General features: G+C 70.8%; 104 protein-coding genes and 3 pseudogenes (1 of these 107 only partly in view). 68 read left to right on the top strand and 39 right to left on the bottom strand.

The window, feature by feature from the left end:
* On the top strand, window positions 1–618 hold the 3' portion of the coding sequence (locus ACZ6S5_RS12465) for a nucleotidyl transferase AbiEii/AbiGii toxin family protein (RefSeq protein WP_466000087.1). 954 nt of this gene lie to the left of the window's left edge; only the last 618 of its 1,572 coding nucleotides appear in the window; the start codon falls outside the window, past its left edge; the stop codon is at window positions 616–618.
* Window positions 619–941: 323 nt separating this feature from the next.
* Window positions 942–1,412: pseudogene (locus ACZ6S5_RS12460) on the top strand (ATP-binding protein); the annotation flags it as partial.
* On the opposite strand, the gene ACZ6S5_RS12455 reads toward ACZ6S5_RS12460, so the two are convergent.
* The gene (locus ACZ6S5_RS12455; RefSeq protein ID WP_466000086.1) at window positions 1,331–1,579 is read right to left on the bottom strand and encodes a LysR family transcriptional regulator; all 249 of its coding nucleotides are present in this window, start codon (window positions 1,577–1,579) and stop codon (window positions 1,331–1,333) included. The pseudogene ACZ6S5_RS12460 and the gene ACZ6S5_RS12455 overlap by 82 nt on opposite strands.
* 327 nt (window positions 1,580–1,906) lie before the next feature.
* Between ACZ6S5_RS12455 and ACZ6S5_RS12450 the strand changes: the two genes are divergently transcribed.
* The gene (locus ACZ6S5_RS12450) at window positions 1,907–2,179 is read left to right on the top strand and encodes an SHOCT domain-containing protein (RefSeq protein WP_466000085.1); all 273 of its coding nucleotides are present in this window, start codon (window positions 1,907–1,909) and stop codon (window positions 2,177–2,179) included.
* A gap of 496 nt (window positions 2,180–2,675) precedes the next feature.
* Here the strand turns inward: ACZ6S5_RS12450 and ACZ6S5_RS12445 are convergent, their stop codons facing one another.
* Window positions 2,676–3,335, bottom strand: a complete 660-nt coding sequence (locus tag ACZ6S5_RS12445; RefSeq protein ID WP_466000084.1) for a GntR family transcriptional regulator — start codon at window positions 3,333–3,335, stop codon at window positions 2,676–2,678.
* A 171-nt stretch (window positions 3,336–3,506) separates the two neighbouring features.
* Here ACZ6S5_RS12445 and ACZ6S5_RS12440 point away from each other — a divergent pair, with 171 nt between their 5' ends.
* The 9 genes from ACZ6S5_RS12440 to ACZ6S5_RS12400 are packed head-to-tail and all read left to right on the top strand — an operon-like array spanning window position 3,507 to window position 11,207.
* Window positions 3,507–4,484, top strand: coding sequence for a Bug family tripartite tricarboxylate transporter substrate binding protein (locus ACZ6S5_RS12440; RefSeq protein ID WP_466000083.1), 978 nt, complete (start codon window positions 3,507–3,509; stop codon window positions 4,482–4,484).
* The gene (locus ACZ6S5_RS12435) at window positions 4,481–4,969 is read left to right on the top strand and encodes a tripartite tricarboxylate transporter TctB family protein (RefSeq protein ID WP_466000082.1); all 489 of its coding nucleotides are present in this window, start codon (window positions 4,481–4,483) and stop codon (window positions 4,967–4,969) included. The genes ACZ6S5_RS12440 and ACZ6S5_RS12435 overlap by 4 nt, the downstream gene beginning before the upstream one ends.
* A complete protein-coding gene (locus tag ACZ6S5_RS12430) occupies window positions 4,969–6,516 on the top strand; it encodes a tripartite tricarboxylate transporter permease (protein WP_466000081.1) in 1,548 nt (515 codons plus the stop codon). Before ACZ6S5_RS12435 ends, ACZ6S5_RS12430 begins: the two co-directional genes overlap by 1 nt.
* A complete protein-coding gene (locus ACZ6S5_RS12425) occupies window positions 6,513–6,902 on the top strand; it encodes a universal stress protein (protein ID WP_466000080.1) in 390 nt (129 codons plus the stop codon). Before ACZ6S5_RS12430 ends, ACZ6S5_RS12425 begins: the two co-directional genes overlap by 4 nt.
* Complete coding sequence (locus tag ACZ6S5_RS12420) at window positions 6,899–7,984, top strand: Ldh family oxidoreductase (protein ID WP_466000079.1); 1,086 nt, start codon at window positions 6,899–6,901, stop codon at window positions 7,982–7,984. Before ACZ6S5_RS12425 ends, ACZ6S5_RS12420 begins: the two co-directional genes overlap by 4 nt.
* Window positions 7,981–8,283, top strand: coding sequence for a putative quinol monooxygenase (locus ACZ6S5_RS12415; RefSeq protein ID WP_466000078.1), 303 nt, complete (start codon window positions 7,981–7,983; stop codon window positions 8,281–8,283). Before ACZ6S5_RS12420 ends, ACZ6S5_RS12415 begins: the two co-directional genes overlap by 4 nt.
* A 9-nt stretch (window positions 8,284–8,292) precedes the next feature.
* Window positions 8,293–9,387: an isocitrate/isopropylmalate dehydrogenase family protein gene (locus ACZ6S5_RS12410; RefSeq protein ID WP_466000077.1), complete on the top strand. Its 1,095-nt coding sequence runs from the start codon at window positions 8,293–8,295 to the stop codon at window positions 9,385–9,387.
* A 9-nt stretch (window positions 9,388–9,396) separates the two neighbouring features.
* Window positions 9,397–9,831 (top strand): cupin domain-containing protein, encoded by a 435-nt coding sequence (locus ACZ6S5_RS12405; RefSeq protein ID WP_466000076.1) that lies wholly within the window; start codon window positions 9,397–9,399, stop codon window positions 9,829–9,831.
* Window positions 9,828–11,207, top strand: a complete 1,380-nt coding sequence (locus ACZ6S5_RS12400) for an aldehyde dehydrogenase family protein (RefSeq protein WP_466000075.1) — start codon at window positions 9,828–9,830, stop codon at window positions 11,205–11,207. The genes ACZ6S5_RS12405 and ACZ6S5_RS12400 overlap by 4 nt, the downstream gene beginning before the upstream one ends.
* Before the next feature lie 92 nt (window positions 11,208–11,299).
* Here the strand turns inward: ACZ6S5_RS12400 and ACZ6S5_RS12395 are convergent, their stop codons facing one another.
* Window positions 11,300–11,776 (bottom strand): PH domain-containing protein, encoded by a 477-nt coding sequence (locus ACZ6S5_RS12395; RefSeq protein WP_466000074.1) that lies wholly within the window; start codon window positions 11,774–11,776, stop codon window positions 11,300–11,302.
* A gap of 216 nt (window positions 11,777–11,992) precedes the next feature.
* Here ACZ6S5_RS12395 and ACZ6S5_RS12390 point away from each other — a divergent pair, with 216 nt between their 5' ends.
* The gene (locus tag ACZ6S5_RS12390; RefSeq protein WP_466000073.1) at window positions 11,993–12,682 is read left to right on the top strand and encodes a TMEM175 family protein; all 690 of its coding nucleotides are present in this window, start codon (window positions 11,993–11,995) and stop codon (window positions 12,680–12,682) included.
* Between the two features lie 101 nt (window positions 12,683–12,783).
* On the opposite strand, the gene ACZ6S5_RS12385 is transcribed toward ACZ6S5_RS12390, so the two are convergent.
* Window positions 12,784–13,263 (bottom strand): MarR family winged helix-turn-helix transcriptional regulator, encoded by a 480-nt coding sequence (locus ACZ6S5_RS12385; protein ID WP_466000072.1) that lies wholly within the window; start codon window positions 13,261–13,263, stop codon window positions 12,784–12,786.
* A 116-nt stretch (window positions 13,264–13,379) separates the two neighbouring features.
* Here ACZ6S5_RS12385 and ACZ6S5_RS12380 point away from each other — a divergent pair, with 116 nt between their 5' ends.
* Window positions 13,380–14,483, top strand: a complete 1,104-nt coding sequence (locus ACZ6S5_RS12380) for an epoxide hydrolase family protein (protein WP_466000138.1) — start codon at window positions 13,380–13,382, stop codon at window positions 14,481–14,483.
* A gap of 193 nt (window positions 14,484–14,676) precedes the next feature.
* Here the strand turns inward: ACZ6S5_RS12380 and ACZ6S5_RS12375 are convergent, their stop codons facing one another.
* Together ACZ6S5_RS12375 and ACZ6S5_RS12370 are read right to left on the bottom strand one after the other, a co-directional pair.
* Window positions 14,677–14,943 (bottom strand): FMN-binding negative transcriptional regulator, encoded by a 267-nt coding sequence (locus ACZ6S5_RS12375; RefSeq protein WP_466000071.1) that lies wholly within the window; start codon window positions 14,941–14,943, stop codon window positions 14,677–14,679.
* Window position 14,944: 1 nt separating this feature from the next.
* Window positions 14,945–15,187 (bottom strand): hypothetical protein, encoded by a 243-nt coding sequence (locus tag ACZ6S5_RS12370; RefSeq protein ID WP_466000070.1) that lies wholly within the window; start codon window positions 15,185–15,187, stop codon window positions 14,945–14,947.
* Window positions 15,188–15,353: 166 nt separating this feature from the next.
* Between ACZ6S5_RS12370 and ACZ6S5_RS12365 the strand changes: the two genes are divergently transcribed.
* The gene (locus tag ACZ6S5_RS12365) at window positions 15,354–16,133 is read left to right on the top strand and encodes a transposase family protein (protein WP_466000069.1); all 780 of its coding nucleotides are present in this window, start codon (window positions 15,354–15,356) and stop codon (window positions 16,131–16,133) included.
* A 166-nt stretch (window positions 16,134–16,299) separates the two neighbouring features.
* Here the strand turns inward: ACZ6S5_RS12365 and ACZ6S5_RS12360 are convergent, their stop codons facing one another.
* Complete coding sequence (locus ACZ6S5_RS12360) at window positions 16,300–16,671, bottom strand: ArsR/SmtB family transcription factor (RefSeq protein ID WP_466000068.1); 372 nt, start codon at window positions 16,669–16,671, stop codon at window positions 16,300–16,302.
* Between the two features lie 195 nt (window positions 16,672–16,866).
* Here ACZ6S5_RS12360 and ACZ6S5_RS12355 point away from each other — a divergent pair, with 195 nt between their 5' ends.
* On the top strand, window positions 16,867–17,490 hold the full coding sequence (locus tag ACZ6S5_RS12355; RefSeq protein WP_466000067.1) for a class I SAM-dependent methyltransferase: 624 nt from the start codon (window positions 16,867–16,869) through the stop codon (window positions 17,488–17,490).
* Between the two features lie 72 nt (window positions 17,491–17,562).
* Here ACZ6S5_RS12355 and ACZ6S5_RS12350 read toward each other — a convergent pair whose 3' ends face one another.
* Window positions 17,563–20,535, bottom strand: coding sequence for a glycosyl hydrolase family 65 domain-containing protein (locus ACZ6S5_RS12350; protein ID WP_466000066.1), 2,973 nt, complete (start codon window positions 20,533–20,535; stop codon window positions 17,563–17,565).
* Between the two features lie 246 nt (window positions 20,536–20,781).
* On the opposite strand from ACZ6S5_RS12350, the gene ACZ6S5_RS12345 reads away from it, so the two are divergent.
* The 11 genes from ACZ6S5_RS12345 (at window position 20,782) to ACZ6S5_RS12295 (ending at window position 33,771) form a co-directional block, all read left to right on the top strand.
* Complete coding sequence (locus ACZ6S5_RS12345) at window positions 20,782–22,842, top strand: heavy metal translocating P-type ATPase (RefSeq protein ID WP_466000065.1); 2,061 nt, start codon at window positions 20,782–20,784, stop codon at window positions 22,840–22,842.
* Window positions 22,843–22,958: 116 nt separating this feature from the next.
* Window positions 22,959–24,131, top strand: coding sequence for a glycoside hydrolase family 3 N-terminal domain-containing protein (locus ACZ6S5_RS12340; RefSeq protein WP_466000064.1), 1,173 nt, complete (start codon window positions 22,959–22,961; stop codon window positions 24,129–24,131).
* 207 nt (window positions 24,132–24,338) lie between these two features.
* A complete protein-coding gene (locus ACZ6S5_RS12335) occupies window positions 24,339–24,662 on the top strand; it encodes an NADH-quinone oxidoreductase subunit A (RefSeq protein WP_466000137.1) in 324 nt (107 codons plus the stop codon).
* A 122-nt stretch (window positions 24,663–24,784) separates the two neighbouring features.
* Window positions 24,785–26,038, top strand: coding sequence for a hypothetical protein (locus ACZ6S5_RS12330; protein ID WP_466000063.1), 1,254 nt, complete (start codon window positions 24,785–24,787; stop codon window positions 26,036–26,038).
* Window positions 26,031–26,969, top strand: coding sequence for a complex I subunit 1 family protein (locus ACZ6S5_RS12325; RefSeq protein WP_466000062.1), 939 nt, complete (start codon window positions 26,031–26,033; stop codon window positions 26,967–26,969). Before ACZ6S5_RS12330 ends, ACZ6S5_RS12325 begins: the two co-directional genes overlap by 8 nt.
* A gap of 1 nt (window position 26,970) precedes the next feature.
* Window positions 26,971–27,534: an NADH-quinone oxidoreductase subunit J gene (locus ACZ6S5_RS12320; protein WP_466000061.1), complete on the top strand. Its 564-nt coding sequence runs from the start codon at window positions 26,971–26,973 to the stop codon at window positions 27,532–27,534.
* On the top strand, window positions 27,531–27,833 hold the full coding sequence (locus tag ACZ6S5_RS12315) for an NADH-quinone oxidoreductase subunit NuoK (RefSeq protein WP_466000060.1): 303 nt from the start codon (window positions 27,531–27,533) through the stop codon (window positions 27,831–27,833). Before ACZ6S5_RS12320 ends, ACZ6S5_RS12315 begins: the two co-directional genes overlap by 4 nt.
* Complete coding sequence (locus ACZ6S5_RS12310; protein WP_466000059.1) at window positions 27,830–29,662, top strand: proton-conducting transporter transmembrane domain-containing protein; 1,833 nt, start codon at window positions 27,830–27,832, stop codon at window positions 29,660–29,662. Before ACZ6S5_RS12315 ends, ACZ6S5_RS12310 begins: the two co-directional genes overlap by 4 nt.
* Window positions 29,663–29,665: 3 nt before the next feature.
* The gene (locus ACZ6S5_RS12305; RefSeq protein ID WP_466000058.1) at window positions 29,666–31,156 is read left to right on the top strand and encodes a complex I subunit 4 family protein; all 1,491 of its coding nucleotides are present in this window, start codon (window positions 29,666–29,668) and stop codon (window positions 31,154–31,156) included.
* Between the two features lie 15 nt (window positions 31,157–31,171).
* Window positions 31,172–32,569 carry an NADH-quinone oxidoreductase subunit N gene (locus ACZ6S5_RS12300; protein WP_466000136.1) on the top strand — a complete coding sequence of 466 codons (1,398 nt, stop codon included), beginning with the start codon at window positions 31,172–31,174 and terminating at the stop codon, window positions 32,567–32,569.
* 200 nt (window positions 32,570–32,769) lie between these two features.
* Window positions 32,770–33,771: a C40 family peptidase gene (locus ACZ6S5_RS12295; RefSeq protein ID WP_466000135.1), complete on the top strand. Its 1,002-nt coding sequence runs from the start codon at window positions 32,770–32,772 to the stop codon at window positions 33,769–33,771.
* Between the two features lie 71 nt (window positions 33,772–33,842).
* On the opposite strand, the gene ACZ6S5_RS12290 is transcribed toward ACZ6S5_RS12295, so the two are convergent.
* The gene (locus tag ACZ6S5_RS12290; RefSeq protein ID WP_466000057.1) at window positions 33,843–35,366 is read right to left on the bottom strand and encodes a multicopper oxidase family protein; all 1,524 of its coding nucleotides are present in this window, start codon (window positions 35,364–35,366) and stop codon (window positions 33,843–33,845) included.
* Window positions 35,367–35,519: 153 nt separating this feature from the next.
* On the opposite strand from ACZ6S5_RS12290, the gene ACZ6S5_RS12285 reads away from it, so the two are divergent.
* Window positions 35,520–36,212 carry a response regulator gene (locus tag ACZ6S5_RS12285; protein ID WP_466000056.1) on the top strand — a complete coding sequence of 231 codons (693 nt, stop codon included), beginning with the start codon at window positions 35,520–35,522 and terminating at the stop codon, window positions 36,210–36,212.
* A complete protein-coding gene (locus tag ACZ6S5_RS12280) occupies window positions 36,209–37,324 on the top strand; it encodes a sensor histidine kinase (RefSeq protein ID WP_466000055.1) in 1,116 nt (371 codons plus the stop codon). Before ACZ6S5_RS12285 ends, ACZ6S5_RS12280 begins: the two co-directional genes overlap by 4 nt.
* A gap of 39 nt (window positions 37,325–37,363) precedes the next feature.
* Here ACZ6S5_RS12280 and ACZ6S5_RS12275 read toward each other — a convergent pair whose 3' ends face one another.
* Together ACZ6S5_RS12275 and ACZ6S5_RS12270 are read right to left on the bottom strand one after the other, a co-directional pair.
* Window positions 37,364–37,666, bottom strand: coding sequence for an SHOCT domain-containing protein (locus ACZ6S5_RS12275; protein WP_466000054.1), 303 nt, complete (start codon window positions 37,664–37,666; stop codon window positions 37,364–37,366).
* A 4-nt stretch (window positions 37,667–37,670) separates the two neighbouring features.
* Window positions 37,671–37,892 (bottom strand): DUF2933 domain-containing protein, encoded by a 222-nt coding sequence (locus ACZ6S5_RS12270; RefSeq protein WP_466000053.1) that lies wholly within the window; start codon window positions 37,890–37,892, stop codon window positions 37,671–37,673.
* Between the two features lie 195 nt (window positions 37,893–38,087).
* Here ACZ6S5_RS12270 and ACZ6S5_RS12265 point away from each other — a divergent pair, with 195 nt between their 5' ends.
* On the top strand, window positions 38,088–40,268 hold the full coding sequence (locus ACZ6S5_RS12265) for a heavy metal translocating P-type ATPase (RefSeq protein WP_466000052.1): 2,181 nt from the start codon (window positions 38,088–38,090) through the stop codon (window positions 40,266–40,268).
* A 113-nt stretch (window positions 40,269–40,381) separates the two neighbouring features.
* Here the strand turns inward: ACZ6S5_RS12265 and ACZ6S5_RS12260 are convergent, their stop codons facing one another.
* Both ACZ6S5_RS12260 and ACZ6S5_RS12255 read right to left on the bottom strand, forming a co-directional pair.
* Window positions 40,382–41,929 carry an ABC transporter permease gene (locus ACZ6S5_RS12260; RefSeq protein ID WP_466000051.1) on the bottom strand — a complete coding sequence of 516 codons (1,548 nt, stop codon included), beginning with the start codon at window positions 41,927–41,929 and terminating at the stop codon, window positions 40,382–40,384.
* The gene (locus ACZ6S5_RS12255) at window positions 41,926–42,600 is read right to left on the bottom strand and encodes an ATP-binding cassette domain-containing protein (RefSeq protein ID WP_466000050.1); all 675 of its coding nucleotides are present in this window, start codon (window positions 42,598–42,600) and stop codon (window positions 41,926–41,928) included. The genes ACZ6S5_RS12260 and ACZ6S5_RS12255 overlap by 4 nt, the downstream gene beginning before the upstream one ends.
* 553 nt (window positions 42,601–43,153) lie before the next feature.
* On the opposite strand from ACZ6S5_RS12255, the gene ACZ6S5_RS12250 reads away from it, so the two are divergent.
* The 3 genes from ACZ6S5_RS12250 to ACZ6S5_RS12240 all read left to right on the top strand — a co-directional run bounded on the left by ACZ6S5_RS12250 (window position 43,154) and on the right by ACZ6S5_RS12240 (window position 44,838).
* Window positions 43,154–43,597, top strand: coding sequence for a DUF2752 domain-containing protein (locus ACZ6S5_RS12250; RefSeq protein ID WP_466000049.1), 444 nt, complete (start codon window positions 43,154–43,156; stop codon window positions 43,595–43,597).
* 61 nt (window positions 43,598–43,658) lie between these two features.
* Window positions 43,659–44,078 (top strand): DUF6153 family protein, encoded by a 420-nt coding sequence (locus ACZ6S5_RS12245; protein ID WP_466000048.1) that lies wholly within the window; start codon window positions 43,659–43,661, stop codon window positions 44,076–44,078.
* A gap of 76 nt (window positions 44,079–44,154) precedes the next feature.
* Entirely contained in the window at window positions 44,155–44,838 is a 684-nt protein-coding gene (locus ACZ6S5_RS12240) for a DUF305 domain-containing protein (protein ID WP_466000047.1), read from the top strand.
* Window positions 44,839–45,076: 238 nt separating this feature from the next.
* On the opposite strand, the gene ACZ6S5_RS12235 is transcribed toward ACZ6S5_RS12240, so the two are convergent.
* On the bottom strand, window positions 45,077–45,832 hold the full coding sequence (locus tag ACZ6S5_RS12235; protein ID WP_466000046.1) for a zinc metalloprotease: 756 nt from the start codon (window positions 45,830–45,832) through the stop codon (window positions 45,077–45,079).
* 267 nt (window positions 45,833–46,099) lie between these two features.
* Here ACZ6S5_RS12235 and ACZ6S5_RS12230 point away from each other — a divergent pair, with 267 nt between their 5' ends.
* Together ACZ6S5_RS12230 and ACZ6S5_RS12225 are read left to right on the top strand one after the other, a co-directional pair.
* Window positions 46,100–46,462: a BlaI/MecI/CopY family transcriptional regulator gene (locus tag ACZ6S5_RS12230; protein ID WP_466000045.1), complete on the top strand. Its 363-nt coding sequence runs from the start codon at window positions 46,100–46,102 to the stop codon at window positions 46,460–46,462.
* Window positions 46,459–47,382: a M56 family metallopeptidase gene (locus tag ACZ6S5_RS12225; protein ID WP_466000044.1), complete on the top strand. Its 924-nt coding sequence runs from the start codon at window positions 46,459–46,461 to the stop codon at window positions 47,380–47,382. The genes ACZ6S5_RS12230 and ACZ6S5_RS12225 overlap by 4 nt, the downstream gene beginning before the upstream one ends.
* A 71-nt stretch (window positions 47,383–47,453) precedes the next feature.
* On the opposite strand, the gene ACZ6S5_RS12220 is transcribed toward ACZ6S5_RS12225, so the two are convergent.
* The 3 genes from ACZ6S5_RS12220 to ACZ6S5_RS12210 form a co-directional block, all read right to left on the bottom strand.
* Window positions 47,454–47,636, bottom strand: a complete 183-nt coding sequence (locus ACZ6S5_RS12220) for a hypothetical protein (RefSeq protein WP_466000043.1) — start codon at window positions 47,634–47,636, stop codon at window positions 47,454–47,456.
* Between the two features lie 62 nt (window positions 47,637–47,698).
* Window positions 47,699–47,983 (bottom strand): heavy-metal-associated domain-containing protein, encoded by a 285-nt coding sequence (locus ACZ6S5_RS12215; protein WP_466000042.1) that lies wholly within the window; start codon window positions 47,981–47,983, stop codon window positions 47,699–47,701.
* Window positions 47,984–48,253: 270 nt separating this feature from the next.
* Window positions 48,254–49,765 carry a copper resistance CopC/CopD family protein gene (locus ACZ6S5_RS12210; RefSeq protein ID WP_466000041.1) on the bottom strand — a complete coding sequence of 504 codons (1,512 nt, stop codon included), beginning with the start codon at window positions 49,763–49,765 and terminating at the stop codon, window positions 48,254–48,256.
* 365 nt (window positions 49,766–50,130) lie between these two features.
* On the opposite strand from ACZ6S5_RS12210, the gene ACZ6S5_RS12205 reads away from it, so the two are divergent.
* From ACZ6S5_RS12205 to ACZ6S5_RS12170, 8 genes are all read left to right on the top strand, one after another.
* Window positions 50,131–51,183, top strand: coding sequence for an FAD-dependent oxidoreductase (locus ACZ6S5_RS12205; protein ID WP_466000040.1), 1,053 nt, complete (start codon window positions 50,131–50,133; stop codon window positions 51,181–51,183).
* Between the two features lie 314 nt (window positions 51,184–51,497).
* A complete protein-coding gene (locus tag ACZ6S5_RS12200) occupies window positions 51,498–52,391 on the top strand; it encodes a fatty acid desaturase family protein (protein ID WP_466000039.1) in 894 nt (297 codons plus the stop codon).
* Window positions 52,388–53,548, top strand: a complete 1,161-nt coding sequence (locus ACZ6S5_RS12195) for a 3-oxoacyl-ACP synthase III family protein (protein ID WP_466000038.1) — start codon at window positions 52,388–52,390, stop codon at window positions 53,546–53,548. The genes ACZ6S5_RS12200 and ACZ6S5_RS12195 overlap by 4 nt, the downstream gene beginning before the upstream one ends.
* Entirely contained in the window at window positions 53,539–54,606 is a 1,068-nt protein-coding gene (locus ACZ6S5_RS12190) for a MupA/Atu3671 family FMN-dependent luciferase-like monooxygenase (RefSeq protein ID WP_466000037.1), read from the top strand. Before ACZ6S5_RS12195 ends, ACZ6S5_RS12190 begins: the two co-directional genes overlap by 10 nt.
* A complete protein-coding gene (locus ACZ6S5_RS12185) occupies window positions 54,606–56,411 on the top strand; it encodes an SDR family oxidoreductase (RefSeq protein WP_466000036.1) in 1,806 nt (601 codons plus the stop codon). The genes ACZ6S5_RS12190 and ACZ6S5_RS12185 overlap by 1 nt, the downstream gene beginning before the upstream one ends.
* On the top strand, window positions 56,408–57,604 hold the full coding sequence (locus ACZ6S5_RS12180) for a beta-ketoacyl-[acyl-carrier-protein] synthase family protein (protein ID WP_466000035.1): 1,197 nt from the start codon (window positions 56,408–56,410) through the stop codon (window positions 57,602–57,604). Before ACZ6S5_RS12185 ends, ACZ6S5_RS12180 begins: the two co-directional genes overlap by 4 nt.
* Before the next feature lie 129 nt (window positions 57,605–57,733).
* Entirely contained in the window at window positions 57,734–58,345 is a 612-nt protein-coding gene (locus ACZ6S5_RS12175; RefSeq protein WP_466000034.1) for a sterol desaturase family protein, read from the top strand.
* Window positions 58,346–58,394: 49 nt separating this feature from the next.
* Complete coding sequence (locus tag ACZ6S5_RS12170; protein ID WP_466000033.1) at window positions 58,395–59,345, top strand: phosphatase PAP2 family protein; 951 nt, start codon at window positions 58,395–58,397, stop codon at window positions 59,343–59,345.
* A 40-nt stretch (window positions 59,346–59,385) separates the two neighbouring features.
* On the opposite strand, the gene ACZ6S5_RS12165 is transcribed toward ACZ6S5_RS12170, so the two are convergent.
* From ACZ6S5_RS12165 to ACZ6S5_RS12145, 5 genes and pseudogenes are all read right to left on the bottom strand, one after another.
* Window positions 59,386–61,350: an MMPL family transporter gene (locus ACZ6S5_RS12165; RefSeq protein ID WP_466000134.1), complete on the bottom strand. Its 1,965-nt coding sequence runs from the start codon at window positions 61,348–61,350 to the stop codon at window positions 59,386–59,388.
* 410 nt (window positions 61,351–61,760) lie between these two features.
* Entirely contained in the window at window positions 61,761–62,828 is a 1,068-nt protein-coding gene (locus ACZ6S5_RS12160) for a nuclease/transposase family protein (protein WP_466000032.1), read from the bottom strand.
* Window positions 62,825–63,442: pseudogene (locus tag ACZ6S5_RS12155) on the bottom strand (IS607 family transposase). The gene ACZ6S5_RS12160 and the pseudogene ACZ6S5_RS12155 overlap by 4 nt, the downstream one beginning before the upstream one ends.
* An 89-nt stretch (window positions 63,443–63,531) precedes the next feature.
* Complete coding sequence (locus ACZ6S5_RS12150; protein ID WP_466000031.1) at window positions 63,532–64,293, bottom strand: SDR family NAD(P)-dependent oxidoreductase; 762 nt, start codon at window positions 64,291–64,293, stop codon at window positions 63,532–63,534.
* 38 nt (window positions 64,294–64,331) lie between these two features.
* The gene (locus tag ACZ6S5_RS12145; protein WP_466000030.1) at window positions 64,332–65,093 is read right to left on the bottom strand and encodes an SDR family NAD(P)-dependent oxidoreductase; all 762 of its coding nucleotides are present in this window, start codon (window positions 65,091–65,093) and stop codon (window positions 64,332–64,334) included.
* A 79-nt stretch (window positions 65,094–65,172) separates the two neighbouring features.
* On the opposite strand from ACZ6S5_RS12145, the gene ACZ6S5_RS12140 reads away from it, so the two are divergent.
* The 5 genes from ACZ6S5_RS12140 (at window position 65,173) to ACZ6S5_RS12120 (ending at window position 70,578) form a co-directional block, all read left to right on the top strand.
* Window positions 65,173–66,003 (top strand): PIG-L family deacetylase, encoded by an 831-nt coding sequence (locus ACZ6S5_RS12140; protein ID WP_466000029.1) that lies wholly within the window; start codon window positions 65,173–65,175, stop codon window positions 66,001–66,003.
* A gap of 97 nt (window positions 66,004–66,100) precedes the next feature.
* Entirely contained in the window at window positions 66,101–66,556 is a 456-nt protein-coding gene (locus tag ACZ6S5_RS12135; protein ID WP_466000028.1) for a Fur family transcriptional regulator, read from the top strand.
* Window positions 66,553–68,826 (top strand): catalase/peroxidase HPI, encoded by a 2,274-nt coding sequence (gene katG / locus ACZ6S5_RS12130; RefSeq protein ID WP_466000027.1) that lies wholly within the window; start codon window positions 66,553–66,555, stop codon window positions 68,824–68,826. The genes ACZ6S5_RS12135 and katG overlap by 4 nt, the downstream gene beginning before the upstream one ends.
* Window positions 68,827–68,957: 131 nt before the next feature.
* Window positions 68,958–69,491, top strand: a complete 534-nt coding sequence (locus ACZ6S5_RS12125) for a SigE family RNA polymerase sigma factor (protein ID WP_466000026.1) — start codon at window positions 68,958–68,960, stop codon at window positions 69,489–69,491.
* On the top strand, window positions 69,481–70,578 hold the full coding sequence (locus ACZ6S5_RS12120) for a hypothetical protein (protein WP_466000025.1): 1,098 nt from the start codon (window positions 69,481–69,483) through the stop codon (window positions 70,576–70,578). Before ACZ6S5_RS12125 ends, ACZ6S5_RS12120 begins: the two co-directional genes overlap by 11 nt.
* 109 nt (window positions 70,579–70,687) lie before the next feature.
* Here ACZ6S5_RS12120 and ACZ6S5_RS12115 read toward each other — a convergent pair whose 3' ends face one another.
* Window positions 70,688–71,644: a helix-turn-helix domain-containing protein gene (locus tag ACZ6S5_RS12115; protein ID WP_466000024.1), complete on the bottom strand. Its 957-nt coding sequence runs from the start codon at window positions 71,642–71,644 to the stop codon at window positions 70,688–70,690.
* A gap of 101 nt (window positions 71,645–71,745) precedes the next feature.
* Between ACZ6S5_RS12115 and ACZ6S5_RS12110 the strand changes: the two genes are divergently transcribed.
* Together ACZ6S5_RS12110 and ACZ6S5_RS12105 are read left to right on the top strand one after the other, a co-directional pair.
* Window positions 71,746–72,807: a saccharopine dehydrogenase family protein gene (locus tag ACZ6S5_RS12110; protein WP_466000023.1), complete on the top strand. Its 1,062-nt coding sequence runs from the start codon at window positions 71,746–71,748 to the stop codon at window positions 72,805–72,807.
* A gap of 145 nt (window positions 72,808–72,952) precedes the next feature.
* On the top strand, window positions 72,953–73,567 hold the full coding sequence (locus tag ACZ6S5_RS12105; protein WP_466000022.1) for a dihydrofolate reductase family protein: 615 nt from the start codon (window positions 72,953–72,955) through the stop codon (window positions 73,565–73,567).
* Between the two features lie 75 nt (window positions 73,568–73,642).
* On the opposite strand, the gene ACZ6S5_RS12100 is transcribed toward ACZ6S5_RS12105, so the two are convergent.
* The 4 genes from ACZ6S5_RS12100 to ACZ6S5_RS12085 form a co-directional block, all read right to left on the bottom strand.
* Window positions 73,643–74,515, bottom strand: coding sequence for an alpha/beta hydrolase (locus tag ACZ6S5_RS12100; protein ID WP_466000021.1), 873 nt, complete (start codon window positions 74,513–74,515; stop codon window positions 73,643–73,645).
* Window positions 74,512–76,146 (bottom strand): class I adenylate-forming enzyme family protein, encoded by a 1,635-nt coding sequence (locus ACZ6S5_RS12095; protein WP_466000020.1) that lies wholly within the window; start codon window positions 76,144–76,146, stop codon window positions 74,512–74,514. The genes ACZ6S5_RS12100 and ACZ6S5_RS12095 overlap by 4 nt, the downstream gene beginning before the upstream one ends.
* 83 nt (window positions 76,147–76,229) lie before the next feature.
* Window positions 76,230–78,092, bottom strand: a complete 1,863-nt coding sequence (locus ACZ6S5_RS12090; protein WP_466000019.1) for a helix-turn-helix domain-containing protein — start codon at window positions 78,090–78,092, stop codon at window positions 76,230–76,232.
* A gap of 91 nt (window positions 78,093–78,183) precedes the next feature.
* Window positions 78,184–78,759, bottom strand: a complete 576-nt coding sequence (locus ACZ6S5_RS12085; RefSeq protein ID WP_466000018.1) for a TetR/AcrR family transcriptional regulator — start codon at window positions 78,757–78,759, stop codon at window positions 78,184–78,186.
* Window positions 78,760–78,943: 184 nt separating this feature from the next.
* Here ACZ6S5_RS12085 and ACZ6S5_RS12080 point away from each other — a divergent pair, with 184 nt between their 5' ends.
* The 4 genes from ACZ6S5_RS12080 to ACZ6S5_RS12065 all read left to right on the top strand — a co-directional run bounded on the left by ACZ6S5_RS12080 (window position 78,944) and on the right by ACZ6S5_RS12065 (window position 82,314).
* Window positions 78,944–79,624 (top strand): NADPH-dependent F420 reductase, encoded by a 681-nt coding sequence (locus ACZ6S5_RS12080; protein ID WP_466000017.1) that lies wholly within the window; start codon window positions 78,944–78,946, stop codon window positions 79,622–79,624.
* Window positions 79,625–79,696: 72 nt separating this feature from the next.
* Window positions 79,697–80,599 (top strand): SDR family NAD(P)-dependent oxidoreductase, encoded by a 903-nt coding sequence (locus tag ACZ6S5_RS12075; protein ID WP_466000016.1) that lies wholly within the window; start codon window positions 79,697–79,699, stop codon window positions 80,597–80,599.
* Between the two features lie 72 nt (window positions 80,600–80,671).
* Window positions 80,672–81,559 (top strand): LLM class F420-dependent oxidoreductase, encoded by an 888-nt coding sequence (locus ACZ6S5_RS12070; protein ID WP_466000015.1) that lies wholly within the window; start codon window positions 80,672–80,674, stop codon window positions 81,557–81,559.
* Window positions 81,560–81,735: 176 nt separating this feature from the next.
* Complete coding sequence (locus ACZ6S5_RS12065) at window positions 81,736–82,314, top strand: hypothetical protein (protein WP_466000014.1); 579 nt, start codon at window positions 81,736–81,738, stop codon at window positions 82,312–82,314.
* Between the two features lie 141 nt (window positions 82,315–82,455).
* Here the strand turns inward: ACZ6S5_RS12065 and ACZ6S5_RS12060 are convergent.
* The 3 genes and pseudogenes from ACZ6S5_RS12060 to ACZ6S5_RS12050 all read right to left on the bottom strand — a co-directional run.
* Window positions 82,456–82,542: pseudogene (locus tag ACZ6S5_RS12060) on the bottom strand (NAD-dependent deacylase); the annotation flags it as partial.
* Window positions 82,543–82,626: 84 nt separating this feature from the next.
* A complete protein-coding gene (locus ACZ6S5_RS12055; RefSeq protein WP_466000013.1) occupies window positions 82,627–82,932 on the bottom strand; it encodes a hypothetical protein in 306 nt (101 codons plus the stop codon).
* Window positions 82,933–82,999: 67 nt separating this feature from the next.
* Window positions 83,000–84,346 carry an alpha-hydroxy-acid oxidizing protein gene (locus ACZ6S5_RS12050; RefSeq protein WP_466000012.1) on the bottom strand — a complete coding sequence of 449 codons (1,347 nt, stop codon included), beginning with the start codon at window positions 84,344–84,346 and terminating at the stop codon, window positions 83,000–83,002.
* A 121-nt stretch (window positions 84,347–84,467) separates the two neighbouring features.
* Here ACZ6S5_RS12050 and ACZ6S5_RS12045 point away from each other — a divergent pair, with 121 nt between their 5' ends.
* Entirely contained in the window at window positions 84,468–85,112 is a 645-nt protein-coding gene (locus ACZ6S5_RS12045; protein WP_466000011.1) for a TetR/AcrR family transcriptional regulator, read from the top strand.
* Between the two features lie 14 nt (window positions 85,113–85,126).
* Here the strand turns inward: ACZ6S5_RS12045 and ACZ6S5_RS12040 are convergent, their stop codons facing one another.
* The 3 genes from ACZ6S5_RS12040 to ACZ6S5_RS12030 form a co-directional block, all read right to left on the bottom strand.
* Window positions 85,127–85,741 carry a TMEM175 family protein gene (locus tag ACZ6S5_RS12040; RefSeq protein WP_466000010.1) on the bottom strand — a complete coding sequence of 205 codons (615 nt, stop codon included), beginning with the start codon at window positions 85,739–85,741 and terminating at the stop codon, window positions 85,127–85,129.
* Between the two features lie 155 nt (window positions 85,742–85,896).
* Entirely contained in the window at window positions 85,897–86,229 is a 333-nt protein-coding gene (locus ACZ6S5_RS12035; RefSeq protein ID WP_466000009.1) for a hypothetical protein, read from the bottom strand.
* Window positions 86,230–86,235: 6 nt separating this feature from the next.
* Window positions 86,236–86,604 carry a TMEM175 family protein gene (locus tag ACZ6S5_RS12030; protein ID WP_466000008.1) on the bottom strand — a complete coding sequence of 123 codons (369 nt, stop codon included), beginning with the start codon at window positions 86,602–86,604 and terminating at the stop codon, window positions 86,236–86,238.
* Between the two features lie 312 nt (window positions 86,605–86,916).
* Here ACZ6S5_RS12030 and ACZ6S5_RS12025 point away from each other — a divergent pair, with 312 nt between their 5' ends.
* On the top strand, window positions 86,917–88,575 hold the full coding sequence (locus tag ACZ6S5_RS12025; protein WP_466000007.1) for a lipase family protein: 1,659 nt from the start codon (window positions 86,917–86,919) through the stop codon (window positions 88,573–88,575).
* 40 nt (window positions 88,576–88,615) lie between these two features.
* On the opposite strand, the gene ACZ6S5_RS12020 is transcribed toward ACZ6S5_RS12025, so the two are convergent.
* A complete protein-coding gene (locus tag ACZ6S5_RS12020) occupies window positions 88,616–90,118 on the bottom strand; it encodes an MFS transporter (protein ID WP_466000006.1) in 1,503 nt (500 codons plus the stop codon).
* Between the two features lie 176 nt (window positions 90,119–90,294).
* On the bottom strand, window positions 90,295–91,332 hold the full coding sequence (locus ACZ6S5_RS12015) for a zinc-dependent alcohol dehydrogenase family protein (protein WP_466000005.1): 1,038 nt from the start codon (window positions 91,330–91,332) through the stop codon (window positions 90,295–90,297).
* 150 nt (window positions 91,333–91,482) lie between these two features.
* Between ACZ6S5_RS12015 and ACZ6S5_RS12010 the strand changes: the two genes are divergently transcribed.
* From ACZ6S5_RS12010 to ACZ6S5_RS11995, 4 genes are all read left to right on the top strand, one after another.
* Window positions 91,483–92,376, top strand: a complete 894-nt coding sequence (locus tag ACZ6S5_RS12010) for a helix-turn-helix transcriptional regulator (RefSeq protein WP_466000004.1) — start codon at window positions 91,483–91,485, stop codon at window positions 92,374–92,376.
* A gap of 56 nt (window positions 92,377–92,432) precedes the next feature.
* Window positions 92,433–92,831, top strand: coding sequence for a (R)-mandelonitrile lyase (locus tag ACZ6S5_RS12005; RefSeq protein ID WP_466000003.1), 399 nt, complete (start codon window positions 92,433–92,435; stop codon window positions 92,829–92,831).
* Between the two features lie 76 nt (window positions 92,832–92,907).
* Window positions 92,908–93,933 (top strand): aldo/keto reductase, encoded by a 1,026-nt coding sequence (locus tag ACZ6S5_RS12000; RefSeq protein ID WP_466000002.1) that lies wholly within the window; start codon window positions 92,908–92,910, stop codon window positions 93,931–93,933.
* 128 nt (window positions 93,934–94,061) lie between these two features.
* Window positions 94,062–94,922, top strand: coding sequence for an aldo/keto reductase (locus ACZ6S5_RS11995; protein ID WP_466000001.1), 861 nt, complete (start codon window positions 94,062–94,064; stop codon window positions 94,920–94,922).
* A gap of 121 nt (window positions 94,923–95,043) precedes the next feature.
* On the opposite strand, the gene tuf is transcribed toward ACZ6S5_RS11995, so the two are convergent.
* Window positions 95,044–96,231: an elongation factor Tu gene (gene tuf / locus ACZ6S5_RS11990; protein WP_466000000.1), complete on the bottom strand. Its 1,188-nt coding sequence runs from the start codon at window positions 96,229–96,231 to the stop codon at window positions 95,044–95,046.
* A gap of 418 nt (window positions 96,232–96,649) precedes the next feature.
* Window positions 96,650–97,420 carry a dimethylargininase gene (ddaH, locus tag ACZ6S5_RS11985; protein WP_465999999.1) on the bottom strand — a complete coding sequence of 257 codons (771 nt, stop codon included), beginning with the start codon at window positions 97,418–97,420 and terminating at the stop codon, window positions 96,650–96,652.
* A 241-nt stretch (window positions 97,421–97,661) separates the two neighbouring features.
* Between ddaH and ACZ6S5_RS11980 the strand changes: the two genes are divergently transcribed.
* Window positions 97,662–99,143, top strand: coding sequence for a tetratricopeptide repeat protein (locus ACZ6S5_RS11980; protein WP_465999998.1), 1,482 nt, complete (start codon window positions 97,662–97,664; stop codon window positions 99,141–99,143).
* An 82-nt stretch (window positions 99,144–99,225) separates the two neighbouring features.
* Here ACZ6S5_RS11980 and ACZ6S5_RS11975 read toward each other — a convergent pair whose 3' ends face one another.
* Window positions 99,226–100,173, bottom strand: coding sequence for a DMT family transporter (locus ACZ6S5_RS11975; RefSeq protein WP_465999997.1), 948 nt, complete (start codon window positions 100,171–100,173; stop codon window positions 99,226–99,228).
* A 103-nt stretch (window positions 100,174–100,276) separates the two neighbouring features.
* Between ACZ6S5_RS11975 and ACZ6S5_RS11970 the strand changes: the two genes are divergently transcribed.
* Entirely contained in the window at window positions 100,277–101,170 is an 894-nt protein-coding gene (locus tag ACZ6S5_RS11970) for a LysR family transcriptional regulator (RefSeq protein WP_465999996.1), read from the top strand.
* A gap of 105 nt (window positions 101,171–101,275) precedes the next feature.
* Window positions 101,276–102,019, top strand: coding sequence for a class I SAM-dependent methyltransferase (locus ACZ6S5_RS11965; protein ID WP_465999995.1), 744 nt, complete (start codon window positions 101,276–101,278; stop codon window positions 102,017–102,019).
* A gap of 33 nt (window positions 102,020–102,052) precedes the next feature.
* On the opposite strand, the gene ACZ6S5_RS11960 is transcribed toward ACZ6S5_RS11965, so the two are convergent.
* Entirely contained in the window at window positions 102,053–103,405 is a 1,353-nt protein-coding gene (locus ACZ6S5_RS11960) for a COG1361 family protein (protein WP_465999994.1), read from the bottom strand.
* 345 nt (window positions 103,406–103,750) lie between these two features.
* Here ACZ6S5_RS11960 and ACZ6S5_RS11955 point away from each other — a divergent pair, with 345 nt between their 5' ends.
* From ACZ6S5_RS11955 to ACZ6S5_RS11935, 5 genes are all read left to right on the top strand, one after another.
* On the top strand, window positions 103,751–104,986 hold the full coding sequence (locus ACZ6S5_RS11955) for a glycosyltransferase (protein WP_465999993.1): 1,236 nt from the start codon (window positions 103,751–103,753) through the stop codon (window positions 104,984–104,986).
* 197 nt (window positions 104,987–105,183) lie between these two features.
* Window positions 105,184–107,355, top strand: coding sequence for an RNA polymerase recycling motor ATPase HelR (gene helR / locus ACZ6S5_RS11950; RefSeq protein WP_466000133.1), 2,172 nt, complete (start codon window positions 105,184–105,186; stop codon window positions 107,353–107,355).
* Between the two features lie 178 nt (window positions 107,356–107,533).
* A complete protein-coding gene (locus tag ACZ6S5_RS11945) occupies window positions 107,534–108,475 on the top strand; it encodes an ABC transporter ATP-binding protein (RefSeq protein WP_465999992.1) in 942 nt (313 codons plus the stop codon).
* Complete coding sequence (locus ACZ6S5_RS11940) at window positions 108,472–109,827, top strand: ABC transporter permease (RefSeq protein ID WP_465999991.1); 1,356 nt, start codon at window positions 108,472–108,474, stop codon at window positions 109,825–109,827. Before ACZ6S5_RS11945 ends, ACZ6S5_RS11940 begins: the two co-directional genes overlap by 4 nt.
* A 4-nt stretch (window positions 109,828–109,831) precedes the next feature.
* A complete protein-coding gene (locus tag ACZ6S5_RS11935; RefSeq protein ID WP_465999990.1) occupies window positions 109,832–112,591 on the top strand; it encodes an alkaline phosphatase family protein in 2,760 nt (919 codons plus the stop codon).
* The last annotated feature ends 125 nt before the right edge of the window (window positions 112,592–112,716 follow it).

The following is a 112,716-nucleotide window of genomic DNA, read 5'->3' as shown; positions in this document are numbered from 1 at the left end:
GCCGCCCGCGAGCCGGGCGACCTCGACTTCGTCGTCACCCCGCACACCATCACCAGCGACAGCTCCGACGCCCGCACGCTGCTCGATGACATCAAGACCGCCGTCCGAACCGCACCCGGCGCCGGCCTGCAACCAGACTGGATCACCGAGTCCGCCATCTGGACGTATGAACGAGCTGACGGACGTCGCCTCGTCATCCCGTTCAGCGCAGCGGAGGCGCCGGACGGCCACATACAGATCGACATCGTCTTCGGCGAACGGCTTCCTCTCCCGCCAGAGGTGCTGATACTGCCCGACGTCGACCAGCCGTTACTGGCCGCGCCCGCCCGGCTGGCACTGGCGTGGAAGCTGCTGTGGCTGGCCACCGACACGTATCCGCAAGGCAAGGATCTCTACGACGCGGTCCTGCTCGCCGAACACACCACCGTCGACCAAGCCCTCGTCCGGCAGCTCATGCGACCAGAACTCGGCGCCGAAGCCGATACCTTCACGGCCGAGACCGTGCTGTCCTGGCAAGTCGACTGGACCAACTTCACCGACGAGTACGCCGAAGTTTCGGGCACCGCCGAGCAGTGGACCAGGCGGCTGGCGCTAGCCCTCGATCGCGCCTGGGCCTGACCCAGCCCAAGCCACCCTACCCACGTCATGGAAGCCCGCCCGGGCGACCTATGACCGAGGCGAGACCCACGCGCCCGAGTAGGCTCACCATCAGCTGAATCTGCCCGCACCGTTTGCGATTCTGGGTCACCGGGTGGAAGACGTCGCCGTTCCGAAGGACTCGGCGTGGGCGGGATGATGACCGTCCACGGCCGGTTTCCGGGGGCTTCCCCGCCCGTGATCTTCAGAATGCTCGCGACGCTACCGACACGGGATTGACCAGGTAGAGCCGGCCACCGGGTCGGGCCAAGGCTGGGCGGTGGTGAACGGTCCTCGTCGGTCGTGACGCCGAGTGCGCACAGATAGCTGAGCTCATGCATGCTTCGCGCCGTGGCCGCGGCGGCATGGTGGTGCTGTCCGGCGAGGCGGGCGTCGGCAAGAGTGCGATCTGCAACTGGGCGTTGGCTGACGCGGAGAGCGCGAGTATGCCGGTCCTCTCGATGAACGGGGTCGAGGCCGAGACAACCCTTCCCTTCGGAGGGCTCGCCGAGCTCTTCGCGAGCGAACTCGATCAGGTGGACGCACTCCCCGAACCGCAGTCGGTGGCGTTGCAGGGGGCACTTGCGCGGCGTGCGGTGGCGCATGGACATCGGCTGGCGGTCGGTGCGGCAGTCATGAGCCTGTTGGCGAAGGTGGCTGAGCGATCCCCGTTGCTCGTCGTCGTCGACGACGCTCAATGGGTCGACCAGGCCTCCACTGAGGCGCTGCTCTTTGCGGCACGGCGCCTTCGAAGGGAAGCGGTGGCCTTTCTCGTCGCCACGCAGCCCGGCTCGCGGTTCAACAGAGGGCCGCCGACCTCGCGCTCGAGCGCGGCGAGCTGTACCGACAGCGACGGCTGGGCGATGAAGAGGGCATCCGCCGCCTTACGAATCGAACCGTGATCGGCCACCGCCACGAAGTACGTCAACTGCCGGGGTCTCATATAAGAACACCCGCTCGTCCCTACCATCGTCGAAGCCTGGCGGCCCGACCCTGTCACCCCTCTGAGCTGCGACGACGGTATCGGGTGGCGGCGTGCTGATCGAGGCGGGGCGGGGAGCACACGACCCGCGCGGCCCTGCATGGGGCTCGCCGTGCCGGTGCGCCATCGGGCCGCCGCCAGCAGCCGTCGGGGCTGACGCCGGCCCCAGGCTACGGCGTGCGACGTACTGCGGGTGTCGTTGCAGGGCCGACGACGGCAGCCGTACCGGCGGGCCACGATCGGAGAAGAGGGCGAGCAGAAGCGAGCCCGATCTCGAGGGAGATTGTGATGTTGGCAGAGGTAGTGGGTTACGCCTACGCCCACCCTGGGTGGGGAGAGGGGTACGGCCCGTGGGTCGGTCGAGCGGGCTGGTGGCTGATCTTCCCGGCCCTGTTCTGGCTTCTTGTGCTGTCGTCGCTGGGTTACCTGATCTACCGCAGGTCGCCGACGCGCTCGGCGCGCAGCGCGGCTGAGCGGGTCCTCGCGGAGCGATTCGCGCGCGGCGAGATCGGCGAGGAGGAGCTGAAGCAGCGACGCGCCGTCCTGCGAGGCAAGTCCTGACCGTGTCCCGCCACCCGACAGGCTCCTCCAGCCCGCATTCGAAGAGGCTGCTGCGTAGGCGCCGGTGCGACCCGACGCCTACGCAGCCGTCTACGGTCCCCGGCGAACCGACCACGGCCTGTGCGGGTCGACGCCGGCCGCGGACGCGGGCACCGGATTGCCCGGGTGCGCATCGCCCGGGCCTTGGCGCGGAATCCGGTCCTGCTCGTCGCCGATGAGCCGACCAGCGCACCGGACGTCTCGGCGCAGGCCTCGGGTGCTGGAGTTGCTCGCTATGCCGCTGCCCGCCAGACCTCTCATGGTTGAGAAGTCGGGCGGCCCGCCGGGGAGCCGTAGCGCGTCGAGCAGCTTGTCTACTCGCTGTCGCCGCGCTGACGGATCGTGGCCCGCGGCGCCAGGCCCGCGAGCATACCGTCGTCCGGTTGTAGTTCGTCACGGTGAGACAGGCCCGGAGCTCGATAGGGGCCGCCGGGGGTGAGGGTTCTCAGCGGGGTGGTTAGCCGTTCAGACTGGCGCTGATCGCCTGCAGCGCCTGGTCCCGTGCGGCGAGCACGTGTGCGTAGGCGATCTGGCCCGCGCGCTCAGGGTCGTCGCCGGTGACCGCTTCGAGGATCGCGCGGTGTTCGGCCAGGGCCGCCTCCCGTCGCTGTTGCGTGCTGTTGGTCAGGTGGCGATACCGGACCATGTGGTCGGAGATCTGCTCGTGGAGCCGGCTGGCCCAGCCGTTGTTCGCGATTCTGGCGATGGTGTCGTGCAGGCTCTTGCCGGTCGTCATCGCCTCGTCGGCGAAGTTGACCAGGGCGGCGTTCCGCTCGACGATGCCGGCCATCTGCCGGATGTCGTCGTCGGTGGCCTTGCTGCACGCCTCTCGCGCCATCAGCGCCTCGAGCGCGGCCCGTACGTCGTACAGCTCGGCGATCTCCCGGGGGTCGAGGGCGGGCACGACGACTCCGCCGGTCGGCTGTTGCGTGAGGAGGTTCTCGGCGATCAGGCGGCGGATCGCCTCCCGCAGCGGGGTGCGGCTCACCTCGAGCATGGTGGCCAGGGCCGGCTCGTACAACCGCTGTCCTGGCTCGAATTCGAGGTGCAGGATGCGCCGTTTGAGCTCCAGGTAGGCGAAATGTCCCCCCGAGGCTCGGGGCTCTGAGCGAGTCAAGGTGTAACCTCTCTGCAACGAACACTTGTATACAAGTATGCAAGGCGGGTAGCGTCCCCGATCACTCCGCCGCCGTGGCGGACCGTCCGACGAGACGCAGGACGGTCGTGGAAAGAAGGGTCGGGATTCAAGGTGGCGTTATCGATGAGATCCGTAGGGTGGACCGCCAAGGTGGCCGCCGGGCTGGCTACCGCGCTGGTGCTCGGCGCGTGCGGGTCCGGCTCGGAGGGCGCGAATCGAGGGTCTGCGGGATCCGACGTCCTGCGACAGGGGGTGACGATCGACGCGCCGTCCGGGCCCGGCAGCGGGTACGACCAGACGGCGCGGGCTCTTGAGAAGTCGCTCAAGGAGGCAGGCCTCGCTCGTCGCGTCGAGGTCAGGAACACCCAGGGCGCAGGGGGTACGGTCGCCCTGTCGCAGTTCGTCCAGAAGTCCGGCACCAGCGAACTGATGGTCGGCGGGCTCTCGCTGGTCGGGGCAACGATCACGAATTCTTCTCCGAACAAACTCGGCGATCTGACGCCCGTCGCGCGGCTGATCGGCGAGTACGAGGTTATCGCGGTCCCCGCCGAGTCCCCGTACAAGACCCTCCCGGAGTTCCTCGCCGCGCTCAAGGCCCAGCCCGGCAGTAACCCGATCGCGATCGGCAACCAGGGCGGCATCGACCACATCTGGGCTGGCACGCTCGTGAAGGCGGCCGGTGTCCAGCCGACCACCGTCAACTTCGTGACGTTCTCCGGCGGTGGCGAGGCCCTCGTCGCGCTGCTCGGCAAGAAGGTCGCGGCCGGCATCGCCGGCTACGGCGAATTCGCCGACCAGGTCGAGGCCGGCAAGCTTCGGGTCCTGGCGGTCTCGTCCAAGGATCCCATCGAGGTCGCCCCCGACGCGCCGACCGTCGCCAGCGCCGGCTACCCGGATGCCGTCCTCGTCAACTGGCGCGGCGTGTTCGCACCTCCGGGTATCAGCGACGTCGACCGGAAGGCCCTGTCCGACGCCTTCCGCACGCTGACCAAGAGCGAGAGTTGGACCTCCCAGTTGAAGACCAAGGGCTGGTCCGACGAGTTCCTGGACAGTGACGCCTTCAAGGCCGAGCTCGCGACCCAGCAGGCCGACACAGAAAAGATCCTCGCTGAACTGGGTCTCGCATGATCAGCTCGGTCAAGAACAAGGGGGAGCTCGGCTTCGCTGGGCTCCTCCTGGCCCTGGGTGTCTTCGTCCTGGCTGACACCTCGACCATCAACATTCCGCGTGCCGCCAGCAACGTCGGGCCACGCTTCTTTCCGTACGCGGTGGGTGCGCTGCTGACCGCCGCGTCCGCCTTCGTCGTCATCGACCTCCTGCACGGCAACGCCGGAACGCCCGAAGAGGGTGAGTTCGTCGACCCGTCCCTGCCGATGAACCGGCGGCGAGTTGCCTTGCTGATCGCCTCGGTCGTGGCGTTCGCGGTGTTGTTGGAGCCCGCCGGGTACGTGATCGCGGCCAGCGTCACCTTCATCGGCATCGCGACCACGCTCGGCGCACACAACTACGGACGTGTCGCCATCGGCGCCGTCCTACTTTCGGCAGCCATCTACGTCGTGTTCACCGGACCGCTCGGCATCTACCTTCCCGGCCTTCTCGAAGGGATGCGCTGATGGACGGAATCGACGGACTGATCAGCGGGTTCGCCATCGCCCTCACCCTGCACAACCTGTTGTACGCCCTCGTCGGCGTGCTGGCCGGCACGTTGGTCGGCGTCCTGCCGGGCATCGGTCCGGCGCTGACCATCGCGCTGCTGCTGCCACTCACCTACTCCCTGCCCGCGGAGGCCGCGTTCATCCTCTTCGCCGGGATCTACTACGGGGCGATGTACGGCGGGTCCACCACCTCCATCCTGCTCAACACGCCAGGCGAGTCCGGGTCCATGATCACGGCCATCGAGGGCAGCAAGATGGCGCGCGCCGGCCGGGCAGCGGCGGCGTTGGCCACCGCGGCGATCGGGTCGTTCGTCGCCGGCACCATCGCGACCGTCGCGCTGGCCTTCGCGGCGCCGTACGTGGTCGACGTCGCCATCACCCTGGGCCCGGCCGACTATCTCGCCCTGACGGTGGTGGCGTTCATGACCGTCGCGGCGCTGCTCGGCTGCTCGGCAGCCCGGGGTTTCACGAGCGTCGCACTCGGCCTGGCCATCGGCCTTGTCGGGCTCGACGCCCAGAGCGGCGCAGCGCGCTTCACCTTCGGCGTACCTCGCCTGCTCGACGGTATCGACACGGTGATCATCATCGTCGCGCTCTTCGCGATGGGGGAGGCCGTCTACCTGGCCGCCAAGATGCGGCCCACCACGCCGAAGATCATGGAGCTGCGCGGACGTGCCGTGATGACCCGCGAGGACTGGCGGCGTTCGTGGCCGGCCTGGCTGCGGGGCACGGCCATCGGCTGGCCGCTCGGCGCGGTCCCGGTCGGCGGGGCGGAGATCCCCACCTTCCTCTCCTACGCGGTGGAGAAGAAGCTCAGCAAGCACCCTGAGGAGTTCGGCAAGGGTGCCATCGAAGGCGTCGCCGGCCCGGAGGCCACCAACAACGCCAATGCCGCGGGTGCCCTCATGCCGTTGCTGACCCTCGGCCTGCCGACGTCGGCCACGGCCGCGGTCATCCTGGTCGCCTTCCAGCAGTACGGACTACAGCCCGGACCGCTGCTCCTGCAGAAGGAGCCCGATCTCGTGTGGGGGCTCGTCGCGGCGCTGCTCGTCGGCAACGCCATGCTCCTGCTGCTGAACCTGCCGCTTGTCGGGCTGTGGGCGAAGGTGCTGCGGATTCCGACGCCGTACCTCTACGCGGGCATCGTCACCTTCGCGCTGCTCGGCGCGTACAGCATCAACGGCTCCGTCTTCGACGTGTACGTGCTGCTGCTGCTCGGCCTACTCGGCTACTTTCTCCGGCAGTACGGCTTCCCCATCGCGCCGCTCATCATCGGAGCCATCCTCGGGCCGGTCGCCGAGACGCAACTCCGCCGCGCGCTGGCCATCTCCGACGGTGACCCGGTGGCACTCGTGTCGTCGCCATTCTCGATCGCCGCCTACACCGTGGTGGTTCTGGTCGCACTGGTGCCCCGCCTCATGAAGCGCTGGCAGCGCCGCACGGCCGAGGAGATCGGCGTCGTGGATGAGCGCGCGGAGTCGACCATGGCGGGGGAGAGCCGATGACGATCGTGGTGGGATTCAACCCGACGCCGCCGGGCGAGGCTGCCGTAACCCGGGCGATCGAGGAGGCCAGACTCCGCGACGCCGACCTCGTCGTGCTCAACAGCTCACCGGGTGACCGGTTCAACGACCCGTCGTTCGCCTCGCCGGACCAGCTGACGCAGCTCGATCGAAGGCTCCGCGCATCTTCCGTCGCCTACCGCCTGCAGCAGGAGGTGCGGGGCAGGGACGCGGCCGAGGAGATTCTCGCACTGGCGGACGACGTCCAGGCCGAACTCATCGTCATCGGCATCCGGCACCGCTCCGTGGTGGGCAAGCTGATCCTCGGCAGCACCGCGCAGCGGGTGCTGCTGGACGCGGCCTGCCCCGTTCTGGCGGTGAAGGCATGACCGGCACCCGGCCGACTCACTGCTGTACCGCCGACCAGCTGCGCCGGTTCGGCACCGAGGTGCTCGCCAGCACCGGGGTGCCAGCTGATGACGCGCGGCTGCTGGCCGACACCCTGGTCACCGCGGAGCTGTGGGGCCACTCGTCTCACGGCATGCTGCGTCTGCCCTGGTACGTGGCCCGAATCCGCACCGGTGCCATGCGCGCCGTCACGACCCCGACGATCGTCACCGATACCGGACCTCTCATGGTCCTCGACGGCAACGACGGCATCGGACAGGTCCTCACCGACCACGCCGTACGGCTGGGAGTGGACCGCGCCCGCCGGCACGGGATCAGCGGCGTGGCCGTCCGCAACTCCAACCACTTCGGCGCCGCCGCCTACTTCACCCGGCGCGTGGCCGAGGAGGGCTGCGCGGCACTGCTGTTCACCAACGCCAGCCCGGCGATGGCGCCGTGGGGCGGTCGGCACAAGACCATCGGCACCAACCCGTGGTCGATCGCCGCACCGGCCGGCCGGTACGGCATCGCCGTCATGGACCTCGCCAACACCGCCGTGGCGAGAGGCAAGATCTACCTTGCCGCCGAACGTGGCACCCCGATCCCCGACAGTTGGGCGGCCGACGCCGACGGGGTGGCGACGGTGGATCCGCATCGCGCGATCGACGGCCTCATCCTGCCGATGGCCGGCGCGAAGGGGTACGTCATCGCGTTCATGATCGACGTCCTGGCGGGCGTACTCACCGGCAGCACCTTCGGCAGCCAGGTGGCCGGACCCTACGACCCCGACCGGCGCAGCGGGTGTGGTCACCTCCTGCTCACCATCGACATCGCCGCCCTCGGCGATCCGGTCAAGTTCCGCAGCCGCATGGAGCAGCTCGTCGACGAGACCAAGGGCGCGGCGAAAACCCCCGGCGTCGAGGAGATCTTCTTCCCCGGCGAGCTGGAAGACCGCGCCGAGGTCGGCCGGCTCACGACCGGCATCCCCGTCGCCGACAACACCTGGACCAGCCTCGTCCGCCTCGCCGAAGAGACGGGCGTGACGCTCCCCAGCCGTACCGAAATGAAAGTGAGCCCTTCGTGATTACCCTGACCGTCGATCTGAGGGTTCGTCCCGGACACCTGGCACCGTTCCTCGCCGCCATCGAGGAGAACGCCCGGCGATCCTTCACCGACGAGACCGGCTGCCTCTACTTCGACGTGTCCCAGGACCTGACCGACGACCACCACTTCACCTTCTTCGAGGTGTACGCGGACGAAGCGGCGGTTGAGGCGCACCGCACCGCGCCCCACTTCGCCGACTGGCGTAAAGCGGCCGACCAGCACGTCGTGCCGGGCAGCCAGGTCAATCTGCTCGCGACCCGTCTCTTCCACCACGCTTAGGGGCCGAGAATGAAGCTTCTGGTTCTTCCCGGTGACGGCATCGGACCCGAGATCACCCGGGCCACGCTCGACGTGTTGGACGCCACCGACCGGAGGTTCGGCCTCGGCGTGGTGATCGAGGAGCACGAGATTGGACTGTCGAGCCTACGGGCGGTGGGCACGACGCTCCCGGACGAGGTGATGCGCCGCATCCCCGAGGCGGACGGTGTCATCCTCGGCCCGGTATCCCACTACGACTACCCACCCCGGGCCGACGGAGGCATCAACCCGTCCGCCGAACTCCGCACGGTCTTCGAACTCCACTCCAACGTCCGGCCATGCCGCTCCCGGAAAGACCTGACGGTCCTGCGTGAGCCGATGGACCTCGTGATCGTGCGGGAGAACACCGAGGGCTTCTACTCCGATCGCAACATGTTCGCCGGCGCCGCCGAGTTCATGCCCGACCCGGACTCCGCCTTCTCCATACGGAAGATCACGGCACGGGCGTCGCGACGAGTCGCGCGTACCGCCTTCGCCCTCGCCCGCCAACGTCGTCGGAAAGTCACGGCGGTACACAAGGCGAACGTGGTCAAGCTTTCCGACGGTCTGTTCCTCCGCGAAGTACGCAAGGTGGCGTCCGAGTTCCCCGACGTCGAACTCGAGGAACTGATCGTGGACGCGGCCGCCGCCGCGCTCATCCGCCGGCCCTCGTCCTTCGACGTGCTGGTCACCACGAACATGTTCGGCGACATCCTGTCCGACGAGGCATCCGAGCTGTCCGGCAGCCTCGGCCTCGGCGGCGCGATCAACATCGGCGACGACATCTGCGTGGCCCAGGCGCAGCACGGCTCCGCCCCGGACATCGCCGGAACCAACACCGCCAACCCGGCGTCGCTCATCCTGTCGGCCGCCCTGCTGCTCGACTGGTTCGGCCGCCGGCACGACAACCCCGACGCGATCGCGGCAGGAACCACGATCCAGCGGGCCGTCAACGACGTCCTCGACGACCCGGCCACGCGCACCCGCGACGTCGGCGGCACCCGCAACACCGACGAATTCGCGGCCGCCGTCGTCGCCGCCATCTCCGCACCGACCGCCATCACCGAACTGTCCAGCGCTCACTGAAAGGCCGCCATGACCATCCTGCCTCCCAAGCCGAACCTGCTCATCAATCCGGAGAGCGTCGAGCCGTTCGACCGGGGCAACGGTGTCGTCACCGTCCCGTACGTCGGAAAGTGGAACTGTGCGACGAACCGGGTGACCACCGGACAGACCCAGTTCCGGGTCGGCACCGGGCTGCCGCTGCACAGCCACAACGTGGAGGAGTCGGTGCTGATCCTCGAAGGGCTGGCGACCGCACAGATCGGTGACGACTACTTCGACCTTGTCGCCGGCGAGGCGACGTGGGTGCCCGCAGGGGTGCCGCACCGGTTCCTGAACCGCGGCGACGGCGTCATGCGGATCTACTGGGTCTACGGCGGCCGCGACGTCACCCGCACGATCACCGCCACCGGGGAGACGTTCGAGCACCTGTCCGAGAACGACAAGGGCGGCCAGAGCAACTCATGAACATCACCACCACGAATCCGGCGACTGGTGAGCCCTTGGCCACCTATGACACCCACGACGACGCCCAACTCGAGCGACTGTTGGACCGGGCGCATGCCGCGACCACGGCTTGGGGTTCGACCCCGCTCGACAAGCGCATCGCCGTGGTGTCGGAACTCGCCGCCGCGCTGCGCACCGGAAAGGACCAGTTCGCGCGGCTGATCACCGACGAGATGGGAAAGGTGCTCGCCGAAGCCGCCGCCGAAATCGAGAAGTCCGCCGTGACCTGCGAGTACTACGCGTCACAGGCCGCGGCGCTCCTCGGGGACGAGCCGGCCGAGATCGACGGTGTCGACGCCTGGGTCGCGTACGAGCCGATGGGCCTGGTGCTCGCGGTGATGCCGTGGAACTTTCCGTTCTGGCAGGCGATGCGCTTCGCCATCCCGGCGATCACGGCCGGGAACGGAGTCTTCCTCAAGCACTCGCCGAACGTCACCGGCTGTGCCCTGGCCATCGAGCGGGTGTTCGTGGCGGCGGGGCTGCCCGAGGGCGTCTTCACGACGATCGTGGTGGAGGAGCCGCGGGTCCCCGAGGTCACCCAGCGGTTGATCGCCGACGACCGTATCGCCGCGGTGACGCTGACCGGCAGCGACCGTGCCGGCGCGGCCGTGGGAGCCGCAGCCGGCCGCGCGGTGAAGAAGTCGGTACTCGAACTGGGCGGCTCGGACGCCTTCGTGGTGCTCGCCGACGCCGATGTCCAGGCCGCGGCCGCCGCGGCGGCCAAGGCAAGGTTCACCAACGCCGGCCAGAGCTGCGTGTGCGCCAAGCGGTTCGTCGTCGAGGCACCCATCGCGGAGCAGTTCACCGCCGCCTTCGTCGCCGCCACCCGGGCCCTGACCGTCGGCGACCCCACCGATCCACGCACGAACATCGGCCCGATGGCCCGTGGCGACCTCCGCGACATCATTCAGCGGCAGGTCGAGCAGTCCCTCGCCGCCGGTGCCACCCTGCTCACCGGAGGACGACCGCTGTCAGGCAGCGGGTACTTCTTCGAGCCCACCATTCTCGGGAACACCGCGCCTGGCGTGGTCGCCTTCGACGAGGAAACCTTCGGCCCGGTTGCCGTCGTCGCGATCGCCGCCGACGCGGCCGACGCCGTCCGGCTGGCCAACGCCTCGCAGTACGGGCTCGGGCTCAGCGTGTGGACCGCCGACCCGGAACACGGCGTCGCCATCGCCCGGCAGGTCACCACCGGCGCCGCCTTCGTCAACGCCGTCGTCGCCTCCGACGCCCGCTTGCCCTTCGGCGGGACCAAGCGCAGCGGATACGGTCGGGAACTGGCTGGCCTCGGCCTACGTGAGTTCGTCAACACCCGCACCTATTGGGCAGCGCGTTGATGCGGCCACGCCACGACGACACCGCTGCCCGCGGGCCCAGCCTGCTCACCCGAGCCGTTCCCCGTCGGGCCGCGGGTCCGCCCGTGCGGCCATCAACCGGCGCGTCCGGTGCAACGGCCCACCTCGACCATCGAGGCGTCGCCGGACAGGTCCAACACCTCCTTGATCCTCCGCCGGCGGTCCTCGACCGCGGTCTCGGAGTAGGCGGCCAGCGGGTTCAGTTCCAGCTCCTTGCCGTCAACCAGGTGGAGGACGACGGTGAACGCGGTGAGCACCTGCCCACCGGTCAACGGGTCACAGGTCACGTCCCGGATGGCCTCCCTGGGGACCCGACGCGAGCGGAGCGCGCCGACCATCTGGAGACCGTCCGGCCGGATGATGACCCGGCTGAACAGGAACCTGACGGCGATGAGTGCGAAGACGGCACACATTGCGAGGAACCCTGCCTGGACGAGCCGGTCAGTGGTGGAATCGACGGTCGCCAGAGCGGCAATGCCCATCAGGCCGAGGGCAGCGAAGCCGATCATGTTCCACCACCACCACCGGAGGACGGTTCGGTTTTCGGCCATGGATCTCAACGCCTCTCCGCCATCGCTGCCAGTGTCCAGCCATCCCGGAGGCCGCCGCGGCACACGGGAAGGTTCGACGCCGTCGTTGAACCCACGGCGTCGCCCGCGGAACCTCGTAGCTTCTGAAGTTAGCGGTACGCGTGACGGTTCCCCTCGGACGAGTGGCCGCCCCGTGACCGTGCTCGCCCAGCGTCACCGCGCTGTTAGCCTGCGGCAATGTCCGCAGCTCCCAAGGAGGCTCAGCCGACCGGCCCCGGTCCCCGGCTGGCCGACATCGGGCGGCTGGCGGCATTCAGCGACGCCGTATTCGCAATCGTCATCACCCTGCTGGTGTTGGACCTGCGGGTGCCGGAATTTCACGAGGGCGAGCTGGCCGCGTCCCTCCGCGCGGAAGCTCCGTCCTTCCTGGCGTTCGTCGTGTCGTTCATCTACATCGGCGTCCTCTGGCTCAACCACCACGCGGTGCTACGGCTGGTCCGCGGCACAACTCTCGCGCTCAACTGGATCAATCTCGCCATGCTCTTCGGCGTGGTCATCATCCCGTTTCCCACCATGGTTCTGGCGTCGGCGCTCGCCGATGGCAACGCCGACGACCTGCGGGTGGCTGTGGTCCTGTACGCGCTCGCGGCGGCGCTGATGTCGGCACCCTGGTTGGTGTTCTTCGCCTATCTTCGCCGTCATCCGGCACTGCGCGCGAGCCACATCGGCCAGGACCAGGTCCGCGCGCAGGAGGTTCGCCCAATCACCGGTCTCGTTCTCTTCGGATTGGCCGGGCTGCTCGGCTGGATCGTGAATCCGCTGTTCGGGTTACTCGGCATCATCGCGATGATCATCTACCACGCTTTCACCAGCGAAGGCGTCCGCGGTGGAGGGCTCCAGTGGTTCCGGGCCGGACGCCGGGGCTGATGCGCTTCGGACGCCCATGGCACGTCCGCTCCGTCCGCACCGACCTCATCGCCCTCGACACCGGTCCCACCGGCGGGCCTTCGAGTTGGGCGCGTTGCCAGTCAGCGCCACGGCTCTTCGGGGGTGCCGGTTCGCCGGTTGTGGTGGTCCAACAGCCTGGACAGCAGCTCGGTCAACCGCTGTCGCTCCTCGGGTGACAGCGGAGCCAGCAGTTCGTCCTGGCGTTCGGCCAGCTGCTTCTCCAGTCGCCGCAGCTGTCGTTTGCCTGCGACTGTCAGCGTGATGATGTTGCGCCGCCGATCGGAGGGGTCCGGGGCGCGCTCGACCAGTTTACGATCGGCGAGCTCGTTGATCGTCGCGACCATGTCGCTGACGTGGATGCCGCTACGGCGGCCCAGCGCGGCCTGGCTGGCCGGGCCGAACTCCTCCAGCGTCGCCAGCAGGCGGTAGTGGTAGCCGCGAGCGCCGACGGACGAGAACCCCTCGCCCACCAGGCGGTGCGCGTGGTTGGCGGTCTGGGTGAGCAGCCAGCTGGGCAGGCTCTCCCACCTGGCGGGCGTCTTCTCGGATGGGTTCTCCATGTGGCAAGTCTAACGAATCATTGGAGCCACCAACGATCGTGGTATCGTTCGGACGGCAAACGTTAGTCCTCCAAACGTTTGGGCACCGAATGAATCCCTCTGGAGCTGATACCGTGATCAAGCCGTTCCGCATCGACATTCCCCAGGCCGACCTCGACGACCTGACCGACCGACTCTCCCGCACCCGCTGGCCCAACGAGGTCGCCGACGCGGGGTGGGACTACGGCTTCCCGCTGGCGCGACTCAAGGAACTGGCCGAATACTGGCGCACCGGCTACGACTGGCGCGAGCACGAGGCCAAGCTCAACCAGCTTCCGCACTTCACCACCGAGATCGACGGCCAGAACATCCACTTCGTCCACGTCCGGTCCGCGAAACCAGACGCGCTCGCACTGATCCTCACCCACGGTTGGCCCGGTTCGTTCCTGGAGTTCCTCGACGTGATCGAGCCGCTGTCGCGCGACTTCCACCTGGTGATTCCGTCCATCCCGGGCTACGGCTTCTCCGGGCCGACCCACGAGCGCGGCTGGGACATCGTCCGGGTCGCGCGGGCCTGGGCTGAGCTGATGCGCCGTCTCGGGTACGAGCGCTATGGCGCGCAAGGTGGCGACTTCGGCTCGGGCATCTCAATGGCGCTCGGCGCGGTGGCACCCGAGCAGGTCGTCGGAGTGCACGTCAACTACCTGCCGACCCGGCCGGTGCCGGATGCCGACATCGAGCTGTCCGAAACGGATGAAGCTCGGCTGGACAAGGTCAGGCAGCTGATGGCGAATCGTCCGCCGTACCAGGCCCTGCAGGCCGCCACCCCGCAGACCATCGGCTACGCGCTGACCGACTCGCCGGTAGGCCAGCTGGCCTGGATCGCCGAGCGCTTCGCACAGTGGACGGACCCTCGCTCGCAGATCAGTGATGAGCGGATGCTCACCGACATCTCGCTGTACTGGCTGACCGCCACCGCGGCCTCCTCGGCGCGGCTGCACCGCGAGACCCCGCGACGGATCGAGCCGTGCCCGGTACCGGTTGGCGTGGCGGTGTTCGCGCACGACATCACGCAGTCGGTGCGACCGCTGGCCGAGCGGCTGTACGACGTCCGGCACTGGTCGGAGTTCGAGCACGGCGGCCACTTCGCCGCGATGGAGGTGCCGGAACTGCTCGCCGGGGACGTCCGGGACTTCTTCCTTACCCACGTCAAGTACGACTACCGGGTCACCACCAGCTAGGAGACGATGCGGGCCGCGAGCCCCCGGGCACCCGGGCACCCGGAGCCTCGCGGCCCGCAGGCATCCCGCCTCGCCGTGGTCTGCCAGCTCGCACCGCCACCCGAATGGCCTACGGGGTGGACGTCCTCGGCGCAGCCCTTCAAGCTTGTAGCGCGACCTCACGGCGGCGGCCACGGCCCGAGCCGGTCTTTGGTCACGGCCGATCGCGGGGGGTCTGCCAGTCGCCGATCACGGCCAGCCGTGCCTCGCTGGCAGCCTCCAGGTGCGGCCACACCGGATTCGGCCGGGCCAGGTGGATGAGCAGTTCGTCGCCGGCGACGGTGAAGTGGGTGGGTAGCACCAGCGGGGCCTGGGCGGGATCGAGGTTGTTGACCGCGAACATCCCGAACCGGTCGGTGGATGCCAGCCAGTCCTGCCACTCGGCGGGGTCGAGTGCGGCGTCCCAGGGGTGGATGAGCATGTCAGGCTCCTGCGTCGGGTGTCGTGCTGGCGGCCATCAGGCGGCGGACGGCTCGGACGTCGGGCTCGAGCCGGGTCAGATGGGCGATCAGGTCGTCGGCCGCGGCGTGGAGTGCCTCGTCGTCCACCGGGTCGAGCGCGTCGAGGATGAACAGCGCCAAAGTGATGTCTTCGCGCAGCTGGGTCCGGCGTGCCTGGCGCCAGTTCCAGCGCCGACAGGTCACCCCGGCGTCGTCGCACCACAACACCGCCAGGATCTTCTTCGAGACCAGGTCGAGCGGTGGAATGCCCGCGAATGCCGCGGCCTGGAACCCCTGCCATGCCTTGTCAAAGATCAGGCCGACGACGGCCTAAGGGCCGTCTCGTAACCCGGGTGTCTGTCTGGTGAGGATGGTCGGGCAGGATGCCTGGGTGCAGGTGATCACCGCGGCCCGGTCTGAGTGGATCTTCCCGTTCACGGGGCTGCAGCCCGCCCAGTTCCGCAAGCTGGTCCGGCTGGTCGCCGAGCGGGGCGGTGACGGCATCGCCGACGGCCGGCCGGGCCGGCAGTGGGCTCTTGACCTCGCCGACCGGGTGCTGCTGGTCGCGGCGTACTGGCGCACGAACCTGACGATGAGGCAGATCGGCCCGCTGTTCGGGGTGTCGCACTCCGCGGCCCACCGGGTCATCGACACCCTCGCGCCGCTGCTGGCCCTGGCGCCGGTGCGTAAGCGGCCGGTCGAGCAGATCGCGATCGTCGACGGGACTCTGATCCCCACCCGCGATCACCGCCTGGCCGCCCGGAGCAAGAACTACCGGTACTCGACGAACCTTCAGGTCGCCATCGACGCCAGCACCCGCCTGGTCATTGCCGTCGGTGACCCGCAGCCCGGCAACCGCAACGACACGATCGTCTACCGCACCTCGGGCATCGACCAGGAGCTGGACGGGCGGCCGGTGATGGCCGACGGCGGCTACCGGGGCAACCCCGAGGTGATCATGCCGTACCGCAAACCCGCCGACGGTGGTTCGCTGCCGGACTGGAAGGAAGCCCTCAACGTCGAACACCGAACCGTCCGAGCAGGGGTCGAACACGCCCTGGCCAGGATGAAGTGCTTCAAGATCCTGCGCGACTACCGCCGCGCCGCCCACACATTGGCCGACGCCGCTTCCGGCATCGCCAACCTCCACAACATCATCCTCGCCGGCTGACCACCGGCCTCATGCCGGGCAACGCCTTCACCCAGTTACGAGACGTCCCTTAGGCGACGTGTCGCCGGTTGGCCTGTATGGCGCCGCTGTGGGCGTCGTCAGGCCGCCCCTGACCAGAGCGGACGCCATTGCCCGCAGGCCGGGGGCCGGCCTTCGAGGGTGCCGCTCAGCGGGCCTTCTTCGTCGCTCGCTTGCGGGGCGGGGTCAGCAGGTCGGCGATCGTCGCGATCGCGGATGGCACGAGGCGGTAGTAGGCCCAGACGCCCCGCTTCTCGCGTTCGAGCAGGCCGGCCTCGGTGAGGATCCGAAGGTGGTGACTCACGGTCGGCTGGGAGAGGCCGAGCGGCGCGGTGAGGTCACTGACGGACGCCTCGCCCTCGGGGGCGGACTGGATCAGGCTGAGCAGTCGCAGCCGGGCCGGGTCGGCGAATGCCTTCAGCACTCCGGCGAGCCGCTCGGCATCGGCACGCTTGATCGGCTCGCCGCTGAGCGGCGAGATGGCAGGCGTTGCAGTTTTGGCAGTTCCCACGCCTCCCATCGTGACACCAACACCATCGATAGGCCGGTCGAACCAGGGCCCGGTCACCATCAATTTGCGGGCAGGGAGCCGGGTCGACCTGTCCCGGCCGTGTCAGCGGCCGGCCGCGGTGCCGCCCGTGCCGGCGCAGATCGTGCAATGGCGGGTAGGTCGGTATGCCGGCGGTGCTGGTGCAGGTGACGTATCTTCGCCGCCGTGAGCAACGATGAGAAGCAGCGCCGCGTCTGGGACCGGCAGGCCCGCGGCTACGACCGGCAGATGGACTTCATCGAGCGCCGCTTCCTGCGCGACACGCGGGCATGGATCTGCCGGCAGGCCGCCGCCGACACCCTCGAGGTTGCCATCGGTACCGGGCGGAATTTGCCCTACTATCCGGACGGCGTACGGATCACCGGGGTGGAGTTGAGCCCCAGGATGCTGGAGATCGCGGGCCAGCGGGCCGCCGAACTGGGGCGGGAGGTCGACCTGCGGCTCGGTACTGCCCACCGCCTGGACTTTCCCGATGCCACCTTCGACACCGTCATCTGCACCCTCTCACTCTGCGCCATCCCGGACGACCACCGAGCGGTCGAGGAGATGGTCCGCGTCCTGCGCCCCGGCGGTCTGCTCCTGCTGGCCGACCATGTGGTCGGCGCCAATCGTCCGGTCCGAGCGATTCAACGCCTCATCGAACTGGTCAGCGTTCCCGCGGCCGGTGAACATTTCCGGCGGCGCCCCATCCGTGACGTGGCCGAGGCCGGTCTGCGCATCGAGCAGCATCAGCGCTTCGCCGCTGGTGTGATCGAACGCCTCGCGGCTCGGAAACCGGCCAGCACGTGAGAGGGATTCGGCCCTGCCCGGCCTGTCCATCGAGGCGTTTCTCCTGACCGGCTGAGGGCGCCGGTGGTGGCCTCAGCCGGTGAGGGAGATCGACACCCGCTGGCCGCCGCCGATGATCAGCGGCGGCTGGCCCGCCACGTGGACGGTGACCGGCGCCGCGTTGCAGGGTGAGGCGATGAGGGCGAGGGCGCTGCGGGTGGCCGTGACGTGCAACTGGTGGCCGCGGTAGGTGATCAGGGTGTGCAGCCGGCTGATCTCGTGCGGCAGGCGGGGGTTGAACCACAGGGCGTCCTGCCGGGTCTCGATTCCCAGGTAGCAGCGTTCGGCCAGGTCGAGGGTGCCGGCCATGGCGCCGAGGTGGATGCCCTCCCGTGTCGTGCCGCCCTGGGTGTCGCGGATGTCGGCCGCCAACGCGTCGGTGAAGTTGCCGAAAGAGGCGGTCCGGTTGGTGCGGGCCTGCACCCAGGCGTGCACCACCCGGCTCAACGTCGATCCGTGGCTCACCCGGCGCAGGTAGTAGCCGGCGGTGCGGGGCAGGGCCTCCGGTGGCCAGTCGTACCCCAGGCCGGCGAGCAGCTCGCGCAGTTCCTCGGCGGAGAGCAGGTAGAGCAGCATGAGCACGTCCGCCTGCTTGCCGATGCGGTAGCGGTTGGGGGAGTGCCCCTCGGCGGCGAGGATGAGGTCGAGCCGGCCGATGTTCCCGTACCGGTGGCGGTAGGCGTCGAGGTCGAGTTCGGCGAGGTCGGCGTAGCCGTCGAACTGACTGATGATCCGGTCGTCGTGCCACGGCACGTACATCTGGGTGGTGATCTCGGCCCACCGCGCCAGCTCGCCGTCGTCGATGCCGAGCCGGTCGGGCAGGCTCGTGCCGTCCCGGCAGGCCAGCAGGTCGACCACCGCGAGGGCCTGGCGTAGCAGCCACACCGTCAGCACGTTGGTGTAGGCGTTGTTGTCCAGGCCGGGGGCCTCGCGGTCCGGGTAGCCGTCGTGGAACTCGTCCGGGCCCATCACGCCGGTGATCTCGTACCGGCCGGTGCGCGGGTTGCGCCGCGCCAGGTCGGCGAAGAACCGGGCCGTCTCCAGGATCAGCTCCCCGCCATGCGTACGCAGGAAGTCCAGGTCTCCGGTGGCCTGGTGGTACTGCCACACCGAGTACGCGACCGCCAGGCCGACGTGCCGCTGCAGCGCCGACCGGTCCGGCATCCACCGGCCGGTTCGCGTGTTGAACAGCTCCCTCGGCGTCTCCTCCCGGCCGTCGCTGCCCGACTGCCACGGGAACATCGCCCCCCGGCAGCCGATCGCCGCCGCGGCCCGCCGCGCGGCGTCGAGGCGGCGCCACCGGTAGAGCAGCAGCGCGCGGCTGGCCTCGGGCAGGTGCAGCGTGAGCACCCGGTGGACGAACACCTCGTCCCAGAAGACGTGACCCCGGTACCCCTCGCCGTGCAGGCCGCGTGCGCCGACGCCGGCGTCGAGGTCGGTGACGTTCGGCGAGGTGGCGACCAGCAGGTGGAAGGTGTGCAGGTTGAGCTCCAGCGACGGCGAGGGATGGTCCGTGTGCAGCTCGATGTGGCTGCGTTCCCACAGCCGCCGCCACGCCCGTACCTGGTCACTCAGCAGCTCGCTGAAGGAGCCCGCCCGGGCCGCCGCTTCCCGGGACGCGGTGGCCGGCTCCGTGACCGCGCGGTCCCGGGAGGTGTGGTGGGCGGCGATCTTCTCCACGCGCAGCGGCTGGCCCGCGCGCACCGGGACCGCCCAGGTCTGCTGCGGGCGACCGGTCGACATGTCGACGCGAGGTCGTGCGGCGACGCGAGCACCCGCCTGGAACACGCGGGTACGCACGGCGGTCGCCACCTCAACCCGGGACTCGGTGGTGCCGACCCGCAGCCACAGTCCGTCGTCGCCGTCTCGTCCCTGCCCGTCCGGGCGCAGGTGCCGGCCCGCCAGCGGCCCGTACTCGACAACCTGCCGGTTGGCGACCCGACCGTCGATGCCCGAGCGCAGCTGCACCGTGCCCGACCAGTTCTCCGGCACCAGCGTGGTCTCCAGGGAGGCCAGATGTGGCGCCGCCATCGAGACGAACATGCGCGACACCACGGTGGTGGCCCGTCCCGATCCGTCGACATGCCGGTAGCGGCGGTGAAGCACGCCGGTTCGCAGGTCGAGCGTCTGCCGGTGTTCGCTGGCGGCGGGCCCGTCCGATCTCACCCACCGCTCTCCGGGTCGCCGCCAGCGCAGCGGCAGCCAGTTCGGCAGGTTGACCAGGCTCTCGTCCTCGTGGACGTGGCCATGCAGCCGGGTTCGCAGCCGGTTGAAGACCCCGGCGGCGTAGGTGCCCGGGTAGTGGCCGTGGCCGGCACCAGCCTCGGGGGCTGCGCCGCGGGTGGCCAGGTAGCCGTTGCCGATCGTGCACAACGTCTCGCGGATCCCCTCCGTCTCCGGGTCGACACCGGTGTAGTCGAGGAGCCAGCCGGCGTGCTCGGCGCCGACCGTCGGCCCCGCTTGCCACCATCGGCGTCGCATCGCCTGCTCGTCGACGGCGAGGCACGCCAGGCCGCCCAACACCGGCTCCGCGCCGTACGCACGCAGATCCGCCGCCCCGGCCCTGCCGTACGCGATGCCCACGACCAGCCCGAAGCCGCCACGGCAGGCGGCCTGCGCCCCAGCCGGCGTGGAATGCACCACCGCGGTCCGCGCCGGGTGAACCCCGAGCAGCCTTGCCGCGCGCAACAGGACCGCCGGGTCCGGCAGCCGGGCCCCGACTTCCTGGCCATCCAGCACGAGATCGGCCAGCTGGTCGATGCCGAACCGGTTCCCGGACCGGCCGATGATCCCGGACGCCACCCCCGATCGGCGCAGCGACCCGAGCAGGCGCTCCGCCTCCGCGACCATCACCTCAGCCGGCGGCGGCCCGGCAGCCGGCGGAGTCTGCTCCGACACAGTCGCCAGGTCGAACAGGACCGCGTCGAGACGTTCGAGGGGCAGGCGGAACCGGTCAGCACCGCAGCCGTTTCGCGCGTCGATGCGCCCGTCGCCGCAAGCAGTCACCACCCGCCTCCACCGGCTTTCGGGTGAGGAGGCCCGCCGGGCAGGAGCCGCAGAGCTTCCACCGGAACCTTATCCGCGGCCAGGCCAGCCAGCGGCGGAATCGTCGAGATCGCACCGGCGGGCAGGCGTAGCGGCGATGGTGGAGACCTGAGGCGGTGGCCGGAGGGCCCGGCCCAGCCGCCGATGCCCCGGGGCGGTGAGCGTGGCGCCCCGGCGGACGCCAGGCAGGTTCGGGAGGCGAGGCAGGTGCACCACGGCGGCGGGCAGCCCGGCCATGCCGGCGGTGGCACCGCCGGGACGCGCCCGCAGCACGACAAGCACGCCGGGCACACCCCCGAGATGTTCCGCCGACGGTTCTGGGTGTGCCTGGCGCTGACCATCCCGGTCGTGCTCACCAGCCATCTGGTCATGGCCTGGCTGGGTTACTCGCTGGACTTCCCCGGTGTCTCGTGGGTCGGCCCGGTGCTCGGGTCGGTGGTGTTCTTCTACGGCGGTTGGCCGTTCCTCGTCGGCGCGGTCCGGGAGGTCCGCGACCGGGCACCCGGCATGATGCTGCTGATCGGGATGGCCATCACCGTGGCGTACGTCGCGTCCGCAGCGACGAGTGTCGGCCTGTTCCGCTTGGACTTCTGGTGGGAGCTCGCCGCCCTGGTCACGATCATGCTGTTCGGTCACTGGCAGGAGATGAAGGCCATCGGTCAGGCCCGGGGAGCCTTGGCCGCGTTGGCCGCCCTGCTGCCCGACGAGGCCGAGCGGATCGGCCCGGGCGGCGCCGTGCAGCGGGTGGCGGTGGCCGATCTGCGGGTCGGCGACACGGCGCTGGTCCGCCCGGGCGGTCGAGTGCCCGCCGACGGGCACGTCGTCGAGGGCAGCGCCGAGCTGGACGAGGCGATGATCACCGGCGAGTCGCGACCGGTCCCACGCGGGGTGGGGGACCGGGTGGTCGCCGGCACCGTGGCCACCGACTCGGCGATCCGCGTCCAGGTCGACGCGGTGGGGGAGGACACCGCCCTGGCCGGTATCCAGCGGCTGGTCGCGCAGGCGCAGGCGGCCGGCGGGCGGGCGCAGGTGCTGGCCGACCGGTTCGCCGCGTGGCTGTTCTACATCGCCACCGCCACCGCGCTGGTCAGCCTGGTCGTCTGGTCCGCGCTCGGCCGGATCGACCAGGCCGTCGTCCGCACCATCACCGTGCTGGTGATCTCCTGCCCGCACGCCCTCGGCCTGGCCATCCCCCTGGTCATCGCCCTGTCCACCAGCGTGGCGGCCAGCTCCGGGATCCTGGTCAAGGACCGCCTCGCCCTGGAACGCATGCGCACCGTCAACGCGGTCCTGATCGACAAGACCGGCACCCTGACCAAGGGGCAGCACACCGTCACCGGGATCGCCGCCGCCGACGGCACCGACGAGGACGAGGTGCTGCGCCTGGCCGCCGGGGTGGAGGCCGACAGTGAGCACCCCCTCGCGCGGGCCATCGTCGCCGCCGCCCAGCGGGTCGGGCCAGCCGCTGGCACCGACTTCCGGTCCCTGCCCGGCCGTGGGGTGCAGGCAACCGTGGCGGGGGCGGCGTACGCGGTGGGCGGCCCGGCCCTGCTGCGGGAGCTGCACGCCGACGTCCCTGCCGAACTGCGCCGGGCGGAGGAGGCGTGGTCGGCGCGGGGCGCCGCGGTGCTCTATCTGGCCCGCCTCGACGGCCCGCCCCGGCTGGTCGGTGCGCTGGCGCTCGAGGACGAGGTACGTCCGGAGGCCCGCCAGGCCATCGCGGAGCTGCGCCAGCTCGGGATCCGGAAGATCGCGATGATCACCGGTGACGCCCGCCCGGTCGCGGACGCGGTCGCCGCCGATCTCGGTTTCCGTGCCGGGGAGGACGAGGTCTTCGCCGAGGTGCTCCCCGCCGACAAGGACGAGATCGTCGCCGGCCTGCAGCGGCGCGGCCACCGGGTGGCAATGGTCGGCGACGGCGTCAACGACGCCCCCGCCCTCGCCCGCGCGGACGTCGGACTGGCCATCGGCGCCGGCACCGACGTGGCCATCGAATCCGCCGGGGTCGTCCTCGCCTCCTCCGACCCGCGCGGCATCTCCGCCACCGCCCGGCTGTCCAAGGCGTCCTACCGCAAAATGGTCCAGAACCTCATCTGGGCGGCCGGCTACAACATCATCGCCATCCCCATCGCCGCTGGCGTCTTCGCCTGGGCCGGGGTGGCGCTCAGCCCGGCCGCCGCCGCCGTGCTCATGTCCGCCTCGACCATCGTCGTCGCCCTCAACGCCCAGACGCTGCGGTGGGTACACCTCACACCGGGAGACCACTGAGGACACCGGCTACGCCTTGTCGCCATCTGTTCGGGCCTCAGCTGGTCGTCCCTCCGGCGGATGACGTCTCGTCGGTAAGCAGGACACGGCGTGGGAATGGGCCGTAGCGTGCGGGAGTGGACAGCGTGCACCTGCCCCGCCGACTGCTGCTCGCCGGAATCGGCTCAGCCGCGGTGGCAACCGTGACCGGCTGCGAGTCGCACCGCGCCACATCCTCGACCCCACGACCATCGACCAGTCCGCGGCCATCGGGCACATCACGCGGGGGCGTGCCCGCGCTGCGGCGAAAGATCGCAGGCCTGCTCGTGGTCGGCTTTCGCGGCACCCAAGCCCCGAGTTGGATCACCAAGGCGGTGCGCGACGGTCTCGGCGGCGTCATCCTCTTCGACCAGGACCTGGAGACCACGTCGGCGCGTAACATCCGCTCGCCCGAGCAGGTCACGCACCTGGTGAAGAGTTTGAAAGATGCCTCACCGGGCCGGCTCATCGTGTCCATCGATCAGGAGGGCGGGCGTACCTCCCGCCTCAACCCGAGCAACGGCTTTCCGGCCATCAAATCGGAGGCCGACATCGGTGCGGAGAACTCCACGTCGGCGACCCGCGACTGGGCGCACGGACTGGTGGCGAGTCTGACGCGCATCGGAGTCAACCTGAACTACGCCCCGGTCGTCGACCTGAACATCAACCCCGACAGCAGAGCGATCGGCAAGCTCGGCCGCAGCTTCTCCGCCAACCCGGACGTGGTGGTCGGCAACGCCAGCGAGGAGATCAAGGCCCACCGGGCGTCCGGTGTGAGAACCGTCCTCAAGCACTTCCCGGGATCGGGCAGCGCCGCCGGAAACACCGACTTCGAGGTGGTCGACGTCAGTGACACCTGGCAGGAAAGGGAACTCGAACCGTTCCAGCGGCTCATCCAGGCCGGCCTCGCCGACTCGGTCATGGCCGCCCACGTACTCAACAAGCAACTTGACCCGGCGTATCCGGCGTCGCTGTCGAGCGCGACCGTGACCGGCCTGCTGCGCGGCCGGCTCGGCTGGCGCGGGCCGGTGGTCAGCGACGACATGCAGGCGGTCGCGATCACCGACCGGTACGGCGCCGCCGAGGCGGTCGCCCTGGCCTTGCAGGCTGGCCTCGACCTGCTCGTCTTCGCCAACCAGCAGGTGTACAACCCGCGAGTCGTCGAGGAGACGGTCGATACGATCGCCAATCTCGTCCGGACCGGGCGCCTTACCGAGGACCGGATCGACCAGTCCGTCGCGCGAGTGGATTCCCTCCGCCCGAAACGCTGATCCCACAGGCCCGGGCGTGCCAACTCGTGGCCGCCTCCGCACGACGTGCGCCCGCTACTAGCCCGTGATAGTAGATGTGGGTAGGGGTCGGTGCGGGTCGGCGGACGCCGAACCGCCGGGCGCGGCGACCGGCGGCCGAGCGCTCGGCTGGCGGCTTTTCCTACCGGCAGCGCGGACAGGAGCGGAATGTACGCAGGGGCAGCGAGCATGGCGGTGGTGGCCGTGCTCATCGTCGCCGGCCTGTACCTGGCCCACCGGGCGCTGGCGATCGCTTCCTCGCCGCTGGAGAGCCTGCCCTTCCAGTCGGGGTGGCGGCCCGAGGAGCACGCCCTGTCGCGCTACCACGTGCGGTGGTACCTCGCCACCCTGCTGTTCCTCGCCTTCGACGTGGAGATGCTGTTCATGTACCCGTGGTCGGTCGTCGTCACCCGGCTGGGGGCCACGGCGATCGTCGAGATGTTCGTCTTCCTCGGTGGAGTGTTCGTGGCCGTGCTCTGGGCGTGGCGGGAAGGCGCGCTGCGGTGGGTGTGAGCGAAGCGTTGGGTCGGACCGCCGTCCGGCACGCACATGTGCTGGTAGCGGAGGTGCCGGGGAACTGGGTGACTCGGGCCGCGGTCGAGCGGCAGGTCCTGGCCCGAGGTTGGCGGCTGGTTGTGTCCCCGGGTGATGCCGACATTCTGGCTGTCTGCGGCGCTGCACCCCGGGACCTGGCGGAGCCGCTGGGCCGGCTGTGGGAGCAGATGCCCGGGCCACGAGCTCGTATCGACGTCGACTCCCCACAGGCGGTCCTGCCCGCCCTCGTCGCGGCGGAGGAAGACCTGCTCGACCTCACGCGGCAGCGCGCAGACAGCCGGGACCGGCCACCCGGCCGCGCCGCACCCGGCGATGCCCGCGTGGGCGAGCATCACCGCCACGAACGGCACGCCCCACACGACCGGCCCGGCCACGACAGCGCCAACCCCGGCCCCGAGCACCGCGGAGGCGGCGGGCATCAGGACGCGACAGCCCATGAGCCGCAGTCCCCGCACGGACCGGCCAGCTCGACCGAGATTCAGGAAGGCGCGCGCCCGAGCGGACCGGCGGACGACACGCCCGGTCCCGCCGGCCGGCACGAGCCGCCACACAGCAGTGAGCACGCCGACGACGGCGGCCAGCCGCATGGCGATCACGGCCAGATGACGCACGAGGGCCACGGCGGCATGGCACACGGGGACATGGACATGGCCCCCGGCGGCATCCCGCTCGCCAGCGGCGGCGAAGATCGCGACGGCCTGGAAATGGATCTGCTGCACCTGCGGCTCGGCCCGGTCCTGGCGTACTGGCCGGCGGGCCTCGTCCTGCGGTGCACCCTCCAGGGGGACGTCATCGTCGACGCCGAGACCAGCCTGGTTGCTGCCGACGCCCCGACCGCAGCCGCGGAGCCGCCGCCCGCGCCCGAACGCCCGCGTCGGTTCGCCGCCCGACGCTGCGACACGGCCGCCAGCCTCCTGGAGCTCGCGGGCTGGGGTGATGCCGCCTGCCGCGCTCGGCGGATCCGGGACACCCTGCTCTTCACCGATGACCTTGCCGAGCCGGCGGAGGAACTCCACCGGCTCCGCCGCATGGTCGGCCGGTCGTGGTGGTTGCGGTGGTCGCTGCGCCGGGTCGGGCCGCTGGATGCGCACGATCTCGCCCGCTGCGGCCTATCGGCCGCCATGACAGGCGACGTTCGTGACCGGCTGCTCGCCGTGCTCGACCGCGCCGCACACAGTATCGCCGGCCAGCAGCCCACCGGCTCGTCGCCCGGCGTACCCGTCGACGCGATCCCTGACCTCGTACGGGGGTGGGACCTCGCCACCAGCCGCCTCATCGTCGCCAGTCTCGACCTCGACCCGCTCGCCGCGGACCGCGAGGTGAGCCATGTCTGAACCCGGGGTCACCGTGGTCCCCGCCGGGTGGGCGCTGCCCGCCGCCGCGCTGCTCGGACTGCTGGCGGTGGCCGCCGCCGTCTTCGACGGGTTCCTGACCGCACGGACAACCGGCACAACCTCGTCAGGGCTGCTTCAGCCGTTCGGTGAGATGGCACGGTTGATGCGGCAGCGGCGGCGGACCACGGTCGCGGCGGACAGCCTGCTGTGGCGCATCGGCGGGGCAGGACTGCTGCTGATGGCATTAATGATCATCACGGTGGTGCCGCTGGGACGGTGGACCCTGTTCGATCTCGACGTCGGGGTGATCTGGTTCAACGCCATGGACGTCCTGGCCTGGGCGTTCGTGTGGCTGACCGGCTGGGGCGCCAACTCGGCGCACTCCCTGGTCGGCGGGTACCGGTTCCTCGCCCACGGACTCGCCTACGAACTGCCGCTGATGTTCGCGCTCGTGGCGCCCGCGGTCGGCGCGTCGAGCCTGAACATCGGGAAGATCGCCGCCGCCCAACAGGGCCTCTGGTTCGTCGTCTGGATGCCGGTGGCCTTCCTCGTCTTCTGCCTGGGGGTCCTGGCGATCGCTGTCTGGGGGCCCTTCGCACCGGCCATCGGGGCCGACGTGGCCGGCGGCGTGACCGCCGAGCTGTCCGGCGTCGACCGGCTGCTGTTCCAGGGCGGCCGGTACGTGCTGCTCGCCGCCGGGGCCGCGTTCGCGGTGCCGATGTTCCTCGGCGGCGGATCCGGCCCGCTGCTGCCCGCCTGGGCGTGGGTGCTGGTCAAGACCCTCGCCCTGCTGGCCGCGTTCGTGTGGCTCCGCCGCCGACTGCCGGCGGCCCGGCCGGACGTGTTCATGGAGGCCGGATGGCTGGTGCTGCTTCCCGCAGTGCTGCTGCAGGACCTGATCGTCGCGGTCGTCGCCGCGGGGAGGGGCTGAGGTGGTCACTCACGTCGTGTTCTGGGCCCTGGCGATCGTCGCCGTGCTCGCCGGCGCCGCCGTGTTCATCGTCGACTCCATGGCCCGGGCCAGCTACGCCCTCGCGGTGTCGTTCATCGCCGTCGGCCTGCAGGTGCTGCTGCTGCAGCAGAACTACGTCGGGGTGGTGACGATCCTGATGATGGTCATGGAGATGGCCGTCATGGCCGTCTACATGATCATGTTCATGGGCATGAACCCGGCGCTGATGCCGATGAGCATGGTCCACGACAAGCGGCACGCCCTGGCGGTGTCGGTTGGTGTGTTCGTGCTCCTCGCCGCCGGGGTGCTGCTCGTGCCGTGGCCCACCCGACGCGGCGCCCCGCCCGTCGACGTCACCGAGGCGTTGGGGGAGGAGCTGATGGGTCCGAAGATGCTGGTCATGACCGGCGTCGGGGCGGTCATGTCGGTGACCATCGTCGCCGGTGTCGTGCTGGCGGCCCACCGGAGTCGCTACGACCGGTTCGGCGACGACCTGCGGCGGCGGCCGGCCGACGACCCGCAGCCGGGAGGTGTCGGCCGATGACCCTGCAGACCGTGCTGCTCGTGGCGGCGGCGCTGTTCAGCGTCGGCCTCTACGGCGCGCTGTCCCAGCAGGTGGTGGTCATGGTGATGATGGGGCTGGAGCTGATGCTCAACGGCCTCATCCTGGCCGCGGCAGGCTTCTGGTGGTTCCTCGCCCCGGATCCGTCCGGGCAGGTCCTGTTGCTGGTCATCATCGTGGCGATGACCGTGGAGATGGCGATGGGCTTCGCCGTGGCCACCCATCTGCATCGGGTACGTCGGACCGACATGACCGACATGGCCGCGGACCTGTCCCGATGAGCCAACTCGCGCAGGCGGCCCTGTGGTCACTGGTTGCCTTCCCCGCGGCGGCCGGCGCACTGCTGATCACGACCCGGCGGGTGGAGCGGGTCGCCGCGCCGGTCTCGCTCGCCGTCGCCGCGGCCTCGGTGGTCCTGTCCGTGGTGGTCGCGGTGACCCGGCCCGCCGTGGTGGTGCCGTTCATGGCCGGCGTCGACTTCGCGCTCACCGTCGACGGGCTCGCCGCGCTGCTCGCGCCCATGCTCACCGTGGTGACCCTGCTGGTGCTGACCGCCGCGGCAGGGGAGATCCGCCGCTCGCAGGCACGCTTCCACGGGCTCATGCTGCTGTTCGCCGCCTCCGCCGCGCTCACCGTCACCGCGGCGACCCTGCCCACGTTGCTGTTCGCGTGGGAGATCATGGGTGCCGCCTCGTACGCGCTGATCGGGTTCTGGTGGCGTGACGAGGACCGGGTGTCGGCCGGCCTGACCGCGTTCGTCACGACCCGCTCGGCCGACCTGGGCCTGTACGTCGCGGCAGGAGCCGCGCTGGCCGGCGGTGCGGGTCTGACCCTGGCCGACCTGCCCCACAGCAGCCCCGGTTGGCGGCACGTCATCGCCGCCGGGGTCCTCGCCGCCGCGCTCGGCAAGGCCGCGCAACTGCCGTTGTCGTTCTGGCTGTCCCGGGCGATGGCCGGCCCGAGCCCGGTCAGCGCCCTCCTGCACTCCGCGGCGATGGTGGCCATGGGCGGCTACCTGCTGCTACGCGTGCAGCCCCTGCTCGCCGCCACCGGCTGGGCCGCCACGGCGACCATGTGGGCCGGCGGTCTGACGGCGCTGCTGCTCGGCGCGGTGGCGGTCGCCCAGCGGGACATCAAGCAGCTCCTCGCGGCCTCCACCGCCGCCCAACTCGGCTTCGTGGTGATGGCCGCCGGCGCCGGCACGGTCATCGGCGGCGCCACCCAGCTGATCGCGCACGCCGCCACCAAGGCACTGCTGTTCCTGGCGGCCGGGGCGTGGCTGACCGCCCTGGGCACCACGAGGCTCGCCGACCTGCGTGGGGTCGTCGGGCGGTGGCGGCTCGTCGGCTGGTCCGCCACCGCCGGAGCGCTGGCGTTGGCCGGGATCGCGCCGCTGTCGCTGTGGGCGACCAAGGACGCCGTCCTCGCCCAGGTCCTCGAACAGTCGCCCTGGCTGTATGCGGTCGGCCTGGCTGCGTCGGCGCTGTCGGCCGCGTACGCGGGCAAGCTGCTCGTCGTCATCTGGCGACGCGGCGGCAGCGACCGTGACCAGGTGGAAGCCGGGCGGATCGGCGGCCTGCAGCAGGCGCCGCTGGTGATCCTCGCGGTGGGTGCCGTCTGTGCCGGTCTGCTGGCCCTACCACCGGTCGGCGCCGTGGTCGCCCGGGCCGTAGGGCAGTCGGGCGGGTTCCACGCCTCCCTGGTCGAACTCGCGGTCTCGGCCGTGCTTGCCCTGGCCGTCCTGCTGCTGGTCGCCCGCCGTGCGGCCCCCGAGCCACGCTGGGCGCTGCGGTGGCTGGGGCTGGAAGCCACCGTATGGATGCTGGTCGTCCGCCCAACCCTGCGCTGCGCCGAGGCGCTTGCCCGCTTCGACGACGAGGTCCTCGACCGCGGCGTCGAGTCCCTCTCGGCGGGGACGCTGCACCTGGCCGGCCGGGCCGGGCGGGTCGACGACCGGTGGCTCGACGGCGCCGTGGAACGGCTCGCGGCCGGAGTTCGCCGGCTGGGACAGCTTGCCCGCCGGCCGCAGACCGGCCAGTTGCATCAGTACTACCTGCAGGCCGTCGTCGTGCTCCTCGTCGCCGTCATCGTCCTCGTCGTGTGGGGATAGCCATTGCTCAGTCTGATCGTCTTCCTGCCGCTGATCGCCGCCGTCGCGCTGGCCACCGTGCCACGTCTCGGCGACGCGGTCGCGCGCTGGACGTGGGTCGCCGTGGCGGCCGTCGACCTCGGACTCGTCGCCGTCGTGTGTGCGCGCTACGACACCCCACCGCCCGGGGAGTTGGCCTTCGCCGAGCGGGCGGCGTGGATCCCCGGCGTGAACAGCAGCTACCACGTCGGCGTGGACGGGTTCTCGCTGCCGCTGGTGGCGATGACCGCCGTGATCTTCCTGGCCTGCGCGGTCTACGCGCTACGCGAACGGCATCGGCCCCGTGCTCACGCGGCACTGTTCCTGTTCCTGCAGAGCGTCAGCCTCGGCCTGTTCGTCGCCGCCGACCTGATCCTGTTCTTCGTCTTCTTCGACCTGTCCATCGTCGGCATGTACTTCGTCATCGCCGGCTGGGGCCACGGCAACCGCGCACACTCGGCCCTGAAGTTCTTCCTCTACACCTTCCTCGGCTCGCTGGCGCTGCTCGTCGGCTTCATCGGCCTGTACGTCGCCGCCACCCCGCACACCTTCGACATGCCGCAACTCGCCGCCGCGCCACCGCTGCACGGCCGGCCGGTCGCCGGTGCACTGGTGCTCGCGGCGATCCTGCTCGGCCTGGCGGTGAAGACGCCGACCGTGCCCTTCCACACCTGGCTGCCGCCCGCGCACACCGACGCACCGGCCGTCGGCTCGGCGGTCCTCGCCGGGGTGCTGCTGAAGATGGGCACCTACGGCTTCGTCCGCATCGCCATGCCGATGCTGCCGCAGGCCTGGCGGGCGTGGGCCTGGGTGGTCATCGTCGTCGGCGTCGTGTCGGTGATCTACGGGGCGCTCGTGGCGCTGGCCCAGTCCAACGTCAAACGCATGATCGCCTACACGTCGGTCAACCACATGGGCTACATCGTTCTTTCCGTCGGCGTCGCCGGCCTGGTCGCCGCCGATACCGCCCAGGCCCGCGGCGTGGCGGTCGCCGGCGCGGTCACCCAGATGGTCAGCCACGGCCTGATCACCGGCGCCCTGTTCCTGCTCGCCGGCGTCCTGCAGGATCGCGCCAGCAGCTACGACATGCGCGACTTCGGTGGGCTCGCCGCGCCCGCGCCGACCTTCGCGGCGCTGTTCGCCGCCGGCGCGTTCGCCTCCCTCGGCCTGCCCGCCTTCTCCGGCTTCATCGCCGAGTTCCAGATCTTCACCGGCAGCATCGCCGCCGCCCCCGTCACCGCCGTCGCCGTGCTCGGCATCCTGATCACGGCGGCGCTGTTCCTCCGCGCGCTGCAACGCGTCTTCACCGGCGACACCGCCGGCAGGTCGGTCCGGTTCACCGACCTGCGGGCCCGCGAACTGTGGTCCGCCGGGCCGCTGCTGCTGCTGTCCCTGGTGATCGGAGTGCTGCCGCGCCCGCTGCTGGACGTCATCGAACCCGCCGCAGACGCCGTCGTCGGCCTGCTCGGGCGGTGACCGGTGGAGACGGAGATGATGCGGCCGCTGCTGCTGGTCCCCGAGATGCTGCTCGCCGGCGGCGCGCTCGCCGCCCTGATCGGCGGGTCCTTCGTCCCCCGCCACCGGCAGTGGATCATCCGGGTCTTCACCGCCACCGTGCTCGTCGCGACGATCGTCGCGGCCGCGATCCAGATCCGCAGCCCGGCGACGAGCGCCTTCGACGACTCTTTCGCCGTCGACACGGCCACCGGCGTCGCCCGTATCCTCGCGGCGGCCGGCACCCTGCTCATCCTGGTGGTCGCCGCCGACGAGATCTCCGGCGCCGCGCGGGAGAGCGAGACGTATGCCCTGCTGCTGTTCTCCACCGCTGGCACCGTGCTGCTGGCCGGCGCCAACGACCTGCTGGCCCTCGCCGTCGGGTTCCTACTCGCCAGCATCCCGCTCTACGCGCTGATCGGCCTCGCACATAGCGGCGCAGCCGCCGAAGCGGCCATGAAGACCTACCTGATGGGGGCGCTGTTCGGAATCCTGCTCCTGCTCGGGGTGACGATCCTGTCCGGGCTCACCGGCACCACCGGCTACGCCGAACTCGCCGACCGGGTGACCGGCGCGCCGCACGGGGCGGTGACCGTCGCGGCGGTCGCCGTGATCGCCGGCCTGATGTTCAAAGCCGGCGGGGTGCCCGCGCACTTCTGGGTCCCGGACGCGGCCCAGGCAGCCACAGCCACGGCCGCGACGTTCCTCACCACCGTGCCCAAGATCGGCGCGCTGGTCGCGGTCTACCGGCTTGCCACCGTGCTTCCCCCGTCGTCGTGGCCGCTGCTGGTGGCCGCGCTCGCGGTGGCGAGCATGACGCTGGGCAACCTCGCCGCGTACTGGCAGTCCGACCCGCGGCGGCTGCTCGGCTGGTCGACCGTCAGCCAGGTCGGCTTCCTGCTCGTACCGATCGTCGCCGCCGGCCGCAGCGACCTCGCGCTGCCGTCGCTGCTGGTGTATCTCACCGGATACACCGTGACCAACATCGCCGCGTTCGCGGTCAGCGCCGCCCTGCCCGAGCACCGCGACCTCGCTGACTATCGCGGCCTGGCCGCACAGCGGCCCTGGCTCGCCGCGGCCCTGCTGGTCGCGTTGCTCGGCCTGGTCGGCACCCCACCGACCGCGGTGTTCGTCGGCAAGCTGACCACCGCCACCGCGGCGTGGGACGGGGGATACGGCTGGCTCGCGGTCGTCGTGTTCGGCAACAGCGTGCTCAGCCTCTTCTACTACCTGCGCTGGATCACACCCGCCTACCGCCAGGCGAACCACAAGCCGGTCGCGGAGTCGCGGTTGGGCCCAGGCCGATGGCCGGCGCGTCTGGCGCTGTCCGCCGCCGCGCTCAGTCTCGTCGTAGGCCTCGCCGCCGGGCCACTGTGGTACCTGGTCAGCCGGTAGTACAAACAGCCGCCCGCCGGAGTCCGGTCGAGAGACCTTGTGTCGTCGGATCCCGGTGCGTCGGTTCGCCTGACTCGGCAGCCCCTTCTACTATCCGGTGATAGTAGGGAAGGATGCGGAGGGTGCTCGCCAGGGCTGAGCGCCACGACTGTCCGCCCTGCTTCACCTCACCGTAGAAGGAGTTCGTGCTGGTGGCATCCATGCCCCTCCACCATCAGATTCCGTGTCGCTCGCCCGCATCGTCGGTCGGCGGCCGTCAGTTGATGCGCCGTCTGCTCGCCGTGGTGGCGGCTGTCGCGGTCGGCACCGGGTTGTTGGCGGCTCCGGCGCACGCGGCTCCGTCGCCGGATGAGATCGAGGCGCAGATCGACAAGCAGTGGGAGCAGCTCGAGCCCACCATCGAGGGCTACAACAAGATCCGGGCCCAGCTGAAGGTCAACCAGAAGAAGTCGGCGGATCTTGAGAAGAAGATGGCGCCGCTGGAGCTGGCGTCCACGCTGGCCATGAACCGGGTGGGCACCATCGCCGCCCGGCACTACATGCGCGGCCCGTCGCAGGAGATCGGCGCCCTGCTGGTCGGGACCAAGCCGGGGACCCTCGCCGAGCAGCTGGTGATCCTCGACCGGCTCGCGGCGCAGCAGCACCAGGAGATCGCCGGTGTGCTGGCTGTGCGCGACCGGTACAACGCGCAGAAGCAGAAACTGGACGAGCTGATCGCGACGGAGATCAAGCAACGGGACGAGTTGGCGGCGAAGAAGAAGCAGATCGACGCCGAGATCAAGCGCCTGACCGCGTCGCTGCCCAAGACGACGGTGAAGGTGACGGGCTGCCCCACCATCTCCGGCGTGGTGAGCAGCGCCGCACAGACGGCGATCAGGGTCGCCTGCCAGCAGGTGGGAGACCCGTATGTCTGGGGAGCCAACGGTCCGGACGCCTTCGACTGTTCCGGTCTCACCCAGTACGCCTACAAGGCCGCGGGCATCTCGCTCACCCACTTCACCGGCGCGCAGTGGAACGAGGGGCGGCCGGTCTCGCGGGCCGACGCCCGGCCGGGCGACCTGATCTTCTTCTACAGCGACCTGCACCACATGGGGCTCTACCTGGGTAACGAACTGATGGTGCACGCACCGCGAGCCGGCAAGCCGGTCAATGTGCTCAACATCAACTACATGCCCATCGCCGGCTTTCGGCGAGTCACCTGACCGCCAGCGTGTGACGGAGGCTCCCACCCCTTCCGGACGGGAGCCTCCGTCGCTCCTGGAGAGGGCGACGGTCACTCCTGGTAGGCCAAGTTGATCATCATGCCGTTCTCGGCGTGGTAGATGTTGTGGCAGTGGGTCATCCACTGACCCGGGTTGGTCGCGTCGAACTCCACCGCCACGGTCTGCTTCGGCACGACGATCACCGTGTCCTTTCGCGCGCCGGTGTCAGCGACCGCGAACGTGTGCCCGTGCACGTGCATGGGGTGGAACATCGTCGACTGGTTGACGAACTCCAACCGGACCCGCTCGCCCTGGCCGACCACCAGCGGATCGAGCTTGTCGAAGGTGGCGCCGTTGATGGTCCAGCGGTAGGGCATCATCGAGCCACCCAGCACCAGCCGGTGCACACGATCGGCGTCGCGGCGCGGCAGCCGGACGGCGTCGGCAGCCCTCAGCCCGCCGGTGAGCAGCACTCGACGGTCCAGTTCCGGGGGGTGGACCGCGGCGTCCGGCGTGCTTCCGGCGCCGGTGCGGACCAGCGCGAGGCCCTGACCGCCCTTGCCCTCGGCGACCGCGACCAGGGGAAAGACGCCGTCGTCCAGTGCCACGATGGCGTCCGCCCGTTCCCCCATGCCGAGCACCAGGGCATCACAGGTGGTCGGGGTGACCGGGAAGCCGTCGGTGTGGGTGACGGTCAGGCGGTGGCCGCCGAGGGCGATCCGGAACGCGGTGTCGGAAGCCGCGTTGACGAGGCGGATCCGTACCCGCTGGCGCGGCCGAGCCGTCAACGTCACGGGGGCGGCTGGGGCCCTGCCGTTGATCAGATAGTGCGGGTAGGTCACGTCCCCGGCACCGCCGAGCAGCGGAGAGATCATCGTCTCCATGCCGCCCATCGACATGCCGGTCATGCCACTCATGCCGCCGTGGTCCATGCCGGGCATGTCGCCGTGGCCGCCCATCGACTGCAACGATGCCAACACGTCGTCGGGGGTGCGGCCGGTGCCGTCGACCCAGTCGTCCAGCACCACGATCCACTCCTCGTCGTACCGGCCGGCCTCCTGCGGATCGTCGACGACGAGCACCCCGTAGAGCGCGCGGTCCAGCTGTACGCCGGAGTGTGGGTGGTAGAAGTAGGTACCCGGGTCGGGGACGGTGAACTCATAGGTGTGCCGGCCGCCGGCGGCGATCGGCTGCTGGGTCACCCCGGGCACGCCGTCCATGTCGTTGCGCAGCGCGACACCGTGCCAGTGCACGCTCGTCTCAGCGGGGAGGCCGTTGGCCACCTCGACCCGGAGCACATCCCCGGCCCGCGCGCGGATCAGCGGCCCGGGCGCGGAGTCGTCATACCCCCAGGTCTGCACCTGCCGGCCGCCGAGATCGAGGGTGACCGGACGAGGGTTCAACGCCGCCTGCACCGTGCGGGTGCCGGCCCGCCGCCGGGCCGCCTCCGTCCGTGCCACCAGGTCCGCGGTCGGCGCCACGAGCCGCGGGTCGAACAGGCCGCCCGTCCAGGCGGCCGCGCCGGCCGCCCCGGCGAGACCGACCGTCCCGGCGATGCCGGCCAACAGTCGCCGACGGGTGAGGGTGGGGGACATGGCTGCTCCTTCGCCTACGAGGAACCCTGCCTGCAGCGTGACCTGCGCAGCCGGCCGGCGGCCACGTCGCAGCGCGATCTTCAGTGAATCTTCATGAGCGGCGCCGCGTCACCCGGGCGCGACCACCCCCGCCGCCCGGGCAGGATGGATCCCATGGGCGTACGTGTGCTGGTGGTCGACGACGAGCGCAGCCTGGCAAAGGTCGTCGCCAGCTATCTGGAACGTGACGGGCACGAGGTCAGCTGCGTCTCCGACGGCCGGGCAGCGGTCGACGCCGTCCGGCGCGACCGGCCCGACGTGGTGGTGCTGGATCTCGCCCTCCCGGGCCTGGACGGCATCGAGGTCTGCCGCCAGATCCGCACGTTCACCGACTGCTACGTGGTGATGCTCACCGCCCGCAGCGACGAGGTCGACAAGCTCGTCGGCCTCGGCGTCGGGGCGGACGACTACCTGACCAAGCCGTTCAGCCCGCGCGAGCTGGTGGCCCGCATCCGCGCCATGCTCCGCCGCCCCCGCGCCGCGCTGGCCCCGTCGCCGGAACAGCACGAACGCACCATCGGGGCCCTGCGGATCGACCCCGCCGGTCGTGAGGCGTGGGTCGACGGGCACCCCGTACAGCTCACCCGCACCGAATTCGACCTGCTGGCCGCACTGGCCACCCAGCCGGACACGGCGCTGCGCCGCCGCCAGCTCATCGAGGCGGTGTGGGGCGCCGACTGGGTCGGTGACGAGCACCTCGTCGACGTGCACATCGGTCACCTGCGCCGCAAGCTCGGCGACGACCCCGCAGCCCCCCGATTCATCCGCACGGTGCGTGGCATCGGCTACCGGATGGGGCCGGGATGAGGCGGCAACTCGGACTACCGGGGCGGCTCCTCGCCGCCCAGGCCCTCGTGGTGCTCGTCGGCGCGGCGACCCTCGCCGTGATCGCCGCCGCAGTCGGCCCGGCCATCTTCCACAGCCACCTGCGGCGGGTCGCCGGTCCGGTCGAGGCGGGCATCGCCCATCACGTCGAGGAGGCGTACGCGTCGGCCAGCGCGCTCGCCCTCGGCGTCGCGATCGCCGCGTCGTTGCTGGCCGCCCTCGCCGTCAGCGCCTACCTGGCCCGCCGTCTCGCACAACCGGTCACCCAGTTGGCCGCCGCCGCAGCGGACGTCAGCCGCGGCGACTACGCCGCACGGGTGAACGCTCCCGGCCTCGGCCCCGAGTTCGACACGGTCGCCGCCGCCTTCAACACCATGGCCGCCCGCCTCGCCGACGCGGAGACGACCCGCCGCCGCCTCCTGGCCGACCTCGGCCACGAGTTGCGCACTCCGCTGGCCACCATCGAGGCGTACGTGGACGCCGCCGAGGACGGCATCGCGGTCGAGGGCGAGGACACCTGGACGGTGCTGCGGGCGCAGACGAACCGGCTGCGACGCCTGGCCGAGGACGTCGTCGCGGTGTCCCGCGCGGAGGAACACCAACTCGACCTGCACCGCCGGCCGGTCGCGGTCGGCGAACTGGTCAGCGCCGCGGTCGCCGCCGCCCGAACCCGATATGCCGCAAAGGGCGTGGCGTTGTACGCGCAGGTGGCAGCTGATGCCGGACTGGTTGACGCAGACGCGCAACGGATGGGCCAGGTGCTGGGCAACCTTCTCGACAACGCGCTACGGCACACCCCGCCGACCGGACACGTGACGGTGCACGCCATCCACAACAGCGAAGGTGTGCACATCTCGGTCGCCGACACGGGCGAGGGCATCGACGCACGGCACCTGCCGCACGTCTTCGAGCGCTTCTACCGTGCGGACGCCGCCAGGGACCGCGATCACGGTGGCTCGGGGATCGGCCTGGCTGTCGCCCGCGCGATCGTCACCCAGCATGGCGGTCGGGTCACCGCCGCCAGCGAGGGCCCCGGCAAGGGCGCGACGTTCACCGTCACCCTGCCCGCTGCGGGACCGCTCGCTGTCAGCTGACCAGGCGTCGCTGCCGTCCAGTTCTGCCGGATCGTCCGGTTAACGCAGTCCGTCCAACCTGCGGTGGTACTCCTCGACATCCAGCTCGCCGCGAGCGTAGCGGTCGGCCAGGATGCGCCGCGCCGAATCGTGGCGGTCTGTCGGCCGCCGGCTGCTGCCTGCGGCCAGCCAGACCGCTGCGACGATGATCACGGCCAGGATGAGCCAGCCGACCATCATCGCGCCCATCGGCCAGATCCAACCGTTGCCATGCATGGATCGCGTCCTTTCCCGCAGTCCGGCCTTGCCGGCCGCCGGCGACTTCAGCTCTGGCGGGTCCGCCGGCATACCCGCCACGGCCATCGGATCACCTCGCCGCCGAGGTCGGCCCACGCGAGGAGGATTGCTCGCCCCCACCCGAGTGGCTGTCGTGACCACCGTGGCCACCGTGCATGAGCAGCATCATCAGCGGGCAGGCGAGGGCGAGCAGTCCGAAGCCCACCGACCGTGCCGGCACGCCGAGGGCCAGCGCGCCCACGATGAGGATCGCCAACGCGATCGCGTAGAGGGGGAGATGGGCCCGTCTCATCACCGATCTCCTTCTCGTGCTTCCACCCGTACGCTGCTCCCGCTACGGCCCCGGCGCCAGCGCCCATCTACCCTGCTTCCCGGGACCAAGGTCCTACCCCTGCCCGGTAGCAGTAACGAAGGGTGGCAGCCACGCGGGATCCCGCGCTTGCGCCATACCCCCTAGGGGTATATGTTGTGGGCGGAGGTTGACCCGATGACACGACACCACACCGGCCACGCCGCGGTCGCGGCCACGCACGGCCATTCGCACGACACCCACGAGCCGCATGTCGCGCGGCCCCACCAGGCGCACGCGCCGTCGCAGCACTCCCCGCAACACGGCCAACACCCTGACCACCACGAGGGGCACGCCGGCCACGGCGGCGGGCACGACAAGCACGCCGGGCACGACCCCGAGCAGTTCCGGCGGAAGTTCTGGCTGAGCCTGGCGCTGACCGTGCCGATCGTGGCAACCAGCCACATGGTCATGGACTGGTTCGGCTACACCCTCGACTTCCCCGGCATGACCTGGGTCGGCCCCGTCCTCGGATCCGTGGTGTTCGCCTACGGCGGCTGGCCGTTCCTGGTCGGCGGCGTCCGCGAGGTCCGCGACCGCGCGCCCGGCATGATGCTGCTGATCTCGATGGCGATCACCGTCGCGTACGCCGCCTCACTGGCGACCAGCCTCGGCCTGTTCGACCTGGACTTCTGGTGGGAGCTGGCAGCGCTGGTGACCATCATGTTGCTGGGCCACTGGCAGGAGATGAAGGCGATCGGCCAGGCTCAGGGCGCGCTGGCAGCCCTCGCCGCGCTGCTGCCCGACGACGCCGAACGCCTCGACGAGGCGGGACAGCCGCACCGGGTGTCGGTCGGCGACCTGCGGGTCGGCGACGTCGTGCTGGTCCGCTCCGGCGGCCGGGTGCCCGCCGACGGCCGCATCGTCGACGGCGCCGCGGAACTGGACGAGTCGATGATCACGGGGGAGTCCCGGCCGGTGCCCCGCGCCGTTGGGGACCGCGTGGTCGCCGGCACCGTGGCCACGGACTCCGCCCTGCGGGTCCGCGTCGAGGCCGTCGGCGAGGACACCGCGCTTGCCGGCATCGGTCGGCTCGTCGCCCAGGCGCAGGCGTCCGCCGGCCGTGCGCAGGTGCTCGCCGACCGGTTCGCCGCCTGGCTGTTCTACCTCGCCACGGCCGCCGCGCTGATCACCTTCGGCGCGTGGTGGGCACTCGGCGACCTCGACGAAGCCGTGGTCCGTACCGTGACCGTCCTGGTGATCGCGTGCCCGCACGCCCTCGGGCTGGCCATCCCGCTGGTGATCGCGCTGTCGACGGCGGTCTCGGCCAGAGCCGGCATCCTGGTCAAGGACCGCCTCGCCCTCGAACGTATGCGGGGCGTGGACGCCGTGCTGTTCGACAAGACCGGCACCCTGACCAAGGGCGCCCACACCGTCACCGGCAGCGCCGCCACCGTCGGGCTGACCGAGGACGAGGTGCTGCGGATCGCCGGTGCGGTCGAGGCGGACAGCGAGCACCCACTGGCCCGGGCCCTGGTCAAGGCGGCCCACGGCCGCGGCCTGGTGGCCGAGGCCGAGGACTTCCGTTCCCTGACCGGACGGGGCGTTCAGGCCGTCGTCGACGGCACCCCGTACGCGGTCGGCGGTCCCGCCCTGCTGCGGGAACTCGACGCCACCGTGCCCGCCGACCTCGAGGCCGCCAGCGACCGGTGGTCGGCCCGGGGCGCCGCCGTCCTGCATCTCGTGCGGCTACCGGCCGACGGCCGACCCGAGCCGATCGGCGCGTTCGCGCTCGAGGACGAGGTGCGGCCGGAGGCCCGGCAGGCCATCACCGAGCTACGCGAACAGGGCGTGAAGAAGATCGTCATGATCACGGGCGACGCGCGGCCGGTCGCCGAGGCGGTCGCCGCCGACCTGGGGTTCCGGCCCGGTGTCGATGAGGTGTTCGCCGAGGTCCTGCCCGCGGACAAGGACCGGGCGGTGGCGGCGCTGCAGGCCCGGGGCCTGACGGTGGCCATGGTCGGCGACGGGGTCAACGACGCCCCCGCCCTGGCCCGCGCCGACGTCGGCATCGCGATCGGCGCCGGCACCGACGTGGCCATCGAGTCGGCCGGTGTGGTCCTGGCGTCTTCCGACCCGCGCGGGGTCACCGGCGTGATCCGGCTGTCCCGAGCGTCCTACCGCAAGATGGTGCAGAACCTCGCCTGGGCGGCCGGCTACAACGTCGTGGCCATCCCCGTCGCGGCCGGTGCCCTGGCCTGGGCGGGGATAGCCCTCAGCCCGGCCGTCGGCGCCGTGCTGATGTCCGCCTCCACCATCGTCGTGGCGCTCAACGCGCAACTGCTCCGCCGCGTACGCCTCACGCCTGGACGCAACTGAGCGGATGAGACCTGGCCCGGCCGGCACGAAGCCGGCCGGGCCGACGTCGCCCACCCCCGTCCGACGGCCGTTCCACGGCCGTCGGACGGGCGACGCCCATCCGGGCGCAGGGGCTACCGGGCGGCCCTCTCCGGCGTCTCCGCCGTACCCGCCGCCGTTACCCGAGCGCGGCCCGGGGGCGCCACCGACCAGCGGTAAGCCACAGTGACGGCCAGCGACAGCGCCACCAGCCACCCCAGGGCCACGATCAGCGAGCCGACCTCGTCGAACCCTCGCGTCAGCGCACCGTCGAGCAGCACCCTGACCCCGCCGTAGCCGGGCAGTGCCCTCGCCCACGTCGGCGGTTGCGCGCGCAGCATCGGGCTCTGGCTGATGCCGAGATCGAGGAATGGCAGCAGGAACGCCATGAATACCCCACCGACCCGCCCGAAGATCGGTGCGAGCAGGGCGCCGACCAGGGCGTACGTGACAGCGATGAGGACGTTTCCGCCGGCGTACACCGGCCAGCGGACCGCGTCGAAGACGGACGCCGTGGTGGCCAGTGACACCGTCGTGGCCAGCAACGCCGCGGCGGCGAGCACCCCGAACCGGCCGGCCAGCAACGCCGTCGGACGTAACCCGGCGAGCGCCGCGCGGCGGTCGCCGGCGCGGCTGTCCAGCACGGTGAACAGGCCGGCCAACGCCGCCAGCGAGGCGACCGCGATCGGCGCCATCGTCGCGCCGTGCACCTCCGGCATCGGATATGTCTCGGCCAGCCGCCGGCCGTGCTCGCGCACCGTCACGGTGATCGGCTGTTCCGGGGTGATCGCGTCGGCCAACAGGATGAAGATCACCGGGACTGCGACGTACAGCGCCCACAACGCGGGATTGCGGTACCCGTCCCGCCACGCCGCGCGGGTCGCGCCCGCCAACTGGGCCCACCACCCGCCCGGCCGGTGCCGTCGGCGGACCGGCCCGCCGCTTCGGGTGCGCCACACCGCAAGCATCCACGCGACCGCGATCGCCGCGACCGTCCACACCAGGGCCCAGCCGACGTCCCCGAGCCGCCCGGCATGCCCGGACGGCAGATTCACCATCCACGAGGTGACGAAGTGCATCGGCAGGATCCGCGTGCCCACCCGCTCCTGGGCGCCCATCGCCGGGCCGAGGAAGACGTCCAGGATCCAGATCAACAACACCACCACCGTGCCGTTGACCGGGTTGCGCACCAGCGTTCCCACGGCCGCGCCGATCCCAACGTAGATGACCGCCGCCATCAGCGTCCCGACGACCAGGTGGCCCGGACGGTCGACGCCGGACCGCACCGCCAGGGTGACCAGCGCGATCGCGCTGACCAGCACAGCCAGCGCCAGCCCCGTCAGCAGCCGGGCCGCGACCATACGCGCCGGCCGCAGTCCGGCGAGCACGACCCGCTGGTCGGTGTCGCGGGTCGCGGCGCTCTGGAAGTACATGCCGACGCCGGCGAGGAAGGCCGCCGACCACGCGGCCGTGGCGTTCTCCACCGCCGCGCCGCCGCGGCCCCCGAGAATCCTCGCGGCGTCCGCCAGCGTTCCCGCCACCACCGCCACGAACACCACGGGTACGACGACGAGCAGCAGCAGGTTGACCCGGTTGCGGGCGTAGTCAGCGAGGAACCGCCGCACGAACGCCAGGACGGTCACCGTGGTGCCGCCCGCCCGTCCGTGATGGCCACGATCCGGTCGAACCGCTCCTCGTCGACGACGAAGTGGCTGATGACCAGCGCGGCGTGGCCGGCACGCCGACGCTCGCCAACCAGGTCCCAGAACTTCTGATACGTGTCCCAGTCGAAGCTCGCGTACGGCTCGTCAAGCAGCATCAGCTCGGGATCCGGCAGCAGGGCCAGCGCCAGGTTGAGCTTGGCGAGCGTCCCGCCGGAGAGCCGTTCGGCGCGGGTGCGGGCGTACCGGCCGAAGCCCAGTTCGTCGTACAGCGACTGCCGCGACTGCTCTGTCTCCTCGTCCGGCATGCCGTAGGCGTGGCCGAAGAGGTCGAAGTGCTCGTCGCAGGTCAGCCGCGGATACAGCTGCGGGTTCTGTGGGCAGTAGCCGATCCGCCCGCGGTGCGTGACCGTCCCCGCGTCGGCACTCAGCGCCCCGACCAGGATCTGCATCAGGGTGCTCTTGCCCGAGCCGTTCTCACCGATCACCCCGACCACCTGGCCTGCCCGTAGATCGAGGTCCACGCCGCGCAGCACGGGCTGGCGCCGCCGGAACAGTCCTCGGCGGTAGGACTTGCGCAGGCCCCGGGCGGTCAGCACGGCCGCCGCCTCTGGTGGCTGCCGGTCGGGCGCGGGGTCTTCGCGACCGGTCACACGTCACCTCCATGAGCACGGGGGTGGTGTGAGCATTCGTGGCGCCCTCAGCTTAGGGGCGGTGGAGGAGGCGTGCCGCAGTTACGACCGGGAGGTCTCAAGCCCCTGCCAGCTGGTCCCTGAGTCGCTGCTGCGCCGCACGTCACCCGATCGGGTGGCGACGAAGAGTTGATCCCCGTGCACGGTTAACGCAACAGGGGCGTCGGGCGCGGTTCCCCCGGTGGGCGACCGGGTCTCACCGCCGTCGGGCGCGCCAACCCGTGCAGTTGGCTCACCGTCGTGGCGGCATGGTGGTCGGTCCCGGCACGATCGCGCCATCGGCTGCCGAGCAGGGCGGCTGCGGTCAGGACAAGAGCGGCGACCAGTCCGATCGCCCAGATCCTCCGGTTGGCAGACCTGCCAGGCATCCTGATCTCCTCGTGGCGATCCCCTCGCGAGGTGCTCATGGCACGCCATCTACTATGCGCGGTTAGTAGACGCGTGTCGGGACAGGTGACCCCTGCCCATCTCGGCAGTCGTGCTGCTGGACACACGAGGGAGCGGGATGCGACGGATGGCGGTGGACCCGCATCGCACGGCACAGCGTGCGGCGACCCTGGCGTTGGTGGGCGCCATCGGCGCGGCGGCGGCGTTTGTGCTTCGCTTCGACCCGACCGACCGGGTCGCCGATCCCACCGGCCCATGCCTGTGGCATGCGCTCACCGGGATCAACGGTCCGAGTTGCGGCGGAACGCGCATGTTCTACTACCTGCTGCACGGCGATCTCGTCGACGCCGCTCGCCACCACCTGGCCGCCCTGGTGGCCGTTCCCTTCCTTCTCGACGCGGGCGTCCGCTGGGCCGGCATCGCGTGGTTCGGGCGGGAGCTTCCCGCGCTGCGGTCGTCGCCACGTGTCTACTGGGCCTACGGCGTCACCTTCCTGCTCTACAGCACGGTCCTTCGCAACCTGCCGTGGCCGCCGTTCACGTGGTTCGACATCCCGGACCTGACCCCCTGACGAGACGCGTGTGATCCTGACCCCTCTCGGCGGCATTCGCACCAACTAAGCTAGGTATGGGATGAAAAGCCCGATGGGGAACGAACCGAGCCTGCGGAGGCAGACGCTGCTGCGGCTGGTGCTGCTCGTCGCCGTGACGTTCGGCGTGTTCGGCATGCACACCTGCGGCCACCCGCCCCGCCTCGGATCCTCTGGCGCCGCGCACATGACGACCGCCGCCCACGAGATCGGAACTGTGCCGGCTGCGGAGCAGGGCCATGACGACTCGCGCGGCCATGGCGACGCCCTTCACGCGTTCACCGTGTGCCTGGCGGTGCTGGGCAGCGTCCTGCTCCTCAGCTCCCGGTCGGTGCTGCGGCAGCGCCGGTGGGACCTCTGCGTGCCGGCCGGCCCACGGTCTCGGGCGACGGGCAGGCGTGGAGCTCCGCCTCGCCGTCCCATCGGACTGCAGCTCACCGCTGTGTCGGTCCTACGGACATAGGAAGCGCGGAAATCCGGACTGCCCGGATCCGACGATCCCCTTTTCCCGAAACCCAGCGACAAGGACCACGTACCTGATGAAGCGAACCATCGTGCGCCGCAGCGCCCTCGCGGGCGTCGCCCTGTCCGCTCTGCTCGTCACCGCGGCCTGCGGCGACGACACGGCCGGCATGGAGCACGGCAACAGCAGTCCGTCGACGAGCACCTCGTCCTCGGCCAACGCCACCTTCAACGACGCGGACGTGATGTTCGCCCAGATGATGATCCCGCACCATCAGCAGGCGGTCGAGATGGCCGACCTGGCCCGGACCCGGGCCCGCGACCCGGAGCTGAAGGACCTGGCTGCCAAGATCAAGGCGGCGCAGGATCCGGAGATCACCACCATGAAGGGGTGGCTGACGGCGTGGGGAAAGCCCATCCAGCTCCCCGGCAACCACAGCATGCCCGGCACGAGCTCGGCGCCGGGGCACAACATGCTGGGGATGTCGGCCTCGCCCGGTCATGACATGCCGGGCATGAACTCGGACATGCCAGGCATGATGTCCGAGCAGGAGATGGCGGACCTCGACGCGGCCAAGGGCAGCGCCTTCGACAAGAAGTTCGCCGAGATGATGATCGCCCACCACAACGGCGCCATCGAGATGGCCAGGACCGAGCAGGCCAACGGCAGCAACCCCGAGGCCAAGGCGCTCGCCGCCAAGATCGCCTCGGATCAGGCCGCGGAGGTCCAGACCCTGCAGAAGATCCTCGACCGCCTGTAAGCCGCGCCTTTTCGGCCGGGCTCGACGTCCTCGTCGAGCCCGGCCGGACCCCTCTCCGCACTGCATCCGTCGGCCAGGACCCGACCGACGAGATGCGGCCAGGTCACCGCCGGTTGTGTTCGAGACGTGCCGTCGGCCTGAGCACACCAGCACAGCGGCCCCTCGCCACAATGGCGAAGGGCCGCAGCGCGTCTCGGCGATCCTGCGACGGACCCCTCCACCGCGGTCGACCCGACGATCAGGCCCAGATCACGTGGGTGACGACCATGGTGCCGTCGGCGAAGTGCCGGACGTAGGTGGAGTGCCGGTCGGCGCGCGAGCCGCTGACCAGCGTGCCCCAGGACTCCGGCGAGTTGCCCACCGACGCGGCGGCCGGTGCGGAGCCGACCGTGCTGGTCGAGTCGACGTGCGAGTAGATGGTCACCAGCTCGTCGTAGTCGTGCTGGTTGGGGTGCTGGTTGGTGCTGGGGTCATTGGTGTAGTCCATGCAGGTGCCGAGGTTGGCGTTGTTGAAGTTCTCGTCCTGGTGGTCCAGGCCGAAGGTGTGGCCGACCTCCTGGCAGGTGACGAGGTTGCGCCACGCCGGCGTGTTGTACTGGGCGGTGTTGAAGTAGGTGTCGTTCAGCTTCACGGTGCCCTGGGTGATGTGGGTGCCACCGGTCACCGAGATCGAGGCGATGCCGAGCCAGCCGTTGTTGCCGTAGGTGGAGTTGCAGACCTCCACCCGGCCGGTGGTGGCCTTGCAGTTCTTGGGGTTGCTCAGCCCGGTCACGACGGTGGTGTCGAGGACGGTGGACTTGCTCCAGTCGGCGGATGCGCCGGACAGTGCGGAGTCCCACTGGGAGCTGACGTTGTCACCCAGCTTCAGGGTGAACGGGTTGGCGGTGCGCGCCCAGTGGTACCCGCCCCAGCTGTGGTTGGCCTGGGCGGGCGACGGGAACACCAGCAGGGCGAGGCTTGCGGCGCCGGCGGCGGCCAGCAGTTTCTTGTGCATTCCAGCTCCTCTGGGAGTGCCGTTGGGGGTGGGTACGGCATTGACCCGAACCACTTCATACGCCTCACCTGAGCGTCGCCGGACCTTGCGGAACGCAACTTTTTCGCCCTCTGTAAATATGGACCACCTTCGACGTCATCCTGAGCCGGTCGGGCGCTCCCGAGGTACCGGGACCCTGCGCCCACCAGCCACCCATCGTCGGCGCCAACACGTTCAACTGGCCCCGGGTCGGCTCGCGTACGCTTACGGGCACAAAGGGGGGAGCACGTGGCAGAGCTGGGCAAACTCGAAGCGGCCGTCATGGACGTCCTCTGGCGCGCCGATGAACCCCTGCTGGTCAGGGACGTCCTCGAGGCGCTGACCACCGACCGTGCCCTGGCTTACACGACCGTTCTCACGGTGCTGGACAACCTGCACCGCAAGGGCTGGGCCGTGCGGGAGAAGGACGGCAAGGCCTACCGCTACCGCCCGGCCGGCACCCGTGAGGAGATCACGGCGCGCACGCTACGCCAGGTGATCGAGACCAGCACCCACCCCGACCTGGTACTCCTGCACTTCGCGCGGTCGGCTTCCGACCGCGAACTGCACATCCTCAGGCAGGTGCTGCACGAGCGGGAGTCTGGCCGGTGAGCCTCGCGCTCGCCCTTTTCACCGGCGCCGCCGCCGTCGCCTGGTGGGGCCCCGCCGCGTTGCGGCTGTGCTTCCGCCACGTGGCTGATCCTGTCGCGGTGCTGCTCGGCTGGCTCGGGCTGCTCGTCGCGGTGATCGCCACCTTCGGCCTCGCCGTCGCCATGCTTCTCACCCCGGGGACCACCCACGAGTGGGCACTGCACGACCTCGCCCGCATCTGCTGGCACTGGGCCCGCCCCAGCCGGCCACCCGCCCTCGACGAGGTTGTCGGGGCGGCGGGGGCTCTGATCATGCTCGCCGTGCTCGCCAGGTTCGTTGCGACGTGCGCCCGCCGGGCACGCCGCGCCCACCGCGCTCGGCGGGCCCATGCGGATCTGCTCACGCTCGCCGGCGGGGTGCCCGACCCCGGCGAGGCGGCGGTGCTGTGGATTCCGCACCCGACCCCGTTGGCCTACAGCTTCGGCGGCTCCGGTGGAGTGACGGTGCTCGCCAACTGCGCCCGTGACCTGCCGGCAGAGCAGCTCGCCGCGGTGCTCAGTCATGAGCGGGCCCACCTGCGCGAGCACCATCATCTCCTCGTTTCCGCCGTGGAGGGGCTCGCGGCGGCCGTGCCCTGGCTGCCATTGACCCGGGAAGCGCCGTCGGCCGTCCGCCTGCTCGTCGAGCTGCGCGCGGACGCCGCTGCCGTGCGCGAATGCGGCCACGCGGCCGTGCGAAATGCGCTGCTGACCTTCGCTGGCGCGCAGCATCCGCCGTCCGCTCTGTCGATGGCAGGGGCGGAGGTGGCGATCCGCCTGCAACGACTTCAAGGGCGCCGTCCGGACAAGCGAAATCTTGCTGCGCGTGGGGCGCTCGGTTCGGTCGCCCTGATCGCACCCGTGAGCGTCGGCCTGCTCGCCGGCATCATCTCCTGCCTGTAGGAGCGTCGGGCCCGAATCCGAGGTGCGGCGTGCTGGTGCGTCATCCACGGAGGCCAACAGGCTTGTGGCCCTCATGTCGAGGTGCGCTTGCAACTGGTCATCGGTGGGATCGACCAGAAGCGGCCGTCGGGCCGGCGCCCCCGCTGCGGCTGCCGGACGAGTTCAGTTGCGGTCTCGTCCTCGTCGAGGTCGACGTAGGTGTCCGCGATGCCGGCCTGGTCGAGCAGGGCTCGGCTGTGTCGAACGTCGGGCACCAGCGGCAAGCCGCATCCCCTGGACACCGCCGGGTGGTCTGGGGATGCGGCGCGGCCGGAGGTCAGCCGACGAGGCGGTAGCCGGCCCGCTCCACCGCAGCGCGGACGTCCGCGGTCTCCAGCGGGTTGGCGCTGACAACGGTGATGGTGCCGCCGGCCACGTCGGCCTGTACGTCGGTCACGCCCTCGACCTCGGCGACGTGCCGGGTGACGGTCTTGGCGCAGCCGCCGCAGGTCATGCCGGAAACCGCGTACGTGTTCCGGACGCCGGGTTCGGCGTCGACGGCGGTAGGGGTGCTGTCAATGGTGACGGTGCCGCAGCCGCAGCTCGATTCATTGCCGCACATGTGGATCTCCTCGTGATTGCTGGTGTTTCCGCTTCCATGCGCGGTCGCGGACGGCCGCGCGGTGCCGGGCCGATACCCAGCCGGCCGGCACCCCGAAAATACCCCTCCCGGGTATTTCTCTCAAGGGCTCAGCGGGACCGGTAGGCAGGCGGTCGCTATGCGAGGGATCACTTAATGCCGCATACCGGTAGGGGTAAAAGGCTGCCGGAGCGTCGTCGCCCTGGCGCGTTCGCCACCATCCAGGCGGCCCGCCGCGAGCTCTCGTGCCGGCTACGTCTCGGCATTGACGAGGATCGCGGTGACCAGCAGGACGGCCAACATCAGCAACGCTTCGGCCAGGACGGTGCGGCGTAGCTGGTGAGTGCCGTCCGTCGCGCGGTGGTCAAGCCGAGGGACCACACGCCTGCTGTTGTAGAGCCCGACGAGGGCAACAATCGCCACCAGCGTGACCTTGACGAGCAGCACCCGTCCCCAGTTGGTCGTCACGAGATGGCCCGGCTGCTCCAGGATCAGAAGGGTCATCGCGACGCCGGCGATACCCGTGAGCGCTACCGCGGCGGTGGCCGGTATGGAGAAGCGCACCGCCATCTCCGCGGCACCCGTCGGCGCTCCCAGGCGGGCGCGACCGAGCAGCAGGACGGCCAGGAGGAGAACCCCGCCGACCCACACGGCGGCGGCGATGGTGTGAGCGAAATCGGCCGCCACGACGACCACCCGAGGTTCTGCGGTGACGGTGTGCCCGTCGAGCAGGAAGGAACCCAACAGCAGCGCCGTGGTGACACCCAGGAGCACAGGGCGGACAGCTCGCGCGCGCACCCGCGCAACGCCGCCGGTCGGTCCATCAGCGGCAGGCGTCACCAGGTTCCGAGAGTCGGTGGGTATCGCGGCGACGGTCGGCACGGAATGACGCCCGACGGCGTGCCGGCCCCGGATCAGCGCCGCTTCGAGTGAACCGGACACGAGCAGGCCTGCCGCGCCGGTGAACCGCAGGACCAGGCTGGCGGCCACGGGCGTCTGGCTGAGGGCGGCCAACGCCGGGACGCTGGCCGCTGAGGCTAAGGTGCCCTGTTCGCTGAAGACCGCCGCGAGCGCAGCCAGCTCAAGGGCCGCTCCGGCCGCTACCGTCAGCCCGGCCGTCCGCACCCAGACCTCCACTACCCGGATGTCACTGCGAGTACCGACCAATGTGGTCAGCGCGAAGACGAGACCACCGACACCGAGCAGGATCGCCCCGTACGACAGCCACCGCCCGACGCTGCCGACGAACTGCACGAGCCCCTGGCCGACATCGGCGGTATGGCCCACGGCGTGTCCGCCGGAATGGGCGGGCGGCGAAGCCGAGGGCATACCGGGCCCACCATGGCTGGCATGTCCGTGCCGGCTGGGCGTTGCCTGGGGCTTGGCGGTAGCTCCGGGCGCCGGGGGAGGCGAGGCCACCGTGAAGGTGAGGACACCTGTCAGGGGGTGGGCGTCCGGGGCTGCGACGTTCCATCGCAGCTTGAACGTGCCCGTGGTCAGGGGACTGGTCGGGTGGACCAGCCACGTACGGCCCCCGTCGGGGGTGTGGCTGGTCGCTGGTACAGCACTGTCCTGGCTGTCGGAGAGCTTGAGCCCCGCTCCAGTGGGCGTGCCGGCGGCACTGAACGTCAGCCGGATCTCTCGAACGGCGCCATCCACCCGAGCGCCGTCGGCCGGCACGGCCTTCAGCAGCTTGAAATGCGCGGCAGCGGGGGAGGCGAACCCGAGCGCCACGATGAGGGCGGGAAACAGCGCCAGCCACACCCGCAGTGCCCAGCGTGCGGCGCGACGTGCGGACGGCTGATGACAGGCGGGACCCGATGAGGCGGCAGGCAAGGTCAGGCCGCCCGGCGACGCCGCTGGAAAGGCACTGTGGATCCTTCCGCCGAGGAGGCGTGGACTCGACGCCCACACATCGCTCCCACCTGATGCGGCCATCCTAGGGCAACTACTATCCGCTGATAGTAGGGGAGTGTCAGCCTCGACGATCCTGGGAACTCCGGCCAGCGGAGAACGGAGCATGATGGCATCGCCGAAGCCGACGAATTTGAAGCGGGCCACGGCGATCAGCGGATGTGAGATCCATCGCCCGTGGGAAGGCCGGGTGAGCCGGAGATGTTGTCCAGCACATGCCCGAGACGGATGTGGTGATTATCGGGGCCGGACAGGCGGGGCTTTCCAGCGCGTACCACCTGCGCTCCTCCGGTCTTGACTTCGCCGTCCTCGACGCCAACCCGGCACCCGGCGGGGCCTGGCAGCACCGGTGGCCGACGCTGCGTATGGCGACCGTGCACGGGATCTTCGACCTGCCCGGCATGCACTTCACGCCTCCGCCGCCGGACGAACCTGCCGCCGACGCCGTGCCGGCCTATTTCGCCGCCTTTGAGCGACAATTCGACATCGACGTGCGGCGGCCGGTCGCGGTCACGGCCGTGCGGAACGCCCGCGACGGGCGACTCGTCGTCGAATCCGACAACGACACCTGGATCACCCGCGCAGTGATCAACGCTGCTGGAACATGGACCAGGCCCTTCGTGCCGTACTACCCAGGACAGGAAACGTTCCACGGGCGGCAGCTGCACACCGCCCACTACCGGGGGCCGGCGGAATTCGCCGGGAAGCGGGTGGTTGTCGTCGGGGGCGGAACGTCGGCCGTGCAGCTCCTGGTCGAGATCGCCGACGTCGCGGCGACGACGACCTGGGTCACCCGTCGGCCGCCGGTGTTCCGGGACGGGCCGTTCACGCCCGACGACGGCCGCGAGGTCGTCGCCAAGGTGGAGGCACGGGTACGGGCCGGCCTGCCCCCGGGAAGCATCGCCAGCGCGACCGAGCTGTCCTGGACACCGCAGCTGATCGAAGCCCGGAAACGGGGGCTCCTCCTTCGCCGGCCGATGTTCGACCGGATCGTCCCCGACGGCATCCAGTGGCGCGACGGCGCGGTACAGGACGTGGACGTCATCCTCTGGTGCACCGGCTTCCGGCCGGCGCTCGACCACCTGGCCCCGCTGCAGCTGCGGGGGCCCCGCGGCGGCATCGTCGTGGACGGCACCCGGGTGGTCGCCGACCCCCGGATCCACCTGGTCGGCTACGGGCCGTCCGCGAGCACGGTCGGCGCCAACCGCGCCGGGCGGGCAGCCGTCCGCGAGCTGCGCGCGCTCCTGGCGGCGTCCGTCCCGGCCTGAGCGCAGCGATGGTGGATCGGCGATCAGCCGCTACGACTCGACGGCGCCACCAACATCGCCGCCGCGCTATGCCATAACGCCCGAAAGAACCGCCGAGTTCGCAAACTCATCGGCCCGTCTTCAGCATCAAACGGACTTCTGCCGTGACCCTGATGCGACCATGGCTGCCGCTGCTTGACAAAAACATAGAGGAGCCTTCCACATCGGAGCGTCAGCAATGTAGATTGGTCAATCCGCGGGTCAATCGGGGGAGGGCGGGTCTCGGGGTGGTGTCTGTATCCAGGCGTCGGGGCGACTTGGCCCCGGAGCATTTCGTGCCTGTTGCTTGGCAAAAATGGAAACTTCCCGCCTATGTGGCAATGCTCATCTTCGGGATCGCCGTCGGGTCGACGTACTCCGGCCCGTTCGTCGTGCCCGTCAAGGTCATCTTCATCGTGTTCGGCGCTCTCCAGTTCATCGGCATCTTCGGGTTGATGCACGAGTCCGCGCACGGGCATCTGGCCCGCAGCGGAAGGGTCAATCGGCTGCTCGGGGAGTTGATGTCGGTCATCGTCGGGACGTCCTACCCGGGCTACCGCGCCGCGCACCTGACCCATCACGCCAGGTTCCGTACGGAAGCCGATCCCCAGGAGGTCATCTTCCCCAGGCGGTCTACACCGGTCACGATGGCCCTCCTGACGGTCGCGTCCGTCATCGGCGCACCGATCTTCCTGTTGGTACGTGCTCCGCTGATTGCTCTGAAGCACAACAACGTGGTTCGGGCGCTGTGGGGACCGGTCGCCGCGGTGGCGCTCTACGTGACACTCGGCATGGTGCTGCCGAGCGCGCAGTGGCACTTCCTGTTGCTGACGATCGTGGCAGGGTCGACCCTCGGCAGTTTGAACGACATGGTCTACCACCAGGGTTTGGTGGCTGACAACACCCTGCAGGCGTCGACCTCCTTCGACTGCGACCTCTTCGGCCAGATGTTCCTCAGCGGCGCCAATCGGCACGCCGAACACCACGCCTACCCGGGAGTGCCCGGACCCAGGCTGGTCAAGGTGGCCAAGATCCTGCGCGACGACTTTCACGACATTGGCGTTCCCTACGAGCGCAGCTTCACCGTGGCCTTCGTCCGGCGCTTCGTCGCCAACCCCCTGTTCCTACCCGTGGCTCGTCAGGATGAGCCCGTGGCTGGTCAGAATGAGCCGGCCAGGGTCGAGAGGTGACCGGGTTGCCGCCGGCATACCGGATGATCTCCGCTCGGCTGGGCGTCCTGGGAACCGGCGTCGCCATGCCCGGGCCGCCCGTGTCGAACGACGACATGGTGCAGTTCATGGCCCTGGGGGCCGGTAAGCATCGGTCCGAGTTCGTGGGCAAGATCGCGGACCAGCTCGGTGTGTACCAGCGATTTCTGTCCCGCGATCGCGCCGCCACCCGTGAGCTGCCCCGCCCGGGAGACACGAACCCGGAGTTGTGCGAGCGTGCGATTCGTGCCGCGCTCGACCAGGCCGGGCTCACGATCGGTGACGTGGACCTCCTCATCGGGCACACGACGTCGCCACACACGCTGCTGCCGCCGAACGTCTCGTGGGTCGCCGATCTCCTCGGCTACCCCGGGCAGTACATGGAACTGCGGCAGGCGTGCACAGGCTTCGCCAACGCGTTGATGATCGCGAGCTCCATGTTGACATCGATGGCGGCGGACTGCGTGTGCATCGTCGGCAGCGAGACCGGGTCCGTGTTGTTCGACGTCGACGAAGCCGTGTCGGACCGCGGCCAGTTGGTCAACGCGGCGCAGATGGGTGACGGGGCCGGCGCGGTGGTCCTCTCCCGATCCGCGGGCGACGGCGGCGCCTATCTTTCAAACGCCTACTTCGGAACCCTGGGCCTGGGAAAACCCTCCGGCTTCAGCCTCGTCACGGGTGGCTCTTCGAGGCCGGCACACGACACGGAACAGCCGGGATCGAAGGGCTTCATCAACGACTACACGTTGGCACGTGAGGAGGGCCTCGACCTGTTCTTCGCGGGCTTCGAGGCGCTGAAGTCGGTCGGCCTGGGCGAGCCGCAGGTCACCCGATACCTGACCCACCAGGCGAACGGCCGCATGGGCGAAGTGCTCGCTCCCTTGCTGGGCATCCCGGCGAAGAAGTTCCACAACTGCGCCGCCGACTACGGGAACACCGGCTCTGCCTCGACGTGGATCGGGCTGCACAGCGTTCGCGAGCAGCACCTACTGGGCCCCGGACAGGTGCTCGGCGTACTCGGAGCGGAGGCGACCAAGTTCATGTACGGCGGGTTCTCCTACGTGGAGGGCGGCCGCGAAGGCTCCGTCGACGAGGCGTCGTCCGGATCGGCCGGCGCAGAGGGGGGCCCATGCGACTGAGCCTCATGTTCTTCTCCGGCGCGCTTGAGTCCAGCGCCGCGGACCAGTACGGGACCATCCTTGAGCTGGCCGAGTTCGCGGACCGGAACGGGTTCTCCGGCATCTGGCTGCCTGAGCGCCACTTCTCGACCTTCGGCGCCCCGTTCCCGAATCCGGTGCTGCTGCTGGCGGCCGTCGCTGCCCGAACGGAACGCCTGACGCTTCGTTCGGGCAGCTTGGTGGCGGCGCTGCACGATCCGTTGCGGATGGCCGAGGACCTGGCCGTCCTCGACAACCTCTGCCGTGGCCGACTGGAGGTCGGGTTCGCCTCCGGCTGGCTGCCCAGTGACTTCGCCTTCTTCCCCGAGCGCTACGAGCGGCGACATGCCGTGCTCTTCGAGCTGATCGACCAGGTGCAGGCCCTGTGGCGCGGCGGCCTGCACGACGCCCGCTCGGGGACCGGCGAGGACATCCGGGTGCGAGCCCTGCCGCGCCCGGTGCAGCAGGACCTCACGGTGTGGATCGCCGCCGCGCAGAGCATCGAGACGTTCCGCAGCGCCGGACGGCGCGGCGAGGGGGTGCTGACCCACGTCCTCGACGGCAACCTGCAGAAGCTGGAGGAGAACATCGCAGCCTACCGCCAGGAGCTCGCGGCGGCCGGTCGCGACCCTGCCGACGGCCGCATCGCGCTCATGCTGCACACCTTCGTCGGCCGGGACCGGGACGAGGTGATCGATGTCGTCAGGGACCCGTACTGCGAATATCTCAAGACCATCGCGCCACTGGCCCGGGGCCTGGCCACCGCCCGGAACCGCGGCGTCGATCTCGACCGGCTGAATGCCCGCTACGTCGATGAGTTCGTGCGGGCGCACTTCCAGCGCGCCCTCGACGGCCGGTCGCTCATCGGCACGGTCGAGGACGCACGTACGACGATCGAGACCGCGCGCAAGCTGGGCGTCGACGAGGTCGCCTGCCTCGTGGACTTCGGGCTGCGAGGCGAGCAGATCCGTCGGCAGTTGCCTTACCTCGCCGAGCTGAACGAGTCCGTCGCCCAAGAGCCGAGACGAGGGAGCATGTGATGACGATGGGCTCACCACAGGTCCGGGTCGACGATGTCGAGGACGATCCGACGCGGATCCTCAGCCTGCAGTGGGAGAAGACGTCTGCGTTCGAGCCCCGGCCGGGCGCGGCGACGGATGCGGAGTGGATCCTCCTGTCGTGGGGGCCGAGCCAATGCGCCGACGCCCTGGCCGCGGCGCTGCGGGAGACGGACCCGGGGGTCGGCGTCAGGCGTGTGGACGTCGCGACGGAGCCCCTGGCGGCCCCCGACGACCTCGACGGCGCCGGAGTCGACCAGCGTCACGTGTTCTTCGTGGACGAGACCGTGCCGTTGACCGGACCCGACCTGACCGACGACGCGAGCTGGGCGTGGGCCCATGCGGTCGTGCACGCATGCCAGCAGGTGGCGTCTCGGCCGAGGGCGAGGCTGTGGATCGTGACGCGTACCGGGCTTCACGGCCCGGGGACCCGCGACGTCGTCCGACCCGAGCACGACTTCGCCTGGGCACTGGGCCGCTGCCACGCCGCAGAGAGCTCCGACAGCTGGGGTGGCCTCGTCGACGTGGATGTCGACGACCCGGCCGCAGCCGGCCGGATGCTGGCGAGCTACCTGCTCTCCGGCTCCGCGGAGGACGAGATCCTGCTGCAGGACGACGGCCCGCTCGTGGCGCGCCTGCGCGCCTCGATGCTGCCGCCCACCGCGAGCAACCAGGGCCTGTCGACGGAGCGCCTGCATGTCGTCAGCGGCGGAGCAGCGGGACTGAGCTTCGAGATCGAGCGCTGGCTCGCCCGCCGCGGGGCGAAGCGCCTGCTGATCCTCGGCCGCAGTCCGCTCGACGACGACCGTGAGCGCAACCTCCGGCTGCTCAAGAGCCTGGGCTGCAGCGTGGAGTACGAGGTCTTGGACGTCGGGGACCCGGCAGCGGTGCGCGCGCTCACGGCCCGCCTGCGGCAGCGCGGCGACGCCATCGGAGGCGTGTTCCATCTCGCTTCCAACTGGCGACTCGACGGGCGGTCGTGCGTGTCCTCGCTGGCGGCCGCCACCGATGAGCAGACCCGAGTGCTGCTCGCGGCGAAGGCCGGCGGTGCGCTGCATCTCGGTGAGCTCGCCGAGGACCTGGGTGCCGAAGCGATGGTTCTCTTCTCGTCCGCGGCCGCCACGCTCGGGTCCCCGGGACAGGCCAACTACGCGGCGGCGAACGCCGTGCTCGACGGCGTGGCGCGCCGCCTGCACAGGGGCCGGGTCCGCGCCGTCAGCATCGCGTGGGGGCCCGTCGGGGAGGTGGGCTTCGGTGCCACGCCGGAGGGATCGCAGCTCCACGATGTGTGGCAGCGGCTGGGCCTGCGGCGGCTGACCGTCGACCAGGTTCTCTCGACCGTCGACATGGCGTTGTCACAGGACGAGCCGAACCTCACGGTGGTCTCCTGGGACGAGTCGGCGGCGGACCTGTTGCCGTGGGCCAGCGCGCGGCCCGCGCTGGAGTCGCTCGCCGCTGCGCAGCCGCTTGGGCAGTCCCTGGGGCGGCTCGGCGAGCTGGAGGGCGAAGAGCGCATCGAATACATCGTCGACGTGATCCGCCAGAACCTCGCGCAGATCCTGTCGTGCCCGCCGGATGAGGTGGATCCGGAAAGGTCGTTTGCGATGATGGGAATCGATTCCCTCATCGCTCTCGAAGTGCTCTTCATCGTCGAACGTGAGTTCGCCGTCCGGCTCGGGCTGGACCAGGTCCTGCTCGGCATGGACTCCACCCTCGTGGCGATGGCCGGGCAACTCGACCAGCGCATCCGCGAGGCCGCGCCGCAGACGTCCGAGAGTGGCCGATGAAGGACGTCTACGTCAGCGGGCTCGGGGTGCTGACCCCGATAGGCACGAGCCTGGGAGAGTTCTGGGACGGCCTCGTCGAGCCATCCCTCAAGTTCGCGCCGCCGTCGGGCTGCCCCCAGGTGGGGGTGCCGGTGGCGGAGATCCGCTCCTCGGAGTTCATCACCGGATCAGCCGTCTCGCATCCGTCGTTGTGCGATCGGTCGGCACTGGTGGCCGTGGCGGCCGCGCGGAGCGCGCTGGACGATGCCGGTCTGACCGCGGACTCCTGCGACCCCGACCGGGTCGCGGTGATCGTCGGAAGTGGCGCCGCGGGCGTCGCGACGATAGACGAGCAGTACGACCGGCTGTACCGGCAGCGCCGCCTGCGGGTCAGCCCGCTCACGGTGCCGAAGATGATGAGCAGCTCCGCGGCGAGCTGGATCGCCATGGCGTTCGGCTTCCGCGGGCCTGCCTTCGCCGTCGCCAGCGCCTGCGCGTCGGCGACGCACTCGATCGGGATCGCCGCACAGCTCATCGAGTCGGGCGTCGTCGACGCCGCTGTCTGTGGCGGCACCGAGTCGTGTCTCGCCGAGGGACCCCTGCGCGCCTGGGAGGCCCTCGGTGTGTTGTCGACGGACACCTGTCGACCCTTCGCTGCGGGCCGCAGCGGGCTGGTCCTCGCCGAGGGCGCGGGCATCCTGGTGCTCGAGTCGACCGAGCACGCACGCGCAAGGGGGTTCGTACCGCGGGCCCGGGTGCTGGGCGTCGGCTCGAGCGCGGACGCCGGCCATCTCACCCGACCCAGTGCTCAAGGAATGGCCTCGGCCATGACGAAGGCTCTTCGGTCAGCCGGCGTCTCGCCGGCCGAGATCGACTACATCAACGCCCACGGCACGGGCACGCTCACCAATGATCCGACCGAGACAGCGGCGCTCAAGACCGTTTTCGGGGTTGGTTCGGTGCCCGTCATGTCCTCGACGAAGGGCACCACCGGTCACGGCCTCGGTGCCTCCGGAGGGATCGAGGCGGTGGCCGCCCTCCTGGCCCTCGAGCACGGCGTGGTACCTCCCACCGCCAACTTCGACGAGCCGGATCCGGAATGCGATCTCGACTGTGTGCCGAACGTCGCGCGGGAACACCCGGCCCGTACGGTGATGTCGAACTCGTTCGCATTCGGGGGCCTCAACGCGTCAGTGGTTTTCGGACGGTTGTGACCCATGACGTGTCGCGATTCCGCTGCCGGGCGTAAGGCGTTGCCTCACCTACGTCCGGGGCGTAGGAAAGATTCGTTGTAACCGCACCGTACGCCCGCGCACGAGCGGCGTGGAGAGTAGGGGGGCACCATGACCATTTCGGCTACCGCGGTAGCAGGAGTGCTGGCGTATTTCGCCGCGGGAGTCCTCACGTGGACTCTCCTCGAGTGGCTCCTGCACGGGCAGGTCTTCCACTCCCGCCAGCTCCGCAACCCGTTTGCGAAGGAGCACGCGCTCCACCACGCGGACCCGTTGCGTATGGTCGGCTGGCCCCGCAAGCTCCTCGCACTCGCCTTTGTGGTCGTCACCCTCGTCGCGCTCCTCCGGCTGGCCCTCGGACGCTACGACGCCGCAGCCTTCCCGTGCGGGCTCGCGGTCGCGTACATCGCCTACGAGTCACTCCACCGCATCATTCACCTGAGGCCACCGCGCACGGCCTACGGACGGTGGATCCGACTGAGCCACGTCCAGCATCACTTCCACACCCCGCGACGGAATTTCGGCGTCACCACGACCGTGTGGGACCACGTCTTCGGCACCTACGTGCCGTTCAACACGCCCCTCGCAGTGCCCGAGCGGCTCGCAATGCCCTGGTTGCTCGACCCGGAGACCGGGCAGCTCGCCGACGCCTACGCACAGGACTACGTTCTCGTGCGCCGGATACGCGACGTTCGTGACACCACGCCGGCCTCCCCACGGTGACCGCGGGCCCCGGGCGTTGAGCTTCACCCTTGTCACCCGCGTTGCGGGCGTGGCGTACATCGGCTACCTGCTGGTGTCGAACGGGCCCCTGGTCTTCCGGCTGGTCCTCGCCGCCGTAGCCACGGTGGTCGTCGTCACGTGTCACCGGTGGCGGGCCTTCACGCTCTTCGCGGCCCCGTTCCTCATCCAGCTCCTCGTTTACGACAGACAACGCCTGCTCTCACCCGCGGTGAGCGGGATGAGGATCGACGTCACCGGCCCCCGCGACTGGGAGTTGGCCTGGTTCGGCGTGCGGACGGCGCACGGTCTGGTGACACCGGCCGAGTGGTTCCAGAGTCACACGACACCGGTTCTCGATGTCGTCTGTGGCCTGGCCTACCTCGGATTCATGATGGGCTTCCTCGTGCTGGCGGGCTGGTGGCGCTTCGTGGAGCGACGCGGGGAGGCACAGGTCATCATGTGGGCGCTGCTCGCGCTGCACCTCATCGGCTACACCATCCACTTCGTTCATCCGACGGCGCCGCCCTGGTACGTCGCGCATTACGGCACCGGCCCGGCCGTAGTCACCGCGCCACCGGAGGCCGCCGGCGGTCTCCGGTTCGACCAGATCGTCGGCGTCTCGTGGTTCTCCTCGCAGTACGCGGACAGCTCGAGCATCTTCGGCGCGTTGCCGTCCCTCCACGTGGGGCAGACCTTTCTCGCCGCCCTGTTCGCGTGGCGGTACCGCTCCCTCCGCGTCGTCGTCACGGCGTTCCTGGGCCTCGTCCTCCTGGCCTCGGTCTACCTCAACCACCACTACATCGTCGACGGGATCGCCGGCATGGCCATCGCCGGCCTTGTCTTCGCCGCCGCGGTCTACGTCCTGCGGTTCACCGCGGTGGGCGCGGCTCCCGGTCCGGAGGCACCGGCCGCCGCCACGGCCACCGGCACGGAGCCCGAGCCCGAGCCCGAGCCCATGGACGGTGTCGGCTCGCTGAGCCAGGGCGAAGCTGAGCGTTGAGCGGCGCCGTCGCCGGCGTCGAGTGCGCCGCTCGAGCCCGTCAGGCCGGCTCGGCGGGGCGCAGGTCGCCCACCCGCCGGTAGCGCGGTGTCCACCAGGTGAGGTTGCCGAGCAGCGCCATCGTCGCCGGAACGAGCAGACCGCGGACGACGGTCGCGTCGACGGCGATCGCGACCGCCATTCCGACGCCGAACATCTTGATCGTCGGGTCGTCGTTGGGCACGAACGCGATGAAGACCCCCACCATGATCGTCGCCGCGGCGGTGATCACGCCGCCGGTGGCCGTCAGGCCCTCGCGTACCGATCGCAGGTTGTCCCCGGTCAGATTCCAGCGCCGTTGGACGACGGTCAGCAGGAACACCTCATAGTCCATCGACAGGCCGAACAGCAGGGCGAAGAGCATGAGCGGCACGTAGCTCGGAATGGGCACCGGACCGGAGAGCCCGAGCCACGTCACGCCCCATCCCCAGGTGAACACCGCCGTCAGGGCGCCGTAGGCAGCCCCGATGGAGATGAAATCCATCGCGGCCGCTTTCAGGGCGACCAGCGGCGCCCGGAAGGCCAGCAGCAACACTGCCACCGACAGCAGCAGCACGACTCCGATGACGAGCGGCAGCTTGGAGGTGACCCGCTCGGCGAGGTCCGCACGTGCGGCGGTGGTGCCGCCGACATGCACGGCCATGCCTGGCACGGACAAGCCACGCAAGCGGTGGACGAGGTCAGCCGTCGCCGGGTCACTGCCCGAAGTCGAGGGGATTGCCTGGACCGTGACGACTCGTCCGTCCCCGAACGGCGCCACCGGTCCGACGGAGGCCACCCCCGGCTGGGCCCGCACCGTCGCCACGAACTGGGCAACGCGGGGATCCCGGACATCGGTGACCGGCGTCGGCAGTTGGCCGAGCACGATGAGCGGCGACCCCTTGCCCGGGCCGAACGCCGCTGAGACGACGTCGTTCGCTTGGCGGACGGCGGTGGACGCCGGCGACGACCCGGCGTCCAGTTGGCCGAGCCGCAGGTCGGTCGCCGGTGCGGCGAGCAACACCAGCAGCACGAGCGCGGAGCCACCGACGAGCCAGGGCCGGCGAGTCACCCGGTCGGCCTGGCGCGCCCAAAAGGCGCCGGCGCCGGTGGACCCGGGTCGGCGACGGAGCGCCCGACTCAGCCCGTTGTACAGCATCCCTCCGCGGGCAAGTCGACGTCCGGCGAGCGACGTCAGCGCGGGGAGCAGGGTGAGCGCGGCGAGAACGGCGAACAGGACCGCGGTCCCGGACGTCCAGGCAAGCGTCTGCAGGAGCGGCACCCCGGTGAGGCCGAGCCCCGCGAGCGCTACCGCGACCGTCACACCGGCGAAGGCCACCGCCGTGCCTGAGTCGCCGACCGCGCGTCCGATGGCCTCCGGAACCGGAAGGCCCGACTGCGCCAGCTCCCGGAACCGGCTGAGCAGGAACAGTGAGTAGTCGATGCCGACGCCGAGGCCGACCATGGTCGCCACGGTCGTCGCCACGGTCGGGATCGAGGTCGCGTTCCCGGCGAGCCCTACGGTCTCCAACGTCGCGATCAGCGAGAGCGCCGATGTCAGCAGCGGTAGCGTTGCACCGAGGAGGCCGCCGAGCGCGAGGAAGAGTACGACGGCGGCCAGGATCAGACCGATGTACTCGTTGCCGTGGCCACCCGAGCCATCGATGACTTGGGCGAGTGCTCCACCGGGGAGCACCCGCAGGTCGGCCTCGACGGCGGGCCGGGCGGCATCCGTGACGGCGTGTGCCATGTCCGCGGTGAGATTCGCCCGGCGGACATCCAGGCCCACCGTGAACCAGCCGGTGCGTCCGTCCGCCGCCAGCGACCCGTCACTCATCGAGGGGGGCTTCACCGTGGTCACGTGCGCAACCCGTTGCAGGGACGCCGCCGTCGCCGCCAGCACGCCGGAGCGGGCGGCGTCGTCCAGCCGCCCGGTCGGGGCCACGAGGATCACGGTCCCGGAGGTGGGTGGCGTCGCCGGCGTCATGGTCAGGTCCCGCACGAGCTGGGAGTCCGTACCCGGCAGACTCACGTCGTTGTCCGTCGGCGTGCCGATCACTCTCGCGCCGGTCACCAGCGCCAGCACCAGCAGCAACCACGCCCCGATCACGACGAACCGGTGCCGGACGCACGCCCGGCCCACCGCTGCGACGGCCCGGGCAGCCCGGCCGTCGTGCACCGCTGCACTCATTGGTCCTGCTTCCTATTCGTTGCTCATAGTCGAGCGGTTTGGATAATTCGCTCTCCGCTCGGCGGTGGCTGGGCTGGAGTCCTGGACCGGCAGTCTGGTCCGGTGGCGATCGGTCCGGTCCTGCAGGATCTGCTTCACCTTGTGGTATGGGGTGTGCAGGGCGATGTCGGGGTCGCCGGCTCGGTGCAGGATGTTGATCGCAGCGTTCAGGCGGTGACTCCTTTGGTCCACGCGGCGAGACGTCGGATGAGGTTCTTCGGAAGCTTCTTGCGGCCGGCGAAGCGTTTGGTGAGATCTTCGGCGACCACGGTGGCGGCCTTGTCCACGACCTCGTGCACGGCGGTGAAGATTTCCGTGCGCACCCGCGCCCGATGCCGGGCGGCCTGCCGCTCCCGCTTCACGGTGCCGAGGTTGTTGACCGTGATCCGGTGCGCTTTCGCGTGGTCACCCCGCGCGGCGGCGCTGTTCGCAATCGAGCGGAGCTTCGCCCGCCGCCGGTTACGTTCCTTCAACCGATCCGACTCACTCGTCAGCAGCACGCCGAGCCGTGCACCGTGGGGCTGGCCGTCGGAGTCGGTCAGGGCTTCGGTGTAACCCTTGTCGACACCGACCGTCGTCTCGCCGCACGGCCGCTGCGACGACCGCATACCCGAGGCGTCGATCTGGTAGTGCACCTCGACCCGGCCGCCGCGCAGGATCAGCCGCAACGTCCCCGCCGGCGCGACGGTCGTGGGCAGCGGGATCCTGACCATCTTGCGGCGTTGCAGACCCGGGACCGCCAGCCACAACCGGCCACACCCATCGACGGCAGTGTTGTACTGGTCGGCGCGCACCACGATCTGATCATGCGTGCGGTTGCGGCCGCGCCTCCAATGCTTGCGCATCTGTCGAGCCAGGAACGGGTCACTGGCCCACTGATCGGTCTTCAGCGCGGTGAACATCCGCTTACGCTCGGCCGGATCGTTGGTGTGTCGGTTGATCGCCCGCCGCACCGGCATCTTGGCCGCCGCGAGGTTCGCGGCGATGTCGGCCATGGCGTCGCGGACGGTTTCCTTCCACGCGTTCGCCAGCACACCAAACAACGCGTGTGTGCCGTCGGTCAGCCACCGGTCCCGCACCTGCCGATCCCGCAGGCCGGCCCCGACACCGTTGATCGACCCGTAACGCTGCCACACCTCGCTGCGCACCCGACCCAACCGGCGGGCCTGCTCCACCAGAGCGGCGTACTTGCCCGAATTCAGCCGCGCCGAGTAGGCGATCCGGGTGACCTTCACCGGCCACCCTCCATGGTCAAGTCCGCCCCCTTCAACTCCTTCTCGTAGCGGCGCAAACCGTCCAGCCGGCCCGAGAAGGCATGCACGATGGCCAGGAGGTCCTCGACCAACTCCCGCTGCGGGGACAGGGACTCCTGGTTGGCGACGACGATCTCGCAGCCGCCACGCGCCACGAGATGCTCCAGCAACTCGAACCCGAACCGGGCCAACCGGTCCTTGTGCGCCACCACCAGCGTGGCAACCTCACCCCGGTCGACGGCGTCCATCAACGCCAAAAACTTGTCGCGGCGAAGGTTCATCCCGCCGCCGACCTCACTGACTCACTCGTCCACGGCCAGACCGCGAGCGAGGCAGAACTGTTCCATCGCGGTCGCCTGCGAGGCCAAGTCGGCCTTCTGACCCGGCGACGAAACCCGGCAGTACACCACAACCCTCCGCCGGCCGGCGTCGAAGCCCGGTTGCAGCACCCTGCGCACATCGGAATCGTCGAAATACCGCTGCCCCGACGGCAGACGACGGGCCCTGATCCGGCCCTCCGCCTCCCACCGGCGCACCGTGCTCACCGAACGGCCCACCCGCTTGGCAAACTCGCCGATCCGATAAACACCGCCCACGACGGTCAACTATGGACAGCTCTAAACAGGAATGCAACCACTAGTAGCTGCTCGCCTATAGGATCGCTTCTCGCATGACCCAGCCACGCTCACCGCAGGGGCGGACGATGCTTGGTGAGCATACCGCCGCTGCGGACGAGTCGGCGGGGCGCGACCCGGGCCAACCGCACCAGTCCTTTGTAGATCGGACTCGGCACCGAGATCACCGCACCCTTGTCGACGTCGGCGAGGCAGTCGCGGACGACGCGCTGCGGGTCGAGCCACATGGGACCGGGAAGCTTGTCGAGGCTGATCTGGGCTCGCTGGTGGAACTCCGTTCGTACGAATCCCGGGCACAGGACCGTCACGGTGACCCCGGCAGGGGCCATCTCGGAGGCAAGGCCCTCGCTGAACGCGATGACCCACGACTTGGCCGCCGAGTACGTCCCTCCCGCGACCCAGCCCGCGGCGCTGGCCACGTTGACTATCGTGCCGCGGCCCCGGTCCCGCATGGAACGCCCGGCGGCATGACTGACGACGAGCACCGCGCGACACAGGACGTCGAGGAGAGCCTCTTCGGCGGCCCGCTCGTTGTCGAGGAACCACTTCTGGAGTCCGAATCCGGCGTTGTTGACGAGGATGTCGATGGTGCGCGCGCGTTCGGCGACGCGCTCGACGTCGGCGCGTACGGACAGGTCGGCGAGGAGGGCCTCGGTCTCCACGCCGTACGTCTCGGCGAACTCGGCGCAGATCCGTTCGAGACGATCGGCCTCGGGGGCGACGAGGACGAGGTGGTGGCCGCGCGCGCCGAGCTGACGTGCGAACTCCAGCCCGATCCCTGACGTGGCACCGGTGACCAGCGCAGTTGTCATGCCGCAGACGGTACCGCGAGACACCCGCGGGTGTGGGGTCAGCGGGACAGGCGGGCCCGCGCGACAGAAGTGCCGCTCTGTCGCAGGAGGCGTCGGGGAGCCAGGCGCGCGGCGATGACGATTCCCTTGTAGAGCGGGCTCGGGACAGAGATCACCTTGCGCCTGCCGGCGTCCCGCAGGCAGGTGCGAACGACGCGCCGGACGTCGAGCCAGGCTCGACCCGGGATGGCCCCGGTCCCGATCCCGGCGCGCTGGTGGAACTCGGTACGGACGAAGCCGGGGCACAGGGCGGTGACGGTGACTCCGGAAGGGGCGAGCTCGCCCGCGAGGCTCTCGCTGAAAACGGTGACCCACGACTTGGCGGCCGAGTACGTACCGGTGGCAAGCCAGCCGGCGACGCTGGACACGTTGATGATCTGCCCTCTGCCGCGCTCCTTCATTGCCTGGCCGGCGGCATGACAGATGACGAGGACGGCCCGGCACAGGACGTCGAACATCTCCTCCTCGACGTCGAGGTCGTTGTCCAAGAAGCGCTGTCGCATACCGAATCCGGCATTGTTCACCACCGTGTCGACGGTCCGAGCCCGCTCGGCGACTCGGTCGACATCGGCCCGGTCGGCAAGGTCGGCGACGAGAATCTCGGTCGTGACGCCGTGGGTGGCCTCGAGCTCGGCAGCCACCCCCCGAAGTCGGGTTTCGGTCCGGGCGACGAGGACGACCGTGTCCCCGCGGGCTGCCAGCTGGCGCGCGAACTCCAGGCCGATACCGGACGTGGCACCCGTGACGAGGGCGGTAGGCATCCGCCAACTGTAGCGGGACTTCCGGTCCGGGCGCCGCCGGCAGTGCGGGTGCGTCCGGCCTCCCTCGTATGGTGGTGGGGTGGCTGAGCGATCCCTGACCTTGATGGCAGTGCATGCGCACCCCGACGACGAGGCGACGAGCACCGGCGGCATCCTCGCCCGGTACGCGGCGGAGGGAATCACGACCGTGCTCGTGACCTGCACGGACGGGCAGTGCGGCGACGGGCCTGATGGGGCCAAGCCGGGCGACCCCGGGCACGACCCGCAGGCGGTGGTGGCGATGCGCCAGGCCGAGTTGACGGCCAGTTGCGAGGCGTTGAAGGTCACGCACCTGGAAACACTCGGCTATGCCGACTCGGGCATGATGGGTTGGGCGACCAACGACGCGCCCGGCGCGTTCTGGAACACGCCGGTGGGGGAGGCGGCCGACCGGCTGGCCGAGTTGATCCGCCGCTACCGGCCCGACGTCGTCGTCACCTATGACGAGAACGGCTTCTACGGCCACCCGGACCACATCCAGGCCCATCGCATCACCATGGCCGCCCTTGAGCGGACGGACATCACCCCCAAGGTGTACTGGACCACCGTGCCGCGCAGCGCGTTCCAGGATTTCGGCCGAGTCATGAAGGAGATCGGCGTCGAGTTTCCCGAGCCGGACGGGCCGTCGGAGGGAATGCCGGAGCTCGGCCTGCCGGACGACGAGATCACCACCTGGGTGGACACGAGCGCCTACGGCGGGCAGAAGTTCGAATCCTTGGCCGCACACGCCAGCCAGGCCGAGAACATCTTCTTCCTGCAACTCGGCCAGGAGCGGTTCACCGACCTCATGGGCGTGGAGACCTTCGTCCGGGTCCGCGACACCACCGGTGCGCCGACACCCGAGGACGACCTGTTCGCCGGGCTGCGCTGACCGGGCCGCTGCCCTGAGGGTCGGGGCGTCGAAAGGTTTGCGGTCGAGGTCGAAGCAAAACTTGATTCATTCCAAAAGAGTGAACTAGGGTCGTCACATGACGTCCGACTTCGAGGCGCGGCTGCGGGCGGCCTCGTTGCGCGTGACCCGACCCCGGTTGGCGGTGCTCGCAGCGCTGCGCGACCATCCGCACGTCAACACCGACACGGTGATCGCCCTGGTACGGGCCGATCAGCCCACGGTCTCCCACCAGGCGGTGTACGACGTGCTGCGGGCGCTCACCCAGGCCGGCCTGGTGCGGCGCATCGAGCCGGCCCGGGCGACCGCCCGTTACGAGTTGCGGGTGGGGGACAACCACCACCATGTCGTGTGCCGCTCCTGCGGCGCGATCGCCGACGTCGGCTGCGCCGTCGGTCATGCTCCCTGTCTCACCGCCTCCGACGACCGCGGGTTCGTGGTCGACGAGGCGGAGGTCGTCTATTGGGGCACCTGCCCCGACTGCGCGACCGAACGCACCTCCCAGCGATCCGCCAGTTCGGAAGGAAGCAGATGAGCGACACCCAGGACAACGCCCCCACCAGCGCGCAGGGCGTGGACAACAAGGCGGCGGCCGGCTGCCCGGTCGCGCACGACTCCGTGACCGCCCAGGGCAGCGAGAGCGAGAACCCGGCGATCGACTCGCCGACCCCGAAGACCGGCGGTCGTCCGCGCACCAACCGGGACTGGTGGCCCAACCAGCTCGACCTCTCGGTGCTGCACGCCCATTCCGCCAAGGGCAACCCGCTGGGGGAGAGCTTCAGCTACGCCGAGGAGTTCGCCAAGCTCGACGTCGAGGCCCTCAAGCAGGACATCGTCAAGGTCCTCACCACCTCGCAGGACTGGTGGCCGGCCGACTTCGGCCACTACGGCGGCCTGATGATCCGGATGAGCTGGCATGCCGCGGGCACCTACCGCATCAACGACGGTCGCGGCGGCGCCGGCGACGGTGGCCAGCGGTTCGCCCCGCTGAACAGTTGGCCGGACAACGCCAACCTCGACAAGGCCCGCCGGCTGCTGTGGCCGGTCAAGCAGAAGTACGGCCAGAAGATCTCGTGGGCCGACCTGCTCGTGCTCGCCGGCAACGTCGCCCTGGAGTCGATGGGCTTCAAGACCTTCGGCTTCGGCTTCGGCCGGGAGGACGTCTGGGAGCCCGAGGAGATCTTCTGGGGCCCGGAGGACACCTGGCTCGGCGACGAGCGCTACGTCTCCGAGAAGGAGATGGCTACCGGCGTCGGGGCGACCGAGATGGGTCTCATCTACGTCAACCCGGAGGGTCCCCGCGGCAGCGCGGACCCGGCCGCCGCGGCGCACTTCATCCGCGAGACCTTCGCCCGGATGGCGATGAACGACGAGGAGACCGTCGCCCTCATCGCCGGCGGCCACACCTTCGGCAAGACCCATGGCGCCGGCGTCGCCGACGACCACGTGGGCCCCGAGCCCGAGGGCGCCCCGCTGGAGGCACAGGGCCTCGGCTGGCTGAGCACCCACGGCAGCGGCAGGGGTGGGGACACGATCACCAGCGGTCTCGAGGTGACGTGGACCGACCGGCCCACCCAGTGGAGCAACCGCTTCTTCGAGATCCTCTTCGGCTACGAGTGGGAGCTCACCACGAGCCCCGGCGGCGCGAAGCAGTGGGTCGCCAAGGATGCCGAGGCGATCATCCCGGACGCCCACGACCCGGCGAAGAAGCACAAGCCGACGATGCTCACGACCGACCTGTCGCTGCGCGTCGACCCGACGTATGAGAAGATCTCGCGCCGCTTCCTGGAGAACCCCGACGAGTTCGCGTTGGCGTTCGCCAAGGCCTGGTACAAGCTGCTGCACCGCGACATGGGTCCGGTCAGCCGCTTCCTCGGACCGTGGGTCCCGCAGCCCCAGCTGTGGCAGGACCCGGTGCCGGCCGCCGACCACGAGCTCGTGGGCGACGCCGACGTCGCCGCCCTCAAGGCGAAGGTCCTGGAGTCCGGTCTCACGACCGCCCAGCTGGTCTCCACCGCCTGGGCCTCAGCCGCCAGCTTCCGGTCCACCGACAAGCGTGGCGGCGCCAACGGCGCGCGGATCCGCCTCGAGCCGCAGCGCAGCTGGGAGGTCAACCGGCCCGAGCAGCTCGCGACGGTCCTGGCGACCCTCGAGGGCATCCAGCGGGAGTTCAACGAGGCCGGCGGCGCGAAGATCTCGCTCGCGGACCTGATCGTGCTGGCCGGCTCGGCCGCCGTCGAGAAGGCGGCGCGCGACGCCGGCGTCGAGGTGACCGTGCCGTTCCGCCCGGGCCGCACCGACGCTACTCAGGAGCAGACCGACGTCGAGTCGTTCCGGGTCCTCGAGCCGCGCGCTGACGGGTTCCGCAACTACCTGCGCCCCGGCGAGAAGACCCAGCCGGAGGTGCTGCTCGTCGACCGTGCCTACATGCTCAACCTGACCGCGCCCGAGATGACCGTCCTCATCGGCGGCCTGCGCTCCCTCGGGGCCAACGTCGGCGGCACGCGGCACGGCGTCCTCACCGACCGGCCCGGCGTGCTCACCAACGACTTCTTCGCCAACCTGCTCTCCCCGGGCACCCGGTGGAAGGCGTCGGGGTCCGACGAGCACGTGTACGAGATCCGCGACCTCACCGACGAGGTGAAGTGGACCGCCACCGCGGTCGACCTCATCTTCGGCTCCAACTCCCAACTGCGGGCCCTCGCGGAGGTCTACGCCAGCGAGGACGCGCGCGACAAGTTCGTGGCCGACTTCGTGGCAGCCTGGACCAAGGTCATGGAACTCGACCGGTTCGACCTCGCCTGATCCTGCTCCACCGACGAGCCCCGGTCGATTCATCAGCGATCGACCGGGGCTCGTCCGCTGTTGGATCCGGTCATCCGCGTTAACCTCTCTGTCCTCCCGGAGCGTTCATGTGGTGGGAGGTACGCACACACATGCAACGACCCCGGGAACTGATGCCGCCGGAGGGCTTTGCCGAGTTCGTCGCGGCGCGCTCCGAGGCGCTGCTGCGTTCGGCCTGGCTGCTCACCGGTGACGCCGAGCGGGCCGAGGACCTGTTACAGACCGTCCTCGCAGACGTCTGGCGGCGTTGGGCCACGATCGCCACTGTCGGGCATCCCGAGGCGTACGTTCGCAAGGCCCTGTTCACCACGTACGTCTCCTGGTGGCGACGGCGCTGGCGCAACGAGATTCCGGGCCAGCCACCGGACAGGTCCGAATCTGGTGACCTTGCCATGGAGTCCGCCAACCGCGACGCCGTACGTCGCGCTTTGGTCCGGCTCAGCCGGCAGCAGCGGGCGATCGTGGTGCTCCGCTACGTCGAGGACCTCACGGTCCAGCGAACGGCGGAAGTGCTCGGCTGCTCGCCCAACACGGTCAAGGTGCAGACCTCCCGTGCCCTGCGGATTCTGCGTACCGATCCGAACCTGGAGCTGCCTGCCGCCCGGAGGTCACGAAGTGACGCATGAGGACGAGGACATCAAGATCCTTTTGACCGAGGCTGTTCCCCGGCTGACACCGCCGGCGGATCGGGTCGGCGCGGTGGCGCGGCGGGTCCGCCGGCACCGGCAGCGCCTGGTCGGCAGCAGCGCACTCGCGGTGGCCATGGTCGTGGCGTTAGGTGCCGGAGGAATGCACCTGTTCACCGGCGGCAACCACGCCCCGCCGCCCCGGACGGCGGGTGATTCCGGCGGCGAGACGCGCTGGACCTCGTGCGCCGAGGCGGCACCGGAGATGGCCAGACCCGGCTTCATGGTCGCGGCGAGCGAAGCGGCCGCCCTGCCCCGCCTGAACGGTGACTTCACCCCGGCGGCGGTCGTCATCTGCGGACAGGAGACGCAGCGACGCGCCGACGGCGGCGAGGACCTGGTGGCGACGGAACGTCGCAGCGATGACGTTGCCGCCCTCGTCACCGCGCTCCGCCTGCCGTACGAGCGGAGCAGCACAGCGGGACACTGCACCATGGAGGCGTCCACGGCGCCGTGGTTGGCGGTCGTCGACGCCGAGGGCCGGTGGACGCGGCCCGGGATTCCCCTGGACGCGTGCCAGAAGCTGCGACCCGAGGTACGTGCGGCCCTCGCCGCGCTGCGGCTGAGCACCGTGGCGACCCGCCCGGTCGCCGAGATCGAGTCCGGCGAGGCCGCCGCGGCCGGTTGCGCCCAGCGCTGGAAGGACATGATGGCGGTGGAGACGTCGATGAAGCCGGGCCCCCGCACAGGAGCCCTGCCGGAGCCGTTTTCCGCGCGGCAGCAGGTCCGCCTCTGCGTTTACGAGGTGCCGAAGGGTACGCAGGGAGACGGCGAGTTCGCGCACGGAACGGTGCTGCCGGCGGACCGGCGGACGGCGATCGAAGGCGCCCTCAAGGCGGCCGGACCGGCGGCGCCGTGCGGCGGACACGCCAGCCGCTTCGCGCTGCTGTGGTCGGTGGCCGGGGGCGACCCGCAGACGTACGTCGAACTCGACGGCTGCCACCGGATCATGGTCGTGGCCCATCCCGGCGGCACGGTCATCGCGCAGGGCGACGCCGCACTGGCCGAACTGATCGACAAGCCGTGACCTCCCCGGCGGGGACGCTCCGACGGCTCCGCCGGAGCCTGCGGCGGCCTCGCGCGGCAGTGTCTTGGGGGACTGCCCCGGTCCGGTCGGCTCCTTACCGTGACCGGGTTCAGGCTGAGGCCGAAGGTCCGGCGCTGCGGAAGGTGCGACGGTAGGCGTCCGGAGGTACACCGACGGTGCGGTGGAAGTGTCGGCGCAGCGTCGTGGCGGTTCCCATGCCGGCCGCCTCGGCGATGGCGTCGATGCTGTCGTCGGTGTTCTCCAGCAGCTCCTGGGCCCGGCGGATCCGCTGCGTCGACAGCCACTGCAGCGGGGTGGTGCCGGTTGCCGACCTGAAGTGGCGGGCCAGGTTGCGCGAGCTCATGTTCGCCTGGCGTGCCAGGTCCTCCACGGTCAGTGGACGGTTCAGCCGTTCCATCGCCCAGGGGAGCAGGTCGGCCAGGGGATGGTCGTCGCGGGCGGGCACCGGGGTGGTGACGAACTGGGCCTGGCCGCCGGCGCGATGCGGCGGCACGACCAGGCGGCGGGCGACGGCGTTGGCGACCGTCGTGCCGTGGTCACGCCGGATCAGGTGCAGGCACAGGTCGATCGCGGCGGCCTTGCCGGCGGAGGCGAGCACGTTGCCGTTGTCGACGTAGAGCACGTCCGGGTCGACCGTCACCCGGGGATAGCGGGCGGCCAGCGCCTCGGTGTGGGCCCAGTGCGTGGTCGCGCGCAGCCCGTCCAGCACCCCGGCGGCGGCCAGCACGAACGCGCCGGTGCACAGGGAGACCATCCGGGCGCCCGCCTCGTGGGCCGCGCGGACGGCGTCGAGCAGGTCGGGTGGCACGTCCGCGTCGATGTCCTCCACGGCGGGGATGATCACGGTGTCGGCGCGGGCGAGTCGGTCCAACCCGTCGTCTGGTTCCATCCGGAACCGGCCGATCCGGACCGGGCCCGGGCCGCAGACCACGAGGTCGTACCACGGGTCGGCCAGGCCGGTGGGGTCGCGGACGAACACCTCGCAGGCCATGGCGAGCTCGAAGTGCAGCATCGCGTCGGTGGCGACGAGCGCGACAGTAGCCATGTCCGAAATTGTACGGGGCATGGCGTTCCAGACACTGTCGGGGGTCGGTCCCTGCCGGGAGGATCTCCTCAGTCGATCTTTCGAAGCAGGAGGAACTACAGATGGTTTCGGGTCAGACCGTGGCGGTGTTCGGCGCGTACGGACACACCGGGCGGTTCGTGGTGACGGAGTTGCGCGATCGCGGGTTCGTCCCGCTGCTCCTCGGTCGCGACGCGGACAGGCTTCAGGCGCTGGCGGCGTCGCACCCGGGGCTCGAATACCGGGTGGCGTCGGTCGACGATCCCGCCTCGCTCGACCAGGCGTTGAAGGGCGCGGCCGCGGTCGTCAACTGCGCCGGCCCGTTCGCCTCGACCGCCACCCCCGTGATCGAGGCCGCCCTGCGCACCCGGGTTCCGTACGTGGATGTGGCCGCCGAGATCGAGGCCAACGTCGACACGTTCGCACACTTCACCGACCGCGCCCGGGCCGCGGGCGTGGCGGTGGTCCCGGCGATGGCCTTCTTCGGCGGACTCGGCGATCTGCTGGTCACGACGGCGATGGGCGATTGGCCGGCGGCCGACGAGGCGCACGTCGCGTACGGATTGAGCAGCTGGCACCCGACGGCCGGGACCCTCGCCTCCGGCACCGTCTCCCGGCAACGGCGTGACGGCCGGCGTGTCCGCTACACCGGTGGCCGGCTGGAGTACCACGTCGACGAGAGCGATCTGCCGACCCTGGAATGGGACTTTCCCGCTCCGACGGGCCGCCGGACCGTCCTCGGCGAGTTCACGATGGCCGACGTCGTCACCGTCCCCAGCCACCTGTCCATCCCCGAGGTGCGCACGTACATGACCACCGACGCGGCCAAGGACCTGGCCGCTCCGGACACCCCCGCACCGACGGCGGTGGACGAGCTCGGCCGGTCCGCGCAGACGTTCGTCGTCGACGTCGTCGTGCGCTCCGGCGACCGGCAACGACGCGTCGTCGCCAGCGGCCAGGACATCTACGCCATCAGCGCACCGCTGGCGGTCGAAGCGGTCCATCGCATTCTCGGCGGCCGGACGAGGACGAGCGGCGTCGCCTCCGCCGGCGAGATCTTCGACGCGCCGGACTTCCTCCGCGCGCTGTCCCCGTACCTCTCGGTCGAACCGCGCCACGAGTCTCGGGTGGCACGGTTCGCCTGATCGCCCAGCATCGCCGCCGCCGGTTGACCGCTGTCCCGGCAGCTCGCCGACTCTTCGGCGGGATTGACCCGGTGGCGGGCCGATGAGTTTGGGATGCTGCGGCGGTCTACCTCCCACCATCACCCGACTGGAAGGGACCACCGCGATGGCAAAGGTCATCTCCACGCTGTTCATCTCGGCCGACGGCGTGGCCGAGATCGACCCCGACTGGCACTTCCCGTACTTCGACGAGAACATGGGCCGGGCCGTCGGCGAGGACTATGACACCGCCGACGTGCTGCTCATCGGCCGCGAGACCTACGACAGCTTCGCCGGAGCCTGGCCCGACCGCGAGGCCGCGGGTGGGGACGACGCGGCGTTCGCCAAGCAGCTCGGGGACGTGCGCAAGGTGGTCGTCTCGCGCCAGCCGTTGGAGTTCTCCTGGCGCAACTCAGAGTTGATCAAGGGTGATCTCCTCGGTGCCGTCACCGCGCTCAAGGCCGACGCCGGCGTCAGCGGCGTCCTCATCCCCGGGTCGATCTCCGTGGTGCAGCAACTGCTCGCCGCGGGGCTGGTCGATGAGCTGCGGCTGCTGGTGCATCCGGTGGCCGCACGCAAGGGCCGCAAGCTGTTCGACGACGGCGACGTGCCGTACCACCTGAAGGTGACGGCGACGGAGGTGTTTCCGACGGGCGTGATCCGGGTGATCTATTCGCCCACGGCAGCACCCGCCAAGGTCGGCTACGCCGAGGTCAAGGACCAGGTGCCCGCAGGGAAATAGCCCCACCGGGGGAGGAGCGAGGGCGGTCCGCGCGGCCGTCCACCCCGTCACGTCGCACGCCGGGCTCTGCACGCCTCACGCCAGCCGTCCGATCTGGTCGGCTACCCGGCCGGCACCCTTGGCCGAGAGCAGGATCGTGTAGTGGTTGACGTCGGACACCTTCTCCACGGTGAGGCGATCGTGGTCGAGGCCGGCGGCCCGGAGGCGCGCCTCGTCGTACAGGCCCCGGGGTTCGTCGAGGATGCCGCGTTCGCACCAGAGGAAGGTGGTCGGGCACGCGATCCGGTGGACGGCGGTCGTCGTCTGCTCGTCCAGCAGCGTGTCGGTGGCGTCCCGGCGTACCGCCTCCAGGGAGCAGGAGGAGTGCAGTGCCGGTGGTGTGCCGACCAGGTCGCGCAGCGCGTAGTCCCGCACGGCGGGGGACCAGTCCGCGGACAGGGCGGGATGCCCCCGCCAGAAGTCCAGGTACGTCTGCTCGCTGTCGAACGTCATCCGCAGGCGGCGCATGGCCGGGCCGATGACGGCCTCCAGGATGTCGTCGATGTTCGCGCCCTCGGGCACCTGCAGCGTGACACCGCCGTCGACCAGCAGCACCGACGAGACGCGGTCGGGGTGGCGCAGCGCGGCGACGGCGGCGACGAACGCGCCCATCGAGTGCCCCACGATCGGCGCCCGGTCGAGGCCCAGGTGGTCGAGGGCGGCGACGAGGTCGTCAGCGTGCTGGGCGAGCCCGTACGGACCGGGCAGTGCGGCGCTCCCCGCACGCCCGCGGAGGTCGGCGGCGACCAGGGTGGCGCGGCCGGCCAGGGCGTCGGCGACCGGCGCCCAGGACAGCGCGTTGGCGGTGATGCCGTGCGCGGCCAGCACGGTCGGACCGGTCCTGCCGGGCCAGCGGCACACCCGTAGGGCGCCGCCGGTGACGGGAACGTCGAGTTCTTCGGGGCTCACGGCTGCTCCTCCTGGGCGACCCTGGGACGGCGGAAAGCGGCGTCGCGGTACGCGGCGAGTTCGGCGGCGAGGCGGTTCTTCAATTCGAGGCGCTTGGCTTTGCCGGTCGCCGTGTAGGGCACGTCGTCGCCGAAGATGACGACCTTGGGCTGGTGGGCGAAGTCGAGGCGGGCCGCACAGTGGTCGAGGACCTCCCGTTCGGTCAGGGGCCCGTCGGCGACGACGTACGCGGCGATCTCGTCGCCGTAGACACGGTGCTCGAACGGCACGGCGAGGGCGAACGCCACCCGCGGATGGGTGCGCAGCACCTCGTCGATCTCGAACGGGGAGATGTTGTGCCCGCCCCGGATGATCAGTTCCTTCATCCGTCCCGTGATGAAGTGGACCGGGCGCCCGTCCGGCCCGGGACGCCAGAAGCCTTCGTCGCCGGTGTGGAACCAGCCGCCACGGAACGCGTCGGCGGTGGCGGCGGGGCGCCCGGCGTACTCCCGCATGATGATCGCGCCGCGGACCGCGAGTTCACCGCGGACCTCGGCGGGCAGCTCCGCTCCGGTGACCGGGTGCAGCACGGCCATCCGCGCATGCGGCAGCGCGCTGCCGATGCTGGGGAAGCCGAAGTCGGCATGCCAGTGGCGGCGTTGCTCCTCGGGGAGGGCGGGCATGGCGGAGGCGACACAGGTGGTCTCGGACAGGCCGTAGATGTGCCGGATCGGGACGGCGAAGCGCTTCTCGAAGTCGAGGGCGGTCTCCACCAGCAGCGGCCCCGCGCCGCACAACACCTCGGCGAAACACTCGGGCGCCACACCGTCGCCGGCGAGCAGGAACTCCAGCAGGGTGGGCACCAGGCTGGCCGTGGTCGCCCGCTCAGCGGCGATGTCCGCCCAGAAGCGCTCGGTGCGGAATCGGTCGGTCAGGACCGTGGAGGCACCGGTGTGCCAGGGCAGCAGGCTGGAGATGACCAGGGCGTTGGCGTGGTGCACCGGCAGCACCGTGTAGACACGCGTGTCGCGGTCCCAGGCGAAGGTGCTCTCGAGGGCGTCCAGGTCGGTCAGCAGGTTGCCGACCGTGGTGATGATGCCCTTCGGTTCTCCGGTGGTGCCGCTGGTGTAGAGGCGTAACGCCGCGACGTCCAGGCCGACTACCGCGTCCTCCACCGCGCTCGGGCTCTCGGTCGGCAGCTCGTCGGTGTGGTGCAGCGGCAGGGCGGCCGCCGCGGCAAGGGCGGTGGCCCGATCGACGTGCTCCGGTGCGTGTACGAGCAGGCGCGCCGCGGAGTCGCGCAGCACGAACACCTGCCGGTCGGTGGCCTCCTGCGCGTTCAGCGGCACGCAGCACGCCCCGACCAGCCAGCACCCGTACGCCACCGCGAGCGCCTCGGCGGTGTTGCCGGCGAGGGTCGCCACCGCGTCCCCCGGCCCGATGCCCTGTCTGCGCAGCCAGGCCGCCGTCGCCTCGACCCGGGACCGCCACTCGCCGACCGTCCATGCGCGCCGCGTGTTCCGCGCGTGGTGCAGCTCGGTCAGGTACGGGGCGTGCAGGTCGGTTCGGTCACGGAAGAAGGCGGCGAACCCCGACCACCGCGGCCGGAAGTCGTCAACGGGCCGGCGTGGGTCGGACGAGCGGGACTCCATGTGCGAAACCTAGGGCTCGTTCAGCCCGCTGGACGATGGAGGATTCACCCATCACTGAGCCGGTGTGACGGAGGAGTCAACCACTAGGCCGGGTGCTGGTCGGCGCGGTCGACGATCCGGTGCAGCTTGACGGCCAACTGGATCTGGAGTGCCTTGTCCCCGGTCCGCCACCCCTCACCGAGCAGCGCGCTGATGCGCTCGATGCGCTGGTAGAGCGTATTGACGTGGATGAACAGCGCTGCGGCGGCGCGAACGTGGCTGCCGTCGGCGTCGAAGTAGGCCTCCACCGTTCGCAACAGCTCCGATCCGCGCTGCCTGTCGTACTCGACCACCGTGCCGAGGATGCGCTGCACGAACGCAGCCACCCGCTCGCGGCCGGCCGGACCGAACAGCAGCCCGAACGCGCCGAGATCGGGGGGACTGGCCGCCGTGCCGGCTCTGCCCAGCGCGCACAGGACGTCGACGCAGTGCCGGGCGTCGCGGTGCGCGTCGCGCAGCCCCGCCGGCCCCTCCCCGAGGCCGGCGGCACCGACGGTGACGGGCGCGGCGACGGCTCTGCGCAGGCGATCCACCGCCGCCGGGGCGGCCGACGCCGGATCCGTGCCGGGCAGCAGCACGACGACGTCCCGGCCGTACTCGCCGCACAGGCCACCGCACTGGGCTGCCCAGCTGCCGAGGGTGCCCGCCACGATGCGGCGGTCCTCGGCCCGTTCGGGGTAGGCCACGACCACCGCGTGCGGCCGATCCAGATCCCACCCGAGCAGCCGGGCCCGCCGCCGCAGCCCGTCCGGGTCCGGCTGCGCATCGGCCAGCAGTTCGGTCAGCAGATCTCCGCGTACCCGGTGCTCGGCCTCGGCCAGCTGTCGCTCCGTCAGCAGCAGGATGGCCGCCACCAGGGCCGCCCGCTCGACGGTGCGCTGGTCGTCGATGCCGAGATCACCTCGGCGGGCCGCCAGCACGGCCAGGACTTGAGAGCCGGCGACGACGGGGGCCGCGCAGCCGTCGGGCGTCGCCGCGGTCGCCCGAGCGGCGATCGCCGACCGGCAGGTCTTCGCCACCACACCGGTGACCGGGTCGCCAGCGGCAGGCGCGAGCGGGCCGGCCGAGGCGAGGACCCGCAGACCGGGATCGGCCACGATCACGTCGGCGCGCAGCACCTCCGCGACCACGGCCGCGACCTCGGGCAGTTGACCGCCCTGGGCCGCGACGGCGGTGAGGCGTACGTGCACGTCGGCCGCCCGCTCCATCAGGTCACTGTGCGCACGTACGTCGGCGAAGAGCGAGGCGGTCTCGATGGCGATCGCCGCGTGGGTGGCCAGGGAGATCAGCAGTACGACCTCGGCGTCGGCGAACGGCCGTTCCCGCCGGTTGGCGGCGAAGAGCACGCCGATCACCTTCCCCCGCAGCAGGAGCGGTACGCCCAGCACTGCGATCAGACCCTCGCCGCCGACGACCTCGTCGACGGTGTGCGCGAACCGCTTGTCGTGCGGATAGTCCGGGGTCGCGTACGGCTGGCGTGTCTGCGCCACCAGTCCGCCCAGCCCCGCGCCCATCGCGAGCCGGGCCGTCTTGAACGCGTCGGTGTGGATGCCGTCGGTGACCCGCACGTAGGTGTCACCCACCTGCTCGTCGATGAGCATCAGATAGGCCGCCTCGGTGCCCAGCAGCCCCCGCGCACGGGCGACGATCGCCTGCAGCACCTCCTCGACGTCCCGCAGCGACGACAGGTCACCAGCCGTCTCGTACAGTGCGGTCAGCTCGCGTTCGCGCCGATCGCGCTCGGCCAGCCGCTCACTCACCGTCAGCGCGAGGTCGACGCTCTCGCGTGCTCGCGGGTCGCCGGCCACCTCGGCGCGCAACCGGGCCAGTCGCTCGGCCGACGCACTCCCGGACTCGGCGAGCAGGCGCAAGGCGTGGCGAGCCACATCTTCGCCGACTGTGGTCATGACCCTCCGCTTCCACACTCGTGGTCGCGGACGGTAACACACCGTGAACGCGGACCGGGGTCCGCGCCCTGCCCTGCCGAGCCGCGGAGGGTCAACGGCTGGGGCAGGCGCCGTCCACGAGTGCACGGGCGGCCGCCTTGGCGGCGGCGGGCGTCGCCGGGTCGGCGTCGAGCACGCCGGCGGACAGGCCGCCGTCGAGCAGCAGGGTCAACTGGCGGGCCAGCAGCGCGGGGTCGGTGGCGCCGGCCCGGCCGGCGAGATCGGTCACCCAGGCCAGCACCACGCGCTTGTGCTCGACCGTGCGGGCGTGCACCTCCCCGCCGGCCTCGCTCTCGGCGGCGGTGTTGATGAACGCGCAGCCGTGGTAACCCTCACGCCGGCACGCGGACGCGAGCGCGTCGAACATCCCGACCAGTTGGTCGCGCGGGTCGTCGCCGGCCGCGCGGGCCGCGACGCGGAGCTGCCCGAACCAGACCTGGTCGACCTTGTCCAGGTATGCCAGAACGAGGTCGTCCTTGCGGGGGAAGTGCTTGTACAGGGTCGCCTTGGCCACCTCGGACTCGGCGATGACGGTGTCGATGCCCACACCGCGCGGTCCGTGGGCGTAGAACAGCCGGAACGCCGTGTCGAGGATGCGCTCCCGCGCGGGCTGCGCCGACTGCTTCATCCGTTCACCTCCCTGGCAGGTCTTCCCCATGATACAGACAAGTCTGTGCGCCCACGCCGGGTGAGCTAGGGCCTCGAACGCTGGGGAGTCTCCTTGCAGTAGACAGACCTGTCTGTTAGCTTTGCCTGGCACCGGCCGGGAACCCGGCACGAGCGCTACCGAGCCTTCACGAGGGAGCAGCACCATGAAGATCGCAGTTCTGGGCACCGGCATGGTCGGCCAGGCACTGGCCGGCCGCCTCGCGGAGCTGGGCCACGAGGTCACCGTCGGCACCCGCGACGTCGCGGCGACGCTGGCCAGGACCGCCCCCGACGGGATGGGCAACCCGCCCTACGCCGCGTGGGCCACCGAACACCCGCAGGTGCGCCTGGCCCCCTTCGCCGACGCCGCTGCCGGCGCCGAGCTGCTGGTCAACGCCACCTCCGGCGACGTGTCGATCGCCGCGCTGCAGGCCGCCGGCGCGGACAACCTGGCCGGCAAGATCCTGATCGACATCGCCAACCCGCTGGACTTCGGCAACGGGTTCCCGCCCACCCTGTTCGTCAAGGACACCGACAGCCTCGGCGAGCAGATCCAGGCCGCCTTCCCGCAGCTGCGTGTGGTGAAGGCGCTCAACACCCTCACCGCGGCGCTGATGGTCAACCCGAAGACCCTCGCCGACGGCGATCACTCGATCTTCGTCTCCGGCAACGACGTCGAGGCCAAGAAGATCGTGACGGGCATCCTGGAGTCCTTCGGCCACACCGACGTCATCGACCTCGGTGACATCACCACGGCCCGCGGCACCGAGATGCTCCTGCCGGTGTGGCTGCGCCTGATGGGCGCGCTGAACACCCCGATGTTCAACTTCAAGATCGTCCGCTGACCGCCCGCGGGTGGCCGGGTTGCCGCCCGGCCACCCGCAGCCGGGCCCCGTCGTCTCGACAAGGAGTCGGTGATGACCGACAGCACCACACTCATGGCCGGCAGGACCGTGCTGATCACCGGCGGCACCGGCGGGATCGGTCGGGCCACCGCCGAGGGGCTCGCGCGGATGGGCGCCCGCGTGGCGATCACCGGCCGGGACCTGACCCGCTCGCGGGCCGCCGCGGCGCAGATCACCGCCGCGACCGGCAACCCCGCCGTTGACGCGTACGCCGCCGACCTGTCCTCCCAGGCCGAGGTCCGCCGTCTGGCCGGCGAGGTGCTGGCCGCGTACCCGAAGTTGGACGTCCTGATCAACAACGTGGGCGGGTACTGGGCCCACCGGCACGTCACCGCGGACGGGCTGGAGCGCACCTTCGCGCTCAACCACCTCGCCCCGTTCCTGCTGACCAACCTGCTTCTGGACCGGCTCATCGCGTCGGCGCCGGCCCGCGTCATCACCGTCTCCTCCGGCGCTCAGGCCATGGGACGAGTCGACTTCGACGACCTGCAGAGCGAGCATGGCTACTTCGGCCAGCGGGCCTACAACCAGTCGAAGCTGGCCAACGTGATGTTCACCTACGAACTGGCCCGCCGCCTGGCCGGCACCGAGGTCACCGCGACCGTGCTGCACCCCGGGGTGGTGCGCACCGCTTTCGGCAGCGAGGACCAGTCGACCTTCTTCGCCGTCATGTCCACAGTCGCCCGTCCCTTCATGAAGACTCCCGCCCAGGGCGCCGAAACCCCGATCCACCTCGCGTCCTCACCCGAGGTGGAGGGCGTCACCGGACGGTACTTCGCCAACCGCAAGCCCCGGCGCTCCAACAAGACCTCCTACAACACCGCCACCACTGCCCGACTGTGGCAGGTCAGCGCCGAGCTGACCGGCCTGGCCCACGACACGGGCGCAGCCGGCCAGGAGCACGTGGCCTCATGAGCCCGCTCGGGCCGCCCGGCGAAGACACGGGCGGCCCGAGCGGAAACCACGACAACGGAAGGCCGATCGGCGATGAGACTCGGCGTACACCTGGTCAACTTCGATGTCCCTGGCGGCACCGCCGCGATCGGCCCGACCCTGGCCCGGGTCGGTGCCGCGGCCGAGGCAGCCGGCGTGGACAACCTGTCGACGATGGACCACTACCTGCAGATTGCCGGCATGGGTCTCGGCGACGCCGACGCGCCCATGCTGGAGGGCTACACGACCCTCGCCTTCCTCGCCGCGCACACCACCTCGGTGGAACTGCAGCTGTTGGTCACCGGGGTCACCTACCGGTATCCCGGTCTCCTCGCGAAGATTGTCTCGACGCTGGACGTCCTGTCCGGCGGGCGGGCGGTCCTCGGGCTGGGCGCGGCCTGGTACGAGCGCGAGCACGCCGCGTTCGGCGTGCCGTTCCCGCCGCTGGCCGAGCGGTTCGAGCGACTGGAGGAGACGCTGCGGATCGTGCACCAGATGTGGAGCGAGGACAACGGTCCCTTCTACGGCAAGCACCACCAACTGGCCGAGACGATCAATTCCCCGCAGCCGTTGCGCCGTCCACCGATCATGATCGGCGGCGCGGGGGAGAAGAAGACCCTGCGCCTGGTCGCCCGCTATGCCGACGCCACCAACCTGTTCGCCCGCCCCGACACCGGCCCCGAGCAGGTACGCGCCAAGCTGGATGTCCTCGCCCAGCACTGCGAGCGAGAGGGCACCGACTACGACCGCATCCGTAAGACCGTGCTGTGGGCATCGCCGGTCGCCACCGACGCCGAGGGCGGCAGGGCCTTCACCGACCAGATGGCCGACTACGCCGCAGTGGGCATCGAGGAGGTCCACGTCATGCCGTGGACCGCCGACCCGGTCGGGTTCGTCGAAGGGCTCGGCCAGCACGTCGTGCCACGCCTGAAGCAGTTGTGAACCACCACGGGGTGGCGCCCCGATCGAACGCGACGAGGCCGAGACCGCCTCGGCCGCCGGCGCGGGTCACATTCGGTCGACGCTGAACCGGCGCGGCGCGAGGCCCCTCCTCTGTGTCCTCAGGCCGCTGCCTCCGCGGCCCCCCGGATGCCGGCGTGCCCCATACCATGACTCGTATGCCCATGTCTCGATGGCGTCGCCCGCTTCTCCTCGCCGTCGCGCTGGGCTTGGCGCTCCCCGGGTACGGCTGCGCGCGTACCGTCGAGACCGGGCCGCTCGGTTCGGGGCCCGGCACGTCCCCATCGGCGGTCGCGCCGTCGTCGTCGGCGGCCACCGCAACCCCGATCGTGTCGACACCGACCGTCCCGTCGCCCAGCGCGTCACCCGCCGCCGAGCCGTCCGCGAGAGCGGTCGCCGCCCGGGTGACCGTGCAGCGTTCCGGCGGTCTGGCCGGAGTGACGCAGAAGATCGTGGTGGAGAGCGACGGGCGCTGGCGCTTCAGCGCCTCCCGCGGCCCGGACGCCGGGACGGTGCAGACCGGCCGTCTCGGCGCGGCGCGGTTGAAGCGCCTGCAGCTGCTGCTCGGCGATCCGTCCTTCGGCTCGGCCTTCTATCCAGGGTCGTGTGCCGACGGCTTCCACTACTCGTTGCTGACCGGCCGGCGCCGGGTCGAGTGGGACGACTGCGGCCGCCCCAACCCGGCCGAGGTGGCACGGGCGATCGTCGACCTCCTGGCCGACGCGACCCCGTTCTAGGCACCTCGCCCGACCATGACGAGGACCGCCGGTCCGGGCCACCCGAAGCCGATGTCCTAGGACGCTCTGGAGGGTGTGACCCGGCGCCGCCGAAGGCTCGGCTCGGCGTACCCGGCTGCGTCGCCACTCGTACCAGCCCTAGACCAGGTCCGGATCGGCGTGGAACGCCTCCGCGGTGGCGAGCCGCTGCGGATCGAAACGCGCCCACAGACCGGTCAGGTCCTCACGCCTCCGCCGCGACCGGCAGCGGCAATTCACGGCGCGGCAGTCGGGTGCCCGTGCGGGGCTTCGACGGCAGCACGAGCCCCACGCTCAGCGCGGAGCGCGGCGGTCCGCGAGGGCGTACGAGGCGGCTGCGGTCAGCGCCGAGACGGCCAGCACGGAGGGCCAGGCGCCGATGCGCCTGGCCAGCGGGTGCGACAGGCCGAAGGCCCCGACGTAGGTCGCGACCAGTGCCGCCGTCACGGCCGGGCTCGTCCGCCGGGCCCACTCGCGTCCCGCCAGCACGCCGCCCGCCGCGAGCACCGCACCGCCGAGGGGACGGTTACCGGTCCGGCGGGCGAGCTGCCATCCGCCGATGAGGGAGCCGGCAGTGGTCGCCGCGGTAGGGAGGCGCATGCCACGACCGTACCCCGCTGAAGGATCGCCTGCGTCCGAAGCTGACGCTGGTCAGCGGGCCACCCGGTCAGTCGGAGGGGGCGGCGCAGATCAGGTCACGAGTGATCGCGGGGATGTCCCGGGCGCCGGTGAGCGCCATGGTGAGATCGAGTTCGGCCAGGACGTTGCGGATGACGTCCGCCACGCCCCGCTGTCCGGCGAGTGCGAGCCCGTACAGGTGTGGCCGGCCGAGCAGGACGGCGTCGGCGCCGAGGGCGAGCGCGACGAAGACGTCGGCCCCGGTGCGGATGCCGCTGTCGAGCAGCAGCGTCGGCTCGGGGCCGATCTGGTCGCGGATGTTGAGCAGGGCGTCGAGTGAGGCGATGGCGTTGTCGACCTGCCGGCCGCCGTGGTTGGACACCACGATGGCGTCCGCCCCCAGGTCGAACGCGCGGCGCGCGTCGTCCGGATGCAGGATGCCCTTGAGCACCACCGGCAGTCGGGTGCGCTCCCGCAGGGTCTCCAGGTGGCGCCAGGACAGCCCCGGGTTGGAGTAGATGTCCAGGAACGTCTCCACCGAGGCACGGGGGAGGGGGGAGCGCAGGTTGCGCCAGAAGCGCCCCGGATGGTTGCGGGTCATCGCGAGCAGGGTGCGTACGGCGCTCAGGGTCACCCGGACGTCCTGCTTCGTGGCCGGACCGCTCACCCGGTCGGCGACGATGGCGCCGAAGCGGGGATCCGAGGTGTACTGGGCGATGCCGACGCCCCGGGTGAACGGCAGCGAGCCGAGGTTGAGGTCCTGTGGCCGCCAGCCGAGCACGGTGGTGTCCAGGGTGACCACGAGGGCACCCGCCCCGATCGACTCTGCCCGCTGGATCATGCTGTCCACGAGCCCCTCGTCCTTGCTCCAGTAGAGCTGGACCCAGCGCGCGGTGTCGCCCATCGCGGCAGCGCACTCCTCCATGGTGTTGCAGCCCTGGTTGGAGAAGACGTATCCGGTGCCGGTGGCGGCCGCGGCGCGGGCGATGGACAGGTCGCTGTCCCGGCCCATCAGCGCGCCGGCTCCGACCGGGGCGAGCAGGACGGGGCTGGCGTGACGGGTGCCGAGCAGGTCGACCGACAGGTCCCGCTCGACCGCGCCGGCCGCCATCCGGGGGACGATCGCCCAACGGTCGAAGGCGGCCCGGTTCCGCCGCATCGTGCGTCCCTCGCCGGCGCCTCCGGCGACGTACGCCCAGGCGACCCGGCTGCTGGCCCGGCGTGCCCGCCGCTCCAGCTCGGCGAAGTCGGTCGGTACGACCGGTCGCCGCCCGAGCATGCCCTCTCGGTAGATGTGCTGCAGACGGCTCAGCCCGACACCGGTCGGGGCAGCGGCCGGGGTGCCTGTCCTGGTCGGCGCTGTGGCGCCGGCGGACTCGCGGGCCGTGTCGGTCATGCGGGTCCTCCGAGGTGGCGGGCTGCGGCTGCGGCCGGGAGCAGCACCCTAGAACCACGTCAGCCGACTTGCCAAGTCAGGTGACTTGAAATTCTGCCGGGGAGCGCCGAGCATGCACGCCATGGAGACGACCGTCAAAGGGCGGGCGGCGCGGCGTGGCCAGGTCGTCGACGCGCCGCTGGACGCGACCCTGGAGAGCCTGGCGACCGTGGGGTTCGCCGCCACCACCACCCGGGGCGTGGCGGAGCTCGCCGGGGTCAGCCAGGGCGCGCAGCAGCACTACTTCCCGAGCAAGGCGGCCCTCGTCGACGCGGCGATCAACCGGCTGGCCGACCGGCTCCTCGACGAGGCGACCCGGCCGCTGCCCGGGGCGGATGAACGCGAACGGGCCGGCGGGCTCATCGACCGACTGTGGGAGGCGTACCACCTGCCGGCCTTCGCCGTGCTCGCCGAACTCCTCGCCCTCGGCCGTACCCATTCGGACACCGCCGCCAAGACGGCCGCGACCCTCGTCGCCGTGACCGACCGGATCGTGGCGGTCGCCCACGACGCCCTGCCTGGTTACGGCGCCCGGACGGATTTCCGGGAGATCGTCCTGGTCGCCGTCGGCGCCATCCGTGACGCCGCCACCGTGGGGCGGGTGCCCGGCACCGCGGCGGCCCTGCCCGCGCTGCCCGCCATCAGGCGCGCCTTCCTGCACGCGCTCGACGGCGCGGCGGATCCGCCGGTGGGAAGGTCCGGTGCCGCGGCAGGCTGGTCGAGGTAGGCGCCGTCGCATCCTCAGGTCGGAGTCTCGTACTCGCGGACCACCCGGTCGATGCGCCGGTCGGGGACGATCCACATGACCGCGACGACGACGAAGCACGCCAGGGCGAGCCAGACTCCGACATGCCCGCTCCGGTCGATCGTCAGGGCGCTGAGGATTCCGGCGACGAGCAACGCCGGGGAGACCTTGCCCTTGAGATCGGTGCCGAGGGCCCGGCGCAGCGGCGACTCCGGCCCCTGCCGCCTGATGATCACCATCTGGAGCAGGTAGTACGCGACGGCGGCGGCGAGCAGGTTCACACCGTAGATGACGACCGGAGTCTGCGCGAACCTCGAATCGTCCACCCAGGCTGTCGTGAACGGGAACAGCGACAGGCAGAACAGCAGTGCCAGGTTCGCCCACAGCACACCGCCGTCGACTCGCCGGACCAGGTGGAACATGTGGTGGTGGTTGGTCCAGTAGATGCCCACATAAACGAAGGTGAGGAGATAGGTCAGCAGCCCGACGCCGGTCGTGTGGACGAGGTCGGCGAGATCGTGACCCTCCGGCACCCGCAGCTCCAGCACCATGATCGTGATGATGATGGCGAGCACGCCATCACTGAACGCCTCCAGTCGACTGGTCCTCACCGCGCCGCCGTTCTCCCTTCGATATGTGCATCCTGCATTCACGGCCGGACAGGGCAGCCGCGGAATCTGTGACGCAGCCGGCTACCCCGTCCGGCCGGCCCGCCCGGCGTGCGGGCGAGCCGCGCTGCTCGCCGGGCAAGTCGGTGGGCAGGTGCTCACCGCGCCCGCCGCCGCGCGGCGTCGGCGAGACGTCGCACCCGCGCGACGAAGGGGATGGCCGCCCAGCACGCGTACGCCCAGTGCGTGACGAACGCCAACGGGATGGACACCGCGAACGCGCCGGTCGCGATCGACAGCATGCGGTAGCCGTTGCTGAACAGCGAACGCGGCGTGCCCGCCCGCGCGAGCCCGTGCCGGTCCATCTCGAGCACGGCCAGCAGGAAGAAGAGAGACGCGAGCGCCTGGACCGCCGCGTAGAGGGTGAACCGTGCGGCGAACGCCCCGTCGCCGACGATGACCCTGGTGACGAACGGCGTCAATACGATCATGAGCAGCTACAGCATGTTCCAGCGGACCAGCCGGCCGCTCAGCCTGGCTAGGTGACCGAACGTGCGGTGGTGCAGGAACCAGTGGCCGCCGATCACCGCGAAGCTGATGAGGAACGCCACGTAGTCGTTGACGTTGTGAGCCAGGTCGCGCCACAGCTCGGCGTTCGTCCGGCCGGCCGGGACGGGCAGCTCCAACGCCAACAACGTGATCGCGATGGCGATCACCGCGTCCGAGAAGAAGACCAGGCGCTCGGGGTCGACCCTCTCCAGTTCGGACCGAGCCGGCCCCGGTTCGGATCCGTCCGGGCCGCCGGCCGGCATCGCCGCGCCGGCCCGTGACCCCTCAGGGATGACCGTGTCGTCTTCCACCCGCATGACCGAAGTAGAACACGTGGAGCCGGCCGCGCGGGTGCGGGCAGGTCCCTCGCTCGGTCTCGTGGCCCACCATCAGCAGTGTCCGCGGTGCCGACGACCTGACCGTCGCCAGTGGGCATGCGGTACGTCGACGAGCGCCCGGTCCGGCGGACCGCCGGATTTCCCTCCGCGGGTGGGACCGGGTCGGACATGATGAGGACGTCCGCGGAACCGCCGCCGTGCCCCGCCAGCCGGGTATGCGCCCGTCGGGCGTCCCCATGCCGCAGCGCCCCGGATGCGAGCCGGATGCGCCTGGTGCATGGGGGGAGACGGGTGACAGCGGGAGCGACGCGGCGACGACGCTGGGGCCTGCTCCTCGTCGCCGCGCTGCCGCCGGCGGTGGAGGCGGGACTGCTGTACGGCGTCGGGTTCCGGCCCCCGCCGCTGCTGGCCATCCAGGCGAGCAGCCTCTGGCCCATCGCCACGTACCACGACCTGCGCTGGGTCCTGGTCTACCACCGCTCCTGGGCGGGCTTCACCGTCGAACTGGTGGCCGTCGTGCTGTTCCGGGGGCTGTTCAGCGCGGCGCTGACGGCGCTGGCCTGGCCGACCGGGGTGCCCCGCCCGGCACCCCGTCAGCTGATCGCCCGGCATCTCCGCTTCGCCGTGATCGTGGCCCTCGCGCTGCTGCCCTGGGCGGTGATGAGCGTGGTGGCCGCCGAGGCGTCCCTGTCCTGGCTGGTTTTCCTCGCCGTCGCGCCGGTCCTGGTGCTGGCGCCGTTCTTCAGCGCCGGCGGGATGACCCCCGACTGGTGGCGCGGCCCACCCCGGCCGCTCGTCACGGGAGTCGCGCTGCTCGCGGTGCTGGCCGGCACAGCGTGGGGGATGCTCTTCGTCACCGCCCGGGCCTGGTCCGTCCTGCCGGTCGCGATCCTCGGCGGGGTGACGAACGGCCTGTTGTGGCGGTGGGTCGTGGTGGCCGCGGTGCGGGACACCCCACCGCGCCTCACCGGCGGCTCGTGGCGCCGGCTTCCGGTCGCCCCCGTCGTCGCCGTCGCGCTGGTGGCGCTGCTCCCGCTCGGCGGCAGTCGCCTCGCCGGAGCCGAGCGACGGACCGACCATGCACCACCGCCGGCGCTGCAACTGCCGATGCTGGACGCCGCGCATCGGCCGGTGGTGTTCGTCGCCGGATACAACTCCCGCTACCCGGGGGCGTCGACAGCGCCGTCGACGGGCCTGGTGCGCTTCTCCTACCGCGGGGTTGATCCGGCCGGCCGGCCGCGCCCGTACACACCGGGGGACACCCACCAGTCGCTGGTGAACAGCGCCGAGCTGCTCGCGGCGCAGCTCGCCGAGCTGCACGCGCGCGTCGGCCGGCCGATCGCGCTGCTGGCCGAGAGCGAGGGGACGCTGATCGTCCGCTACTACCTGGAGCGCCTACGCCAACCCTGGGTCGACGCGGTCGCCCTGACCAGCCCGATCGTCCGGGCGGGCCGGATCTACTACCCACCCCCGGGGCGGCAAACCGGCTGGGGGGTCGCCACCGGCTGGCAGCTGCGCGTCCTGTTCGCCGTCGTCGGCCGGGAAACCGCCCTGGGCACCCCGGACGAGCCCTTCCTCCGGTCCCTGCTGGACAACGCGCCGCTGTTTCGCAGCCGTGTGCTCTGCCCGGTCGAGGGAATCCGCATGGTCGCCTTCCTGCCCACGGCCGACGCCGTGGCGATCCCGCCGGAGATGCGGCGCCGGATCGGGGCCGTCGACGTCGAAGCGCTGCACGGCCTACTGGTGAACCGGCCGCCGATCGAACAGGTCCTGGCGGAGTTTCTCGCCGGGGCGGCCCCGGCATCCGTCCGGCGCGCCGACTACTCGGTGCTGAACCGGGTGGGTGCCGAGTGGCTGCCGCCGCCGCTGCTGCTGCGGTTGAATCCGGTGTGGCGCGGCGAGCCGCTGCCCGACGCCGCCCGGCGGGGCGACTCCTGCCCGTATCGATAGGCCGAGCATCGCGCTCGGGCGCCCGCTGGTCGACGGGCTCTCAACGGGGAGACGACGCGGTGCGAGCCGTGGCGACGTCCGGCGCTGCGGACACCTGGTCCTCGGGGTCGGCTGCGGGGCCCGGCGGGGTCGGGCGCGCCGGGCGGGCGATCAGGACACCGACCAGGATCAGGGCGACGGCGAGCATGACGCTGCCGCCGGTCAGGGCGGTGCCGACCCGGCGGACCAGCGCGTCCGTGGCGGGCCCTCCCGACGGTACGGCGGCCGCGCCGACGGCGGTGAGGATGCCGAGGCCGAGCGTGCTGCCGAGCTGGTGGGCGGTGTTGACCACGCCGGAGGCGGCACCGGCGTCGCGGCTCTCGGCGCGGGCGAGACCGGCGCTGGTCATCGGGGCGAACGCCAGGCCCTGGCCGGTGCCGATGAGAACCATGGGCAGGGCGACGTCGGTGAGGTAGCTGCCCTCCACGCCGACCCGGCTGAGCCAGGCCAGGCCGGCCAGGGTGAGGGCCACACCCGTGGTGAGGACCGGAGTGGACCCGAAGCGGGCGATCACCCGGGTGACCAGCAGGGCGACGGCGAAGTTGACGGCGGACATCGGCAGGAAGGCCAGGCCGGCCTGGAAGGGGGTGAAGGCCCACCCGTCCTGCAGCAGCTGGGTGGTGAAGAAGAAGAACCCGATCATCGCGCCCAGGTAGAGCATCCGGACCAGGTAGGCGCCGTTGCGGCGCCGGTCGGTGAACAGCCGCAGCGGCATGATCGGCTGCGCGGCTCGGGCCTCGTTGACCACCAGCGTGGCCAGCAGCAGGACTCCGAGCAGGAACGCGGTGATGGTCGTGGGCGCGGTCCAGCCGGTTTCGGCGGCCTCGATGATGCCGAAGACCAGGGCTCCGACGCCGAGTGTGGCGCCGACGGCGCCGACGAGGTCGAACCGGCCGGGGAGGGGCTCGGTCTCGGCGATGTAGCGGCGTGCGGCGCCCAGCATGGCGATGCCGATGGGCACGTTGAGGTAGAAGCCGGCGCGCCACGAGACCCAGTCGGCCAGCACGCCACCGACCACCAGACCCAGACTCGCGCCGATGCCGGCCACGGCACTGTACGCGGCCACGGCCCGGTTGCGCGGGTCGCCGGCCGGGAAGCTGGCGGTCAGCAGCGCGAGGGAGGACGGCGCGAGGATCGCGGCGCCGATGCCCTGCAGGGCGCGGGCGCCGACCAGCCACCAGCCGGTCGGTGCGGCGCCCACCAGCAGCGAGGCCAGGGGGAAGAGCACCAGGCTGAACGCGAACATCCGTCGCCGGCCCATCAGGTCGCCGGCGCGCGCGCCGAGCAGCAGCAGCCCGCCGAAGACCAGCGTGTAGGCGTCCTGTACCCAGGTCAGGCCGGTCGGGGAGAAGCCGAAGGCGGTCTGGATGCTCGGCAGCCCGGTGAAGATGATCGAGTTGTCGAGGATCACCATGAAGTAGCTGACGCAGATGATGGCCAGCATGGCGGTCGGGTGCGCCGGCGCTGAGGCGGCCGGCGTGCTGGCGGCTCGGGGTGTGCTCACGACTCTCCTCGGGGCGGATGCTCGGTGCCGGCGGAGCCGGCACCATCCAGGCAACCGCGGTGCGAACCGGCGCGGGAGTTGCTGTTCTTCCGGGTACTGCCGGTACCTCCCGCCCGATGGACGGCGGCCCGCACCTCGGCGCGAGGCGTTGGTGCCGGCCGCCGCCCGGGTGAGGGTCAGGGCTTGACGAGGACCTTGAGCGCCTCGCGGCTGTCCATGGCGCGGTACCCCTCCGGCACCCCGTCGAGGTCGACGGTCCGGTCGAACACCTTCCCCGGCTCGATCTTTCCGTCGAGGACGTCGGGCAGCAGTTCGGTGATGTAGGCGCGGGCCGGGGCGGGGCCACCGGTGAGGGTGATGTTGCCGCCGAACAGGCTGGCGAAGCCGACGGGAGCCTGCTCGTACTGCGGGACGCCGACCCGGCTGATCACGCCACCGGGCCGCACGACGCCGACGGCCTGCTCGTACGCGGGCATGTGCCCGACCGCTTCGAGCACCACGTGGGTGCCCCGGCCGCCGGTCAGGTCGCGGACCTTCACCATGCCTTCCTCGCCGCGCTCGGCGACGACGTCGGTCGCGCCGAACTCCCGGCCCAGGTCGGTACGCGCCTTGTGGCGGCCCATCAGGATGATCTGCTCCGCGCCGAGGCGCCGGGCGGACAGTACCGCGAGCAGGCCGACGGCGCCGTCACCGATCACGGTGACGGTGGTGCGTGCGTTGACGCCGCCCCTGATCGCGGCGTGGTAGCCGGTGCCGAACACGTCCGAGAGGGTCAGCAGCGAGGGGATGAGTGCGGAGTCCGCACCGACGGGCAGCTTGACCAGGGTGCCGTCGGCCAGGGGTACGCGGACGGCCTCGCCCTGGCCGCCGTCCACGTCACCTCTGGCCCAGAATCCGCCGTGCAGGCAGGAGGTCTGCAGGCCTTCCCGGCAGTACTCGCAGGTTCCGTCGGAGTAGGCGAACGGGGCGACGACCAGGTCGCCCTTGCGCACCGTGGTGACCTCGGAACCGGTGTCCTCGACGACCCCGATGAACTCGTGGCCGATCCGCGCCGGCCCGTCCGCCGGGGACATGGAGTGGTAGGGGTGCAGGTCGCTGCCGCAGATGCACGCGATGGCGACCCGCACCAGGGCGTCGGTCGGCCGCTTCAGGACGGGGTCCGGAACGTCCTCGACCCGGATGTCGCCGGCGCCGTAGATCAGCGTTGCTCGCATGGGTTCCTTCCAACAGGCCGTGACGTTCACGGCGTTCGTGCGCTTGCCCCTGCAACAGAAACCGCCTGCACCGGGTCCCGGGGAGTGCCTGTTGGTCCAGGTAACGGCAGTACCTCCCAGCCCCGCCGGAGCGCACGTACCGTCGAGGTCATGGCTGGTCCGACCGACATCCGCACCCAGGTCCGCGACTTCCTGGTGAGCCGTCGCAACCGGCTCACCCCGGAGGCCGCCGGCCTGCCGGTCTACGGCGGGAACCGGCGGGTCCCGGGGCTGCGCCGCGAGGAGGTCGCCCTGCTCAGCGGCCTGTCCGTGGACTACTACGTGCGGCTGGAGCGCGGCAACCTCTCCGGTGCCTCCGAGTCGGTGCTCGAGGCGCTCGCGGGCGCGCTGCGGCTGGACGAGGCCGAACGCGCCCACCTCTACGACCTCGCTCGCGCGTTCGGGCCGCAGCGCCGCCGCCCGAAGAGCGCCACGACGGTCCGGCCGAGCGTCCTGCGCGTGCTCGACGCCATGGCCGGTGTCCCGGCGTACGTCCGCAACGGCCGCTTCGACCTCCTGGCGGCCAACCAGCTCGGCCGCGCGCTCTACGCACCCGTGTTCGACTCGCCGCTGTTCGCCACCCGCGGGCCGGTCAACTCGGCCCGATTCATGTTCCTCGACCCGAAAGCCATCGAATTCTGGATCGACTGGGACAAAAGCGCCAACGATGCGGTGGCCTTCCTGCGCTCGGAGACCGGTCGCTCACCGCAGGATCGGGTCCTGATCGACCTGGTCGGCGAGCTGTCCACCGGCAGCAAGGAGTTCGCGGTCCGCTGGGCCCGGCACGACGTGAAGTTCCACCGCACCGGCCTCAAGCGGCTCCGGCATCCCCTGGTTGGCGAGTTGAACCTGCCGTACGAGGCACTGGAACTCGCCGGCGACCCGGGGCTGCGCATCAACGTCTACACCCCCGAGCCCGACTCGGCCGACCAGCAGGCACTCGGCCTGCTCGCCAGCTGGACCGCACGGCCGCAGGAGCGTCCGCTGGTCCGCCCGGCCGAATGAACGGTCGTCGCGAGGGAAGTGGGCTTCACAGCGACTCAAGGAACGGATACGACAGTATGGAAATCCTGAACAAGCAGCCGACGGTCAAGGCGCCGGCCGAGACCTTCACCGGTGACGCCTGGTACGACGTGATCATGAAGGGCGACGCGCCGTCGCGGATGCGGGTCAACGTGGTCCGCTTCGCCCCCGGCGCCCGTAACGCGTGGCACCGTCACGCCGTCGGCCAGACCCTGCACGTCACCGAGGGACGCGGGCTCGTGCAGTCGCGCGGCGGCGAAGTCGTCGAGCTCGGCCCGGGGGACACCGTCTGGACCCCGCCCGGCGAATGGCACTGGCACGGCGCCGCACCCGACCACTTCATGACCCACCTCGCCATGTGGGAGGCCCCGGTCGACGGCGGACCGGAGACCGAGTGGGGCGACCTGGTGACCGACGACGAGTACGGACGACGCTGACCGCCGGCCGGTTCCTCGACGAGGTCATCCCAGCCCGAGCCGATCAACCGCTCAGCGAGAGATGGAGCAGATCCACATGGAGCACCGGCCCCTGGGGCGCACCGGCGTCTCGGTCAGCAAACTCTGCCTCGGCAGCATGATGTTCGGCGAGTGGGGCACCAAGGACCACGACGAGAGCATCAAGATCATCCATCGGGCCCTCGACGCCGGCATCAACTTCGTCGACACCGCCGACGTGTACTCCCAAGGCGAGTCCGAGGTCATCGTCGGCAAGGCCCTCCACGGTCGCCGCGACGACGTCGTGCTCGCGACGAAGTTCTTCATGCCGTTCGACGACGACCCCAACCACCGCGGCGGCTCCCGTCGCTGGATCATGCAGGAGGTCGAGAACTCGCTGCGGCGACTGGGCACCGACCACATCGACCTTTACCAGATGCACCGCTACGACCCCGCCGTCGACCTCGACGAGACCCTCGGCGCGCTCACCGACCTGGTCCACGCCGGTAAGGTCCGCTACATCGGCCACTCCACCTTCCCGGCCTCGGCGATCGTCGACGCGCAGTGGATCGCCCGTGACCGCGGCCGGGAACGGTTCGTCACCGAGCAGCCGACGTATTCGATCCTCACCCGGCACATCGAGAACGAGGTGCTCCCCGTCTGCCAGCGGTACGGCATGGGCGTCCTCTCCTACAGCCCCCTCGCCGGCGGTTGGCTGTCCGGCCGCTACCGCAAGGGCAACGACCAGACCGGCCCGACGTCCGTGGCGCGCCAACGGCTCGCCAACCGCTTCGACATGTCGCTGCCGGAGAACCAGCGCAAGCTCCACGCCGCCGACCAGCTTGCGGCGCTGGCCGACGAGGCCGGCATCAGCCTGATCGAGATGGCCATCGCCTTCGTCCTGCGCCACCCCGCGGTCACCGCGGCGATCATCGGCCCCCGCACCATGGACCACCTCGAGTCGCAGCTCGCCGCCGCCGATGTCGTCCTCACCGACGACGTGCTGGACCGCATCGACGAGATCGTCCCACCTGGCGTCACCCTCAACCCGGCCGACAACGGCTGGGTCAGCCCGTCACTGCAACCCTCAGCACGCCGCCGCTGATCGCCGCAGCGCGTCCCACGGCGGCGCCGATGCCGGTGGCGACGGCGTTGCCCGCCAGCTGCGTCGACGCCGAGGCACGGACACGGACGCGCCGAGCCACGAGGTAGCCAACAACGAGAGGTCTTCCCATGCCCACCGACGTACCTCAGATCACCCTGAACAACGGCGTCCAGATGCCGGTCCTCGGCTTCGGCGTCTACCAGATCCCGCCTGACCAGACCGAGAAGGCCGTGAGCGAAGCTCTGGCCGCCGGCTACCGTCACCTCGACACCGCTGCCGCCTACGGGAACGAGGAGGCGGTCGGTCGTGCCATCAGCAGCAGCGGCATCGCGCGTGAAGAACTGTTCGTCACCACCAAGCTGTGGGTCCAGGACACCGGTGAGGAAAGCACCCGGCTCGCCTTCGACGCCTCGCTCGAACGCCTGGGCCTGGACTACCTCGACCTGTACCTGATCCACCAGCCGATGGGCGACGTGTACGGGTCGTGGCGCGCCATGCAACGCCTTCACCGCGAGGGCCGCGTCAGAGCGATCGGGGTGTCCAACTTCTATCCGGACCGGCTGGTCGACCTCATTGAGCACAACGAGATCACCCCGACCGTCAACCAGATCGAGACCCACCCCTTCTTCCAGCGCAACGCCGACCAGGAACTCATGCGCCAGCATGGCGTCCAGATCGAGTCGTGGGGGCCGTTCGCCGAGGGCCGCAACAACCTGTTCTCCGACCCGCTGCTGACCGCGGTCGGCGCCGCGCATGGCAAGTCCGTCGCTCAGGTCGTGCTGCGCTGGCTGATTCAGCGTGGGGTCGTGGTCATCCCGAAGTCAGTCCGTCCCGAGCGGATGGCCGAGAACATCGAGGTCTTCGACTTCGAGCTGAGCGAGGATGAGATGGCCCGCATCGCGAGCCTGGACACCGGCAACTCGCTGTTCTTCGACCACCGCGACCCGGCGATGGTCAGCCGGCTCAGCAGCGTACGCATTCACGAGTGACCCCGGCCATGCTGCCGACCGCGCGCCGTGTCTCAGCACACCGGTCTCGCTGAGCGGACGTCGGTCTCGGTGCTTGCAGGAAGGGCCCCTTGCTGGGGTGGCAAGGGACCCTTCCGCGTACTCAGTCGAGCAGTTCGGTGACCGTGCCGGCGGCCACGGTGCGGCCGCCCTCGCGGACGGCGAAGCCGAGGCCGACATCCATCGCGATCGGCTTGCCCAGATCCACCGACAGGTCGACGGTGTCGCCCGGCAGGACCATCGTCACGTCACCGAGGTCCACCGACCCGACCACGTCCGTGGTGCGGAAGTAGAACTGCGGCCGGTAGTGGGCGAAGAACGGCGTGTGGCGCCCTCCTTCGGCCGTGGTCAGCGCGTAGAGCCGGGCCCGGAACCGCCGGTGCGGCGTGACGCTGCCCGGCAGCGCCACCACCTGACCCCGCTGTACCTGGTCGCGCTTGACGCCGCGCAGCAGTACGGCCGCGTTGTCCCCGGCCTCGGCGGTCGGCAGCGACTTGCCGAAGGTCTCCAGCCCCGTCGCCACGGTCGACAGCGTCGGACCGAGGCCGACCACCTCCACCGGGTCGCCGACCCGCAGGGTGCCCCGCTCGATCGCGCCGGTCACCACGGTTCCCCGTCCGGAGATCGTCATGACGTTCTCGATCGGCATCAGGAACGGCTCGCCGAGTTCACGGGGTGGCACCGGGACGTAGCGGTCGACGGCGTCGAGCAGCTCCGCGACGGACGAGACCCAGCGCGGGTCGCCCTGAAGGGCCCGCAGCGCCGACACGCGTACCACGGGCACCTCGTCGCCGGGGAAGCCGTACTCGGACACCAGGTCCCGGACCTCGAGCTCGACCAGGTCGAGCAGCTCCCGGTCCTCGACCGCGTCGGCCTTGTTCATCGCCACCACCAGGTAGGGCACGCCGACCCGCCGAGCGAGCAGCACGTGCTCGCGGGTCTGCGGCATCGCCCCGTCGAGCGCGGAGACGACCAGGATCGCGCCGTCGACCTGCGCCGCCCCCGTGATCATGTTCTTTACGAAGTCGGCGTGGCCGGGCATGTCCACGTGGGCGTAGTGCCGGGTCGCGGTCTCGTACTCGACATGGGCGATGTTGATGGTGATGCCCCGCGCCACCTCCTCCGGTGCCCGGTCGATGCCGTCGAAGGACACGAACCGGTTGACGGCGGGGTCGCGGTCGGCGAGGACCTTGGTGATCGCGGCCGTCAGGGTCGTCTTGCCGTGGTCGACGTGACCCATCGTGCCGATGTTGAGGTGCGGCTTCGTGCGCACGAACTGGCTCTTGGCCATGATGACACTCCACAGTGGAAGTGAGCTGGCGGACGACGAACGCGGGCGGGTGCCACCCCGCGGAAAACCGCGCCAGAACCGCGCGTCACGGCGCGCCTACAGGGGCAGCGCCGGAACACCGGGCCACCCTCCTCCGTGGTTCTGCCGCAGCGGGAGGAGGGTCAGCCTCGGGTGTCTGCCAGCCACGCGCACACGTCGACGGCGGCCGGCAGGTGGAAACCTGCGGGCCGCACAGAGCCGACGGTGCCGAACATGGCGATCACGCTAGCCGCGAACATCCGGTGAGGGCGACCGAATATTCCCTCCCGGAGGTGCGACGGCCCTTCGAGTCGATCGAGATCGGGCGCCGGTCATCGACCGGTACGAGGGCGACGGGCGTGGCGGCCACCTGAGGTCGACATCCGTCGACCGGCTGGGTTCAGGCCCGAGGAATCAGCACGCTCAGGCAGGTGACGCAGCCTTCGAGCTTCTCGTACTCGCTGATGTCGACGACGACCGGCGTGAGGCCGAGGTCCGCCACGAGCGCCGCGGTGCGCGGCGCCGACGCGGCCAGCAGCACGAGGTCGTCACCGAGCGGTACGACGTGGCAGCCGGCCTCCTCGTCGACCCTGCGCACCGGCTGCCCGAGCGCGCTCGTGTCGAGCAGTTCGGGCAACGCGAGGAGGGTGCCGTCGGGCAGCGCGGTCACGGCCGACTTGAGATGCAGCACGTCGCGCAGCGGGACCGGGATCACTGTGCGCCCGCGGGTTGCCAGGTGGGCCCGCAGCTGGGCCACGCCCTCGGCGTTGGTGCGGCCGCCTCGACCCACGTACACGGTGCTGCCGACCTGCAGCACGTCGCCGCCGTCCAGCGTCCCGGGGGCCTCGATGCGCACGACCTCCAGCCCGGCCTCGTGTACCGCCTTCTCCGTGCCGGGGATCTCCGGACGGCGCTGTGGCGCGCCGGGCCGGGTGATCACCGCCAGGCCCTCGCAGACCACGACCGTGTCCTCGACGAACACCGAGTCGGGGCAGTGCTCGGCGGGGGCGACCTCGCGGACCTGCCAGCCGGCGTCGGCCAGCGTGGCCCGGTACGCCTCGTGCTGGCGCCGGGCCTGCTCGATGTCCACGTCGCCGCGCTGGATGTGGGTGACCAGCCCTTCGGCCAGCCGGCCGCTGGGGCGTCGGACCAGGGCGATGCCTCGCGTCATGCCATTAGTCTGCCGTGCGCTGTCGGCCAAGCCCAGTCGCCGAGACGTTCGTCCGGGCAGATTCAGGAACTCATGTGCCGGCCGTCTCCAGAACCTCCTTCAGGAGGGCGCGGTCGCCGTTGACACCGGCGTCTCGCGGAGCGACCACCCCCATACCGCCGCGTCCGGCTCGGGGACCGGCCGCCGACCGCCACCACTTCGCCCCCACGGCGGCGCCTCCGTGTCGTTAGACTCCCGGGCCGTGACGTCCTTCTCCTCCCCGATCGATGTGGCCCACGCGCTGTTGCAGGAGGGCCGGTTGGTCGAAGCCGAAGAGGTCATGGTGCGAGAGCTGCGCGCGGTGACGGCGAAGCACGGCCGCGGCGGTCCGGCCTGGGCGTCAGCTCAATGCGACCTGGGGAACGTTCTGCTGAACTGCGACCAGCTGGACCGTGCGATCGAGTGCTACCGCAACGCGACCTCCGCATCGAGGCAGGAAGATGCGCAGACGCGCAGGGATCACCTGACCTACCGGCTCAATCTGGGCATGGCACTGCGGATGGCCGGACGACTCGACGAGGCCGAGGCTGAACTCCGCCAGGGCGCCCAGGATCGTCTCGCCTTCTACGGCCGCGAGCACGCCGGGTACGCGTTCGGCCTCGAACCGCTGGCGGACGTGTTGCTGCAGCGTGGAAACCTCCGGCAGGCCCGGCAGGTCATCGAGCAGACGGTGGACATCTTCTGGCGCACCGGGCATGAGCGGGTCGCCACCGCCTTGGCGTTGCGGGCGGAGATTGTGAACGCCGACGACCCCGGGGTGGCGCTCTTTTCCGGCATGGACCAACTGCCGGATGAGGTCGTCGAGCAGGTGGCGCTGTCCGTCATCAACCGGCTCGGCCGCAGCGACACGACGACCTACAAGGCCGTTCTCACCGACCTGGTCGCCGCCCTGGAGGCGCGACTCGGCGTGGATCACCAGGCGACGCTCAACGTGCTCTCCACGCTGGCGAACGCCGGATCCGATGGCGGCGACCAGGCCGCGCGGATCGATGCGATCCAACGAGTCCTCGCCTCCTATGACCGCCAGGGCAGGGCGGAGGAAGCTCTCATGGCGGCTCTCGGCTTGGCGATGGCACAGAGCGCCGCAGGCGACGATGAGGAAGCGTTGCGCACGTACGCGTCGGCGTATTCGCGGGCGGAGCGCATCGGTCGCCCGGAAGTGAAGAGCCAGGTGCTGCGCAATTGGGGCCTCGCCTTGAAGGAAGCCGGCCAGGTGGGCCCGGCGGAACAGCGGCTGGGTGAGGCAGTGGCACAGGCCCGCCGGAGCGCCGACCACGAGGCACTTGGCCGGGCACAGGTCGCCCTCGGTCTCTTCCTGCAACATGAGGGACGGCTGGCGGACGCGCGATCGGTCCTGGAGGAAGGCCTGTCCGTGCTGGATCCCGTACATCCGGACGCGATGGTGGGGCGCAGCCACCTCGGCGCAGCCATGGACGGCCGCACCTGCGGGTGCGGCGATCTGCAGGCGACGATCGAGGATGCCTTCCGCCAGTTCGTCACCAGCAAACTGCCCGGCGACCTCCTGGCCGACCTGGACGTGACGATCGAGGACGGCGACTTCCAGATCAAGGTCGAGCTGCGCCGCCAGCCGACCGAAGATGAGATCGAGCGCCTCAACGGCGTCATCCAGTCCGCGCACGCCGAGTTCCGCCACCGGATGTCAGAACCACGCTACGCAGGCTGACCGTCCAACACCGAGCACGGCGGGCATGCCGTCGAACGCCTCGTCCACCGCCATCCCGCCGGGCGTCGTCACCCCGGTGCGGTCACTGTCGTACGTCCTGTTCCTGTCGCGGGAGGTCACCGATCAGATCCTCCACACGGGCTTCCGCCGGTGCCGGAGGCCGGCCTTCCATTCGGGTCAGACCGACGCCGACGAGCACGACCCCCATCCCGATCGCGCTTCGCAGGCCGAAGTCCTCGTCGAGGACGATGACCCCCAACGCCACCGAGACCACCGGCAACAGATAGCCGATGGTCGCCGTGTTGGTGGCGCCCTCGGCGGCGATGTTGCGGTAGGTGAGGTGGAAGGTGGTCCCGGTGGCGAGGACGCCGAGGATCACGACGGCCATCAGGGCCTTCGGGCCGATCTCGATCGGCGTCAGACCGCCGGCCGGCAGCGTGACCGTGGTCAGGCCGGTCGCTGCGATGAGCTGCGCCGCGGACAGCGAGATGGTGGGGATGCCCTTGCCGACCAGGTTGCGACCCATGTACGCGAAGCCGACGGCATAGCTGGCCGCGGCGGCGACGACGGCGAGGGCGCCCCAGCCGATCGGCCCGGCCGTCTGCCATGGCGCGAAGATCAGCACGACCCCGGCGAAGCCGATCACGAGTCCGCCCAGCCGGGCCGGGCGGAGTCCGCGCTCGGAGCCGATGACCACCCCGATCAGCAGGGACCACAGCGGGGTCGTCGCGTTCAGTACGCCGGCGACCCCCGAGTCGATGGTCTGCTGGCCGATGCTGAACAGGGCGAACGGCAGGGCGTTGCAGAACAGCGCGGCCACGAGGATGCGACCCCACGTCGCCCGGCTCCGCGGCAGCCGTCGACCCGAGGCGAGGCATCCGACCAGCAGGGTGAGCGATCCGAGTACGCACCGGCTGAGGGTGACCTGGACCGGAGTCAGTGCGTCCAGGGCCAGTTCGATCCAGAGGAAGGTCGATCCCCACAGCAGGGCGAGCACACCTATCCGCGCCCGCGCCCACGTCCTGCCCATGACACCTTCACCCCTGATCTCCTCGGTCGGTCCGCATCGAAGGTGCCACTCTCAAACAGGAAGGACAAGAAAAGGTTTCTACGCTTCCGTTAAGCTCTGCTTCATGCTCGACGTGCGGCGCATGCAGGTGCTACGGGCGGTGGCCACCAGCGGATCGGTGACGGCGGCGGCCGCGCACCTCGGATACACCCCCTCCGCCATCAGCCAGCAGATCGCGGCGCTGGAGAAGGAGGCCGGGATGGCGCTGCTCGAACGCGTCGGCCGCGGCGTGCGGCCCACGGCGGCGGGCCGACTGCTCACCAGCCACGCGGCCATTATCAGCCAGCATCTCGCCGAGGCCGAGACCGCGCTGGCCGACCTCCGCGCGGGGCGTACGGGCCGGCTGACCATCCGCTATTTCGCCTCGGTCGGTCCGGCCCTGCTGGCGCCGGCCCTCGCCCGATTCCGGCGCGCGCACCCGGACGTCACCGTCGACCCCAAGCTGAGCGATCCGGATGATCCGCTGCCGGACGTGGAGCGGGGCAACGCCGATCTCGCCATCGTGGTCCGCCGACCGAGCGACGACAGCCCCCAGGGCATCCGCCTGGTGCACCTGCTCGACGACGCGTATCAGGCCGTGTTGCCGAGCGGACACCCGCTCGCCGCGCAACCGGTGATCGACCTGGCCGACCTCGCCGGCGAACCCTGGGTCGGCAGCGAACCGCCCGGCCCCTGCCTGGAGCCGATAACCGACGCCTGCGCCGCGGCGGGCTTCAGCCCGGATTTCGTGGCGAGGTCGGAGGATTACGCCACGGCTCAGGGATTCGTTGCAGCCGGCCTCGGCGTCAGCCTCATCCCCCGGCTGGGGCTGGGCACCCGCCATCCCGCCGTCACCACCCGCCGGGTCCGCCACCCGGAGCCGATCAGGAAAATCTACGCCGCGGTCCGGGAAATCTCGGTGGCGCAGCCGGCGCTGCGCGCGCTGATCGACGCGGTGACCGACGCCGCGAAGGAGTGAACCATGCCGCACAGAGACGCCGCGGAGTCGACGAACTCCAGGGCGCGACCAGAAGGGTACGGCCCCGCATCAGCGGACGCTTGGGCTGCGCTGGCGGACCCGTTCGTGGAAGGTGCGTACGCTCCGGTCAAGGGGCAGGTGCGGACGTACGTCCTGCATGCTCAGCTGTTGCGGCACCTGCCTGAGCCGCCGGCGAGTGTCCTCGACGTCGGTGGGGGTGCGGCCCACCAGTCGTTGCCGCTGGCCCGGCTCGGCTACGACGTCACCGTCCTGGACGCGTCGCCGGCCATGCTTGCCAAGGCCGAGCAGCGGCTGGACGCGGAGCCGGACGAGGTCCGGCGGCGCGTCCGGTTGGTCGAGGCGCCCGGTGAGCAGGCTCGGGCGGCGACGGGTGGACGGCAGTTCGCGGCGGTGCTCTGCCACGGCGTGCTGATGTACCTGGAGCGACCGGAGCCGCTGGTCGCCGAGCTGTGCCGGTGCGCGGCACCCGATGGCGTCGTCTCGGTCATGGCGCTCAACGCCCGTACGCTGGCTGTCCGCCCGGCTCTCGACCGCCGTTGGGCCGATGCCCTGGCCGCGTTCGATGCCGCCGGCGAGGTGGGGGTGCTCGGCGTTGACACCCGTGGCGACACCGTGGAGGGCCTGTCCGTCCTGCTACGGCAGGGTGGGGTGGACCCCGAGGGCTGGTACGGGGTCTGGTTGTTCTCGGACTGGCTGGACCTGCCGCCGGACAGCACGGACGTGACGGCCGTGGCCGCCGTCGAACTCGAAGCGAGCCTGCGGGACCCCTACCGGCAGCTCAGCCGGGTGTTCCACCTGGTCGGCCGGGCCCGCGCGCCACGGCTCTGACCCGGTGCGGAGGACAGGCCAGGCCGCCTGATCTCACCGTCGAGGGGTCGCCGGGATGGCCCTGCGCCGTCGGGCAACGAACAACAGCATGCCCCCACCCGCCAGCATGGCGAGGCCGATTCCGGCGGTCAGCCCGGCTCGTGGCCCGGTGATCGGCAAACCACCACCACCGGCGCCGCCCCCGGCGCTCCCGCCGTCATCGCCTCCGCCGCTGCTGTTCGCGGCCACCACGACGGCGAACCCGTCCTGGTTGTCGCTGTCGTCGACGTCGGCGGCGCGTACGGCGACGGCGTTCGCGGGCAGTTCGGTCCACGCCGGGTCGGAACCGTTCGACCGCTGTTCGGCCAAGCCCTCGACCTGCACCGTCCCATTTCTCAATGCCACCGGCGCCTTCACGCCGGCCGATACCGTCGCCAGGTTGTACAGCTCGACGGCAGAGTGCAGCTTGTCGTCCGGGTCGGTGTCCTGGTCGGCAGGAATGAGGGCGAGCTTGTCGTAGGTGCAGACGGCCGAACGCCCAGCGTCACCAAGGACGCATTCACCCGGCGGCTCGGTGAAGGTGACACCCTGGGGCAGGCTCAGCTGGACCTTGACGCCACTGACCGGCTTCAGTCCCTGGTTCGTGATGGTGTAACGCACCGCGCCCGTCTCGCCCGGATTCAACGTTCCGGAGGGCTCGATGCTGCCGTCGCCGCTGATCCGCACCGACTGCTTCACGTCCGGCGCGATCACCGAGAGGTCGGCCTCGGGATGGTCCACCACCTCGATCGGGAACCACTTGGTGTTGTCGGCCGGATTGGTGTCGGCCGGGTCGGCATCGACCTTCACCTGGATCCTGCCGGCCAGAGGCTCCTTGGTCTGGACGGTGGCGTCGACGGGAAGCTCCACCGTCTCGCCCGGCCCCGGAAGCCGGTCCGGCAGCAGCCGGCAGTACCACCGCCAGGTGTCGCCGTCACACTCACCGACGCCGCCGGTCGGCCAGAGCGTGACCCGCTGCGCGGGCCCGTCCAGCTCGGACGGATCGACCCAGACGACCACCTCGGTCGGGGTCCGGTCGCCCCGGTTGCTGATCTTCAGGTAGAGGGTCTTGTTCGTGACGCCCAGCGGAATCGTCCCGCCGGTCAGGTCTACCGTGAGGTCCGGACCCGTCTGCGCCGCCCGGGCGGAAACGGCCGGCATGCCGACCCCGCCGAGAAGAAGCAGCACGGTGGCCACTGTTCGTGCCAGCCATCGATGGCCGATCCTCATGACGAACCCTCCGAACGAACGGGGCGGTGCCGTTGGGGACCCTATCGGCAACAGTTCCGTTCGGCTATCCCTGTGATGAGCCCCGCCGGAGTTGAACAGCGGTAGCGGAGCGTCCGCCAGCCCGGCCGGAGTCCGCATCGACGTGCGTCCACCAGCGACAGAAACCGGCTTCTCGCACCGGCCGGCAGCCGTGCTCCCGAACGTCGACGGCGACCGGCAGAGGCAGCCGGACGGCGGCGAACGGGACGCGGTGCGCCACCCACAGATGTGACTGCGACGGACTCCATGAGAACGCCGGCGCTCTCGACGACGTTCGAGCCGCCTTCCTGAAGCCGCTGGCGAGGAGATCGCATAGAAAAAGGGGAGCACCTGCTCCCCGCCACTCTCAACATATAGCGCACCGGGGGGCTTGCGGCAAGACCCGGGTCGTGCCGCAGAATCGCTGGCCGAGGCCAGAACCTGCGGAAATGGGGAACTTGCGAAGTGCGTGTGGTGTTGTCGACGTATGGGTCACGGGGGGACGTCGAACCGCTGGTAGGACTCGCGATGCGGTTGGGGGAACTCGGCGTGGGGGTGCAGGTGTGCGGGCCACCGGATGAGGACTTCGCGCAGCGACTGGCTGGTGTAGGCGTACCGGTGGTGCCGGTCGGTCAGTCGGCGCGCGCGTTGACGATGGCGAAGCCGTCGCCGGCGGGCCTGCCGCGGCGCGCGGCCGAGTTGATCGCCAGCCAGTTCGACGCGGTCACCGCGGCGGCCGAGGGATGTGACGCGCTGGTCGCGACCGGCGTACTGCCGGCCGCGGCCGCCGCGCGGTCGGTGGCCGAGAAGCTGGGCATCCACTCCGTGTCCGTGACCTTCCAGCAGGTCACCCTGCCGTCGCCGCACCGCCCGCCGCTGGCGTATGCGGGCCGGCCGTTCTCGCCGGAGGTGACCGACAACCGGGTGCTGTGGGATCTGGACGCCCAGAGCATCAACACGCTGTTCGGTGCGGCGCTCAACACCCACCGGGCGTCGATCGGCCTGCCACCGGTGGACAACGTCCGCGACTACGTCGTCGGCGACCGGCCGTGGCTGGCGACGGACCCGACCCTGGACCCGTGGCAGGAGACGCCGGACCTCGACGTCGTCCAGACGGGCGCATGGATCCTGCCCGACGTGCGCCCACTCCCGGCCGACCTGGTGGCGTTCCTGGACGCCGGCACACCTCCTGTGTACGTGGGCTTCGGCAGCATGCCCCTGCACGCGTCGACGGACGCGGCCCGGGTGGCCATCGAGGCGGTCCGCGCGCAGGGCCGCCGCGCGATCGTCGCCCGCGGGTGGGCCGACCTGGCCCTCACCGACGACCGGGACGACTGCTTCGCCGTCGGCGAGGTCAATCACCAGGCACTGTTCGGCCGGGTGGCCGCCGTCGTGCACCACGGCGGCGCGGGCACCACGACGGCGGCCGCCCGGGCCGGCGCGCCTCAGGTGGTGGTTCCGCAGGCGGCGGATCAGCCGTACTGGGCCGGCCGGGTGGCCGACCTCGGCATCGGCGCGGCACACGACGGCAAGACTCCGACGTTCGAGTCCCTGTCGGCCGCGCTCAAGACGGCCCTCACCCCCGAGGCCCGCGCCCGGGCGACCGTCGTTGCCGGCACGATCCGTACCGACGGGGCGATGGTGGCCGCGAAGCTGCTGCTCGATGCGATCAGCCGGGACAGGTCACCGGTCTCCGCGTGAGGCACGCCGGCTCGTCGAGCCGGAACCCGGTACCCGAGAACCGACGAACCCCACACACCTGAGCCGACGACGGCCACGAGGTCCGCGTCGGGCGCGGCGTCGCCCGTCGCGGCCCTCAGGCTCGTCGGGCCGGTTCAGACGCCCTGCCGCGCGCACCGGTGGCGAGCGGCCAGATCGGAGCTGATGACGTGAACCCGTTGAACACCAGCGCGTTTGATCTTCCCGACCACCTCTCTCCCAAGGCCGACCCGAGGTTGATCGCCGGCGACGAGGAGCACTTCGCGGCCATCGCGGAGACCCTCGAGCAGTCGATCGCCCACCTGTCCGACCGCCTCGACGCCGAGCGCAAGGCGCCCGGCGGCATCGGCCGCCGGGCGATGGACCGGGACCAGGAGATCCACCGGCTGACCGCTCGACTGCGTGCCCTGCGTCGCTTCGGTCTGGACCTGTGCATCGGACGCATGGTCGGCGCGGACAGCCCTGAGCCCGTGTACATCGGACGACGTGGCCTCACGGACAGCGCGGGCCGTCGGCTGCTGCTCGACTGGCGTTCCCCCGCGGCTGAGCCGTTCTTCGGAGCGACCCACGCCAACCCGATGGGTCTGGTGAGCCGCCGCAGGTATCGCTGGACCCGCGGCCGGATCAGCGACTACTGGGACGAGGTGTTCACCGCGGACGGGCTCGAAGGGCACGCCGCGCTCGACGACCAGTCCGCCTTCATCGCCAGCCTGGGCGGCGCCCGGTCGAACCGGATGCGAGACGTGCTGGCCACCATCCAGGCCGACCAGGACGCGATCATCCGCGCGGGATCGAGCGGCGCCCTCGTCGTCGACGGCGGTCCGGGCACCGGGAAGACCGTCGTTGCGCTGCACCGCACCGCCTACCTCCGCTACGCCGACCCTCGTCTCGGTCACCGCCGGGGCGGCGTGCTGTTCGTCGGCCCGCACCAGCCCTACCTCGCCTACGTCGCCGACGTCCTCCCCAGCCTCGGCGAGGAGGACGTGCAGATCTGCACCCTGCGGGACCTCGTCCCCGAGGGTGTCGCGGCAACCTTCGAGACCGACCCGGACGTGGCCCGCCTGAAGTCGTCCGCGGACCTGGTGAAGGCGATCGAGGCGGCCGTCAGGTTCTACGAGGAGCCGCCGGCCAAGGGGATGACGGTCACGACCGACGACTCCGACATCCGGCTGAGCGCCGACGGCTGGGCCGAGGCGTTCGAGGCGCGGGGGCCCGGCACCCCGCACAACGAGGCGCGTGACGAGATCTGGGAGGAGTTGCTCACGATCCTGCTCGACAAGTACGACGGTGATGAGCCGGATGACCTGGTCCGCCGGTCGCTGCTGCGGAACCGGGAACTGCTCACGGCCGTCAACCGTGCCTGGCCGCTGCTCGACGCGGCCGACCTCGTCGGAGACCTCTGGTCGGTCCCCGCCTACCTGCGCAAATGCGCTCCCTGGCTCAGCCCAGACGAGGTTCGGGCGCTTCAGCGCCGCGATGCCCAGGCCTGGACGTTGTCCGACCTGCCGCTGCTGGACGCGGCACGGCAGCGGCTCGGCGACCGAGAGGTGTCACGACGCCGGCATCGGCGCGACGCCGCCGTCGCCGGCCAGCGCGAGCACATGGCCAGGGTCGTCGACGACCTGATCGCATCCGCCGCATACGACGACGGCGAAGGCCTGATGACGATGCTGCACCAGCAGGACCTGCGGGATGCCCTGGTCGACGAGACCGGACTGCCTGGCGCTGATCGGGACCCACTCGCCGGCCCGTTCGCGCACATCGTCGTGGACGAGGCCCAGGAGCTGACCGACGCGGAGTGGCAGATGTTGCTGCTCCGCTGCCCGTCCCGAAGCTTCACCATCGTCGGGGACCGGGCCCAGGCGCGGCACGGGTTCACGGAGTCGTGGCAGGACCGGCTCGAGCGGATCGGGCTCGACCGGATCAGCCTGGCCTCCCTGTCCATCAACTACCGGACGCCGAAGGAGGTCATGGCGGAAGCCGAGCCGGTCATCCGGACCGTGCTGCCGGACGCCAACGTGCCGACCTCCATCCGCAGCGGCGACGTCCCCGTCGTACACGGATCTGCTTCGGATCTGGGCCCGATCCTCGACGCCTGGCTCGCCGCGCACGCCGACGGGACCGCCTGCGTCATCGGCGACCCCACGTTCCGGGCGACCTCCCGGGTCGGGTCGCTGACCCCGGAGCTGGCGAAGGGGCTGGAGTTCGACCTGGTCGTCCTCGTCGATCCGGAGGCGTTCGGGGAAGGCATCGAAGGAGCGGTCGACCGCTATGTCGCGATGACCCGGGCGACCCGGCAACTCGTCATCCTCACGAGCTCCGACTCCGCCAAGACAACGGGAAAGCCCTGAGGGGTACCTGGCCTCATGCGCGGCCCGTCCCTCGCCGGACGGGTCGGTCACGCGGAAGCGGGACACAGTGTGCCCTGGAGTGCCCGGTCGTCTTTCGTTCCACAAACGTTCAGCCGGCGGTCCCTGCCCGCGTCGGATGCCCTTCCTAAGTTGCTTGAGGCGACGAAAGAAGGAGCTCATGGCCGCACTCCTCGCAATCCGGGCTCGCGGGATCACCAAGTGTTTCGGCGACGTGGTCGCCCTCGACGGCATCGATCTGGATGTGGCGCAGGGGCAGATCCACGGCCTGGTCGGGCCGAACGGCGCCGGCAAGACCACATTGCTCGGCCTCCTGCTGGGCCTGTCCGCGGCCGACAGCGGCCGCCTCGACATCCTGGGTACGCCGGTCGGTCGGGCGCTCACCGCTCCCGACGGTGTCGCCGGCTTCGTGGACGGGCCCGGCCTCTACCCCTCCATGACCGCCCGGCAGAACCTCGCCGCGCTGGCCGCTCTCCGCGGCTGCGATGCGCGGACAATGGCGATCGACGAGGTGCTCGACCAGGTCGGGCTCACCGATGTCGCGGACGACCGGGCCCGCGGTTTCTCCCTGGGCATGCGTCAGCGGCTCGGGCTCGCCGCCGCGCTGCTCGCCAAGCCCCGTCTGCTCGTGCTCGACGAACCAGCCAACGGTCTCGACCCGGCCGGCAAGAAACACGTGCACGGTGTCCTCACCCGGCTCGCGAAGGACGGAACCAGCGTGGTGGTCTCGAGCCACCGCATGGACGACCTCGAGGCACTGTGCTCCGAGGTCACCATCGTCGCCACGGGACGGGTCGTCTTCTCCGGCCCGCTGACCAAGCTGGCCGCCGAGAACCATGAACTCGCCTATCGGCTGGTCACCTCCGACGCGCAGGCCGCCCGCCGGTTGGCCGGCGACACGGCCGGCATCCGCGTCGTCGACGGCGCCGGGGCGCGGCCCGACCCCGAAGTGCTCGTCCTGCGCGCGCCGGTGCCGGCCCTGGACGAGCTGGTGGTGCGGCTCGTGCACGGGGGCGTCGCGCTGCGCGAACTCGCGCCCGTCGTGTCACCGCTCGAGGCCGCGTTCCTCGCCCTCACCGAGCAGCAGGAGGCCAGCCGATGAGCGCGACCGTCGTCGACGGCCACGCCGTTGGTGCCCCCGGCGTCCCGGTGTTGCGCGGCTACCGCTTCGAGCTGGTCAAGCTGTTCTCGCAATGGCGGATCCGCCTGCTGGTCCTGGCCTGCTGGACCGCGCCGGCGCTCTTCGTCGCCGCGGTGAGCCAGCAGAGCTCGCTGCCCGTCGACACCCTCTTCGGTCGCTGGATGCACGCCACCGGGTGGGCCGGGCCGCTGGTGCTGCTCGGATTCGCGGGCACGTGGGGGCTCCCGCTGGTGACCTCGGTCGTCGCCGGCGACGTGTTCGCCGCCGAGGACCGGCTCGGCACCTGGCGCCACCTGCTCGTGGCGGTCCGGTCGCCGCGACGGATCTTCGCGGCGAAGGCGTCGGCCAGTCTCACCGTCATCCTGCTGCTGGTGGCCGGGCTGGCCGGTTCCAGCGCGGCCGGGGGGCTCCTGGCGGTCGGCAACCAGCCGCTGGTCAGCCTCGACGGCCACCTGCTGATGCCGGCGGACACCGCCGGAAAGGTCCTGCTCGCCTGGGTCTGCGTCCTCGCCCCGACCCTGGCGCTGGCCGCGATCGGGCTACTCGGGTCCGTCGCGCTGGGCCGGTCCCCGATGGGACTGCTGCTGCCCGCGCTCGTCGCGCTCGCGATGCAGCTCGCCCAGACGCTGCCGCTCCCCGTCGCCGTACGCCTCGCCCTGCCCGGCTACGCCTTCATCGCCTGGAACGGCCTGTTCACCAGCCCCGCACAGCTCGGTCCACTCCTGATCGGCATCGTGGTCAGCCTGGTGTGGGCGGTGACCGCGACCGCGCTGGCCTACCTGCTCTTCGTGCGGCGCGACTTCACCAACCCGACCTACGACGGCTCGGGACGACGCGCCGTCGCCGCCGGAGTCCTGCCGCTCGTGGGCGTGGTCGGCGTGACGGTCGCGGTCGTCGCCGCGGCGACCTCGGCCACGGGGCCGGGAATCGAGCAGGACCGGGTGCAGCGCTCGGTCGCCACGGCATTCGCCCACCTCTACCGGCTGCAGACCCGGCAGCTCAAGCGCCCCGACGTCACCGAAGCGCAGTTGCAGGCCACGGCGAGTTGCAACCGGGGCGGTGGCAAGGTCGCCGCCCAGGGGCCGGGCAACGACTGGCGTTGCGTCGTCTCCTGGCATCTCCCCGACGTCGAGGCCGCGGGGGCGGCCATCTACCAGCTCGACGTCACCGCAGACGGGCGGTTCGTGGCCGACGGCGACGGGCCGAAGGAAGTGAACGGCTACTTCCTGGTGCGCACCCCGGTTGGGGACGCGCCGAACCCGCTCTGGCAGTTCGACGGCAATGTCGAGCTGCTTCCCACCACGAAGGGATAGCTCAATGCAGGTAACACGCCGCCGTCGGCGTGTCGGGAAGGACGGTTCCGGCCTTCCCGGTGGACGCATCGGCCGCCGGATACCCCTCGTCACGGCAGGCGCGACCGCTGTCGTACTCGCCACCGGCACCGGCATCGGTTTCGCCCAGACCCACCAGTTCGGCACCGACCAGGTCGGCCAGGTCACCGACCAGGGCCTGGTCGTCTCCGGCGACCAGTACCTCGACCCGATCGGGGAGCGCCTCGTCGTCAACAACGGCAAGATCATGTCGTCCTTGGTCAGCCCGGACGGCACCCACGTCGCGGCCTCGGTCGCCGACGGTGGGATGGCGCTCGCGATCGTGGACCTGAAGAACTGGAAGGTGCAGCAGCTCGTCGGCAACAACGCGGCGGCGAATCTGCGCATCAGCGGTAACGACGTGGGCCAGGAAGGCCCCACGTACTCGCCCGACGGTGCGCAGCTGTGGCTGGGCCAGGCTGACGGCTATCGCAAGTTCACCGTGAATCCGGACGGCACCCTCGCCAACCCGACGTTCATCCGGATCCCGCAGGACGGACCCAGGCGCGCGCTCGTCGGCGAGGCGGTGTTCTCGCCGGACGGGTCCACCGTGTACTCGGCCGTCAACGGCCAGAACCGGGTGGTCGCCCTCGACGCGGCGACCGGGACCATCCAGCAGAGCTGGGCCGTGGGCAACGCCCCGCGTGACATGGCCATGGTCGGCGGCAAGCTCTACGTCAGCAACGAGGGCGGGCGGAGGGCGTTGCCCGGCGATACGACGATCAACTCCTACAACACCCAGGTGCCGGCCGACCCGGTGACCGGCGCCACCACTACCGGCACGGTCAGCGTCATCGACCTGGCGAACCCGGCCGCGACCGTCGGGAGCATCGACGTCGGCCTGCACCCGACCGCCCTGTATGCCAGGAACGGGGCGCTGTTCGTCACCAACACCGCCACCAACGACGTGTCGGTCATCGACACCGCGAGCGACAAGGTCGTCCAGACCATCGCTACCCAGCCGTGGCCGGAGGCGACGGTGGGCTACGAGCCCGACGCGGTGACGCTCACCGACGACGGCCACCTGCTGGTGACGCTCGGCCGCGCCAACGCGGTCGCCGTCTACCGGTACACAACCCCGCTGGAGCCGGTCAGCTACGTTGGCCTGCTCCCGACCGACTACTTCCCCGCGGAGATCACCACCGTCGGCGACGACGTGCTCGTCTCCAACACCCGTGGTATCGACGCCCGCCGTCCCACCAACAGCACCGGGCACGGCACCCACGACACCACGTCGAGCCTGCAGCGGTTCACCCTGCCCGGCGACGACGTCATCAGGTCCGAGACCGGCAAGGTCTTCAGCCAGAACGGCTGGCACGGCGGCTCGGTCACGCTGACCGAGGGCAAGGGCGACGCGAAGCCGGTGCCGGTCCCGCTGCGGCTCGGCGATCCGTCAACGATCAAGCACGTCTTCCTGATCGTCAAGGAGAACCGGACCTACGACCAGGTCTTCGGTGACGTTCCGCGGGGCAACGGCGACCCGTCGCTGGCGCAGTTCGGCGAGAACGTGACGCCGAACCAGCACGCGATGGCCCAGCAGTTCGGGCTGTACGACAACACGTACGACGTCGGCACGAACTCGGCCGAGGGCCACAACTGGCTGATGCAGGCCGACAATCCGGAGTACACCGAGTCCTCGGCCGGTGAGTACATCCGCAGCTACGACACCGAGGACGACGCTCTCGGCCACCAGCGGACCGGCTTCCTCTGGACCGGTGCGCAGGCGGCCGGGAAGAGCGTGCGGAACTTCGGCGAGTTCCACCAGTTCCTGACCAAGCCGGCCGGGGCGAGCTGGCAGAACCTGTACTGCGACACCCGGAACATGGCGGAGACCGGGCAGGACACCGCCTACGCCATGGTCTCGTCGTCCCCGATCCCGTCGCTCAACAGCGTGTCGGTGCCCGGCTTCCCGAAGTTCGACACCGGTGTCCCGGACATCTACCGGTACGAGATCTGGAAGCGTGACTTCGCGAAGAACGGGCCGGCGAACCTGAACATGTTCTGGCTCTCCAGCGACCACACCGGTGGTCCGCCGAACGGGGCCGCCCAGGTCGCGGACAACGACCTCGCGGTCGGCAGGATCGTCGACATGATCTCGCACAGCCCGTACTGGAAGGACTCGGCGATCTTCGTGGTCGAGGACGACTCCCAGGCCGGCCTCGACCACGTTGACGGCCACCGCGCCCCGATCCAGATCATCAGCCCCTGGGCCCGGCACGGCGTCGTCGACAGCCACTACTACACGCAGATCACGGTGATCCGGACCATCGAGCAGATCCTCGGGATCCACCCGATGAACCAGAAGGACAGCGCGGCCAGCCCGATGCGGGGGGCGTTCATCCAGAACGCGGACGTCACACCGTTCACCGCGCTGCCCAACCGGACCTCGCTGACCGCGGGGCTGAAGTCCGCGCCCGCCTGCGGCCTGGACACCCCCGCGCCGCAGGACCCGAACGCCGCGGCCGCACCGTCCGGCAAGGTGCCGGCGGACAAGCAGCAGGTTGCGGCGCAGTGGGACGAGTGGAAGTCACACCAGCGGCTGACCGGGCCCGACGCCCGGCCCGACTTCGCGAACCCCGCGCAGATGAACCACTTCACCTGGTACGAGACGCACGACTGGACGAAGCCGTACCCCGGCGAGGACAAGATCTTCGCGCCGGCGGACGTGCCGGGCGCGTACCTCCCGTCGCCGGAGTCCGACGGCTGACGCAGGTTGATCACATTCAGGGGCCCGGGGGGGGGGGGGGGGGGGGGGGGGGGGAGGGGGGGGGGGGGGGGGGGGGGGGGTGGGGGGGGGGGAGGGGGGGGGTGGGGGGGGGGGAGGGGGGGTGG

It is taken from the genome of Micromonospora sp. NPDC051924, assembly GCF_055586005.1.
This window is presented reverse-complemented; position numbering and strand designations above follow the sequence as displayed.

What these genes read in the sequence shown, in the direction of transcription:
- ACZ6S5_RS12455 (WP_466000086.1), bottom strand. Translation starts at nt 1,579, where the DNA reads ATGAGACCCCGGCAGTTGACGTACTTCGTGGCGGTGGCCGATCACGGT.
- ACZ6S5_RS12450 (WP_466000085.1), top strand. Translation starts at nt 1,907, where the DNA reads ATGTTGGCAGAGGTAGTGGGTTACGCCTACGCCCACCCTGGGTGGGGA.
- ACZ6S5_RS12435 (WP_466000082.1), top strand. Translation starts at nt 4,481, where the DNA reads ATGATCAGCTCGGTCAAGAACAAGGGGGAGCTCGGCTTCGCTGGGCTC.
- ACZ6S5_RS12430 (WP_466000081.1), top strand. Translation starts at nt 4,969, where the DNA reads ATGGACGGAATCGACGGACTGATCAGCGGGTTCGCCATCGCCCTCACC.
- ACZ6S5_RS12425 (WP_466000080.1), top strand. Translation starts at nt 6,513, where the DNA reads ATGACGATCGTGGTGGGATTCAACCCGACGCCGCCGGGCGAGGCTGCC.
- ACZ6S5_RS12420 (WP_466000079.1), top strand. Translation starts at nt 6,899, where the DNA reads ATGACCGGCACCCGGCCGACTCACTGCTGTACCGCCGACCAGCTGCGC.
- ACZ6S5_RS12410 (WP_466000077.1), top strand. Translation starts at nt 8,293, where the DNA reads ATGAAGCTTCTGGTTCTTCCCGGTGACGGCATCGGACCCGAGATCACC.
- ACZ6S5_RS12405 (WP_466000076.1), top strand. Translation starts at nt 9,397, where the DNA reads ATGACCATCCTGCCTCCCAAGCCGAACCTGCTCATCAATCCGGAGAGC.
- ACZ6S5_RS12400 (WP_466000075.1), top strand. Translation starts at nt 9,828, where the DNA reads ATGAACATCACCACCACGAATCCGGCGACTGGTGAGCCCTTGGCCACC.
- ACZ6S5_RS12395 (WP_466000074.1), bottom strand. Translation starts at nt 11,776, where the DNA reads ATGGCCGAAAACCGAACCGTCCTCCGGTGGTGGTGGTGGAACATGATC.
- ACZ6S5_RS12390 (WP_466000073.1), top strand. Translation starts at nt 11,993, where the DNA reads ATGTCCGCAGCTCCCAAGGAGGCTCAGCCGACCGGCCCCGGTCCCCGG.
- ACZ6S5_RS12385 (WP_466000072.1), bottom strand. Translation starts at nt 13,263, where the DNA reads ATGGAGAACCCATCCGAGAAGACGCCCGCCAGGTGGGAGAGCCTGCCC.
- ACZ6S5_RS12375 (WP_466000071.1), bottom strand. Translation starts at nt 14,943, where the DNA reads ATGCTCATCCACCCCTGGGACGCCGCACTCGACCCCGCCGAGTGGCAG.
- ACZ6S5_RS12360 (WP_466000068.1), bottom strand. Translation starts at nt 16,671, where the DNA reads ATGGGAGGCGTGGGAACTGCCAAAACTGCAACGCCTGCCATCTCGCCG.
- ACZ6S5_RS12335 (WP_466000137.1), top strand. Translation starts at nt 24,339, where the DNA reads ATGGCGGTGGTGGCCGTGCTCATCGTCGCCGGCCTGTACCTGGCCCAC.
- ACZ6S5_RS12325 (WP_466000062.1), top strand. Translation starts at nt 26,031, where the DNA reads ATGTCTGAACCCGGGGTCACCGTGGTCCCCGCCGGGTGGGCGCTGCCC.
- ACZ6S5_RS12315 (WP_466000060.1), top strand. Translation starts at nt 27,531, where the DNA reads ATGACCCTGCAGACCGTGCTGCTCGTGGCGGCGGCGCTGTTCAGCGTC.
- ACZ6S5_RS12310 (WP_466000059.1), top strand. Translation starts at nt 27,830, where the DNA reads ATGAGCCAACTCGCGCAGGCGGCCCTGTGGTCACTGGTTGCCTTCCCC.
- ACZ6S5_RS12300 (WP_466000136.1), top strand. Translation starts at nt 31,172, where the DNA reads ATGATGCGGCCGCTGCTGCTGGTCCCCGAGATGCTGCTCGCCGGCGGC.
- ACZ6S5_RS12295 (WP_466000135.1), top strand. Translation starts at nt 32,770, where the DNA reads ATGCCCCTCCACCATCAGATTCCGTGTCGCTCGCCCGCATCGTCGGTC.
- ACZ6S5_RS12290 (WP_466000057.1), bottom strand. Translation starts at nt 35,366, where the DNA reads ATGTCCCCCACCCTCACCCGTCGGCGACTGTTGGCCGGCATCGCCGGG.
- ACZ6S5_RS12285 (WP_466000056.1), top strand. Translation starts at nt 35,520, where the DNA reads ATGGGCGTACGTGTGCTGGTGGTCGACGACGAGCGCAGCCTGGCAAAG.
- ACZ6S5_RS12280 (WP_466000055.1), top strand. Translation starts at nt 36,209, where the DNA reads ATGAGGCGGCAACTCGGACTACCGGGGCGGCTCCTCGCCGCCCAGGCC.
- ACZ6S5_RS12275 (WP_466000054.1), bottom strand. Translation starts at nt 37,666, where the DNA reads ATGGCCGTGGCGGGTATGCCGGCGGACCCGCCAGAGCTGAAGTCGCCG.
- ACZ6S5_RS12270 (WP_466000053.1), bottom strand. Translation starts at nt 37,892, where the DNA reads ATGAGACGGGCCCATCTCCCCCTCTACGCGATCGCGTTGGCGATCCTC.
- ACZ6S5_RS12265 (WP_466000052.1), top strand. Translation starts at nt 38,088, where the DNA reads ATGACACGACACCACACCGGCCACGCCGCGGTCGCGGCCACGCACGGC.
- ACZ6S5_RS12250 (WP_466000049.1), top strand. Translation starts at nt 43,154, where the DNA reads ATGGCGGTGGACCCGCATCGCACGGCACAGCGTGCGGCGACCCTGGCG.
- ACZ6S5_RS12245 (WP_466000048.1), top strand. Translation starts at nt 43,659, where the DNA reads ATGAAAAGCCCGATGGGGAACGAACCGAGCCTGCGGAGGCAGACGCTG.
- ACZ6S5_RS12240 (WP_466000047.1), top strand. Translation starts at nt 44,155, where the DNA reads ATGAAGCGAACCATCGTGCGCCGCAGCGCCCTCGCGGGCGTCGCCCTG.
- ACZ6S5_RS12235 (WP_466000046.1), bottom strand. Translation starts at nt 45,832, where the DNA reads ATGCACAAGAAACTGCTGGCCGCCGCCGGCGCCGCAAGCCTCGCCCTG.
- ACZ6S5_RS12215 (WP_466000042.1), bottom strand. Translation starts at nt 47,983, where the DNA reads ATGTGCGGCAATGAATCGAGCTGCGGCTGCGGCACCGTCACCATTGAC.
- ACZ6S5_RS12205 (WP_466000040.1), top strand. Translation starts at nt 50,131, where the DNA reads ATGCCCGAGACGGATGTGGTGATTATCGGGGCCGGACAGGCGGGGCTT.
- ACZ6S5_RS12190 (WP_466000037.1), top strand. Translation starts at nt 53,539, where the DNA reads ATGCGACTGAGCCTCATGTTCTTCTCCGGCGCGCTTGAGTCCAGCGCC.
- ACZ6S5_RS12185 (WP_466000036.1), top strand. Translation starts at nt 54,606, where the DNA reads ATGACGATGGGCTCACCACAGGTCCGGGTCGACGATGTCGAGGACGAT.
- ACZ6S5_RS12180 (WP_466000035.1), top strand. Translation starts at nt 56,408, where the DNA reads ATGAAGGACGTCTACGTCAGCGGGCTCGGGGTGCTGACCCCGATAGGC.
- ACZ6S5_RS12175 (WP_466000034.1), top strand. Translation starts at nt 57,734, where the DNA reads ATGACCATTTCGGCTACCGCGGTAGCAGGAGTGCTGGCGTATTTCGCC.
- ACZ6S5_RS12165 (WP_466000134.1), bottom strand. Translation starts at nt 61,350, where the DNA reads ATGACGCCGGCGACGCCACCCACCTCCGGGACCGTGATCCTCGTGGCC.
- ACZ6S5_RS12150 (WP_466000031.1), bottom strand. Translation starts at nt 64,293, where the DNA reads ATGACAACTGCGCTGGTCACCGGTGCCACGTCAGGGATCGGGCTGGAG.
- ACZ6S5_RS12145 (WP_466000030.1), bottom strand. Translation starts at nt 65,093, where the DNA reads ATGCCTACCGCCCTCGTCACGGGTGCCACGTCCGGTATCGGCCTGGAG.
- ACZ6S5_RS12135 (WP_466000028.1), top strand. Translation starts at nt 66,101, where the DNA reads ATGACGTCCGACTTCGAGGCGCGGCTGCGGGCGGCCTCGTTGCGCGTG.
- katG (WP_466000027.1), top strand. Translation starts at nt 66,553, where the DNA reads ATGAGCGACACCCAGGACAACGCCCCCACCAGCGCGCAGGGCGTGGAC.
- ACZ6S5_RS12125 (WP_466000026.1), top strand. Translation starts at nt 68,958, where the DNA reads ATGCAACGACCCCGGGAACTGATGCCGCCGGAGGGCTTTGCCGAGTTC.
- ACZ6S5_RS12115 (WP_466000024.1), bottom strand. Translation starts at nt 71,644, where the DNA reads ATGGCTACTGTCGCGCTCGTCGCCACCGACGCGATGCTGCACTTCGAG.
- ACZ6S5_RS12110 (WP_466000023.1), top strand. Translation starts at nt 71,746, where the DNA reads ATGGTTTCGGGTCAGACCGTGGCGGTGTTCGGCGCGTACGGACACACC.
- ACZ6S5_RS12105 (WP_466000022.1), top strand. Translation starts at nt 72,953, where the DNA reads ATGGCAAAGGTCATCTCCACGCTGTTCATCTCGGCCGACGGCGTGGCC.
- ACZ6S5_RS12095 (WP_466000020.1), bottom strand. Translation starts at nt 76,146, where the DNA reads ATGGAGTCCCGCTCGTCCGACCCACGCCGGCCCGTTGACGACTTCCGG.
- ACZ6S5_RS12090 (WP_466000019.1), bottom strand. Translation starts at nt 78,092, where the DNA reads ATGACCACAGTCGGCGAAGATGTGGCTCGCCACGCCTTGCGCCTGCTC.
- ACZ6S5_RS12085 (WP_466000018.1), bottom strand. Translation starts at nt 78,759, where the DNA reads ATGAAGCAGTCGGCGCAGCCCGCGCGGGAGCGCATCCTCGACACGGCG.
- ACZ6S5_RS12080 (WP_466000017.1), top strand. Translation starts at nt 78,944, where the DNA reads ATGAAGATCGCAGTTCTGGGCACCGGCATGGTCGGCCAGGCACTGGCC.
- ACZ6S5_RS12075 (WP_466000016.1), top strand. Translation starts at nt 79,697, where the DNA reads ATGACCGACAGCACCACACTCATGGCCGGCAGGACCGTGCTGATCACC.
- ACZ6S5_RS12070 (WP_466000015.1), top strand. Translation starts at nt 80,672, where the DNA reads ATGAGACTCGGCGTACACCTGGTCAACTTCGATGTCCCTGGCGGCACC.
- ACZ6S5_RS12065 (WP_466000014.1), top strand. Translation starts at nt 81,736, where the DNA reads ATGCCCATGTCTCGATGGCGTCGCCCGCTTCTCCTCGCCGTCGCGCTG.
- ACZ6S5_RS12055 (WP_466000013.1), bottom strand. Translation starts at nt 82,932, where the DNA reads ATGCGCCTCCCTACCGCGGCGACCACTGCCGGCTCCCTCATCGGCGGA.
- ACZ6S5_RS12050 (WP_466000012.1), bottom strand. Translation starts at nt 84,346, where the DNA reads ATGACCGACACGGCCCGCGAGTCCGCCGGCGCCACAGCGCCGACCAGG.
- ACZ6S5_RS12045 (WP_466000011.1), top strand. Translation starts at nt 84,468, where the DNA reads ATGGAGACGACCGTCAAAGGGCGGGCGGCGCGGCGTGGCCAGGTCGTC.
- ACZ6S5_RS12035 (WP_466000009.1), bottom strand. Translation starts at nt 86,229, where the DNA reads ATGATCGTATTGACGCCGTTCGTCACCAGGGTCATCGTCGGCGACGGG.
- ACZ6S5_RS12030 (WP_466000008.1), bottom strand. Translation starts at nt 86,604, where the DNA reads ATGCGGGTGGAAGACGACACGGTCATCCCTGAGGGGTCACGGGCCGGC.
- ACZ6S5_RS12015 (WP_466000005.1), bottom strand. Translation starts at nt 91,332, where the DNA reads ATGCGAGCAACGCTGATCTACGGCGCCGGCGACATCCGGGTCGAGGAC.
- ACZ6S5_RS12010 (WP_466000004.1), top strand. Translation starts at nt 91,483, where the DNA reads ATGGCTGGTCCGACCGACATCCGCACCCAGGTCCGCGACTTCCTGGTG.
- ACZ6S5_RS12005 (WP_466000003.1), top strand. Translation starts at nt 92,433, where the DNA reads ATGGAAATCCTGAACAAGCAGCCGACGGTCAAGGCGCCGGCCGAGACC.
- ACZ6S5_RS12000 (WP_466000002.1), top strand. Translation starts at nt 92,908, where the DNA reads ATGGAGCACCGGCCCCTGGGGCGCACCGGCGTCTCGGTCAGCAAACTC.
- ACZ6S5_RS11995 (WP_466000001.1), top strand. Translation starts at nt 94,062, where the DNA reads ATGCCCACCGACGTACCTCAGATCACCCTGAACAACGGCGTCCAGATG.
- tuf (WP_466000000.1), bottom strand. Translation starts at nt 96,231, where the DNA reads ATGGCCAAGAGCCAGTTCGTGCGCACGAAGCCGCACCTCAACATCGGC.
- ddaH (WP_465999999.1), bottom strand. Translation starts at nt 97,420, where the DNA reads ATGACGCGAGGCATCGCCCTGGTCCGACGCCCCAGCGGCCGGCTGGCC.
- ACZ6S5_RS11975 (WP_465999997.1), bottom strand. Translation starts at nt 100,173, where the DNA reads ATGGGCAGGACGTGGGCGCGGGCGCGGATAGGTGTGCTCGCCCTGCTG.
- ACZ6S5_RS11970 (WP_465999996.1), top strand. Translation starts at nt 100,277, where the DNA reads ATGCTCGACGTGCGGCGCATGCAGGTGCTACGGGCGGTGGCCACCAGC.
- ACZ6S5_RS11960 (WP_465999994.1), bottom strand. Translation starts at nt 103,405, where the DNA reads ATGCGGACTCCGGCCGGGCTGGCGGACGCTCCGCTACCGCTGTTCAAC.
- ACZ6S5_RS11945 (WP_465999992.1), top strand. Translation starts at nt 107,534, where the DNA reads ATGGCCGCACTCCTCGCAATCCGGGCTCGCGGGATCACCAAGTGTTTC.
- ACZ6S5_RS11940 (WP_465999991.1), top strand. Translation starts at nt 108,472, where the DNA reads ATGAGCGCGACCGTCGTCGACGGCCACGCCGTTGGTGCCCCCGGCGTC.
- ACZ6S5_RS11935 (WP_465999990.1), top strand. Translation starts at nt 109,832, where the DNA reads ATGCAGGTAACACGCCGCCGTCGGCGTGTCGGGAAGGACGGTTCCGGC.